This window comes from Desulfobulbaceae bacterium DB1 (assembly GCA_001914235.1).
Classification (GTDB): Bacteria; Desulfobacterota; Desulfobulbia; order Desulfobulbales; family SURF-16; genus DB1.
Genome location: MQUF01000014.1, coordinates 115,343 through 230,685 on the forward strand (window position 1 = coordinate 115,343; position 115,343 = coordinate 230,685).

At 58.0% G+C, this 115,343-nt stretch carries 97 protein-coding genes and 1 tRNA gene (2 of these 98 running past the window's edge); 50 read left to right on the plus strand and 48 right to left on the minus strand.

The window, feature by feature from the left end; translation table 11 throughout:
- Positions 1-1,290: the 3' portion of a protoporphyrinogen oxidase gene (locus BM485_12250; protein OKY74788.1), read on the plus strand. It extends 87 nt beyond the left edge of the window; the window shows 1,290 of its 1,377 coding nt (coding positions 88-1,377); the start codon falls outside the window, past its left edge; the stop codon is at positions 1,288-1,290.
- Between the two features lie 104 nt (positions 1,291-1,394).
- On the opposite strand, the gene BM485_12255 is transcribed toward BM485_12250, so the two are convergent.
- A complete protein-coding gene (locus BM485_12255; GenBank protein OKY74616.1) occupies positions 1,395-2,729 on the minus strand; it encodes a chromosomal replication initiator protein DnaA in 1,335 nt (444 codons plus the stop codon).
- 657 nt (positions 2,730-3,386) lie between these two features.
- On the opposite strand from BM485_12255, the gene BM485_12260 reads away from it, so the two are divergent.
- A complete protein-coding gene (locus BM485_12260; protein OKY74617.1) occupies positions 3,387-4,751 on the plus strand; it encodes a lysine 2,3-aminomutase in 1,365 nt (454 codons plus the stop codon).
- Here the strand turns inward: BM485_12260 and BM485_12265 are convergent.
- Together BM485_12265 and BM485_12270 are read right to left on the minus strand one after the other, a co-directional pair.
- The gene (locus BM485_12265) at positions 4,739-7,054 is read right to left on the minus strand and encodes a hypothetical protein (GenBank protein ID OKY74618.1); all 2,316 of its coding nucleotides are present in this window, start codon (positions 7,052-7,054) and stop codon (positions 4,739-4,741) included. The genes BM485_12260 and BM485_12265 overlap by 13 nt on opposite strands.
- A 14-nt stretch (positions 7,055-7,068) precedes the next feature.
- Positions 7,069-7,872, minus strand: coding sequence for a hypothetical protein (locus BM485_12270; GenBank protein OKY74619.1), 804 nt, complete (start codon positions 7,870-7,872; stop codon positions 7,069-7,071).
- A 287-nt stretch (positions 7,873-8,159) separates the two neighbouring features.
- Between BM485_12270 and BM485_12275 the strand changes: the two genes are divergently transcribed.
- Together BM485_12275 and BM485_12280 are read left to right on the plus strand one after the other, a co-directional pair.
- Positions 8,160-8,972: an AAA family ATPase gene (locus tag BM485_12275; protein ID OKY74620.1), complete on the plus strand. Its 813-nt coding sequence runs from the start codon at positions 8,160-8,162 to the stop codon at positions 8,970-8,972.
- A 9-nt stretch (positions 8,973-8,981) separates the two neighbouring features.
- Entirely contained in the window at positions 8,982-11,318 is a 2,337-nt protein-coding gene (locus tag BM485_12280) for a hypothetical protein (protein ID OKY74621.1), read from the plus strand.
- A 7-nt stretch (positions 11,319-11,325) separates the two neighbouring features.
- On the opposite strand, the gene BM485_12285 is transcribed toward BM485_12280, so the two are convergent.
- On the minus strand, positions 11,326-11,511 hold the full coding sequence (locus BM485_12285) for a hypothetical protein (protein ID OKY74622.1): 186 nt from the start codon (positions 11,509-11,511) through the stop codon (positions 11,326-11,328).
- A gap of 159 nt (positions 11,512-11,670) precedes the next feature.
- Here BM485_12285 and BM485_12290 point away from each other — a divergent pair, with 159 nt between their 5' ends.
- Complete coding sequence (locus tag BM485_12290; GenBank protein ID OKY74789.1) at positions 11,671-12,750, plus strand: hypothetical protein; 1,080 nt, start codon at positions 11,671-11,673, stop codon at positions 12,748-12,750.
- 164 nt (positions 12,751-12,914) lie between these two features.
- On the opposite strand, the gene BM485_12295 is transcribed toward BM485_12290, so the two are convergent.
- The 4 genes from BM485_12295 to BM485_12310 all read right to left on the minus strand — a co-directional run bounded on the left by BM485_12295 (position 12,915) and on the right by BM485_12310 (position 14,889).
- On the minus strand, positions 12,915-13,265 hold the full coding sequence (locus tag BM485_12295; protein OKY74623.1) for a cytoplasmic protein: 351 nt from the start codon (positions 13,263-13,265) through the stop codon (positions 12,915-12,917).
- Positions 13,266-13,358: 93 nt separating this feature from the next.
- On the minus strand, positions 13,359-13,769 hold the full coding sequence (locus tag BM485_12300) for a hypothetical protein (GenBank protein ID OKY74624.1): 411 nt from the start codon (positions 13,767-13,769) through the stop codon (positions 13,359-13,361).
- Positions 13,770-13,809: 40 nt separating this feature from the next.
- Positions 13,810-14,268: a hypothetical protein gene (locus tag BM485_12305; protein ID OKY74625.1), complete on the minus strand. Its 459-nt coding sequence runs from the start codon at positions 14,266-14,268 to the stop codon at positions 13,810-13,812.
- Positions 14,269-14,598: 330 nt separating this feature from the next.
- Complete coding sequence (locus tag BM485_12310; protein ID OKY74626.1) at positions 14,599-14,889, minus strand: DNA mismatch repair protein MutS; 291 nt, start codon at positions 14,887-14,889, stop codon at positions 14,599-14,601.
- Between the two features lie 342 nt (positions 14,890-15,231).
- On the opposite strand from BM485_12310, the gene BM485_12315 reads away from it, so the two are divergent.
- Both BM485_12315 and BM485_12320 read left to right on the plus strand, forming a co-directional pair.
- Positions 15,232-17,499 carry an ATPase gene (locus BM485_12315; protein OKY74627.1) on the plus strand — a complete coding sequence of 756 codons (2,268 nt, stop codon included), beginning with the start codon at positions 15,232-15,234 and terminating at the stop codon, positions 17,497-17,499.
- Positions 17,500-17,588: 89 nt separating this feature from the next.
- Positions 17,589-17,665: transfer RNA gene (locus BM485_12320), tRNA-Arg, on the plus strand.
- Positions 17,666-18,022: 357 nt separating this feature from the next.
- Here BM485_12320 and BM485_12325 read toward each other — a convergent pair.
- The gene (locus BM485_12325) at positions 18,023-19,903 is read right to left on the minus strand and encodes a hypothetical protein (GenBank protein OKY74628.1); all 1,881 of its coding nucleotides are present in this window, start codon (positions 19,901-19,903) and stop codon (positions 18,023-18,025) included.
- Positions 19,900-20,907 (minus strand): hypothetical protein, encoded by a 1,008-nt coding sequence (locus tag BM485_12330; protein ID OKY74629.1) that lies wholly within the window; start codon positions 20,905-20,907, stop codon positions 19,900-19,902. Before BM485_12330 ends, BM485_12325 begins: the two co-directional genes overlap by 4 nt.
- Before the next feature lie 72 nt (positions 20,908-20,979).
- Here BM485_12330 and BM485_12335 point away from each other — a divergent pair, with 72 nt between their 5' ends.
- Positions 20,980-21,177, plus strand: a complete 198-nt coding sequence (locus BM485_12335) for a hypothetical protein (protein ID OKY74630.1) — start codon at positions 20,980-20,982, stop codon at positions 21,175-21,177.
- Positions 21,178-21,189: 12 nt separating this feature from the next.
- On the opposite strand, the gene BM485_12340 is transcribed toward BM485_12335, so the two are convergent.
- The 18 genes from BM485_12340 to BM485_12425 form a co-directional block, all read right to left on the minus strand.
- A complete protein-coding gene (locus tag BM485_12340; protein OKY74631.1) occupies positions 21,190-21,855 on the minus strand; it encodes a hypothetical protein in 666 nt (221 codons plus the stop codon).
- Positions 21,856-21,922: 67 nt separating this feature from the next.
- A complete protein-coding gene (locus BM485_12345; GenBank protein OKY74632.1) occupies positions 21,923-23,014 on the minus strand; it encodes a hypothetical protein in 1,092 nt (363 codons plus the stop codon).
- A 39-nt stretch (positions 23,015-23,053) separates the two neighbouring features.
- Positions 23,054-24,271, minus strand: a complete 1,218-nt coding sequence (locus BM485_12350) for a hypothetical protein (protein OKY74790.1) — start codon at positions 24,269-24,271, stop codon at positions 23,054-23,056.
- Between the two features lie 392 nt (positions 24,272-24,663).
- Positions 24,664-25,944 carry an anaerobic sulfatase maturase gene (locus BM485_12355; protein ID OKY74633.1) on the minus strand — a complete coding sequence of 427 codons (1,281 nt, stop codon included), beginning with the start codon at positions 25,942-25,944 and terminating at the stop codon, positions 24,664-24,666.
- A gap of 10 nt (positions 25,945-25,954) precedes the next feature.
- Positions 25,955-26,779 carry a hypothetical protein gene (locus BM485_12360; GenBank protein OKY74634.1) on the minus strand — a complete coding sequence of 275 codons (825 nt, stop codon included), beginning with the start codon at positions 26,777-26,779 and terminating at the stop codon, positions 25,955-25,957.
- Between the two features lie 5 nt (positions 26,780-26,784).
- Positions 26,785-27,798 carry a hypothetical protein gene (locus BM485_12365; GenBank protein OKY74635.1) on the minus strand — a complete coding sequence of 338 codons (1,014 nt, stop codon included), beginning with the start codon at positions 27,796-27,798 and terminating at the stop codon, positions 26,785-26,787.
- Positions 27,799-27,848: 50 nt separating this feature from the next.
- A complete protein-coding gene (locus BM485_12370) occupies positions 27,849-29,660 on the minus strand; it encodes a hypothetical protein (protein OKY74636.1) in 1,812 nt (603 codons plus the stop codon).
- Between the two features lie 28 nt (positions 29,661-29,688).
- The gene (locus BM485_12375) at positions 29,689-30,129 is read right to left on the minus strand and encodes a hypothetical protein (GenBank protein OKY74637.1); all 441 of its coding nucleotides are present in this window, start codon (positions 30,127-30,129) and stop codon (positions 29,689-29,691) included.
- A complete protein-coding gene (locus tag BM485_12380; protein ID OKY74638.1) occupies positions 30,117-31,847 on the minus strand; it encodes a hypothetical protein in 1,731 nt (576 codons plus the stop codon). Before BM485_12380 ends, BM485_12375 begins: the two co-directional genes overlap by 13 nt.
- Positions 31,848-32,060: 213 nt before the next feature.
- On the minus strand, positions 32,061-33,569 hold the full coding sequence (locus tag BM485_12385; protein OKY74791.1) for a hypothetical protein: 1,509 nt from the start codon (positions 33,567-33,569) through the stop codon (positions 32,061-32,063).
- Between the two features lie 67 nt (positions 33,570-33,636).
- On the minus strand, positions 33,637-36,000 hold the full coding sequence (locus BM485_12390) for an arylsulfatase (GenBank protein ID OKY74639.1): 2,364 nt from the start codon (positions 35,998-36,000) through the stop codon (positions 33,637-33,639).
- A gap of 47 nt (positions 36,001-36,047) precedes the next feature.
- Positions 36,048-36,926: a hypothetical protein gene (locus BM485_12395; protein OKY74640.1), complete on the minus strand. Its 879-nt coding sequence runs from the start codon at positions 36,924-36,926 to the stop codon at positions 36,048-36,050.
- On the minus strand, positions 36,923-37,600 hold the full coding sequence (locus BM485_12400) for a hypothetical protein (protein ID OKY74792.1): 678 nt from the start codon (positions 37,598-37,600) through the stop codon (positions 36,923-36,925). The genes BM485_12395 and BM485_12400 overlap by 4 nt, the downstream gene beginning before the upstream one ends.
- A 634-nt stretch (positions 37,601-38,234) precedes the next feature.
- Positions 38,235-38,441 carry a hypothetical protein gene (locus tag BM485_12405; protein OKY74641.1) on the minus strand — a complete coding sequence of 69 codons (207 nt, stop codon included), beginning with the start codon at positions 38,439-38,441 and terminating at the stop codon, positions 38,235-38,237.
- A gap of 63 nt (positions 38,442-38,504) precedes the next feature.
- The gene (locus tag BM485_12410; GenBank protein ID OKY74642.1) at positions 38,505-38,936 is read right to left on the minus strand and encodes a hypothetical protein; all 432 of its coding nucleotides are present in this window, start codon (positions 38,934-38,936) and stop codon (positions 38,505-38,507) included.
- A gap of 78 nt (positions 38,937-39,014) precedes the next feature.
- Positions 39,015-39,353 carry a hypothetical protein gene (locus BM485_12415; GenBank protein OKY74643.1) on the minus strand — a complete coding sequence of 113 codons (339 nt, stop codon included), beginning with the start codon at positions 39,351-39,353 and terminating at the stop codon, positions 39,015-39,017.
- Between the two features lie 168 nt (positions 39,354-39,521).
- Positions 39,522-41,540 (minus strand): hypothetical protein, encoded by a 2,019-nt coding sequence (locus BM485_12420; protein ID OKY74644.1) that lies wholly within the window; start codon positions 41,538-41,540, stop codon positions 39,522-39,524.
- 344 nt (positions 41,541-41,884) lie between these two features.
- On the minus strand, positions 41,885-42,118 hold the full coding sequence (locus tag BM485_12425; protein ID OKY74645.1) for a hypothetical protein: 234 nt from the start codon (positions 42,116-42,118) through the stop codon (positions 41,885-41,887).
- Between the two features lie 243 nt (positions 42,119-42,361).
- On the opposite strand from BM485_12425, the gene BM485_12430 reads away from it, so the two are divergent.
- The 12 genes from BM485_12430 (at position 42,362) to BM485_12485 (ending at position 57,425) form a co-directional block, all read left to right on the plus strand.
- Positions 42,362-42,940 (plus strand): TetR family transcriptional regulator, encoded by a 579-nt coding sequence (locus BM485_12430; protein OKY74793.1) that lies wholly within the window; start codon positions 42,362-42,364, stop codon positions 42,938-42,940.
- A 101-nt stretch (positions 42,941-43,041) separates the two neighbouring features.
- A complete protein-coding gene (locus BM485_12435) occupies positions 43,042-44,235 on the plus strand; it encodes an efflux transporter periplasmic adaptor subunit (GenBank protein OKY74646.1) in 1,194 nt (397 codons plus the stop codon).
- Between the two features lie 12 nt (positions 44,236-44,247).
- Entirely contained in the window at positions 44,248-47,415 is a 3,168-nt protein-coding gene (locus tag BM485_12440) for a multidrug efflux RND transporter permease (GenBank protein ID OKY74647.1), read from the plus strand.
- An 88-nt stretch (positions 47,416-47,503) separates the two neighbouring features.
- The gene (locus BM485_12445; GenBank protein ID OKY74794.1) at positions 47,504-48,910 is read left to right on the plus strand and encodes a multidrug transporter; all 1,407 of its coding nucleotides are present in this window, start codon (positions 47,504-47,506) and stop codon (positions 48,908-48,910) included.
- Positions 48,911-49,061: 151 nt separating this feature from the next.
- The gene (locus BM485_12450; GenBank protein ID OKY74795.1) at positions 49,062-50,207 is read left to right on the plus strand and encodes a hypothetical protein; all 1,146 of its coding nucleotides are present in this window, start codon (positions 49,062-49,064) and stop codon (positions 50,205-50,207) included.
- Between the two features lie 3 nt (positions 50,208-50,210).
- Positions 50,211-51,014: a polyamine ABC transporter ATP-binding protein gene (locus tag BM485_12455; GenBank protein ID OKY74648.1), complete on the plus strand. Its 804-nt coding sequence runs from the start codon at positions 50,211-50,213 to the stop codon at positions 51,012-51,014.
- Positions 51,015-51,018: 4 nt separating this feature from the next.
- Positions 51,019-52,014 carry a hypothetical protein gene (locus BM485_12460; GenBank protein ID OKY74649.1) on the plus strand — a complete coding sequence of 332 codons (996 nt, stop codon included), beginning with the start codon at positions 51,019-51,021 and terminating at the stop codon, positions 52,012-52,014.
- Positions 52,011-52,622, plus strand: coding sequence for a hypothetical protein (locus BM485_12465; GenBank protein ID OKY74650.1), 612 nt, complete (start codon positions 52,011-52,013; stop codon positions 52,620-52,622). Before BM485_12460 ends, BM485_12465 begins: the two co-directional genes overlap by 4 nt.
- 121 nt (positions 52,623-52,743) lie before the next feature.
- Entirely contained in the window at positions 52,744-54,201 is a 1,458-nt protein-coding gene (locus BM485_12470) for an RND transporter (protein ID OKY74796.1), read from the plus strand.
- A gap of 7 nt (positions 54,202-54,208) precedes the next feature.
- Positions 54,209-55,495 (plus strand): hypothetical protein, encoded by a 1,287-nt coding sequence (locus tag BM485_12475; GenBank protein OKY74651.1) that lies wholly within the window; start codon positions 54,209-54,211, stop codon positions 55,493-55,495.
- Between the two features lie 2 nt (positions 55,496-55,497).
- Entirely contained in the window at positions 55,498-56,220 is a 723-nt protein-coding gene (locus BM485_12480; GenBank protein ID OKY74652.1) for a macrolide ABC transporter ATP-binding protein, read from the plus strand.
- Positions 56,220-57,425, plus strand: a complete 1,206-nt coding sequence (locus tag BM485_12485; protein ID OKY74653.1) for a multidrug ABC transporter substrate-binding protein — start codon at positions 56,220-56,222, stop codon at positions 57,423-57,425. Before BM485_12480 ends, BM485_12485 begins: the two co-directional genes overlap by 1 nt.
- 298 nt (positions 57,426-57,723) lie before the next feature.
- Here the strand turns inward: BM485_12485 and BM485_12490 are convergent, their stop codons facing one another.
- Positions 57,724-58,650, minus strand: coding sequence for a hypothetical protein (locus BM485_12490; GenBank protein ID OKY74654.1), 927 nt, complete (start codon positions 58,648-58,650; stop codon positions 57,724-57,726).
- Between the two features lie 379 nt (positions 58,651-59,029).
- On the opposite strand from BM485_12490, the gene BM485_12495 reads away from it, so the two are divergent.
- From BM485_12495 to BM485_12510, 4 genes are all read left to right on the plus strand, one after another.
- Positions 59,030-60,175, plus strand: coding sequence for an NADH-dependent alcohol dehydrogenase (locus BM485_12495; protein OKY74655.1), 1,146 nt, complete (start codon positions 59,030-59,032; stop codon positions 60,173-60,175).
- Between the two features lie 14 nt (positions 60,176-60,189).
- Positions 60,190-60,639: a hypothetical protein gene (locus BM485_12500; GenBank protein ID OKY74656.1), complete on the plus strand. Its 450-nt coding sequence runs from the start codon at positions 60,190-60,192 to the stop codon at positions 60,637-60,639.
- 85 nt (positions 60,640-60,724) lie between these two features.
- Positions 60,725-62,704 (plus strand): hypothetical protein, encoded by a 1,980-nt coding sequence (locus BM485_12505; protein ID OKY74657.1) that lies wholly within the window; start codon positions 60,725-60,727, stop codon positions 62,702-62,704.
- Between the two features lie 190 nt (positions 62,705-62,894).
- The gene (locus BM485_12510; GenBank protein OKY74658.1) at positions 62,895-63,374 is read left to right on the plus strand and encodes a hypothetical protein; all 480 of its coding nucleotides are present in this window, start codon (positions 62,895-62,897) and stop codon (positions 63,372-63,374) included.
- A gap of 143 nt (positions 63,375-63,517) precedes the next feature.
- Here BM485_12510 and BM485_12515 read toward each other — a convergent pair whose 3' ends face one another.
- Positions 63,518-63,892 (minus strand): hypothetical protein, encoded by a 375-nt coding sequence (locus BM485_12515; GenBank protein OKY74659.1) that lies wholly within the window; start codon positions 63,890-63,892, stop codon positions 63,518-63,520.
- Positions 63,893-64,108: 216 nt separating this feature from the next.
- On the opposite strand from BM485_12515, the gene BM485_12520 reads away from it, so the two are divergent.
- A complete protein-coding gene (locus BM485_12520; protein OKY74660.1) occupies positions 64,109-64,420 on the plus strand; it encodes a hypothetical protein in 312 nt (103 codons plus the stop codon).
- Here BM485_12520 and BM485_12525 read toward each other — a convergent pair.
- The 10 genes from BM485_12525 to BM485_12570 form a co-directional block, all read right to left on the minus strand.
- Positions 64,414-65,172, minus strand: coding sequence for a hypothetical protein (locus tag BM485_12525; protein OKY74661.1), 759 nt, complete (start codon positions 65,170-65,172; stop codon positions 64,414-64,416). The two genes, BM485_12520 and BM485_12525, sit on opposite strands and share 7 nt — an antisense overlap.
- Positions 65,169-66,077, minus strand: coding sequence for a hypothetical protein (locus BM485_12530; GenBank protein OKY74797.1), 909 nt, complete (start codon positions 66,075-66,077; stop codon positions 65,169-65,171). Before BM485_12530 ends, BM485_12525 begins: the two co-directional genes overlap by 4 nt.
- Before the next feature lie 116 nt (positions 66,078-66,193).
- Positions 66,194-68,167: a hypothetical protein gene (locus tag BM485_12535; protein ID OKY74662.1), complete on the minus strand. Its 1,974-nt coding sequence runs from the start codon at positions 68,165-68,167 to the stop codon at positions 66,194-66,196.
- Positions 68,168-68,197: 30 nt separating this feature from the next.
- Positions 68,198-68,962, minus strand: a complete 765-nt coding sequence (locus BM485_12540) for a hydrogenase (protein ID OKY74663.1) — start codon at positions 68,960-68,962, stop codon at positions 68,198-68,200.
- 26 nt (positions 68,963-68,988) lie between these two features.
- The gene (locus BM485_12545; protein ID OKY74664.1) at positions 68,989-70,512 is read right to left on the minus strand and encodes a hydrogenase; all 1,524 of its coding nucleotides are present in this window, start codon (positions 70,510-70,512) and stop codon (positions 68,989-68,991) included.
- Complete coding sequence (locus tag BM485_12550; GenBank protein OKY74665.1) at positions 70,509-71,951, minus strand: hydrogenase; 1,443 nt, start codon at positions 71,949-71,951, stop codon at positions 70,509-70,511. Before BM485_12550 ends, BM485_12545 begins: the two co-directional genes overlap by 4 nt.
- Before the next feature lie 4 nt (positions 71,952-71,955).
- Positions 71,956-72,594 (minus strand): hydrogenase, encoded by a 639-nt coding sequence (locus BM485_12555; GenBank protein OKY74666.1) that lies wholly within the window; start codon positions 72,592-72,594, stop codon positions 71,956-71,958.
- A gap of 4 nt (positions 72,595-72,598) precedes the next feature.
- The gene (locus BM485_12560) at positions 72,599-73,513 is read right to left on the minus strand and encodes a hydrogenase (protein OKY74667.1); all 915 of its coding nucleotides are present in this window, start codon (positions 73,511-73,513) and stop codon (positions 72,599-72,601) included.
- A 12-nt stretch (positions 73,514-73,525) separates the two neighbouring features.
- Positions 73,526-75,523, minus strand: a complete 1,998-nt coding sequence (locus BM485_12565) for a hypothetical protein (protein OKY74668.1) — start codon at positions 75,521-75,523, stop codon at positions 73,526-73,528.
- 21 nt (positions 75,524-75,544) lie between these two features.
- The gene (locus BM485_12570) at positions 75,545-76,285 is read right to left on the minus strand and encodes a hypothetical protein (GenBank protein OKY74669.1); all 741 of its coding nucleotides are present in this window, start codon (positions 76,283-76,285) and stop codon (positions 75,545-75,547) included.
- Between the two features lie 221 nt (positions 76,286-76,506).
- Here BM485_12570 and BM485_12575 point away from each other — a divergent pair, with 221 nt between their 5' ends.
- From BM485_12575 to BM485_12610, 8 genes are read left to right on the plus strand one after another with little or no spacing between them, the layout of a single operon-like run.
- Entirely contained in the window at positions 76,507-76,995 is a 489-nt protein-coding gene (locus BM485_12575) for a hypothetical protein (protein ID OKY74798.1), read from the plus strand.
- Positions 76,992-77,252, plus strand: a complete 261-nt coding sequence (locus tag BM485_12580; GenBank protein ID OKY74670.1) for a hypothetical protein — start codon at positions 76,992-76,994, stop codon at positions 77,250-77,252. The genes BM485_12575 and BM485_12580 overlap by 4 nt, the downstream gene beginning before the upstream one ends.
- A gap of 58 nt (positions 77,253-77,310) precedes the next feature.
- On the plus strand, positions 77,311-77,589 hold the full coding sequence (locus BM485_12585; protein OKY74799.1) for a Na+/H+ antiporter subunit G: 279 nt from the start codon (positions 77,311-77,313) through the stop codon (positions 77,587-77,589).
- Positions 77,586-78,617 (plus strand): hypothetical protein, encoded by a 1,032-nt coding sequence (locus tag BM485_12590; protein ID OKY74671.1) that lies wholly within the window; start codon positions 77,586-77,588, stop codon positions 78,615-78,617. Before BM485_12585 ends, BM485_12590 begins: the two co-directional genes overlap by 4 nt.
- On the plus strand, positions 78,614-78,946 hold the full coding sequence (locus BM485_12595; GenBank protein ID OKY74672.1) for a hypothetical protein: 333 nt from the start codon (positions 78,614-78,616) through the stop codon (positions 78,944-78,946). Before BM485_12590 ends, BM485_12595 begins: the two co-directional genes overlap by 4 nt.
- On the plus strand, positions 78,912-80,438 hold the full coding sequence (locus BM485_12600) for a hypothetical protein (protein ID OKY74673.1): 1,527 nt from the start codon (positions 78,912-78,914) through the stop codon (positions 80,436-80,438). The genes BM485_12595 and BM485_12600 overlap by 35 nt, the downstream gene beginning before the upstream one ends.
- Complete coding sequence (locus tag BM485_12605) at positions 80,435-81,931, plus strand: NADH dehydrogenase (protein OKY74674.1); 1,497 nt, start codon at positions 80,435-80,437, stop codon at positions 81,929-81,931. Before BM485_12600 ends, BM485_12605 begins: the two co-directional genes overlap by 4 nt.
- Before the next feature lie 23 nt (positions 81,932-81,954).
- Positions 81,955-83,700: a hypothetical protein gene (locus BM485_12610; protein OKY74675.1), complete on the plus strand. Its 1,746-nt coding sequence runs from the start codon at positions 81,955-81,957 to the stop codon at positions 83,698-83,700.
- 21 nt (positions 83,701-83,721) lie between these two features.
- Here BM485_12610 and BM485_12615 read toward each other — a convergent pair whose 3' ends face one another.
- Complete coding sequence (locus BM485_12615) at positions 83,722-84,150, minus strand: hypothetical protein (protein OKY74676.1); 429 nt, start codon at positions 84,148-84,150, stop codon at positions 83,722-83,724.
- A 239-nt stretch (positions 84,151-84,389) separates the two neighbouring features.
- On the opposite strand from BM485_12615, the gene BM485_12620 reads away from it, so the two are divergent.
- Together BM485_12620 and BM485_12625 are read left to right on the plus strand one after the other, a co-directional pair.
- A complete protein-coding gene (locus tag BM485_12620) occupies positions 84,390-84,692 on the plus strand; it encodes a hypothetical protein (GenBank protein OKY74677.1) in 303 nt (100 codons plus the stop codon).
- 114 nt (positions 84,693-84,806) lie between these two features.
- Positions 84,807-85,949: an AI-2E family transporter gene (locus tag BM485_12625; protein ID OKY74678.1), complete on the plus strand. Its 1,143-nt coding sequence runs from the start codon at positions 84,807-84,809 to the stop codon at positions 85,947-85,949.
- Positions 85,950-86,003: 54 nt separating this feature from the next.
- On the opposite strand, the gene BM485_12630 is transcribed toward BM485_12625, so the two are convergent.
- Entirely contained in the window at positions 86,004-87,857 is a 1,854-nt protein-coding gene (locus BM485_12630; GenBank protein ID OKY74800.1) for a hypothetical protein, read from the minus strand.
- Positions 87,858-88,283: 426 nt separating this feature from the next.
- Here BM485_12630 and BM485_12635 point away from each other — a divergent pair, with 426 nt between their 5' ends.
- The 3 genes from BM485_12635 to BM485_12645 all read left to right on the plus strand — a co-directional run bounded on the left by BM485_12635 (position 88,284) and on the right by BM485_12645 (position 92,057).
- The gene (locus tag BM485_12635; GenBank protein ID OKY74679.1) at positions 88,284-89,198 is read left to right on the plus strand and encodes a cytoplasmic protein; all 915 of its coding nucleotides are present in this window, start codon (positions 88,284-88,286) and stop codon (positions 89,196-89,198) included.
- Positions 89,198-90,769, plus strand: a complete 1,572-nt coding sequence (locus BM485_12640) for a hypothetical protein (GenBank protein ID OKY74680.1) — start codon at positions 89,198-89,200, stop codon at positions 90,767-90,769. Before BM485_12635 ends, BM485_12640 begins: the two co-directional genes overlap by 1 nt.
- 136 nt (positions 90,770-90,905) lie before the next feature.
- Positions 90,906-92,057 carry a hypothetical protein gene (locus BM485_12645; GenBank protein ID OKY74681.1) on the plus strand — a complete coding sequence of 384 codons (1,152 nt, stop codon included), beginning with the start codon at positions 90,906-90,908 and terminating at the stop codon, positions 92,055-92,057.
- 313 nt (positions 92,058-92,370) lie between these two features.
- Here the strand turns inward: BM485_12645 and BM485_12650 are convergent, their stop codons facing one another.
- Positions 92,371-92,721 carry a hypothetical protein gene (locus BM485_12650; protein ID OKY74682.1) on the minus strand — a complete coding sequence of 117 codons (351 nt, stop codon included), beginning with the start codon at positions 92,719-92,721 and terminating at the stop codon, positions 92,371-92,373.
- Between the two features lie 146 nt (positions 92,722-92,867).
- Between BM485_12650 and BM485_12655 the strand changes: the two genes are divergently transcribed.
- The 6 genes from BM485_12655 to BM485_12680 all read left to right on the plus strand — a co-directional run bounded on the left by BM485_12655 (position 92,868) and on the right by BM485_12680 (position 103,614).
- Positions 92,868-95,912 carry a hypothetical protein gene (locus BM485_12655; protein OKY74683.1) on the plus strand — a complete coding sequence of 1,015 codons (3,045 nt, stop codon included), beginning with the start codon at positions 92,868-92,870 and terminating at the stop codon, positions 95,910-95,912.
- A 259-nt stretch (positions 95,913-96,171) separates the two neighbouring features.
- Positions 96,172-98,631, plus strand: a complete 2,460-nt coding sequence (locus tag BM485_12660) for a hypothetical protein (GenBank protein OKY74684.1) — start codon at positions 96,172-96,174, stop codon at positions 98,629-98,631.
- 29 nt (positions 98,632-98,660) lie between these two features.
- On the plus strand, positions 98,661-101,120 hold the full coding sequence (locus BM485_12665; protein ID OKY74685.1) for a hypothetical protein: 2,460 nt from the start codon (positions 98,661-98,663) through the stop codon (positions 101,118-101,120).
- Positions 101,121-101,167: 47 nt separating this feature from the next.
- Entirely contained in the window at positions 101,168-101,608 is a 441-nt protein-coding gene (locus tag BM485_12670; GenBank protein ID OKY74686.1) for a hypothetical protein, read from the plus strand.
- On the plus strand, positions 101,587-102,498 hold the full coding sequence (locus BM485_12675; protein OKY74687.1) for a hypothetical protein: 912 nt from the start codon (positions 101,587-101,589) through the stop codon (positions 102,496-102,498). The genes BM485_12670 and BM485_12675 overlap by 22 nt, the downstream gene beginning before the upstream one ends.
- Positions 102,499-102,549: 51 nt before the next feature.
- The gene (locus BM485_12680) at positions 102,550-103,614 is read left to right on the plus strand and encodes a hypothetical protein (protein ID OKY74688.1); all 1,065 of its coding nucleotides are present in this window, start codon (positions 102,550-102,552) and stop codon (positions 103,612-103,614) included.
- A 6-nt stretch (positions 103,615-103,620) separates the two neighbouring features.
- Here BM485_12680 and BM485_12685 read toward each other — a convergent pair whose 3' ends face one another.
- Positions 103,621-106,134, minus strand: a complete 2,514-nt coding sequence (locus BM485_12685) for an ATP-dependent helicase HrpB (protein ID OKY74689.1) — start codon at positions 106,132-106,134, stop codon at positions 103,621-103,623.
- A gap of 25 nt (positions 106,135-106,159) precedes the next feature.
- Positions 106,160-107,512 (minus strand): helicase, encoded by a 1,353-nt coding sequence (locus tag BM485_12690; GenBank protein OKY74690.1) that lies wholly within the window; start codon positions 107,510-107,512, stop codon positions 106,160-106,162.
- 138 nt (positions 107,513-107,650) lie between these two features.
- Here BM485_12690 and BM485_12695 point away from each other — a divergent pair, with 138 nt between their 5' ends.
- A complete protein-coding gene (locus tag BM485_12695; protein ID OKY74691.1) occupies positions 107,651-109,471 on the plus strand; it encodes a hypothetical protein in 1,821 nt (606 codons plus the stop codon).
- A 288-nt stretch (positions 109,472-109,759) separates the two neighbouring features.
- Here BM485_12695 and BM485_12700 read toward each other — a convergent pair whose 3' ends face one another.
- The gene (locus BM485_12700) at positions 109,760-110,413 is read right to left on the minus strand and encodes a hypothetical protein (GenBank protein ID OKY74692.1); all 654 of its coding nucleotides are present in this window, start codon (positions 110,411-110,413) and stop codon (positions 109,760-109,762) included.
- Positions 110,414-110,730: 317 nt separating this feature from the next.
- On the opposite strand from BM485_12700, the gene BM485_12705 reads away from it, so the two are divergent.
- The 3 genes from BM485_12705 to BM485_12715 are packed head-to-tail and all read left to right on the plus strand — an operon-like array spanning position 110,731 to position 112,770.
- On the plus strand, positions 110,731-110,994 hold the full coding sequence (locus tag BM485_12705; protein ID OKY74693.1) for a hypothetical protein: 264 nt from the start codon (positions 110,731-110,733) through the stop codon (positions 110,992-110,994).
- Positions 110,995-111,045: 51 nt separating this feature from the next.
- Complete coding sequence (locus BM485_12710; protein OKY74694.1) at positions 111,046-111,828, plus strand: hypothetical protein; 783 nt, start codon at positions 111,046-111,048, stop codon at positions 111,826-111,828.
- A gap of 12 nt (positions 111,829-111,840) precedes the next feature.
- Complete coding sequence (locus BM485_12715; protein OKY74695.1) at positions 111,841-112,770, plus strand: hypothetical protein; 930 nt, start codon at positions 111,841-111,843, stop codon at positions 112,768-112,770.
- Between the two features lie 30 nt (positions 112,771-112,800).
- Here the strand turns inward: BM485_12715 and BM485_12720 are convergent, their stop codons facing one another.
- Positions 112,801-113,496, minus strand: a complete 696-nt coding sequence (locus tag BM485_12720) for a hypothetical protein (GenBank protein OKY74696.1) — start codon at positions 113,494-113,496, stop codon at positions 112,801-112,803.
- A gap of 104 nt (positions 113,497-113,600) precedes the next feature.
- On the opposite strand from BM485_12720, the gene BM485_12725 reads away from it, so the two are divergent.
- Together BM485_12725 and BM485_12730 are read left to right on the plus strand one after the other, a co-directional pair.
- Positions 113,601-114,056: a DUF188 domain-containing protein gene (locus tag BM485_12725; GenBank protein OKY74697.1), complete on the plus strand. Its 456-nt coding sequence runs from the start codon at positions 113,601-113,603 to the stop codon at positions 114,054-114,056.
- 24 nt (positions 114,057-114,080) lie between these two features.
- On the plus strand, positions 114,081-114,923 hold the full coding sequence (locus BM485_12730; GenBank protein OKY74698.1) for a hypothetical protein: 843 nt from the start codon (positions 114,081-114,083) through the stop codon (positions 114,921-114,923).
- Here BM485_12730 and BM485_12735 read toward each other — a convergent pair.
- Positions 114,860-115,343: the 3' portion of a tRNA pseudouridine(38-40) synthase TruA gene (locus BM485_12735; protein ID OKY74699.1), read on the minus strand. It continues 314 nt past the right edge of the window; only the last 484 of its 798 coding nucleotides appear in the window; its start codon lies off the right edge, out of view; it ends in the stop codon at positions 114,860-114,862. The two genes, BM485_12730 and BM485_12735, sit on opposite strands and share 64 nt — an antisense overlap.

Below are 115,343 nucleotides of genomic sequence, written 5' to 3' on the forward strand. Positions count from 1 at the left end.
TTGCGTGTTCTGCTGCTTGAGCAGAGCGACCGGGCCGGCGGTGCCATCCGTTCGTTCCGGCAAGACGGTTTCCTGGCCGAATGGGGCCCCCACGGTTTTCTTGACAATGCTCCGGAGAGCCGGGAAATCATGGAGGATACCGGACTTTATCAGGAGGCGCAGCAGGCGCCGCTCGGTGATTTTCACCGTTATGTCTGCCATCGCGGCAGGCTGGTGCAGATTCCGCAGAAACCGGGAAAAATCTTGAGCACTCCCTTGTTGTCTCCTTGGGATAAAATCAGGGTGCTGGGTGATTTGTGGATCAAGCCGGACCCCCGGGATCAGACAATCGGCCAGTGGGCGGCAAGGCGTTTCGGAAAAGGGATCCTGCCGCTGGTCGATGCAGCGGTTACCGGGAGTTTCTCCGGTGATTTCAATCTGTTGAGTATCGATGCGGTGATGCCTGGGGTGCGAAGACTGGAGCAGGAACATGGTTCCTTGATCCGTGGGCTTTTTAAAAAGATGAAGGCGGCAAAATCCAAGGACAAGGGGCGGCTGCCCGCCATGAATAATTTTCCCCAGGGGCTTGAGCGGCTGGTGGAGGTCATGGCCAAGGAAAAGGATATCCGGTTCAATGCCGGGGTGCGCGGGTTGACCAGGGAGCAGAGCGGCTGGCGCCTTGTCACGGCAGACAGCGAGGTGCGGGCGACAAATCTTGTCATGGCCCTGCCGGTAAACAGCAGCCTGCCCCTGTTGACCCCTTTCGGCGCTCCACCCTTGCCGGAGGTGCCGGTCTCCACCATTTGCAATGTGGTGCTGGGTTTTGACGACAGTGCCAAAGTGCCTGCCGGGTTCGGCTATCTTGCGCCCGAGAGTGAAAAGAGGTTTACCCTGGGAGTTCTCTTTTCATCCCACATGTTTCCCAATCGCGCCCCAAAAGGCAAGGTGCTGCTGGAAGCCCTGGTGGGTGGTCGCAGGCATCCCGAGCGGCTCGCCCTGGCTGATGAGGAGATAATCGCTTCCGTCCTCCGTGATATTTCCCGGTTGCTGGAACTGCCCGAGAAACCGGTCTTTGCGAAAGTTCTCCGTCCTTCCGGCGGCATTCCCCAACTGGAAATGGGTCACCCGAAAATGCTTGCCTACCGCGGCGAGATCGAAAAAAACAACCAGGGACTCTATGTCTGCGGTTTCGGCTGGGACGGCATCGGCATCAACGATATGATCAAATCGGCCAAGAAAGCTGCCGCATCGATCAGTGCCGGTGGACGAAAAGCGGAAGAGGCTGCGCCGGTGAAACCGGTTTATTTCTAGAGGTTCGGAGACAGAAGTTTGCAGTTGCCGGTTTGCGGTTGATGGCTTGAGGCATTTCAACAAGAAATGATTCTTTAACCGGCACCTGTCTGATTATCTGTTCATCACAGAAACTTTTTTTCCAGCCGGTCCTCAAGAAGCTCGACCTGGCGCCTGAGGCTGGTGTTGCGTGTCCTTTTATCGGTGATCGCCCTGATGGAATGAACCACGGTGGAGTGATCCCGGTTGAAGGCCTTGCCGATGTCGGTCAACGGCATATCCGTATATTTGCGCGACAGATACATGGCAATCTGCCGGGGGAGCGAGATGGACTGCTTGCGGGTTTTGGACTGCAGCTCGGCAACGTCGATTTTGAATTGCGTTGCGATGAAATCCCGGATGACAACCGGCGAAAGTGTTCTGCTTTGGCCGATAATGTTGCTCAGTGTTTCCTTGAGCATGCCGAAATCCGGTTCCGCCTTCAGCAGCGAACATTGGGCCTTGAGGCTGACAATGGCGCTTTCCACCTGGCGGATGTCGCCTTTGATGTGTTCCGCAAGATAAACAACCTGCTCTTCGTTTAAGCACAGATCCTTGATTTCCGCCTTGCGGCGGATGATTTTGATCCGCGTTTCCATGGTGGGCGGATTGATGGTCGTCACCATGCCGGAAAGAAGCCGGGAGCGGATGCCGGAATCGATGTCGGGAATTTCCTTGGGCCCCAAGGAGCTGGTGAAAATGATTTTTTTGCCGGTTTCAAGGAGAATATCAAGGGCCTCGGAAAGCTCCGCCTGGGTTTTCAGGCGTCCCGCCAGGGTATGGACATCCTCGATAAGAAGCACATCACATTGTTTGTGATATTTATTCTTAAAGTCATTCATGGTGTTGTTTTTGATGTTTTTCACCATTTCCGAGGTCAACTGCTGGGCGGACAGATAGTTGAGCCTGGTTGCCGGTTTATTTTCAATAATATGATGGGCAACCGCATGGGTCAGATGACTTTTGCCCAGGCCCGTCCCTGCTTTTAAATAGAGACAGTTGCCGAAGGCGGTGTCGTTCATGGCGATATCGGCGCAGGCGGAATGCGCCATGAAATTACAGCTGCCGACAATAAATTCATTAAAGGTGAAACGGGGATGCAGGGTTCTGATGCTTGATTTCACCTTTGGCATATCCGGCAAACGCAAGGCTTGCCGCGGAGCGGAGAGCAGGGCCTGCGGGGTCGACTGGCCGTTTGTCTGAAAAACGATTTTGAGATCGTTTCGGTCCAGTAGGTGCAGGGCGTCCTGGATGTTTGCGCTGTATTTGTCCGCAACCCAGGAGCTGAAAAAACTGTCCGGGCAGCTCAGTTCAAGAGTCGAATTGTCATTTTCTTTTCCTGATAATGGGGCAATCCAGAGCGAATATGCCGTTTCTGGCAGTTTTTCCGATAAAATTTCTTTAATTTTTTCCCAGAGCATGGATGTTCCCGAGGTCGTTTGGAGATTCTATAAATGAAGAATAAAATATTATGATCAGATAAGGAGATCGTTTCTTTTGTGTTTGCTTTTATAAAAAAAAACGGTCTGCTGTCAAAGACGTTTCTGCCTGATTTCCGGAAATAAAAGTTAAAGTTATCAACACTCTGTATTCCCTTGCGAGACGGGGGGAGACAGCCGGTCGACCGCTAACCGCCAATAAAAACGTGTTTTTTGGAACCTCTTGGGAAAACTCTTTGAAATCAGGGGGTCGGCGCCCTTGCCCCCCTTTTTCGTGGTATTTAATCGTTTTCTGAATATATCTTTTTCTCGTTATTTCTCGTTTTTCCTGATTAATGCTCATTTTTTTCTAACTACCCGTGACTGCATGGATATTTTTTTTCGCCTTTTTCTTTGATCAAATCGGCGGAAAAAAGGTTGATTTTGTTTCATTGTGTGTCTGTTGTGGCGGGGTGGATGATCGGAGTGGCAATGTGTTGGAAAAATGACGAAAAGTGAGAATTTTCAAAAGGAACTTGTTAAAAAAAGGCCATTTTGATATGATAAGAGTTGAAAAAATGACATAAGAGGTTCCGGCTGTCTTCCGCGTTTCCAGCCGGATGAAAGATTCACTTTTGGCGAAAAGAAACGGAGGTCATGATGTATTCCTGTCCGGCAAAAAAAGTAGTATCCTCGGAAGAAGCAGCCCGTTACACGTCTTATTCACTCAGTAATTTTCATAAGATCAGGCAGATTCATCGTCTTACCCGGCAACAGCGGTTTGCCGTTGATGTTGTCGGCCGAGTTCTTCCCTTTAAGACAAACAGTTACGTTGTCAATAATCTGATCAACTGGGACAATGTCCCGAATGATCCGGTCTTTATCCTTAATTTCCCCCAGGAGGAAATGCTGTTGCCGCACCATTTCGCGCAAATGGCTTCGCTTGTGCAAAACGGTGCGGCGCAAAAGGAAATCAGCGCCTGCTCAAATAAAATTCGTTTGGAATTGAATCCCCATGCCGCCGGTCAGCTTGAGCATAATCGACCGTCGTTGAACGGCAGGGTGCTGCAGGGGATGCAGCATAAATATAAGGAAACGGTTCTCTGCTTTCCCAGTCAGGGGCAGACATGCCACGCCTATTGCACCTTCTGTTTCCGCTGGCCCCAGTTCGTCGGTATTGATGAATTACGTTTTGCCATGCGGGAGGCTGATGATCTGGTGCGCTATGTGGCAACCCATCCCGAGGTAACGGATGTCATTTTCACCGGCGGCGACCCGCTGGTCATGCGGGCCGGAGTTCTTTCTTCCTACCTGCGAGCGTTGATTAACGCCGATCTGCCGCACCTGCGCACTATCCGCATCGGCACCAAGACCCTTTCCTATTGGCCGCAACGGTATGTGTGCGACAAGGATGCGGGGGAGCTGCTTGGCCTTTTTGAAGAGGTTGTTGCCGCCGGCAAACATCTGGCAATAATGGCCCACTTCAATGTGCCGCAGGAGCTGGAAACCGACATCGCGCGTCAGGCGATCAGCCACATTCGTTCGACAGGCGCGCAGATCCGCACCCAGTCGCCTCTTCTCCGTCATATTAATGATACGCCGGAGAGCTGGATGCGGCTGTGGAAGGAACAGGTCAATCTCGGCTGTATCCCGTATTATATGTTCGTTGCTCGGGATACGGGCGCCCATCACTATTTCGGCCTGCCGTTGCATCGGGCCTGGAGGATATTCCGTACCGCGTATAAGCAGGTGAGCGGCATTGCCCGCACCGTGCGGGGGCCCAGCATGTCCGCCTTGCCCGGGAAGATACAGATTCTCGGCGTTGCCGATATTTCGGATGAAAAGGTTTTTGTCCTGCAGATGCTTCAGGGCCGCAACCCTGACTGGGTTGCCCGTCCCTTCTTTGCCGCGTATGACGAGCGGGCGACCTGGCTTGATGAACTTCGGCCGGCTTGCGGCGAAGAAACTTTCTTTTTTGAGCGCGATTCGGATTATCCCCAGGGGAACAGGCTTCATCTGGTCTGATCCATGCAGGAAAGGGCGTCGCTGATTGCTGCGGCCAGTTGATGAACGGTGTAGGGTTTGCGCAGAAAGCCTGATGCGCCTCGTTCAATGGCCCGGTGCACCTCGTCGCCGGGTGAAAAGCCGCTGGTCAAAAGCGCTTTCTGGCCGGGGTGCAGTGTGAGGATTTCTTCATAGGTTTCCCGGCCGCCCATGCCGGGAGGCATGATCATATCGAGCAGCACAAGGTCGATCGTGTTGCCTTTCATAAATGCGACCGCCTCTTCGCCGCTCGCGACCGCCCGAGGAGCGTACCCGAGACGGGTGAGCATGCTTGTCGCAATCATCCGCTGCTGTTCGTCGTCATCCACCACCAGAACGTTTTCGCCATGTCCGATGGCGAGACTTTGCTTTTCCGTCTGGGAGGGAGGCCGGCTGGTGGAATCCGTGCTTGCCGGCAGTTGGATTTCAAAGGTCGTGCCCCCTGGGCTGCTCGCTACCTCCACCGTGCCCCCATGCTCCTGGACGACGTTCCATACCACGGCAAGCCCGAGTCCGGTGCCGCTTCTTCCCATGATTTTACTGGAATAAAATGGTTCGAAGATCCTTTCCAGATCCTCACGTTCTATTCCCGGTCCATTGTCGCTGATTCGAAGATGAATTCTGGCTGAACAGCCCTGGTCACGGGAGGAATCCACTGATGTTGAAATGCAGATCGTCCCCGGACCGTTAATGGCTTCGACGGCATTGGTGACGAGATTCATCAGTGCCTTGGTGATCTGTACCGGCGAACCGGACAGGACGGCTGCTTGCTCTGTCAGGTCGGTGCGGATGGAAATTGCCGGATAACGGTTGCTGAGTTGGCTGAATTCCGGAGAACCCAGGTATTGCTCGATGATGCGGTTCAGATCAACGGGTTCCTTTCTTTGGGCAATGCCGCGGGCCACGGTGAGCAGGTCGTCGACAATGGCCGCCGCCCTGTTGCCGGCCTGCTTGATGGTGGTCAGCGGTCTGCGCATGGGGCTGTCTTCCGGCTGGTCAAGCAGAAGCATGTCCGGGTAGGAGACGATGCCGGCCAGGATGTTGTTCAGGTCATGGGCAACGCCGCCCGCCATCATGCCGATGGCCTCCATTTTTTGAGCGCGATGCAGGCGGGCTTGCACTTCCTGCCGTTCCATTTGCGCCATCTTCCGCTCGGTTATGTCAAAAACAAGAACATGAAACGCCTTGCGGTCATTGTCCCAGTTAATGACCTGGCCGTGGATTTCATACCATTTGTCCTCGGCCTTCCTCTCGCAGGTATAGCCGCCGCCGGGTTGATCGGCATCAAGGAGAAACCGTCTGTCAATGCAGCAGGAACAGACTCCTTCATGGTCGTTCTCTCCGAAAATTTCAAAACATTTCCTGCCGACAATATCGCCGAAACGTTCACGGGCAAAGCGATTGATGAACAGGATTTCATGGGTGAGAAAATCCGATACATAAACGATATTGTCCAGTCCATCCACGATGCCGGCAAAGCGGCGATAGGCGTTGGTGAGGGATTCCTTGGAACGCTGTAGTTCCGCCATGGCCTCCTGCTTTCGGTAAACAGCGGCGGCAAACAGCAGCACGGCCATGATGGTGCCGATAATCAGGAAGGTTTCCATCTGTTGGTATTGCCTTTGCTTGGCGTCGGCAAGGTTTTCGAAACTGGAGAGGCGCTGCCTGCTGTTGAAAAAGAGCTGGTTGGCGTTTTCGTGCATGCGGATAAAGCTGGGCGAGGCGTTTTTCAGAAAACCCTTGATAGCCTTGATTGATCCTGTCCAGACTGCGTCGTAGGCTTTTTCCTGATGCTTGTCCCGGGTTTTGCTCAATTCGAGCAAGATGGCCGTTTTTTCCGCTATGTCGGCCAGTTTCGGGCGCAGGTCGATGATTTCGAGAATGTATGTTTCCTTGCGGTTCGGCTGATAATGGAGGGTGGTGACCATTTCATCCCGCTCCGGCAGGTTGAGCGGCATGTGGAAATCAATGGTGCCGCCCTTTTCAATGATGTGCAGTGAATGGTTGACCTGGGCAAGAAGGGCGAGAATCTCATCGCGCAGCAGTTGCTGGGTTCCCGGATCGGTCGAGGTGGGCAGGCGATAAAAAAGGGCCTCGACCTGGCGCAGATCGGAGATGATCATTTCGCCGATGGCAATGCGGTTATGCTCATTTTCCGCCTGGGTTTCCAGCTTGGCCTTCAGGTTGATAAAGAGACTGTGCTGCAGGAGCAACAGGCTGAAACCGGCGAGAAAGATGGCCAGCAGGGCGTAGAGTCCTTTGCCGGATAGGGAGGAGGCGCTCATGGCGTGGCCTTTTTTTACTTGAAACCGTGGTCGGCAAAGATCTTCTTGCCCTGTTCCGAACCGGCCAGGTCGAGAAAGCTGCGGGCAATGTCCGGGTATGGCGAGAATGTCAGCAGACCGAGGATCAGCTTATGGGGCGGCGCCATGTCTTCATCGAGCTGCAGCGCCTCCATGAACGGTTTGTTTTCTTCCCAGAGGGAGGTGGCGTACCAGTTGAGGACGAGGTCCGCCTTTTGTTCCTTCAGGGCCTGGACCATTCCTTTGGAGTCGGCGGTCAGGTAAAGGGCATTTTCCAGCGCTTGCTGGTAAATGGCGATTCTGCTCAGGATACGTTCCGTTTCTTTGCCGATGCTGCCGTTTTCAGCTGAACCGAGGACAACCCGGTATTTCTTGTCGAGCAGATTGTTGACATCGGCTGTGATGCTCAGGGGATTGCCCTTCTGGACAATGAGCGCGGCGCGGTTATAACCGACATGGACGGTTTCTTTCACCCAGCCTTTTTCCATGCAGGTTTTCATGTAAGATTCCGAGCCGGCAAGGAAAAGGTCGCCGACCATGTTGGCTTCGATGCTCCGCAGCAGAGCCCCTGAGCCCTGTTTGGTTATTTTTATTGTGCAGTTGTGTTTTTGCTCGATGATCTGAGCTATTTCCTGCATGGGACGGATCATGGTGATGCCGCAATAGATCAGCAGTTCTTTTCTGGGCGCCGCCTCTTCCGCGTTCCGGCAGCCGGCTGTCAGAAGCATGGATAACAAAGTGAAATAAAAAATAATTTTTCTCATGGGAAGCCTGGGTTGAGCTGTAAAGGAAACGGGCATCATTTCGTTCAGCACGTTTCCCCTATGATAGGGGCAAATGAACGGATATGTAAATATCCTTATAGCATGAAATTTATGAAAAAAGGTGGGAAAATGCAAGATGAGTCGGGGGGATGGGAAGGATAATTTTTTGCATTGAGCGAAGGGCGGTATTACCATTTAGAAAAAGAGACGGGGGAAGCGTTGTCGGAAAACCGCTAAATGCATCATTATGGTAACCCGGGCCTTTTTGCCGCTGACCAGGTGAAGTGGAAAATTTTTATTGAGCGATGGCGTAAGGAGACGCAATGGATATCAAAGGTAAAAAAATAGAGGAACATCTCATCAGCCGGGAGCCTTTTTATCTGCCCCAGAAAAACGAATTGACCGTGGCCATGGTTGCTTACGCCAACGGACTTCCCCTTTTGCTGAAAGGCCCCACCGGCAGCGGGAAAACCAGATTCATGCAGTTTCTGGCCTGGAAGCTGAAACGGCCCCTGATTACCGTTTCCTGTCATGATGATCTGTCCACCAGCGATCTGGTGGGGCGCTACCTGATCCGGGGAGGGGAGACGTTCTGGGTTGACGGGCCCATGACGCTGGCGGTGCGGCACGGCGCCATCTGCTATCTCGATGAGGTGGTGGAGGCGCGCAAGGACACCACCGTCGTCATCCACCCCCTGGCGGACGACCGGCGGCAGCTTGCCATTGAAAAACGAGGGGAGCTGCTGGACGCACCGCCTGAGTTCATGCTGGCCGTTTCCTATAACCCCGGGTATCAGTCGGTGCTCAAAGACATGAAACAGTCGACCAGGCAGCGTTTTGTCGCCCTTGAGCTCAATTATCCGCCTGCGGAACTGGAAACGAAAATCGTCGTCCGGGAGGCGGGGGTGGATGAAAAAACGGCGGCTGCATTGGTGCGTATCGCGGCAATGACTCGCGGCCTGAAGGATTCGGGCTTGCAGGAGGGGGCGAGTACCAGGCTGTTGGTGCATGCCGGTCTGCTCATCCGGGACGGTATCGTCCCCCGCGATGCCTGCGATGTGACCATAACCCAGGCGCTCACCGATGATGAAGAGCTGGCCGGTGCCATCAATGAAATGATCAGTTCCGTTTTGTGAGTCCGGCTTATGGATAAGAGGGTTGCGGCAAGATTACAGAGGGTCATCCCGGAGCATGAACTGAACTCATGGGAACGGGAGCAGCTGCTGGAACAGCTGTCGGCTTATGACCCGCAGCGGCAGGAGGCTGTGCTGGTTCAGGTCGGGATTTTGTGGCCGGTCAGCCATTCCCTCTGTTTCGCGTTTCTGGAGCAGCTTGAGGCCGGACTCGCCTGTCTTGATGCACAGCAGCTGCCGGAATGGGTCAAGGGGATCCTGGCGGCCTACGAGGCGGATGGACTCCGCGCCGCCCGGCTTTACATGGCTGATGTTGAGAACAATTTTCTCTGCCGCTTGCGGGGAGAAAACGGTCTGACCTTTGCCGAGGCCCAGGGAAGGCTTCTGCCCTATCTGCGGGGGCTTGCCGGCAGGAACCTGCAGCTTGCGACCGGGGAAGAGGCGGCCACTGATACCGAGACCATCTTTCTGCCCCGGGAGGTGACTTTTTTCCAGAACAGAGACGATAACTTCCGGGTATTCAAGCTTCTCGCTTCTTTCCAATGGGCCTTTATTCATCAGGATCTCTATTGCCACCGGCACGACACGGCAAACGCTCTTGCCGCGGGCTTCGCGGCAGGGGATGCATCCTTGGAACAGGCGGATGTGCTGGAATTATTCCTCAAACAATTTCCCCACCGGCAACTGGCAGGGGATATTTATCATCTGCTGCAGAGCGTGCGGGCCTCGTTTTTTCTGCAGTCCCATCTGCCGGGGCTGATGCGTGATGCCCGGCCTTTTTTTGCCTTGCAGCTGGAAGATCTGTCCCGGCTGCCGTTGCCCGAGGGTGCCGCAGCTTCCCTGCATGCGGTTCGCCTGTGGCTGCTTGCCCGTCTGGCGGGTGGGCAATGTTCGAGCAGGAGTGCTGCGGCGGCGCGGCTGATTGCCCGTTTGCCGGATGGGATGACTTCCATGGCGGAAGTTTTTTCCCTCACCGCTGAATTTTACGAACTGCTCCGGCCGGCGGCAAAGGACTATGACCCGCTCCCCCCCCTGGTTTTTCAGGGGACGTTGCAGACGCAGGCCGCGCACCGGGCACGTCTTGCCCGCCGGGAGGCGCGAAAGCAGAAGTTTATCGAGGGCCTGGCGGCAATTCTCCCCCCGGAGTCCGGAAAAAAGAAGCAAACAACAGAGGATCAGCCGGAAAAGAGACAGCCCGCGGCTAATGTTCTCGAGGGGGGAGCAAATGTTTCCCCCATGCAGCCCCAGGGCGGCAAGGACGAAGACGAGGAAAAGCAGATTGCCGGGGAACCCCGTTTTATCTGCCTTGATGATGAAAAGCTTGCGTTGCCGGAGGAATTGAAGAACCTGGCCCGTGAAATCGAGGACGATCTCGGCGGGCTCCCCGCTTTTTATATTGCCAGCGCCGGTATGAAGGCCGGCAGCCGGGGGAAAAGTCCCCTGGCTGCTTTTGAGTCCGAGGATGGATCTGCCCTGCGGGGGGAATTGCTCTATGACGAGTGGGATTATCGCAGACAGGGTTTTCGCAAAGACTGGTGCCGCCTGATCCGCAAAAAACTGCACCCGGTCAAGGGAACCTTTGTCAACAACACCATGGACACCTATCGCGGCCAGATCATCCAGCTGAAGCGGCAATTTGAGATGATGCAGACCCGGCACCGCTTCGTCAAAAGGCAGCGGGACGGCGATGAAATTGATGTGGATGCCCTGATCGAGGCCCATGCCGATGTCAAGGCCGGTCATGTGCCGTCCGAACGGTTATTTGTTCGGCTGCTGCGGGACGAACGGGACATCGCCGCCCTGTTTCTGGTGGATATGTCGTCCTCGACGGAAGGCTGGGTGGGAACGGCCCTGAAGGAGTCACTGGTGCTGCTCAGCGAGGCGTTGGAATCCCTGGGCGACCGTTATGCCATCCACGGGTTTTCCGGCATGCGCCGAACCCGCAGCGAGGTGTATCATGTCAAGGGCTTTGATGAACCCTATTCGGATGAGATAAAAGGGCGCATTGCCGCCATCGCCCCCATTGATTATACCCGCATGGGACCGCCCATCCGGCATTTCACCGCCGAGCTTGCCGAAGTCGATGCCAAGGTGCGCCTTTTGATACTGCTGACCGACGGCAAACCGGAGGATTATGATGACTACAAAGGCGAATACGCCATTGAGGATACGCGCCACGCGCTTCTTGAGGCCAAGGCGGCGGGTATCCATCCGTTTTGCATCACCATTGACCGGGAGGCGCAGGATTACATGGCCCATATGTTCGGCAAAATCAACTACACCTTTATTGACGACGTGCGCAAGCTTCCCCTGCGGGTCCCGGAAATTTATCGGGCCATCACCAGTTGAACTCTGCTTACGTGCCTGGATCGACCAGGTAATCCTTCAGCTTTTCCAGCAGCGATTCGGGTAAATCCTCGCCATAAAGGAAGGCCTGGGCCTCTTCGCCGGTTATCTGCTGTTTGACGTCAATCGGCAGAGAGCGAAGTATCGCCATTCTCTGCGGATCCGGTTTGCCCTTGGGGTGGTTTTTGGTATCCATTTGAGCCTCTTGCAAAATGACGAGAGGTTTTATATGGAGATTATTTTCTCATAATATATTGAAATAATTGAACTTCATGGCATTTCCCGGTATAGTTTTGTATCCAGCAAAACAAACCAGGAGGATGCCATGAAGCTCGCGGATAAAATATCATGGTTGATGGGTTATGTCCAAAGAAGTCTGTTTCCCCATCTGAACCAATGTTTGAAAACATCGCTTACCGAGCAGGAAGAGCGACTGGTATCAATTCTGGAGATTCTCCAGATTGAGCAGTATGTTCCAAGGAGCGGGACTCGCTATCGCTGGCCAGGGCGTAATCCTCTTGACCGGAAGGCCATGGCCCGGTCGTTCGTGGCGAAGGCGCTCTATCGCCATCCGACGACCAGTGATTTGATCCGCGCCTTGCGGTCAGCAGAGAACCTGCGGCGCATATGTGGGTTCGTGGCTTCCGGAGATATTCCGTCGGAGTCAACATTCTCGCGGGCCTTCGCCGAATTTGCCGCCGGCGGGCTTGGCAGCCGGGTTCACGATGCGCTGGTGGAGGGATACCTTGCGGGAGAGCTTGTCGGTCACATAAGCCGGGATTCCACGGCCATTACCGGTCGCGAGAAACCGGCGAAAAAGGTGGCCGAAGAGCCGAGGAAGCCCCGCAAGAGAGGGCGGCCGGCCAAGGGTGAGCAGCGGGAGCCTGTCGTCGAGAAGCGGCTTGACCGTCAAGTCCGGTTGACTGCGGAGGAAGCTATCCGTGAGCTGCCGGTCACCTGCGACCGTGGAACCAAGAAGAATGCCAAGGGATACAAAACGTCCTGGAATGGCTACAAGCTGCATTTGGACACAAACGATGCGGGGCTGCCGATCAGTGCCCTTGTCACCTCTGCTTCGCTGCATGACAGCCAGGTAGCCATTCCGCTGATCAAGTTGACCAGCAGGAAGGTGACGTACCTCTACGACTTGATGGATGCGGCGTACGATGCCAAGCGGATCGAGGAGACCAGCCGGCAATTTGGGCATGTTCCGATCACGGATAAAAATGGGCGAGGCCATGATATCGTTCCCATGGCGCCCCACGAAGCTGAGCGTTATAAAATCCGGTCCACTGCGGAACGGGCAAACAGCCGGTTGAAAGAAGACTTCGGTGCCAACAACGTCATGGTCAAAGGACACAGCAAGGTAACCCAGCACCTGATGTTTGGAGTCATCGTACTGTTTGCGGATCAGCTTCTGCGTCTACTCGGTTAGGTTGTCAAAGATCAAAAAAATGAAAACTGCGCGAGAAGTATGCCCGCCATGGCATAATATTCACAAAAAAACAGTAAAATGAGCATTGACAGGCAAAAAAAACGATATGACAATTTGGCCACGATTTATAAGCTGCTCATTTTGCAAAAGGCTCATTTGTCTGCTCAAAAGGTAATGATCCGGTAGCCGTTGTTCAGGTAATGCGCCATGGAGGGATGGCCGCTGATGTGGCCCACCAGGGGCAGGCCTTCGGCCAGAACCGCCTCGGCGACGTTCATTTTGGCCGAACAGGCCTTGCAGACCGCAACAATCAGATCTTTTTCCCTGGCCTTTCGATAGAGCGGGGTAAGCATGTGTCCTTCCCGGCTCATCACCGGCACCAGCGTCACCGCCTCTCCCTCCAGAACGATTTTCCCTTCTCTGCCCTGTTCATGCAGGTCAAGGGCGTTTAAAAGAACATGGATAAAGCATAATGGATCGCCTCGAAAGGCAAAGAGAATGATTTTTTCTTCCATGGCGTGCTCCCCGGATGTGAAGATTGCGGCTCGGTTATCGGCCTGTTGGGAAAATTCTATCAGGATTGACGGCGCATGGGAAGATTCTTTTCTTCAGGCGACCAGGAGAACGATGGCGCACAAGGCCAGCAGCAGTCCGAAAATCTGATGCAGGGTGAGGGGTTCCTTGAGAAAAATCGCGGCCAGAAGGATGGTAATCAGCGGGTAAAGGGCGGTAAGGCTCACCACCAGGGAAATTTTTCCCTTTTGCGCGGCGGCGAAGAAGAAAAGGGTGCCTGCCATGCCGGCAATGCCGGTCAGGACGGCGAACAGCACACCTTTTGGATGATGCGGTGGATGGAAATCCACAAGGCAAAGCGTCACCACTCCCACCAGCAGCGCCCCGCCCACTTCGTAGATCAGGGCGCTCTGGGGAGAGATGTAGCTGACGGCGATTTTGGGGAAAAATCCCCAGAAACCGTAAAATATCAAAGCCAGCAATGCCGGGAAAAGCCAGTTGTCCATGCCGGAAGCGTTTTCCTTTGCCCGCGTCGATGCCTGTTTTTTATCTGACGCCCCAGATATCCTTGTCGCCCTTATCGTCAAGGCCGAAGGTTGTGTCCGGCGTATAGATGATTACCTGATTGCCCTCGCCCCGCCGGATAACGGTCTTGGTCAGCCGGGAATACCAGATCCCCAGTTTGTTCCCCTGGTCGTCAAGAATAACGGCGCCCTTGTACATGTTTCTGAAGCGGTACCTGTTGTCGATCCGTTCCATCCAGCCGGTGAGCTGTTTTGCCGTGATATCTGATTTTTTCCAGAGGCTCGGCGCCAGCTGGTAGGCGTTGTCGATCGCCATGATGGCATCGGGTTCGGCATCCGGGCCGATATAATAGTAACTGTGGTTTTCAAGAATACGGCCGGATTCGAACACCTCGTTCACCGACATCTGGAAATCAAAACGGCCGTATGGGCCTCCTCCGCAGCCGCCAAACAGGAAAAGAGCGGCAAGGACCCCCGCCATGAGCGGCATGCGGGAAAAAAAGGATGACACTGTCATGTTTGTCTTCATACTTCCTCCTTATTATGGCGAAACGGCGGCGGATGAAGCAGGTGCGCCTCCGCTGGTTTTCTCAAAAAAACGAATCTTTTGAGAATGGTTCTTTTCTCAATTATAAGAACGGGTAACAAAAGTTCAATGGGTCCCTTCATGTTTGCCGCCGCATCCCGCGCAATGTCGGTTTGCGAAGAAAAATAACCTCGACCGGCAGCACGGCAGGGAAGACCGGCATGCTGAAATGGCACATGAAATGGCCGAAGCCGGTGAGGATCATGATGGACTGCGCATTGGTCTTCATCGGCGGTCGGCGGGCCTCAGCTCCACCAGGGTGGCGCCCCAGCCACTCCTGTCTTCATGAGCCAGCCGGAAGGAGAGGACCTCGGGCATCCTCTCAAGCAGGGCGTGCACCGTGCGCAGCATGGTTCCGGTTCCCTTGCCGTGGATGATACGGATCTGCAGCAGATTCTTGTGCCGGCAGGCCGCTATGTAATCGGGTATCAGTTTTTTCACATCCCTGGGCTGAAAGGTGTGCAGGTCGAGTATGCCGTCAATGGGCAGTTCAATCGGTTCAAGTTCGTCAATCATGATTTATTGCAACCTTGTCGGCGGAAGATAAGACAAAAATATCGATTGGTAAGGGCATGGGCAAAGAAGCTGCAAATTCAGGCCGAATGCAACGTTTTTTGCCCCGGCAAAATTAATTTACTTCCGATCCGGGAATACTGATATAATTTTTTGGCAAAAGAAAATGATTCTTGAGTGTTCATGCCTGTTGCGGCAATGGTGCGCTCCCGGCATGAAGGGATGGAGATTATGTGTTCCGCCCCTGGCGCGGGCGGGAAATGGAAGGAGAAAAGAACATGAGCCGATATTATTACGAAATATTTACCGTGGCCATGGCCAAGCATACCCGGAGGCCCTGTTGCGATGGGCGATGACAAGGAAAAACAGAGAATTCTTTTTCTCGGATCAAATGTCAAGATCCGCAATCTGCCGATAAAGGAAGTCAGCCTGATCGAGGAGGGCAGCCTGCCCGCTTACGGCTATAATCCGGGAGATTTCGTTGAATTGCTTGCCGGCAAGGTGGCGGTGGAAAACGGCAGACTGGACCAGAGCCTTACCTGGCTCGCCTCCTATCTCACCGCCGGCAACCTGAGCCCCCGGGTCACCACCATAACCTATGGGGAACAGAAGGATATTTTTCAGATTTTCCGCAAGCGGCAACGGCCGGAAATCGACAAGGATCACGGCTGGTTCATGGTGCATCAGATTCTTCCTTTTGCCGGACGCGGGGAAGACGAGAAGGCCCTGGCCATAACCGGTGAAAACCGGGAAAAGATGAGCGGCCATGACGGCATCATGGTGATTGACGACGGCGGCCGACCGCCGGGAATCGCCGCCGAGCTGAAGGAGATGAATCCCGGGGCCTGGGTGATCGCCATGGGGATCAGCGTTGCCTACTGGACCGAATGGGCCGAGCATTTCGGGGAGAATTTCGTTTTGTTCGGCCGTTTGTCCGATCTCGAAACAACCCGCATGGAAATGGACAGCTCCGTGGTCTGGGAGTCCATTGTCGCCATGGCCCTGCGCGCCCTGCGCTCGCCCGAGGTCGGCATCTGGGACGAAAGGCGGGGCCGTTTCCGTTGCCACACCATGATCGAGATGTTTCCCAATGGGTTGCTTTACGTCAGCCCGGAAAATGTCTTTTTCCGGCACAGGGAAGGGAGCCTGCCGGAAAAGAGTTCGCCCCGCCAGAAAGGATCCGTGCCTGCTTACGACACCATGGTCACCTCCATGCTGGCCATGGATTATATCCGCCAGGGGCGACTGGTGGGTGGCCGGCGTTTTTTCAGCGATTTTTCCAAACGGACCCTGCTGCACTGGCAGTTGCTTTACGAAAACGGCTATTATTTCTCCGATTCGCTTGAGCTGCCAAACCTTGATTTTACCTCAACCTTTCCGGGCGGCTGCCCATGCTCCTTCCTGGATGACAATGATCCTTTTTTCATTGAGCTGCCGCCGTTTTCTCCGGAATTTGACCGGAGCCTTGAGCTGGTGTCGGCCCAGGAGTGGACCCGGCAGAAAATGGCGGGCTTGCGGGCTTTTTTCGATCAAAGCGGACGGGTTTCCCCCTGCGGGAAACCCGCCTTGCCCGGACTTGCACCGCTTGGCTACCTGGATGTCATCCTCGAGGTTCTGCATTATCTGAAAGAGGAGGTGAGCCGCAAAAGCGGCTTCGCCAACCTGCGCATGTTTAACGTCGGTCACCTGCGGACCACCGATCCGGCGGAAATCGGGCCGATTCTGACCCTGCAGTCGGTGATGGATTCCTATGTGACGAAAGAGAGCTATCAGCGGCCGCTCTGCATCGGCGTTTTCGGCCCTCCGGGATCGGGGAAATCTTTTGCCGTCAAGGAAGTGGCCAAGGTTATCGGCCGGAAATTCGATCGGGATCCCTTTGATTTTTTTGAATTCAACCTGACCCAGTTCGCCGAACCGGATGAGATCAATTCCGCCATCGATCTGGTGCGGGCCTCGGTGGCCAAGGGCAAGGTGCCCATCACCTTCTGGGATGAATTTGACTGTCGCTACGACGGTCATGAGTTCGGCTATCTCCGCTATTTTCTTCCGTCCATGCAGGATGGCGTTACCTACGTGCACGGCATCCCGTATTATATCGGCCGCTCCATTTTCGTTTTTGCCGGCGGGGTGAAGACGAGCTGGCAGGCGATGGAGGATCTGCTCGGCAAGGCCACTCCCCAGGAGCTGCAGCTGGCAAAGACCTTGAAGATTCCTGATTTCATGAGCAGGCTGCGGGTGGTGCTCGATATCGACGGCATCGACATCCCGCAAGAGCTGCTGCGGGATTCCGCTTCCGGCGTCGAACTCGAAGAACTGCGCCGAATTTTGCTGAAAAGGGCCTTTATCATCGCCCATCAGATGGATACCCACTGGAAAAAGGCGGCGCGCAAGACCTCCGGACTCCTGCTGCGTCTGCTCATTGCCCAGTATAAATTCGGCGCCCGTTCCATCGAGGCGGTGATCGAGGCCAGCCGCGCCGCCGAGCGACTTGTCTACGGATTGCCGGAACTGATCGGGCCGTCCGGCGCCCGCATTCATGCCGACTGGCGGGTTGATCTTGAACGTCGGCTTGATCAGGTGCGAAAGAAGCAGGGATTGCGGTCCGTCTGGTAAAAAAAACGGGCCGTAAAGGGATAAAAAAAACGTAAAAATTGACTTGATGAATCGATCCGGATAGGGTAAATATCACCTTTCCCAAACAGGCACCCGTAGCTCAGCTGGATAGAGTACCGGACTACGAATCCGATGGTCGCATGTTCGAATCATGCCGGGTGCGCCATGACAATTTCAAGCCCTTAGCTCATTGCGAGTTAAGGGCTTTTTTGTTGTGGATATCGGTTTTGCCGAAAACTTGCCCAAATTGTTTTTTTGTCGTTTCTTTCCATTTGTTACTTAATACTGCTGTCCGCTGTATCAAAGGCGCTTGTGTCTGAAATCTTGAGGGCATTTTCAACGTGGTCCGGGAAATGAAATGCGGTGAGCAACTGCTGGAGACCTGCGGCGCTGCCATACCCGGATAAGCAAAACAGATCAATACATTCCCTAGCGCTATCCTCGTTCACGATTTTTCAACCAAAAAAAGTCGAGTAACACACCAGGTTGATCGTCATAAATTGATGGAGGAATGTCCTTTTCCTTACTTTGCCTGCGGAAGTTGTTCATTTTGTTTTTGCGAGGCAAGATGCTCGATCAGGATGCGGCGCACCTCTTCAATGGTGAACGGGTGCAGCTGGCAGGAGTGCTCACTCCTGACGATGAACTCCGAATCCATCCCCTCCAGATGGGCACTGCTGTATTTGACCACGCCGTCGTCGCCATCCGGCGGGGTGGCTTCTTCGTCCTTGATGGCGATAATCGAATGCCCATGGATGCCGGGCGCCAGGGGGATATCGGCCAATGCCTGGAGGAGAGGGTTTTCGGGTGACATGCCGTCGGCGCTGGTAATGGTTCTTCCCTTCAGTTGACTTTTGACATTGTCGGTCAACAGTTCGTGCAGATCAGTGACTTTGGTGAGCAGGGTGGCCGGCAGTTTTACCAGTTTTGCGATGAGATTCCGCACCAGATGCGTGCTGAGGAAGCTTCCGCGGTGCGGCGTGGCAATGAAGACAACCCGTTTTACAAAAGGGACCGGTTTCACGACCAACAACTCGCGGATCAGCTTCTTGTTTTTCTCCGACGTTCTGATATCCTTGATTTCCTTTCCCATTACCGCCTGCACCAGCTTTTCGCCCGTATCGACGGCGGTGAGTTTGGTCAAAAGGCCGCCCTGGCTATGGCCGACGACCACCATTTGCCGCAGTGCCGGATCCTTGCCGTCCGGATCAAGTGCCGCCGCCTTTTCCCGCAGTGCGCTCCGCAGATCGCCTGCCGACATGGCAATGACGTTGTTGCTTTTGTAGATGAAGTACCAGAACTGGAAATTCTTCCTGATCGTTGCATCATTGTACAGGGTATTGAACATTTCGGACCACCAGGCCGGGCTGCTGGCCGTACCGTGCACCAGGACCAAGGGAATGCGGCCCGGCTGATATGTGCCGATCTGATAGAGACCATTGGGAAGAGCGAGGAACGTATCGCTGAAAAAAGAACCGATGCCGAAGGACCACAGTTGCGACCCTTCCAGTTTGTAGGCGAGGGTTGTTGTGAGATCGGCCTCAAGGGGGATTTTTTTCTCTTTGACGGTAATCTCACTGTCGTCAAAGGTGGAATAGAATTCGAGTGCTGCCTGTCCACCACCATTACTGAATTCGGCCAGCTTGCTCTCCACCCTCAGAAAAACCGTCAGCGGAGCAACCTGACCGCCCAAAAGAAAGCCAGGGACCTTTTTTTTGATTCCTATCAGCGGCAGTCCCATTCCTGAATTTCTGTTTCTGACGCTGAAGCCCCGCACGGCAAACTTGGCGGCAGGCTCGAATTTTTCGAAATCGGCAAAATTCAAAGAGAACGCGGACATGTTCAACGAAATGGTCAGATTCCCAATGGGGAGCGTGCGAGACTGTGCCTCAAGCACCAGCTGCCCATTTTCGCCTGTGGCAAATCCGCGCCACAGGGAAAAATTGTAGAGGTCGCTGGCCGTCCGCAGGCGCGGGTCCAATGCATGGGGCGGGGGCTCGGGGCCCTCGCTGAAAAGAAAATGGTAGGAAGAGATCGCCGCCAGGAGGAAATAGTCCGCCGCCAGCTTCTTTTTCGCGGGGTCAACGCTTTTGGCCAGCTTGTCGCCATGGAGGTAAGATGTTTCCGCCAGGGCGAAGAGTATGTCGCGTCGATCGTCGGTGATGGCTTTTTCGTACAGGGTTGCGATGACCTTGGCCGGTTCTTTTTTGAATTTCTTCAAAAGATTGAAGCGATTCAGGACGAGGTTGGTGTCATCACCGGCGACTCCGGCGCTCAAAGGGTTGGCATAGGTATCATGGTATGCCTCCCGGGGAGAAACAATGTTGACGCCGACCGGGGTGGCGCACCCTGCCAGAGTGAGACAGAGCAGGAACAGCGCGACATGCACGAAGCTGATTTTCATGGTGTGCCTCCCGACAATCCGACCCTTATGAGTTGTGAGAACTCAGGGACATTGCCGATCCTTTGTGCCCGTTTGTTGATCAGGCTTTGTTTTTTCAATTCGGCAAAAGGCAGGGACCGGTTCAACATGCCCCGCTCGTACAGCATCTCATCGGCATAGCCGTTGACAATAATCCGCCAGTCAAAACGGGCATCCGGGTTGAACGGGGCGGTATGGCGACGGATAGTGGTCGTGCAGTTGCTGCCGATTGCCCGGTACCATTCGGGACGATCCTTCAGGTTGTTGACTTCGCGCAGGTAATCGAGAAAAACCTTGCGGGCGAAATCCATCGGGACATTGAGGCGATAAAGGTAGACATCCTCGCCCTTGCGGAAATTGGTTCGGAGACGGACCAGGTCGTGTTCATCGGCAATCACATAGGTCAGCTCGAACTGTTTGAAAAAACCCTTGACGGCGGAATAGTCCTCGCCGATCTCTTTTCTCGTCTCAACGGAAAAACAGAGGTAATTGCCGTCCGCGAAACCGAAGCTGAGCATGGTGTGGGCGATATGCGGAGATCCCCAGTAAATCAGGAAGAGATCAACGCTCTTCAGTTTTTGCAGGTCAAATTCCCGATCATAATGGCGAACCGTGAAATCCGTTTCCGTGCGGTAGTCGCAGTTGCGGATGTTGTGGACCGTGACACGATCGCCGCTGACCTCGGCCCAGGGGAGCACCGCCACATCCGGCTGCCAGTTCCGGTTGTTGGACGGCGGAATCAGCAGCCACCAGGCAGTGAACACCAGCGCGAACAGCAACACGAAAACGCCCCAGGCCCGGCGTTTGCCCTTGCGGAGTCCGGCGCCGATGAGAACCAGGGCCGCCAAGGCGAAGAGGCCGCCGGCTATCGCGCCCAGCGCGTCCGGCAAAGGAGAGTAATAGATGGCCAACGTTCCCAGGCCACCCATGAGGGCAAGGGCGAGAACGGCCGCGGCCAGGCCGAACATTTTGACTATTTTTGCCATTGCGCCGCCTTTCGGGACAAGCCGCTTATTTGCAACGATTCTTTAATCACGATATGACTCCGGTAGTATTCCTTGACCCGGCCGCCGCAGACGCAACTGCATCGTTCCCGTATCGAAGTGCAGGTCGATGTAAAATTCGCCGCCCAGCAGACCAAACAGCTGGAAGGTCTTGACCACCAGTCCGGCGCCATTGTCACCGTGCAAATATTCGTACAAAAGGATGAGATCGCGTCGGTGGGATCGGCCTGGAACTTCTCCGTGCCGCCGTAGACCGGGGGGCGACTATTGACGCGCTTCATCCAAACGTTGACGGAAGCGTTTCGCCCAGAAATCAAAGGCGGCCCTGGTGTCGTCCCACTTGCCGCGGAAGACCGCCTTGCCGCCCTGCCGACGATCAACGGCCGCAGCCAGACGCTCGCCGGTGGTGGAATCGAGCAGTTCGAACTCCGTGCCGGCCTCGCCGGTGCCAAGGTTGTCGTCACTGACTGCCTTGGTCGCGCCGGCAACAGCAAGCCCCACCGGATTGATGGTCGACAAGGCATTGGCCACTGGTTTGGACGGTTTTATATCGGTGATGGCGATTCGCACCCGGAGGACGTCGGGGCCGGGTTGATCGACAATTTCATAGCCGCTCCTGACCGCCTCGATGAGGGCGTTCTGGTAGTAGTCGGTCAGCTCCTTGAGGATGGTCGGATCAATGGCCTGGTAATCGGCATTGTCGCTGAGCAGCACCAGGATCCGCTCGAACATCAGCTTGTTGTAAGGTTTCAGGGTGGCGCCGGGCTTTATGTACAGCAGGGCCGCGCGGTCATCGCCGCCCGGCCGAAGCTGGCTGTAGTCGCCAAGGAAGCCGCTTTGTTTCACCGATTTCATGCCGCTGGCCGCACAGCCGGCAAGCAGCACGGCACTGATCAGGACGCACAGGATCCCATAAGAAGACTTTTTCATGTTTTCACTCCTTTTTTAAGGTTATGCCGGTAAATAGGGTAAATACCGGACGGTTCAATCTGGTCTGTCAACCTCCCGCGGAAATCGTCAGGACCGGCGCGCCATCTTTCACTCCAGGCTCCGTGAGGGTCATGATGAACATCAGGAATGAAAAGAGTTTTTTGGACGGATAGTCCCGATCGTCGACCCAGAACCAATGCCCCCGATACGGCACGGAGACGAAGGCGTCTGCAGGCTTCTCCGCTGAGGAGATGATGTGGATCAGCGGCTTGCTGAAACCCGCGCCTTCGGTGGTCATGGTCGGGCTGGTCCGTTGTTCGCCGACATCTTGGACAGGAACCTCGATGGTCGAGGAGATATCGCTGAGGATCTCTATGATCGAGCGGGTCAGCAAAGCAATTTCGCGATCGTGGGACGATGCCGACCCGTAGATCACCTGAAATTCACCCGCCTCTTGCCCGAGGCCGAGTATCTGCCGCACATCGGCAGTCAATTGTGAGAGCTGGGCTGATTCAGTTTTGCGGAACATCATGAGCAGGGCAGCCTGTTCATCAACTTTCGTGACCCGCAGGGCGACGGCACCGGAAGACTGGATCGCTTGCAGTTTTTCCAGCAAGGGGCTGAATTCAGGATCAGCCGCATGCATCCGGGCAGAGCCGCCGAATTGGTTACGGACACCATTGACAGCGTGGACCATGAGTCGGAAGACCAGGGCAATGGGATAACCGCCTTCGACCATTGCCATGACCGTGGCGGGGGAAATAGGCGTCATCAGGCTGCGGGCGAACTTCTCGCCGGTCAGGAGATTGTAGGTAACCGTCGGGCGATCATAGTAACTTGTGATGCCGCCTAATTCCTGACGGTTTCCCTGTGGCGGAAAGGACCAGCCAAGGGTGCCGCGCAGTTCCGTTTGCACGGAGTATTGATTGGTAATTGACGTGACATCGAGGAAGATCGGCACGTCGCCATAACGGATTTTGACGATATTGAGCAACATCTGACGCTTCCACGAGTCGGCAACCGCCGTGGTGTAATCAAAGCGGTCACGGGCAATAGTTGCCGGGCCGATGACGGAACAGCCGGCAAAAGCCGGCAACGTCAGCAGCAGGATTATGCCCGCAATCCACTGTTGGCGATGCGATGCGTGATATGCAGCCATCAATCGGCACGCTTTCGTAATCATGGTTTTTTTACCGTTTCAGAAGCGCAATTCGGCGGTGAGCGCAACGATATGAATCGCCACGTTGTCATAGGTTCCGGCAACCCGTCCGGCCAGGGGGCCGCGTTCTACGTCCATGTCCAGATCCCCTCCCCATGCCAGTTCATAGGCCATTCCCAGCGTTACGTTGCTGGACCAGTCGTAACTGCCGCCGAGTGCAAAGCGCCAGGTTTCTCCGACCGGCAGGGTGGGACCGAGATCGTCTTCGTCGAGCATGGCACTGTCATAGGCGATGCCGGCCGACAGCAGCCATGGCGTGGAAAGCCGGTACTGGGTGCCGAGGGCGACATGCCAGGTGTCCCGGTAATTGAGGTCGGTGGTGAGATCAATGCTGGTGTCACTGATGGCAACGTCAACCTTGCCGAACTCCGACCAATCCTGCCAGCCCAGGTTGGCCAGCAGCGCCAAGCGGTCGTTCACTTCGTGGTAAACGCTGGACATGACCGCTTGGGGCATGGTCATGCCGAGATCGATGGTCCGCCCGCCAAGGCCGAAAATTCCTGTCAACGTGGGGCCAAAACCACTGAAATCGGCGTTGTCCGAGAAGTCCAGATCCGCTGCGGAGAGATAGGTGAGACCGAAACGGGTGCCCGGCAACGGCTCATACAGCACGCCGAGATTCAGTTGCACGGCCAGGTCTTCGTCGCTGAGTTCAAGTTGAGCATCCGGCAAGGTATCGAGCACTCGATTAATCGCCACCTTGTCCTCGAACATTCCGTAAAGCATCGCAACGCCTGCCCCCACCGAGAACCGGTCGTTGACCTTCCAGGCGATGGCCGGCTGGAAGGCGGCGGCCTGCATGGCCGTCTCCTGGACGTAATAACGGCCGACCCAATCGTCCTGGTAGTCGAGGGCAAGGCCGAAATAGCCGGTCATAGCCAGGCCGATTGCCAGTTTATCGCTGACCGGATGAACATAGAACAGCCCCCCGCCCGGCATCCAGCCGTTGCTGTCGCCGCTGTTCCCGGCCACGGTGGTGTTAGCGTCGGCGGAAAAGTCGAGGTTCATGTACATGGGTTGCGCCCCGAGCAGCAACGAGGGGCGTTCCAGCCGCGTCATCCCCGCCGGGTTGGTAAAGGCCGTGGACGCATCCTGTGCCCGGGCGGCATAGCCGGCGGCGGCCAGACCGACATCGGGACTGCCGATTTCGTAAAGGTAAAGACCGCCGGCCTGAGCGGTCGTTGACGCAAGCAACATGCCCAGCAGCCATATACCCCCTGAACGGATTGTTTTTTTCATGAGAACTCCTTTCCCTGCTTCTCGTGTTGGTAAATAGATTCCTGAAGTTATGCACCTGTCGATCTTGGTAGCGGATGCCGCCTTAACGGAATTCGCCGTGAGGCACAACACCGGTGAGCAAAACAGGCAAATCAAGCCAAATTTTAGTTGAGGAATAATCGCTTTTTCATGGCATGTCCCTTTCGTGTCTGCACCGCCGGCAACCCAAAGCGGCTAGGTGTGATTTTTTTTGACGGCAGGGTTTGCGACAGCCGTCAGCTTCGTAAAACAAACCATCATTTTTTGTCATCGTCCCGTTTTCTTGTCCGACCCGAGTCAGCCGGTTGAATTTCGTCCGGATTTCCAGTCTTTTATCCCTCGGCCGTGCGAATCACCAGCGGCCCCTTGACCGCCTTCATCACTTCTGACGCGGGATGACCGTGCTCGAGCAGGGTGGTCATCGCCTGCAGGTATTTGCGGATGTGGCGAAAAAACTTGTTGTAGCCGGTGCACAGATAGTGCAGACCCGGCTCGCCGTTCGGGGTTTGCGCGAAACGATGCTTGGGACAGCCGCCCCGGCACGCCGCCAGCACCTCGCACTCCCGGCAACAGCGGGGCAGGGCGCTTTCCTTGGCGGCGCCGAATCCGGTCCGCCACGCTTTTTCCACCATCCCGATGAGGCCGTCGGTCAGGATGTTGCCCAGTCGATAGTGGGGATAGACATAGTGGTCGCAGGCATACAGGTCGCCGTTGTGCTCGATCACCAGCGAACGTCCGCACTGCCGGGCATGGATGCACACCGGCGACGGGTTGCCGATCCAGGCGTTGAGCGCCCACTCGAAGTTCATGACAAAGGTGGTGCCGACATCATGGCGCACCCACTCTTCGTAGATGGCGATCAGAAAGTCGCCGTAACCCTCGGGAGAAACCGACCACGGAAAGACTTCGATCTGTGTTTCTTCCCGGGTCAGAACCGCCGGACCGGCCAGCCGCAGGCCCTGCTCCCGGCTGCGGGCGTCCGGCAGCCGCTCGACCACCGGCGAAAACTGGATATATTCAACGCCCTGGTCGCGCAGGAAGCGATAGACATCGAGCGGCCTGCGCTCTGTTTCGCGGGCAACGCAAGCCAGCACGTTGTACGCGACTCCATGCTTTTGCAGCAGCCGCAGACCCCGCATCACCTGCGCAAAGGACCCGTTGCCTCCACGGTCGCGGCGGTAGCGGTCATGTACCTCCTGCGGGCCGTCGAGACTGATGCCGACCAGGAAGTCGTGTTCCCGGAGAAAAACGCACCACTCGTCGGTCAGGAGGGTGCCGTTGGTCTGCAGGGCGTTGCTGATGATCTTCCGGCCGGCGAGCGGCTTCTGCAGTTCGACCACCCGGTTGAAAAAATCAAGCCCGCCGAGGGTCGGCTCGCCCCCTTGCCAGACAAAGGCCACCTCCGGCGTAGGCTGGCAGGTGACGTAGTCGGTGATGAATGCGGAAAGGACATCATCGGACATGCGATACTGTTCGCCGGAACTGAACAGCGCCTGCTTCTCGAGATAAAAGCAGTATTCGCAGTTCAGGTTGCAGGCCGGCCCGACAGGCTTGGCCACGACGTGAATCCCTTGCGCGATATTGTCTGATTTTCCTAAAGGATGACAGACCATGGTCTTTATTCTATTCAGGGAACAGGAACGTCAATTGTGCCCTGAATCCCCAATCCTCCGGGCCGTTATCCGGCGATTCAGCCCAATACTTCCCGGCCACACTGAGCTGCATAATCTGCGGACCGATCTTGAACAGTTGCGCCACCTGAGCGATCAGCGGAATTGACCACTGCTCGGCTTCCCAGTCGTAGGTGGATTCCGTGTTTAATCCAAATGTTGTTTTCGTTTTGGTGATGTAACTCACGAATGGTTGCAGGAAGGTGGCATTGATATCGGCCCGGTCGTCGTCACCGGCCACCGACCAGATATGATTGCCAAGAAAACCGATGGTCCACGGCCCGGCCTGCTTCAGCGCCACCGCCGTTGGGCCGATCCCCCACTTTTCGCCGCCGAGCACTTCGTCGGAGGCCGTCGGCAGCAGCTCGACCGGCCCCACTCCCCAGATCCAGCCCCCCGCGCTGGGGGCTTTGGGCGAGAAGAACTGGCTGGCGGTGATGTCGCCGAGACCCGACTCGTTCATGGCTTCAACCGGGAAATCCTGCTGATCAATCAGCGGCACGATGGTCCGCGTGATCATGTTCCACTCTTCGCCCAGCGAGAAGGGGATGACCGGCTGGATGTTCAGGCGGCTGACCGACGCGTCGTCGTTTATTCCGCCGTATTCGTCGTGGTTGTATTGCAGCGGCACGCTGATCAGGCTGGCGATGGGATTCGCCAGCTTCTTAGCCAGTTCCGCCGCGTTGTCTTCTTCGGCATGGGCCGGCATGGCGCAGCTTGCGATGATCGTCGCCAGTGCGATCCGCCGCCACCAAAATTTCATTCGCCTCGTTCGCATGAACTTTACTCTCCTTGCAGGCGCCGCGCGCCTTCCACAATCGGATGCCACCCGTACACCAGGGTCACCATGAACATATCCATGCTGAGGTCTTCGGGATCGTCGTCGTTCAGGGTCGATTTGTAGCCGACGGTGAGGTTCAGGTTGTCGTTGACCTGGTAGCCAAGCGTTATGCCGGCCGCCAGGTCGTCACGCTTCTCCCCAGTCACCCCGGCGATGGTCGCTTCGCCGCCGGTGTACCAGGACAGGTCCAGCGCGCCCCAGGCATGCTCGGTGAAGTCGCGCGACAGGTGCGCATCGAGCTGGAACAGGGGATCGGTCTCCATCCTCTGCCCGACAAAGTCGTCGTTGTCGCCGAACAGCCATACGGCGGGGAGCAGTTCCAGGGTTGTGCGCCGACCAGGCACCCAGGGGCCGAGCTGATAAATGATCGGCATGCCCAGGCGCCCGTACCAGCGGTTCTGACCGATATTGAGCTGCTTGTCGTTGTCGTATTCGCCGACCGGCAGCGCCAGGTCGATGAGCAGGTCGACGGAAAAGCCCGGCTCATAGCGCATGGCGTCGGGAATGCTCATTTGTGCCGGTGGGCCGAGGAGGTTGATGTTAAACTCGAGCATCGGGTCGCCGAAGCCGCTGGCCGATTCGTTGAACAAAGTAATACCGTTCCGGGTGGCATCACCCGAGATACGTCCCATGGGAACCAAAATCGCGGCCATGGCCGAGCGCTCGAGCACAGGAAAGGTCAGCGCATAGCCTGCCAGGGCCATGGAGGCGTCAAAGTCGACGGAATCGGCACCGGGAACAAGACTGGTGTGAGCAGGATCAAACGGATTGGTATTGCCGCTGATCGATTCGTAGATGAGCGGCACGGCACTGGCACCCGCCAGGGTCTTCAGGTAGAAGCGTGCCGGAACCTGGGCCGGAGACGGCTGCGGGCAAAACACGCCGATCGTGAGCATCAGCGCAATAATACGCAACAACCAGGCTACGGGATTGTTCAATCTTTTGTTATCTTGCATGGGTGAGACCTCCTTATGAATAAATGGGTGCATTTTCCTGTCGGCAATGTTCAGGGCTTTGGCTCGGCCAGCATCTCTTGGGGCGGCACGAACTGCTTCTTGTTGATCAGCGGCGGGAAGCCTTCGTCGACCGGCACGCGCGGCGGCAGCTGGTCTTCCAGGGTCTCGAAGGCAGTGCGGCTCGGCAGGATGACGTTGTTTTCCTTCGCGTAGCGGTCCCAGAGGGCGGTCAGCGCCTTCACCTTGTCCGGGTTCTCCGCGGCCAGGTCGTTGCGCTCGCCGGGATCTTTGGCGAGGTTGAAGAGCTCCCACTGCTCCTTGCCGAGGGGCTTGTACTGCCAGCGCAGCTTCCATTCCCCCTGGCGCACGGCGCGGTTACCGAAGACCTCCCAGGCCAGGTAGTCCTGCTCGCTGCGCGGTGACTCCACCTGGCCGGCCAGCAGCGGCACCCACGACTTGCCGCCGAGAGCGGGGAGCGCGTGACCGTCGAGGGTCTGCGGATAGCTGGCGCCGGCGACTTCGAGCAGGGTCGGCATGATATCGGCCACATGCAGCAGGCCGCCGTTGATGCTCCCCCTGGCGCGCTTGACCGCCGGTCCACTGACGATCAGGGCGTTGTGCACCCCCCCTTCCGCCATCCACCCCTTGTACTGGCTGAAGGGGGTCATCGACACCTGCGCCCACATCGGGCCGTAGCCGACATACGAGCCCGGGTCGCCCCAGGCGTTGGGGTGGGTCTGCGACCACTTGGCGGCGGCGTAGAGATAGTCGCGCGATCCGGGCGAGCCGGCGATCATCTGGAAGAGATCGGTCCCCTCGGCGCCGTTGTCGCCAAAGGCGATGAAGATGGTGTTGTCGTACTCGCCGATCTTCTTCAGGTAGTCGATGAGGCGGCCGACGTGGAAGTCGAGGTTTTCTACCATGCCGGCATAGAGCTCCATCTTTTTGCCGAGGATGGCCCGGGAGGCCGGGGCGAGCACCACCGGATCGGGAATGAACCACATGCGCTCGGCGAGCTGCGTCCCCGCCGGGGTGATGCCGAGCTCGATCTGGCGCTTGAGCCGCTCCTGCCGCACCGCGTCCCAGCCCTTGTCGTACTCGCCGACATGGCGCTTGCGCCACTCCTCGGGCAGATGGAAGGGGTCATGGGGCGCCTGGTGGGAGACGTAGGCGAAGAACGGCTTGCCGTCCTTGCGTCCCGCCTCGATGAAGCCGATCAGCTTGTCGGTGTAGGTCTTGGTGGCATAGTAATCCTTCGGCAGCTTCGTCAGGTAGCGCCCGTCCTCGGTGAAGACCGAGAGCGGCGCCGCGCCGGTGACGTTGGTCATGTCCCAGTAGCTCCCAGCCCCGTCGAGCAGCGAGAAGTCGCGCTCGAAGCCGCGCGCCGCCGGGATCAGATCGGGAGCCTTGCCGAGATGCCACTTACCGACCATGTAGGTGTGGTAGCCGGCGTCTTTCAGCAGCTGCGGCAGCGTCGCCACCTGCTTGCTCAGGAACCCTTCGTAGCCGGCGACTCCCATCTGGTTGGGCGCCGTCCACTCGTCCATGTTGCCGAGGCCGTTCAGGTGAGTATCAACACCGCTCAGCAGCATGGAGCGGGTCGGCGAACAGCTGGCGTGCGTGTAAAAATTGGTGAAGCGCACGCCGTCGTTCGCCAGCGAGTCGAGGTTCGGCGTCTTGATCTCGCTGCCGAACGCCCCTATGTCGGCAAAACCCAGGTCGTCACCAAGGATGATGACGATATTCGGCCGTTTGAGTGCCTCCGCGGCGGCAGCGATGGACGCTGCGGCAAACACCATGCTGAGCATTATGATGCCCAGCGTACTCGGCAACAGGCAGAAAGCCCTTCCGTGCTGTTTCATATCTCTTGCTCCTTTCTTCATGTGGCACCTATCTCGATATTTCATTAAGAAGCCTTTCGGCATCTTTGTACTGCGGATACTGCGTGAGGAGCGCTTGCAAGGTCTTGACCGCCGCTTCCCTGTCGCCCTGCTGGTTCAGATAAAACGCCAGGGTATAGGCATACTTTGGCTCCTGAGGGCTGAGGTCCGACGCCTTCCCGCACCAACTCACCGCTTCACCGATGCGATCGGTTGCGGTGATGATGCAGAGATTGTAGGCGGCCTGCGCCATCCTGGGATCGGCCGCGAAGGCTTTTTTAAGAGACGTCTCTGCCGCCTTCAGTTCGTTCTTCCCCGCCTGCAGCAGTCCCATGTTGAAATTCGCTGCCGCGTTGTCAGGTGCCTGCTGGAGCGCCTGCTGCAGGGCCTGCTCCGCCTGGTCGTTCTCGCCTGACCGGGCATGGGCAATGGACAAGTTCACCATCGGCATGACGGCTGCGGGTCGAGCTGCAGTGCCGTCTGGTAGGAGGCCGCCGCCGCTTTCGCATCGTTTTGGCCGAGGTAATAGTTGCCGAGGTTGTAATGGGAGGTCCACTGGTCGGGCCGGGTTGTGATCGAGGCCAGATATTCGTCGTTGGCCATCCGTATCTGCGCCTGATAGGCAGGAGGGGCGGCCAGTTGAGGGAAAGCCGCGAGCCCCGCCGCGGCACGCACCCGCACCAGCCGGGAGTCGTCTGCCGTGGCCTCGATCAGCACCTGCAGGCTCTCCACGGACGGAACCAGCCCCAGCGCCTGGACCGCGGCACCGCGCACCAGGGGTGACGGATCCTTGGCCGCGCCAAGCAAAGCCTCCTGGAGTCTCTGGTCCTGCGCCGGCGGAATCAGCCTGATCAGCGAGGCGGCAAAGACCGCGTCGTGCCCGGGGTCACCGATGTAGGCGATCATCTCGGGCAGTCTGGTCCAGTCCCGTTTGCGGGCCGCGTCGATCAGCGCCGCGCGTTCGAGCACCGGCGCCTGGTAGTCCCGGCTGCGCCACTGCCGGACGATTTGGTCGGCCCACCCCGCATCCTGGTCCCGGTGGCAGAGATTGCAGGCATTGGGCGACTGGTAGGCGATGGTCGCCGCCGGTGTCGGCGGCAGCATCGAGTGGTCGCTACGGTTCATCCGCGCGAAAGACGACATCGGCATGTGACAGGAGACGCACTTGCTCCCCTCGCTCTCTGCCGGATGGTGCGTATGCGCGGTCGGGTTTTGCACCTTCTGCTCGTGGCAGGGGACGCAGGCATTATTGAACTTTTCCTGTTTGAAGCGGTAGCGGCCACTCGAGGTATGGCAGTGCATGCAGTCGAGCTGCCCCGACTTGGCGCAAGGGCTCATGGTCCACGAGGTCAGCGTGTAGTTCTCGCCCAGGTCACGGCCATCCGGATAAAAGTCGGGATCCTCCAGGGTCGCCAGATCGTAATGGTCGAAAAACGGTTCCCCGGGTCGGTAGGCGGCGGTCAGCGGGCCGGCCTTGGCGTGGCAGCCGGAGCAGAGATCGTTGCGCTGGACCGTTGTCATCGTCTTGGTGCTGATGATGCGCAGCTCCGGCAGCGGCTGCCCCTTGGGCGTCGCCCTGGCGATCATGTTGTGCTCGGCTGATGGACCGTGGCAGGTTTCACAGTTGATGCCGGGCTCGGTCCAGGTGGTGTTGTAGGTGTCGGTGCCGGTGTCGTAGTTGGTGTCGAGCTGGCTGACGTGACAGCTGTAACAGGCGGTATTGAAGGTATAGGTGGAGTGCCGCCAGTCGACTGCCTCGCCGTGTTCTCCGCCTGGGAAATGCCTGATGCCGCTGGCAGCGGTGTCGAACCACTCCTTCATGTTGACATCATACGCAACGGGGAGGGTCTGCAGCCTGCCCTTATCGAGAGGTGTGAGGAAATAGAAGACGTTCTTTCCGCCGAGAACATGCTTGATCTTTAACTTCTTCGTCTCCATCCGATCCGTTTCGATTACGACACCTTCATCAATATCGGCGCGATACTTCGCTTCCCCTATCGCGATGTCGCCCTGATGCGGCGTGAGTTTTTCCATCGCGAAGCTCGCCGAATAGGGCTGCATGGCCAGACCGTGCATTGACGAGGACCAAAGCTGATAGAACCTCTCATGGCACTCGCGACAGCTTGCGGAACCGGCGTAAGAGGATCCTTTGCCCGCATCAACGGCCATTGGAAATGCGATGAATACGCATATAGTGAGCAAACTTGCAGCTATTTTCATATCAGAGACTCAGCGCTGACTCCGCAAGGGCACCGATGACAATAGCGATCTGTTTTTACGTGCATGCTTTACCTTCCGTTCAGGGACCAGCCATGAGGGGAGGAATGCCCTTTTTTCAGGCCGTTTCTCCTCCCATGGCTTATGCGGCCCTGAATGTTTCTGTTACTTCACCATTTCGATCTCATTGAGCTTCCAAGTCTTGCCGAACCACGGTTCGAGCGGGCCGTAGAGGCGGAAAAGCATGTTCCAGCCCTTGCCGGGGATGGTCTGAATCCAGTTGTGTTCCATGCCGGATGGGGCCTTTGGCCCGAAGTAAACGTCCACTGAACCATCCTGGTTGACGACCAGGCCTTTGTCCAAACTGCTGACTTGGGGAAAGTCCTGATCGGTCTGGAGCATGGAACGGGTCTGGTTGTCATAGACAATCGCTGACCAGAAATCCTTTACTGGAGCGTTGGGTGACACATGCAACCGATAGGTCTTGCCGCCGTCCAATGGATTGCCCTGGGAATCCACGATTCCGACGGCATACTGGGAGCCTTGGCCCACCATCTTGGCTTCCATGGCCGGTGTCACGCCTGTGGCATAGAAGTAGAAGAAGGCGGCGGCATCCAGATAGGCCACGCCCGGTTGCTTCTGGAATTGGTAGCCGCCCAGCCACTGGCGCCAGGTGCTGTTCGGATAGTAGAAAGCCTCAGGTATGCGGCTCCGGTAGGTGAGAGTGCGCGCGGTAGCGTCGCCCACCGCCGCCGCCTCGGTCAGTATTTTTTTCATGCGATCATCAGGCGCGAATGGCTTGCCCTTCTCGATGCCGATCGAGGCAAAGAAACCGAGAGTGACCGGATCAAGCGACTCGACGGGTTCATTCTGAACGACGTCGTCGAGAAGTTCCCAGAACCGGTAGTCAGCTGCTGCCACCGTGGAGAAATCCCGGTTGGACACATTGACGAAGGTGTTGGACGGCGGATTGGTCGACCGCGACAAGGGGTAAATGCGCGTGTTCTTGTGCAGCCTCTCGATGGCGGGTTTGATGTCCCCTTGCACCGGCATGTTGCGCCAGACGAGGATGGACTCAAACGTGGGAACTCGCACGACCATGTACTCTTCGGGTGCTTTGCCTTCGTAGCCGGGAGGCAGCAGCAGGTACTTGCCGCCCTTGCCCTTGTCCGGACCGACGATGCCGATGTCGGTGACATATCTGAACCAGAAATCATCAATCATGCCCAGCGTCATGGGCGGCACTTCGACCACCAGCGGACCGTCATGCAGATCGATCCAGATCCATGTGTAGGGGGTGGTGGCGTTCGGAGTGAGAAAGAGCGAACGGGCATTCAGGTTGGCTTCAAATGTCGGAATGGTGACATTCGCGGGGCCGACGCTCAGCAATCCCTCACGCAGCCCAGCCATGTTCACCGCCGGCAATGCGAGTAAGTAGGCCTGCACCGCGCGCTGGAAGTCAAGGTTGTCGTAGAGCTTCTCGACGGTCGCATCGTCCGGGAAGCCGTCGAAAAATTTCAGCGTGCCAAGGCGTGTTTCGACCTGGTCCGGGATCGCGATACCGGGCGGGATGGCGGTGGTCATTTTGAACGTCGGCGATGACGCCCAGGCCGGCAGCGCAAGAGCGCCGATCAGCATGGTTGTCAGGATTATGTCGCGGGCAATTTCCTTCATTGTCTCATTCCCTTCGATTTTTTCATGGGCCGCCCGCGGAGGCGGCCCATGCATCATGTGACCTTGATTACTTGACATCAACGGTCACCCTGTCGATCCTGCCGGTGAACCTGGATTTGGCTTCAGCACCGATGGCTTCGACCACCGGGGTGGCCAGGTCGATGCCCACATCAGCGGTCTCGTCGGCGGAGAAGATCATCGGCTGGGTGCGCTCGATGCGCCCCTCGCCGACCTGCTGGTCGTTGACGAACAGGGTCGCCTTACCACCCTTGCCAAACCCTTCGCCGTCATAGGCGAACTCGAAGCGGATCGTCGCCTTGCCCGGCTTGAGCTGCTCCTTGCCGGCAATGGTGGTCCTCTCCAGGCCGAGGAAGTTGTAGTCGTAGGCCGGCACGCCGTCCTTGACATAGAGCGACCAGCCGCCGAAACGGCCGCCCTGGACGATGATGGTGCCGTTGGCCGCCGTCCCTTCAGGGATTTCGACTTCGGCGGTGATGGTCTTGGACTTGTTCTTGATGTTGAGGAACACGTTCTCGGACATGCCGGTCATCCCCTGCGCCAGGGTGATGGAGGTGCGGCCGGCCATCAGGTCGGGGCGGCCGACCAGTTCGGAGTTGACCCGCTCGAAGACGCGATCGTCAATGGGCAGTGCATAATTGCGCTCGGCTTCCTGCAGGAACAGGGCCTGCAGCTCGGCAAGTTTCTGCGGGTTCTGCTGCGCCAGGTCGTTGACCAGGCTGAAGTCGGTGCGGGTGTCGTACAGCTCCCAGATGTCCTCGGTGAGCCCGCGGCGGGGCTTGGGCTCCCACGGCGCCCGGTGGATGGTGCGGGCGAACCAGCCATCCTGGTAGATGGCCCGGTTGCCGAACATCTCGAAGTACTGGGTGGTGTGCCGCTCCTTGGCCCTGGCGTCGTCGAAGCTGTAGACCATGCTCACGCCGTCCATCGGCCGCTGCGCAACGCCGTTGACTTCCTTGGGCTCCGGCAGGCCGGCGGCCTCGAGGATGGTCGGCGCCACATCGATGACATGGCTGAACTGGCTGCGCAGCTCGCCCTTGCTCTTGATCCCTTTGGGCCAGTGGACGGCCATGCCGACCTTGGTGCCGCCGTGGTCGGACGCCACCTGCTTGGTCCAGGTGAAGGGGGTGTCGAGTGCCACCGCCCAGCCCGCGGCCATATGCGGGTAGGTTTCGGGGCCGCCCCACTGATCGAGGTGCTTGAGCATGTCCTCGACCTTTTCCTGCACGCCGTTGAAATAGGTCATCTCACTGAACATGCCGCTGCGCCCGCCTTCGGCGCTGGTGCCGTTGTCGCCGTAGACCAGCAGCACCAGGGTGTTGTCCATCTGACCGGTCTCGGCCACGGCCTGAAGCAGGCGCCCGATCTCATAATCGGTCATTTCCAGGAAGCCGGCGAACACCTCGAACTGGCGGATGAAGAGCCGCTGTTCATCGGCGGAAAGCGTATCCCAGTCGGGGATCGCTGCCGGTTTCGGGGCCAGTTTGGTCCCGGCCGGGACGATGCCGGCCATGATCTGTCGCGCCAGGATCTCTTCGCGCAGCTTGTCCCAGCCCTGGTCGAATTTGCCCTTCTGCTTGGCTATCCACTCCTTGGGCACGTGGTGCGGCGCATGCACCGCGCCGGGGGCGTAGTAGATGAAGAACGGCTTGTCCGGCGTCAGCGCCTTCTGGGACCTGACCCAGGCCACCGACTGGTCGGTCATGTCGGTGAGGAAATGATAGTTCGGGTCCTGCGGCAGTTCCACCTGGTGCGTCCCGTCGTAGATAAACGGCGCCCACTGGTTGGTTTCGCCGCCCAGGAAGCCGTAGAACTTGTCGAAGCCCTGATGGATCGGCCAGCGGTCAAACGGCCCCGCCATGCTCGCCTCCCAGGCCGCCGTTTCATGCCATTTGCCGAAGGCGGCGGTGGCATAGCCGTTGAGACGCAGCATCTCGGCCACCGGGGCGACGCTCTGGGGAATCTGCCCGGTGTTCCCGGGAAACTGCGTGCCCGTCTCGATGATGCCGCCCATGTTGTTGACGTGGTGGTTGCGCCCGCTTTTGAGCGCCGACCGCGTGGGCGAGGAGACGGCGGTGGTGTGGAAGTTGTTGTAGATCAGCCCCTGGCCGGCCAGGCGATCAAAGGTGGGGGTCGCGATCGGCCCGCCGTAGGCGCCGGTTCCGGCAAAGCCGAGATCGTCGATGAGGATGACGATAACATTCGGCGCACCTTCCGGCGCCTTGACTTCGAATCGCTCCGGAGGCGCGGCATTCCGGACATCGAGGACGTTGCTGGTGTGCGGCTGCGGTTCTTTAATCGGCAGAATGGTGCGGTCCGGCCCTGCCTGGGCGCCGGCGGTCGCGGCGCAGGCTGCGCCCAGCGCCAGGCACAAGGCCCCGGAGGCCTTTGTGGTAGAAAATTTATTACGCATATCAGTTTCTCCGTCAGTCATGATTTTTTATCCGCTACGGGTGGAGCTCAGAATCCCGGCGGTGGTCCGCTGACCATGTAGACGACGGTGCTTCCCTGGTACCCCCGGCTGTACCAGGTGGTGTCGCACCGGTAGTAGGTGGCACCGTTGACCACCACCGCCGTGCCGGCGCAGGGGAGCGTCGTTACGGTCGTCACATAGGTCGTTGATGTCGATGCGGCAACACCGGCGGCCACCCCCACGGCAGCGCCGACCACAAAGGCCGCGGCGACGTCATCGTCGTCATGATAATAGTGGTTGTCCCACCCGCCGTGGTACTCGTCCTCGGCAAAATCCTGCCAGTCTTCGCGGTTCTGGTTCTGGTGCTGTTGCCAGTCCTCGCGGGACTCTTCGGCGTAATTCTGGCGGTTGTCCTGCTGCTCGCCGGCGGCGGTCTGGCGCTCACCCTGGCGTTGCGAGGCACTTTCCTCGCGACTGCCCTGCTGCTCGCCGGCGGCAGTCTGGCGCTCACCCTGGCGTTGCGAGGCATTCTCCTCGCGACTGCTTTGCTGATTGCCGGCGGCAGTCTGACGCTCACCCTGGCGTTGCGAAGCACTCTCCTGCCGACTGCCTTGCTGGGTTGCCTGTTGGGCCGTGCCGGTCTGGCGGGTTGTTGCCTGGGGTTGCCGCTGTGTGGCGCGGGACTGCGCGGACGAAGCCTGGGCCGGGCGCTGGCTCGCACTTGCCTGACGGGTCGAAGACTGGGCCGGACGCTGGGATGTGGAGCGGGACGAGAAGCCGCCGCCTGCGGCGGCGCTGCTGCGCGAGAAACCGCCGCCACCGCCGCCACGTCCGCCACCGCGGGCTTCAGCCATGCCGGCGAGGGTGGTTTCGAACAAGAACATTATTCCGACAATAAGAACAAAAAAGGGGGATTTGGTCATCATTGCCGGCCTCCTTGCTGGGCGGGAAGAGAATCCTTCCGGTGAACGCGGGCGATGAACGGGATCTGCTCCGCATCAGCCGGCGGGGTAAAAGTGAAACTGTCGGCAGGAATAGCGGGCGACAGGCTCCAATCAAGGAAGTCGGCCCGGAACTGGGGCCGGCCCGGCGCGTTCCTGTACGTGAGAATCACCCGGCGCGGCAGCGGCTGCTCACCCTGGGCAATCCAGATCTGCATATCAACATCGGCGGAGCGGACCGCCAGATGGTCGGTGGGGACGTCGAAAAGAAAATTTTTCTCCACGTAACTGATCGTCGTGACCTGCTGCTCCAGATCCTGCGGCAAGTCGCTGCGGAACATGCGTGCCAGGGGCAGGGTCATCTGCAGGTCTTTGACCAGATAGACGACGGCCTCGTCCAGCGTGCCCGGCTTTTCCGCACGGGCGTAGAGGTTGTCATCGGCCTTGAACACGGTGATGCCTTTGCCGTCAAAGATCACCAGGCCCTGGTCACCGTCGCTGCGCTCGACCTCGATGCGCACCCGGTCGGGCCGCTGGAGCAGAATCCTGCGCCGCTCGCCGAATTCGATCACCTGACCGTCCTCCTGGACGGCATCGTAGCCGCTGCGCATGGTCACGCTGAAGGCCGGCGCCTTGGCCAGAAAGTTGGCCATCTTCAGCAGAAGTTCCTTGGCCGGCGCCTCGTCAGCGGCCAGTGCCGGCACAGTGGCAAGGGCCAGTATGACCGCCGGCAGTATGCATGCGCATGTATACTGCAAAAACCGTTTGGGGGCGAGCCGTGCATTGTGTTTCATGGTCTTTCTCCTTACCGCCTGGTTGTTCAAAAAACGCCGGTTGGGGGTTCAATGCTCCATATACGTTCAGAATTCTTGGTATCGTGACGCAATTTCAATAAGTTATGCAACCATCAGGGAATTCTGCCCTGTTCCCGGTTGGAGTGCCTAAAATACTTGAAGTACTTAAAAGTAAAGGAGTTGTCTGGTCAGATAAGTACCGTAACTTCACGTGTTTTAGGCGCTCTTTTCAAATCGCAATCCTAATATACAAGGAAAATCTGCCGAGATCAGGTTGTCTGAAGTTGGTGCGAGCACGGCTTTCCCGGCCGACGCGTTGAAGCATCGGTTAGTTCCGGACTATGGGTATACTTGCCGTCCCCTCGTACTTCATCAAGCCGTTCGCGGAAGCGTTTTGCACAGAAGATCACTTCCGTTTTCGAGTCATCTTCGTCTGCCGGGACCTTGTGAGGCCTCGACGGAAGAGTTTTCGGAGGACAGGCCTTCCGGTATTGAGCGCTTAATTTCGTTCCAGAATCCTTTTTTTGGCTTTTTCAAATTCTTCTTCACTGACCAACCCCTTTTCCTTGGCCTGTTGCAGATCGGTCAACTCCTGGCCCATGGTGGTACTGGTCGTCCTTACCTCGGCGCCGCCGCCACCGCAGCCGGCGGCAAGGGTGCAGAAGGTGAACAGCAGGATGATGGTGAGTGCTTTAACTTTTTTCATGTAATTCTCCTTACGACGGCAATCTCATTGAAACAGGCAAGAATTCTCTGTTTTTTGTCACGGTTATTTTTTATAGCCGACATCCTTGAGTGCGTTGTTGCAGCGGGTGCTGATTTTGTTTTCCTTGTTGTTGAGGCAGTCGAGCAGGCGACCTTCACCCGGCTTGATCTCGCTGCAGTGCGCCTTGAGGTCGTCGCGACATTCGCCGATGGCGTAAGAGAGGTTGGCCAGCGTCCGATCCAGTTGTCCGATCGAGTCGTAGAGCGCGTATTCGCAACGCAGGGACACCTTGTCCTGGAAAGCGTAGAGACAGGCCAGAATGCGTCCCTCTCCCGGGGTGACATCCTTACAGAAGGTGGTCAGCTCCTGCCGGCACCCTTCGGTAAAGGTTTCGAGGGCGTCCCGGGCGCCTTGCGTCAGGGGATCGTCGGCCGCATGGGCTGGGAGGGCTGCGGCGGCGATCAGCAGAAAAACCATAACTATTCGTTTTTTCATTTTATTCTCTCCATTCGTTGTGATGGCTGGATATGCACTGTCATACGACGATTTTTTTATGATGAAGCCCGGGATGAATCAATGCCTGCCTGTGCCGGCCCTTGCCCGTTCAACCAGTTCCAGGCCGCCGATGACATTCATCTCGTAAAACAGAACCACCGGCGGCAATTGCGAAGACTCGATCGCCTCCAGTACTCGACTGTATGAAGCCGAGCCCAGGCGACGATCGAGCGCCTCACGGCTGCGCCATTGTTCCGTGTAGCAGATCACCCTTCTTTCATTATCCGTCCCAACCGTGATCGTACAATCAAGGCAATCTACATTCGCGGTAGACGGCCCCTTCAGGGATTCGAGCACGTCGATGATGACGTGCTCCATTTCCGCGGAGGGGTAGATTTTGATTATGGAAAGGTACATGGAGGGGATACTGTCAAGAAGTGTGCCAAGCCGGGCAGGGGCCTGTGGTCAAAATAACTCGCTGAAAACGATGGAGTTTTTATTATTGATACGGGGAAGGTTGGGATGGGGCGCCCATGGAAAAGGGCGGAATATCGTCTTTAGAGACGACATGCCGCCCCGGTCGGATCAGGAATGGACTTTGTGGAGGTCGAGCTTGAGCATCCGCGAATACAGGGTCGATGGTTTCAGGCCGAGGCGTTCCGCCGCGCCATTCGGGCCCTTGATCCGCCCATTGGTCGCATCGAGAATCATCCGGATGTGCCGGCGCTCCACTTCCTCCAGGGTCACCGCCTCCATAAACGGAGGCTTTTCTGCACAGGGCGGATGCAATTCGAGAGTCTCCCCCTTGCTGGCGATCATGGCATGCTCGATGACGTTGCGCAGTTCACGGATGTTTCCCGGCCAGGGGCGGCTTTTGAGTATCTCCATGTCGCGGTTGGAGATGCGGCGAATCTTCTTCCCCATCCGTTCACCGAACTCATTGATAAACTCCCAGACAAGCAGCGGAATGTCGTCGAGGCGATCGCGCAACGGCGGCATTTGAATGGGGAAGATGTTGAGTCGATAGTAAAGATCTCGACGAAAGCGCCCCTGCTCCACTTCTTCGCCAAGATCACGGTTGGTGGCGGCAATGATGCGCACATCAACCTTGATGGTACGCGGACTGCCGAGACGCTCGAACTCCCCTTCCTGTAAGACCCGAAGCAACTTGGCTTGGGTTTCCAGGGGCATTTCGGCAATCTCGTCGAGAAACAGGGTGGAGCCGTTTGCCAGATCAAAACGTCCCACCTGCCGGCTGAGCGCGCCGGTGAAGGCCCCCTTTTCGCGCCCGAACAGTTCACTTTCCACCAGGGCCGCGGGCAAGGCCGCGCAGTTCACCTTGATCATCATCTGCCGCCCCCGCTCGCTGAGCCGGTGAATGGTCTGAGCGATCAACTCCTTGCCGGTCCCGGTTTCTCCCAGGATCAACACCGTACTGCCGGTGCGGGACACCTGCTCAATCTTTACCGCAACCGATTGCATGCCGGAACTGCTGCATGAAAAGTTCGGAAGTGTGTCGACCTTGGCCGCCTCGTTGCGCAGGCAGGCGTTCTCCTCCTCAAGCTCCTCACGGAGACGCTTGATTTCCAGGATATGGTCCTGCAGTTGCATCTCCATCTGTTTGCGCCCGGTCACATCGAGGGTCACCCCCATGAGTCGCGGGCGCCTGCCGGTTTTTTCAGCCTGCAGCCGCCCCCTGGAGTTCATCCAGCGAACCCGGCCATCGGCAGAGACCACCCGATATTCAATGCCGGTCTCTTTGCCGGTGCGACAGGCCTCCCCGATTGCCGCGGTGACCGGGGCACGGTCCTCGGGATGGATTTCCGCCAGGAACCGCTCGACCGTCAGTTCGAGTGCGGCATCGAAACCGAACATCTCCCGGGTCTTGTCGGTAATCCAGAGCAAACCGCTGGTGATATCGATCTCCCAAAGCCCGGCATCGGCGGAAGCCGCCGCCAGGTCGAGACGCTCCTTGGTCGAACGCAGGGTCAGATCGGCTTCCCGTCGCTGCAGGGCACTTACGAAGATTTCACCGAGCAGACGCAGATGCGCAATGAGCTCTTCCGGCCAGTCGCGTTCCTTTTTCTGAGCCTGGATTGAAAAGATATGGTGAACGCGCCCACTGATAAACAGTGGAAGGGACAAAGTCGACCTGGTGCCCATCCGGAGATACGACTGCCGGTCAACTTCCGCCTCGCGGGGAAGATCGGCAACCTTGGCCATGATCAAATCCTTGCCGTCTTGGACCACCACCTGGTAGCCCCAGGGAAAGAGCTCTGTCAGGTTTAACTCGCCGGACACCGGATCAACGCCCTTGGCAAACCAGATATGGGAAACTTTGACGACCGGCGAGTCCGCAGAAACTTCGAGCAATCCGCCACGGTCCACACCCAGTGGCTCCAGGGATTCCCTCATTGCGCGCAGGATCTCGGCATCGAGGTTTTCGTTGCTGACTTTGATCATGCGGGCGGAGATGTTTGAAACCAGCTTGTGAAATTCCACAAGCTGGTGTTCCGGCGGGACGGCGGACGGGTCCGCCTCGGATTCGGCTTGATGGGAAAAGGGCACGGGAGTCTTTTCTTTTTCGGCAAGACAGAGGTTCATCAATGCTCCTTGTCGGGGGATGATTATTAATTATTAAATGAGGTCAGCCCCAACTGTCAAGATCAGACTTGCATGAAGGTCGATATTTCGACTCTGCCTGGCAGGCCTTATTAATTGTGGTTGACAAGGCGTAATTATGCCTGTTCACACGGCTGCTGCACTGGACAGACCAAGACGTATCCGTATGGAGTCCGCTGTCTTAAAAAAAGGACAGGGTGGGAAATGAATTTCCGGCCGGCACGACAGGGAGAACCATCACGCCATTGCGGCGGCCCTTCCTTTTTGCCCTGATTCAAGACAAGAAAATGCAGGCGTTGGTCGACCGTCTCTATGTTACAGGAGTCTCATTTATTTGTTTTTTTGTCGCTGCCGATCGGGCACGGTTCTCCCGCCTCGGCAAAGGCGCTGCAGGCCATGGTGTCCTCCACGGACTGAGCGGCGGATTTTTTTTCTCCTTGAGCTGCCGGAGTCGTTTTTTCGTCACTTCCGATCGGGCACGGTTCTCCTGCCTCGGCAAAAGCACTGCATGCCATGGTGTCCTCGATCTCTTCCGTCAGTTTCGCTTTTTTCTCGTCCATTTGTCTTCCTCCGGAGTTTAGGCGCTGATTTTTCCCCTTCGCAAGCAGTTCGGATACTACAGAGATTAATCCTTACCTAAATTATAATGCTTTGCATGCCGATTGTCATCATGAGTTCAGGAGTCTTGATGTCGTAAGAGGCATGTTAAGTACTTGAGGCACTTTTCTCAAAAAGAATCTTGACAGGGTCGGCGGCACGGAATAATGTGCGGAATGAATGTTCATTCCGGGAAGGGCGGTGCAATGGCGAGTTCTGATAAAAGACACGAGATACTGCGGGCTGCGCTGGAGCTGATCGCCGAGCAGGGCTTCCATGGCGCCCCCATTGCCGCCATCGCCGGTCGGGCCGGGGTCGGGGCAGGGACCATCTATCGCTACTTCGACAACAAGGACGTGCTCATCAGGGCGCTTTTTCTGGAGTTGCATGACAAGGTCTGCACGGAACTGCAGAAGGGGTATGAGCCGGGCAGCCCCCTGGCGGAACGTTTTCTCCATCTCAGCTCGGCGCTGCTGCGCTATTTTATCACGAATCCCCGTCATTTCCGTTTTCTGGAACAGTACATGAATTCTCCCTATGGCGCGGACTTACGGCGGGCCAGGCTGCTTGGCGGCGGGGATGAAAACGATCTGTACCGAGGCCTGCTGGAAGAGGGGGTGGCCTGCGGCGCGGTAAAGGATCTGCCTCTGATCGTGCTTTTTGCCCTGGCCTTCGGTCCGTTGCTGGCCGTTGCCCGGGATCATATTCTCGGTTTTGTCCGGCTCGACGGGGCGCTGATTGTCCAGACCGTGCAGGCCTGCTGGGACGGCATTAAAAAAGAGTAATGAACGGGATTTTCAGCAAACAATGATTGTTTTGGGGTGGACAACTCGTCTCGACTATGGCGCAAGCTGTCCGCCCAACTTTTTTTCGAGGGAAGACGTCAATGAAAAGAACAAAGAGGATGAAATCGTTCGCCCTGGCCGGAGCCCTGGCGACCATGCTGGCACTGAGCGGTTGCGGACAGCAGTCCGCCGCCACCGGACCGCCGCCCGCCGGTCCTCCGGAGGTGGCGGTGGTGGTCGTCACCCCGTCCCCGGTCACCCTGAGCATGGAACTCTCCGGCCGCACCGCGCCGTTGCGTGTCGCTGAAGTACGGCCCCAGGTGGGCGGCATTATTCAACAGCGTTTGTTTGTCGAAGGTTCCGACGTTGAGGCCGGTCAGGTGCTGTATCAGATCGACCCTGCCGTGTACCGGGCCGAAGTAGCCGGCGCCGAAGCGGAGCTGGCCCGGACCGAGGCCAATGTCGCGCCGGTCCGGCTCAAGGCTGAACGGTATGGAGAACTGGTAAAAATCAATGCGGTCAGCCAGCAGGATTACGATGACGCCCAGGCGGCGTTGAAAAAGGCCGAGGCGGAAATTGCCGCGGCCCGGGCCGATCTGGAACGGGCCCGCATTGATGTGAACTACACCGGCATCAAGGCCCCCATCTCCGGCCGCATCGGCCGTTCCGCCGTGACGGACGGAGCGCTGGTCACCGCCGGTCAGGCCGCGCCGCTGGCCACCATTCAGCAGCTTGATCCGATCTATGTCGATGTCGCCCAGTCCACCGCCGACCTGTTGCGCTTAAAGCAGAACCTGGCCGCCGGTCAGATCAAAAGCAACGGCGAGGCAAGGGTGAATCTCCTGTTGGAGGACGGAACCCCGTATCCGCAGTCCGGCGCCTTGAAATTTTCGGAAGTCACCGTTGACCAGAGCACCGGCTCCGTTACCCTGCGGGCGCTGTTTCCCAATCCGGAGATGCTGCTGCTGCCCGGCATGTTCGTCCGCGCCCTCATCCCCGAAGGGGTGCAGGATGAGGCGATCCTCGTGCCCCAGCGGGGCGTCACCCGTAATCCCAAGGGCGAGGCGATGGTGATGGTGGTCGGCGCCGGGGACAAGGTCGAGCCCCGTATCATCAAGGTCTCCCGCACCGTGGGCGACAACTGGCTGGTCAGCAAGGGGCTGGCGGCCGGCGACCGGGTCATTCTCGAAGGCATCCAGAAGGCCCGTCCCGGCACCCAGGTCAAAGCCGTGCCCTTCGGCGTTGCGGCGGCTGCCGGAGCCGCGGATCAGCAACCCGCCGCGGCGAAAAAATAAAGGAGCCCCTTCATGTCCAGGTTTTTCATCAACCGACCCATTTTCGCCTGGGTCATCGCCATCATGGTCATGCTGGCGGGCCTGCTGGCGCTCAAGACCCTGCCGGTCTCCCAGTATCCGCCCATCGCGCCGCCCCAGATCACCATCAACGCCATGTATCCGGGCGCCTCGGCCCAGACCGTGCAGGATACCGTCACCCAGGTCATCGAACAGAAGCTGAACGGCATCGACAACCTGATCTACATGTCCTCCACCAGCGACTCGGCCGGAGCAGTGGCCATCAACCTGACCTTCAAGGCAGGCACCGACCCGAACATCGCCCAGGTGCAGGTGCAGAACAAGCTGCAACTGGCCACTCCGCTGTTGCCGCAGGTCGTGCAGCGCCAGGGGATTTCGGTGGTTAAATCCACCAAGAACTTCCTGCTGATCATCGGTCTGGTGTCGGAAGACGGCTCCATGGACCGCAACGCCCTCAATGACTACATGGTCTCCAATATCCAGGACATCGTCAGTCGACTGGAAGGGGTGGGCGAGCTGCAGCTCTTCGGCTTCCAGAATGCCATGCGGATCTGGCTCGATCCCGCCAAGCTGCACAGCTACCGCTTGACGACAACCGATATCATCGCCGCCCTGCAGGCCCAGAATGCCCAGGTCTCGGCCGGTCAATTCGGCGAAACGCCCGCGGTCCAGGGACAGCAGCTCAATGCCGCCATCACCGCCCGCACCCTGCTGCAAACCCCGGAACAGTTTGACGCCATCATCCTGCGCACCAACCCGGACGGTTCGACGGTCCGGCTGAAGGATGTGGCCCAGAGCAGGATCGGCACCGAGAACTATGATATCCAGTCGCGCTACAAGGGAAAGCCGATCGGCGGCATGGCGATTCGCCTGGCGGCCGGCGCCAATGCCCTGGACACGGGGGAGCGGGTCAAGACGAAGATGGCGGAGCTGGAAAAATTCTTTCCGCCCGGCATGAAGGTGGTCTATCCCTATGACACCACGCCCTTTGTCAAGATCTCCATGGAAGAGGTGGTCAAGACACTGATCGAGGCGGTCTTCCTGGTTTTTGTCATCATGTTTCTGTTCCTGCAGAACTTCCGCGCCACCTTGATTCCGACCATTGCCGTGCCGGTGGTGCTGCTCGGCACCTTGGGCGTGCTGGCGGTCGCCGGCTTTTCCATCAACACACTCACCATGTTCGCGCTCGTCATCGTCATCGGCCTGCTGGTGGACGACGCCATCGTCGTGGTGGAAAACGTCGAGCGGATCATGGCCGAGGAGGGGCTGTCGCCCCATGACGCCACCATCAAATCCATGGGCCAGATCACCGGCGCCCTCATCGGCATCGCCACCGTGCTGACCGCGGTCTTCCTGCCCATGGCCTTCTTCGGCGGCTCAACCGGCGTCATCTACCGCCAGTTCTCCATCACCATCATCTCCGCCATGATTCTGTCCGTTCTGGTGGCGATGATCCTGACCCCGGCGCTGTGTTCCACCCTGCTCAAACCGGTGGGCAAGGGACATGAGCGGTGCGCCAGCGGTTGGTATTGCCCTTTCTTCCGCTGGTTCAACAGGGTTTTCGACCGGGGCAGGAATATCTATGAACGGATTGTCGGCCGTTCCTTCGGCCAGCCGATCCGCTACCTGCTGGTCTACGGCGCCGTTGTCGCGGCCATGGTCTTCTTTTTCCTGCGGCTGCCCACCGCCTTCCTGCCGGACGAGGACCAGGGCTTCATTATCTGCCAGGTGCAGTTGCCGGCCGGCGCCACCCAGGAGCGGACCATCAAGGTGATCGAGCAGCTTGAACACCATTTTTTGGAAAAAGAAGAAAAGGCGGTGGAGGCCATCATCACCGTGGCCGGATTCAGTTTCGCCGGTCGCGGCCAGAACATGGGCCTGGCCTTTGTCAAGTTGAAGGACTGGAAGCTGCGCAAAAGCCGGGATCTCAAGGCGCCGGCGGTGGCCAAGCGGGCCATGGGCGCCTTTGCCGGCATCAGGGACGGCATGGCCTTTGCCTTTTCGCCGCCCGCGGTGATCGAGCTGGGCCAGGCCAACGGCTTTGACTTCATCCTGCAGGACCGGGGCGGCATCGGCCACGAGCAGTTGATGGCGGCCCGCAACCAGCTGCTCGGCATGGCCATGCAGAACCCGAAGCTGATTGCGGTACGCCCCAACGGCCAGGATGACTCCCCCCAGTTCAAGCTGGATATCGATGATGTGCGGGCGGGTTCCCTGGGGGTTTCACCTGGTGATATCAACAGTGTCTTGACCACTGCCTGGGCAAGCACCTACGTTAACGATTTTATCGAGAACGGCCGGGTCAAGAAGGTCTATCTCCAGGCGGAGCCGCAATACCGGATGCTGCCGGAGGATATCAACCGGTGGTATGTCCGTAATAACAAGGGTGAAATGGTGCCGTTTTCGGCCTTTGCCCAGGCTCACTGGCAGTATGGCTCGCCCCGTCTGGAACGCTACAACGGTATTCCCTCGGTGGAGATCATGGGGCAGGCCGCCCCCGGAGTGAGCACCGGCGAGGCGATGGAGGAAATGCAGCAGATGGCGACCGCGTTGCCGCCTGGAATCGGCTACGAGTGGACCGGACTTTCCTACGAGGAAAAACAGGCCGGGAAACAGGCGCCGGCCCTCTACGCCATTTCGCTGCTGGTGGTTTTCCTTTCCGTCGCGGCCCTCTATGAGAGCTGGACCATCCCCTTTGTCAACCTGCTGATGCTGCCGCTTGGTCTGGTGGGCGCGGTGACGGCGGTAACGCTGCGGGTGCTGCCCAACGACGTTTATCTTCAGATCGGTCTGCTCACCACCGTGGGCCTGTCCACCAAGAACGCCATCCTGATCATTCAATTCATCAAGGACCAGTTGCACCAGGGCCATGAGCTGGTTGATGCGACGCTGGCGGCGGTCAAGATCCGGCTGCGGCCGGTCATCATGACTTCACTGGCCTTTTTTTTCGGCACCCTGCCCCTGGCCCTGACCAAAGGAGCCGGGGCCGCGGCCCAGAACGCCATCGGCACCGCGGTTACCGGCGGGCTCTTGTCGGCCACCTTCATCGATTTGCTTTTTATCCCGTTCTTTTTTGTCATGGTTTCGCGACTGTTCGGTCGCAAGAAATACGGGCCGCAGGGCGAACAATCCCCTGGTGCCCCTGGTGCGGAGGGACAATGAAATGAAAAAACCGCCATTAATCGCTGAAAGGCAAAGGCAGAAAGACAGACAGCGGCTTGGACTCCGGGGAGCAACCGTTGGCCTTGCCCTGTTTGTTCTCTGCGGCTGTTCGTCCATGGCGCCTGATTACAGTCGGCCGGAGGCACCGGTGCCGGAGGCCTGGCCGAGCGGACCTGCCTACCGGCCGGCAGCGGAAGCCCAGGTCGGCTGGTCGGCGGCCGATCTTCCCTGGCAGGAGTTTTTTGGTGACGAGCGACTGCGGAGGGTGATCACCCTGGCCCTGGCCAACAACCGCGATCTGCGGATCGCGGCCCTCAACATCGAGCGCTCGCGCGCCCAGTACCGGATCAAACGGGCAGAGCTGCTGCCGCAGATCGACGCCGTCGCCTCCGGCAGCAGTCAGCGGATCCCGGAAGACCTGTCAAGCAGCGGCAAGGCCCAGACCGTTGACCAGTACAGCGTCGGCCTCGGGGTCAGCAGTTACGAACTTGATCTGTTCGGTCGGGTGCGGAGCCTCACGGATCAGGCATTGGCCCAGTACCTCGCCACCGAGGAGGCACATCGCGCGGTGCGGATCAGCCTGGTGGCCGAGGTGGCCGCCAATTATCTGAATCTGGCCGCGGATCGTGAGCGACTGGAGCTGGCGCAAAATACCCTCGAATCGCAGCAGGCCACCTATGATCTGATGCAACGTCGCTTTGAACTTGGTGCGGCGTCCGAACTCGATGTGCGCCAGGCGCAAACCCGGGTGGATGCGGCGCGGGTGGATATCGCCCGTTATACCACCCTGGTGGCCCAGGATGAAAACGGGCTGAGCCTGGTGGTCGGCGCTCCGGTGTCGGCCGAGTTGCTTCCGCGGTCCCTTGCCGACGCGCTGACCGCCGTCAAGGATCTTGCGCCCGGTCTGCCTTCCGAGGTACTGCTCCGGCGGCCCGATATTTTGGCGGCCGAGCAGCAGCTCAAGGGATATAACGCCAACATCGGCGCGGCCCGGGCCGCCTTTTTCCCGCGTATCACCCTGGTCGGTTCCCTTGGCCTCGGCAGCGATGATCTCTCCGGTCTTTTTGACTCCGGTTCCGGTGCCTGGATCTTTGCCCCGAAGATCACCCTGCCGATTTTTGATGCCGGATCGCGTTGGGCCAATCTGTGGGTGGCGGAGGCGGATCGGGATATTGCCGTGGCCCGCTATGAAAAGACAATCCAGGTCGCCTTCCGGGAAGTGGCCGACGCCCTTGCCCAGCAGGGCACCATCGGCGAGCAGTTGGCGGCGCAGCAGTCGCTGACCGAGGCCACGGCCGGGAGTTACGTGCTTTCCCGGGCCCGCTATGAAAAAGGGGTGGACAACTATCTGACCGTGCTCGATGCGCAGCGTTCGCTTTATGGCGCGCAGCAGGCTATGATCGGCACCCGTTTGACACAGCTGCAGAATCTGGTAACCTTATACAAAGTGCTCGGTGGCGGGGGAGAAGTCATCCCTGCGTCACAGACGCCGTGATCGCCAGCGTTCAGCCGAGGAGCCAACACGCTGTCTGGGGGTGTTTGTCTTCCTCCACGGCGGCTGAGCGGCGACTTCGTCGTTTTGCAAACAATGACGACGATTTTTTGAGCATCCGGCGAAACGCGAGGCCGTAAAGATGGATTCGATCATGCCGCGACAAGAAGGATTGGCCGCCTCCGGCGATTTTTTCAGCCGCCCGGCAGACGGGACGCTTTGTTTGCGGCTTGCTGGAAACTGGCCGGCCGGGAATCTGCCCTTGACGTTTCAGGCAGTGGCTGCTGAATTCGCAGCCGCGCCGACGTCCCGGCTGCTGTTTGAAACCGGGAATCTTGAGCATTGGGACAGCGGACTGCTCACCTTTCTGGCGCGGTTGAAGAAACACTGCGACGAACAGGGCGTCACCTTCGACGACGCCAACCTCCCCTCCGGCGCCCGGCGACTGCTGGCCCTGGCCGCAGCCGTCCCCGAACGGAAATCCGCCCCCGGCGATCAGGGCAAGACGCCTTTTCTGGAGCGGCTTGCCGATCATGCCATCGACGCATGGAAAACAGTCGTTGAGATGCTGGATTTCCTCGGCGAGGCAACGGTTGCCTGCGGTCGGCTGCTCACCGGCCGGGTCCGCTTCCGTCCCGGGGATCTGCTGCTCATCATGCAGGAATGCGGTGCCCAGGCCTTGCCCATCGTCTCCCTCATCAGCCTTTTGGTGGGGCTGATCCTCGCCTTTGTCGGCGCGATACAGCTCTCCATGTTCGGCGCCCAGATCTATGTGGCCAGCCTGGTGGGCATCTCCGTTGTCCGGGTCATGGGGGCCATCATGACCGGCATCATCATGGCGGGGCGAACCGGCGCCGCCTTTGCCGCCCGGCTCGGCACCATGCAGGTCAACGAGGAAATCGACGCCCTGGTCACCCTCGGCATCTCGCCGATGGAATTTCTCGTGCTTCCCCGCATTCTGGCCCTGGCCGTCATGATGCCGCTGCTTTGCCTCTATGCCGACCTGATGGGAATTCTGGGCGGACTGTTTGTCGGCGTCTTTATGCTCGACCTGAACGTGATGGAATATGTCACCATGACGAAAAAGGCGGTGCGACTGCAGGATTTCTGGATCGGACTGTTTCACAGCGGGGTGTTCGGCGTTTTGGTGGCCCTGGCGGGCTGCCTGCGCGGCATGCAGTGCCGGCGCAGCGCCTCGGCCGTGGGAGACGCCGCCACCTCGGCGGTGGTCACCGGCATTGTCAGCATCATCGTCGCCACCGCGGTCATTACGGTGGTCTGCAACATTCTGGGGATCTGAGCCATGGCGACTCCTTCTTCCTCTTCCCCGCCGGCCATCGTGGTGAACAACCTGACCATGGCCTACGGTGAACGGGTCATCCAGCGGGACCTCGCTTTCACCGTGAACCGTGGGGACATCTTCATCATCATGGGGGGAAGCGGCTGCGGCAAGAGCACCCTGCTGCGCCATCTCATCGGACTTCAGCAACCCGCGGCCGGTGAGGTGCTTTATGACGGAACCGATTTCTGGCAGCTGCCGCCCGATGAGCGGCAACGGATCATGCGCCGCTTCGGGGTTCTCTACCAGAGCGGCGCCCTCTGGAGTTCCATGACCCTGGCGGAGAATGTGGCCCTGCCCCTGGAGGAGTATACGGAATTGTCGAAAGGCGAGATCCTGGAGCTGGTTTCCTTCAAGCTGGCGCTGGTTGGGCTGGCCGGTTTTGAGGATTATTACCCGAGCGAGATCAGCGGCGGCATGAAGAAGCGGGCCGGCCTGGCCCGAGCCATGGCGCTTGATCCCGACATCCTCTTTTTCGACGAGCCGTCGGCCGGGCTCGATCCCATCAGCTCCCGCATGCTGGACGACCTGATCATCGAGCTGCGGGACAGCCTCGGCGCAACCGTGGTGGTTGTCACCCACGAATTGCCGAGCATCTTCGCCATCGGCACCAATTCCGTGTTTCTCGATGCCGGAACCAGGACCATGATCGCGTCCGGCGATCCCGGACGATTGCTGGCTGAATCAGATAATGCGCTAGTCAAGCGATTTCTCACCCGGGGCGGCGTCGACCGCTCCCGGGCGGACATTTCTCAAACGGAGGCGTAACCTCATGAGTATCAAGGCCAATAAGGCGGTCATCGGCCTGTTTGTCCTGGGCGCCATCGTCCTGGCCGTGGTCGGCGTGGCGCTCTTCGGTTCGGGGAAATTCTTTTCTCCGACCAAAAAACACGTCATGTACTTCGACGGCTCCGTCAAGGGTCTGTCGATCGGGGCACCGGTGCTTTTCCGCGGGGTCAAGATCGGCTCCGTGATCGATATCATCCTGCAGGGGAACCTGCGGGACATGTCGTTCACCGTGCCGGTCATCGTGGAGATTGACATGAACAGGTTTCATGTAACCAATGGGTCGGTCAAATCAATCGACTATCACCAGGCCCTCATTGACCGGGGGCTGCGAGCTCAGTTGCAGAGTCAGAGTCTGGTCACCGGCCAGCTCACGGTCGACATCGATTTCCGTCCCGAAAAACCGGCCCGGTTCTTTTCCGACAGAACAGGCTACCCGCAGATTCCGACTATCCCGTCCACCGCCGAGGAGTTTGCGCAAAAGATCGAGGAGCTTCCCCTCCAGCAGCTGGTGGAACGGGCCAATGCGGTGCTGGGCGGATTGGAACGGTTGGTGAATTCACCTGAAGTGCAGGATGGGCCTCGCACCCTGAGTCTGGCGGCGGCCGATGCACGGGCACTGATCGAACGAGTCGAGCGCGAGGTGGGGCTGTTGTCGACCGATGCCCGCAAGACAATCACTGCGGCGACGACCGCCATCCAGCACGTCGACAATGTGCTGGCCTTTGAGCAAGGGGCGCCGGCCGAATTGGTGAACAACCTGAACCAGACCCTGACCGATGCCCGCAAGTCACTCGGCAAGTTCGACGAAACCCTTGACACGATCCAACGAACCGCGACGGACGAACGGTCACAGTATCAGCTCCGGCACGCCCTCATGGAGCTGGGGGAAACGTCCCGCGCCCTTGCCGCCCTGGTCGATTATCTGAACCGGCATCCCGAATCCCTGCTGCGCGGAAAAACCAATCTGGAGGAAAAATGAGAAGAAGGCTTTGTTCCCCGGCAACTGTTGTGCTTTTGCTCGCTGCGGCCATCGGGCTCGCGGCCTGCGGCAGCACGGCCCAATCCCGTTTTTACACCCTTTCATCCCTGGCCGTTTCCGGCGAATCGCACCATGCTCCAGCCGGGAAACAGCGGCAGATCATCGGTATCGGCCCCATTGCCCTGGCAAAATACCTCGACCACCCGGCCATTACCACCCGCAGCGGGGCCAACACCCTGCACCGGGCCGAACTGGACCGCTGGGGCGGCTCGCTTGCCGACGAGGTGAGCCGGGTGCTGGTGGAAAACATGAGGCAGTTGCTGTCCGGCGAGGGGTATCTTGTCCTGCCGTGGCTGGAGACGGCAGCCGTCAACTACCGGGTGCAGCTCAACATCACCCGTTTCGAGGCGACCCCGGAAGGGCGGGTGGAGCTCAACGCCGCCTGGCTGCTCCACGGGCAGGAAGGAAACATTCCGCTTGCCTCGGGGGATGCCGCTTTTGTCGAGCCGGTGCAGGGGGAAGGCTACCCGGCGATATCGGCGGCCATGAGCCGTGCCCTGGCCGAACTGAGCCGCCGGATCGCCGTGGAGATTGCGGACCGTGGGTAACGCCGCTGCTGATGATACCCGCAAATTCGTTGACCTGCTGTTCTTCAACGGGCATCCGGCTATCCGTAAATCGAGCTTTCTGATGATGAAAACAACGTCGGCGGAAAAAATATTTTCAGTGATGACAACCGGCGTGGTGCTGACCGTGTCGGTGATTGTCGGCCTGGTCGGTTGCGCCGCTGTCGGGCCTGATTACGTCCCGCCGGAAACCGGCGCTCCTGCTGCCTGGCACACCGATCTGCGGGGTGGTGTGGCGGCGGAAAGCCCGGACCCACGGCTGCTGGCCGGCTGGTGGGCAACCTTGGACGATCCGCTGCTGAGCGGTCTCATCGAACAGGCGCTGAACGCCAATCTCGATGTCGGACAGGCTAAGGCCAGGGTGCGGGAGGCGCGTGCCCGGCGCGGCATCAGCCAGGCCGGGCGGTCTCCGACCCTGGACGCCGGCGGCTCGGCCACCCGGAGTAAGAGCAGCGAAAACAGTGGTGGAGGGGCGACGCGCAGTTTTTACGCAGCGAGTTCCGACGCCGGCTGGGAGGTGGACATCTTCGGCGGCGTGCGGCGCGGCGTGGAGGCGGCTGAGGCGGATCTGGCCGCAAGCCGGGAGGAGCTGCGGGACGTACTGGTGACGCTCATTGCCGAGGTGGCGCTCAATTACCTGGATACCCGCACCTATCAGTCCCGTCTGGCCGTGGCTGAAGACAACCTGGCCATTCAGCAGCAGACCTTTGAGCTGATCCGCTCACGCTATGAAGCGGGACTGGGTGATGAACTGGCACTGCAGCAGGCGCGCTCCAGCCTGGAAAGCACCCGGGCCCAGATCCCCGTCCTGCGCAGCGGTCTGGAAGAGGCGAAGAACCGCTTGGCCGTGCTGACCGGGAAGGCTCCCGGCGGGGTGCATGACCTGCTGGCCGAAAGAAAACCGATTCCCGTCATCCCGCCCATGGTGGCGGTGGGGGTACCGGCCGAGACCCTGCGGCAGCGACCGGATATCCGCCGGGCGGAACGCAGTCTCGCCGCCCAGACCGCCCGTGTCGGAGCGGCCACGGCGGATTTCTACCCCAAGTTTCGGCTGGCCGGCTCCATCGGCCTTGAATCCCTCAAATCGGCAGAGCTGTTCCAGTCCGCAAGCCAAGCCTGGAACATCGGGCCTTCCGTTTCCTGGAACATTTTTGATGCGGGCGCCATCCGACAAAACATAGAGGTGCAGTCCGCCATTGGGGAGCAGTATCTGCTCGCCTATGAAGCAGCAATTCTGGGCGCGCTGGAAGAGGTGGAAAACGCCCTCAGCGCCTATGTCGAAGAACAGCTGCGCCGGGAACGGCTGCTTGTTGCGGTGGATGCCGCGCGCCAGGCCGAGGCCCTTGCCGCAAACCAGTATAGTGCCGGACTGGTTGATTTCACCATCGTGCTGGACGCCCAGCGCACCCTGCTTTCCTTTGAGGATCAGTTGGCGGAAAGCGACGGCGCCGTCGTTTCGGGATTGATCCGTTTGTACAAGGCCCTGGGCGGAGGATGGCAGGCCGCGGCTCCGGCAACAGAGCCGCAAGCGGTGGGAAAAAGGGAAAATGACAAGGAGTAAGGCAAACATGGGACAGGATGCGGAGCTGGAAAAATCACTGACGCTGGAGCCGCCGCCGGGCAGGGGAGGCTTGCTGAAACGGTTGCTGCTTTGGGGGCTGTTGCTGCTGGTCGTCATCGTTGTCGTGTTCCGGTGGAATGCCGGGCAAAACGGCCAGGCCGTCGATTACAAGACCGTGGCCGCCCAGCGCGGTGATCTCACCGTCATCGTCACCGCCACCGGGAAACTGCAACCCACCAACCAGGTGGATGTCGGTTCCGAGGTTTCCGGCACCATTGCCGCCGTGTTCGTCGATTACAACGACACGGTGACGGCCGGCCAAACCCTGGCGCGGCTGGACACCACCACGCTCGCGGCCCAGGTCAACCAGTCCGGGGCCGCGGTGGAATCGGCCCGGTCCAATCTGCTGCAGGCCCAGGCCACCCTGTTTGAGGCCCAAAATGATTTGGCACGACTGGCCCATGTCCGGCAGCTCAGCGGCGGCAAAATGCCTTCCCGTCAGGAATTCGATGCGGCCGAGGCAAACCTCAAACGCGCCCGGGCCAACGAGGCGGTGATTCAAGCAAATATCGCCGCGGCCGAGGCAAATCACCGGGTGGATCAGTCCAATCTGGCAAAGGCCACCATCCTTTCGCCCGTTGATGGGGTGGTGCTCGTGCGCAGCGCGGAGCCGGGCCAGACCGTGGCCGCCTCCCTGCAGGCGCCGGTGCTCTTCACCCTGGCCGAGGATCTCACCAAAATGGAACTCCATGTGGACGTGGATGAAGCTGACGTCGGTCAGGTCAAGGAGGGCCAACAGGCCGAGTTCACGGTGGATGCCTATCCGGACCGGGTCTTTCCCGCCCAGATCACCCAGGTGCGTTACGGCGCCCAGGCCAGCGAGGGGGTGGTGACCTACCTCACCGTGCTCAACGTGGACAACGCGGATCTCTCCCTGCGGCCCGGCATGACCGCCACGGCTGACATTGTCGTCAAGCAGGTACGGGAGGCGGTGCTGGTGCCCAACGCCGCCCTGCGCTATGCCCCGCAGCAGCAGGAGGAGGAACAGCAGGTCGGCACCGAAGGCGGCAGTCTGGTCAGCAAGCTTTTTCCCCGGCCTTCCCGCACCAGGCCGAAGAAAACCGAGGACAACGGCACCAGGAAAAATCAGCGGGTCTGGACCCTGCGTGGAGGCCGGCCCGAGGCCGTGCCGGTCGTCACCGGCGCCACCAGCGGCATCATGACCGAGATCACCAGCGGCGAGGTCACTGTCGGCATGCCGCTCATCGTGGAAGCTGTCGGCAAAGGGGAATAATTATGACGGCCCAGGCGGCGACAGGGCGTCATCCCCTGGTGGAACTGCAGGGGGTGACCAAGGTGTACGGCAGCGGCACGGCGGCCATGCAGGCCCTGCGCGGGGTGGACCTGCGCATCGACCAGGGTGATTTCGTGGCGGTCATGGGGCCGAGCGGTTCCGGCAAATCCACCTGCATGAATATTCTCGGCTGCCTTGATACGCCCACTGACGGCAGATATCTCTTCCGCAACGTCGAGGTAGGTGCGCTGAGCAGAAACCAGCGGGCCATGCTGCGGCGCCATCAACTGGGATTTGTTTTCCAGGGCTTCAACCTGCTGAACCGTACCTCGGCCCTGGAAAATGTCGAGCTGCCGCTCATCTACCGGGGCATCAAGGCCGAGGAGCGCCACCGCCGGGCCGGCGCGGCGCTGGCAGCCGTTGGTTTGGCAGGCTGGGAACACCACACGCCGGGCGAACTCTCCGGCGGCCAGCAGCAGCGGGTGGCCATCGCCCGGGCCATTGTCACCGAGCCGGCCGTGCTGCTGGCCGACGAACCGACCGGCAACCTGGATACGGCCCGCAGTCTGGAGATCATGGATCTGCTCACCTCCTTTAACCGGGAGCAGGGCATCACCATCATCATGGTCACCCATGAACAGGAAATGGCCCGGTTTGCCGGGCGGGTGGTGCAGTTCCGGGACGGCCTGGTCCTGGTGGACCAGGCAAACGGGGAGGCGGGCTGATGCTGGCCAATACACTGCTTCTCGCCCTGCGGGAGATCCGGCGCAACGTGCTGCGCTCCTTTCTCACCATTCTCGGTATCGTCATCGGCGTGGCCGCGGTCATCGTCATGGTTACCATCGGCAGCGGCGCCACGGCCCAGGTCACCGAGCAGATCGCCAGTCTCGGCAGCAACCTGCTCATGGTGCGGGTCGGCCAGCACATGGGGCCGGGCCAGACCACCAGCGCTCCTCCCTTTGATCTGGACGATGCCCACGCCATCCTGCGGGAAATTCCCGCCGTGGCCGCGGTCGCCCCTTCTTCCTCCCAAAGGATCACCGCTGTTTACGGCAACGCCAACTGGTCCACCACTGCCACCGGCATTGACAACACGTTCTTTACGGTGCGCAACTGGGAGGTGCAGTCCGGCCGCCGGTTCCTGGAGACGGAACTGCGGGCCGGCAAGGCGGTCTGCGTTATCGGCGCCACAATCGGCAAGGAGCTGTTCGGCGAAATGGACCCCATTGACAGCAGCATCCGGCTGGGCACTTTCTCCTGCCAGGTCATCGGCGTGCTGGAGGCCAAGGGCCAGTCTACCTTTGGTTCCGATCAGGACGATCTGGTGCTGGTGCCGCTGCGCACCTTTCAGCGGCGCATTGCCGGCAATCAGGACATCAGCCTGATCCAGGTGTCGGTGGCCGAGGGCAGGTCAACGGACAAGGCCAAAAGCGATATCGAGGAGCTGCTGCGCATCCGGCGACACATCGTCGGCGCGGAAAACGATAATTTTCAGGTGCGGGACATGAAGGAAATCACCAGAATGCTCACCGGCACCACCCAGATCCTCACCACCCTGCTGGGCGCGGTGGCGGCGGTCAGCCTGCTGGTGGGCGGCATCGGCATCATGAACATCATGCTGGTGTCGGTGACGGAACGCACCAGGGAGATCGGCATACGACTTGCCATCGGCGCCCTCGAACGCGAGGTGCTGCTGCAGTTTCTCGTGGAGGCGGTGGTGCTCTCCTCCTTCGGCGGCGTGATCGGCATCCTGCTCGCCGTCAGCGGCTCCATCGGCCTGGCCCGGCTGCTGCGGATTCCCTTTATTTTCAACCCCGGTATCATGGTCATCGCCTTTTTCTTTTCCGCCGCCGTTGGTGTCATCTTCGGCTTTTTTCCGGCCAGAAAGGCGGCCCGTCTCGACCCCATTGACGCCCTGCGCCATGAATAGGGCGGCGTCCGCAGCCTCTTGGCGTGGCGTTTCCCGTGGCAAATACGAATTTGAATATTTTTTGTCGTTTTCCGGCGACAGGATAACCGGCGAGGGGGCATGCGGGAAAAGGGCGGAATGCCGGGGGAAAAAGGCGGGTAGCCGGATGGCCGCAGGTATTGCTGATTTTTTGTCGCTGCTGCGCAACACCTTTTCCGGTGCGGCAATAAAAAACCCCGTTCGCCGGATGCTGCGAACGGGGTTTGCGTTAATAAAAGGGCCGGCGGGGGTTTACGGCCCTTTTATTTCCAGTCGGAATTTATTTTTTTACCTTTTTCTGGGCCTTTACCTTTTTCTGAGCTTTTACTTTTTTCTGAGCTTTGACTTTTTTGGCAACAGGTTTGATCACCCGGACCGTATCGGTTGCAAGAAAGTCGCGTCCGTCAATCATGCTGCCGCTCACCACCAATTCGCTGGTCAGCGGGAAGGTCAGCGGTTCCACCGAGGTGGTGAACATGGTGCTCAGCGCGGCCCTGCTGAATTTGATGTTCAAATAGCCATCGTCGCTGATTACCGCCCTGTCGGCGGATATTTCTCCGTTCAGCAGGATGGAGGCGGTGTCGATGTCCTCAAGGGCAACGTCTTCTTCGGTAAAGAGCTTGCAGGTCACCCAGCGGCCTTTGGAGGCGAGATTCAATGTCTCCGGCGTGCAGAGAACGGTAGTGTCCACGGTGCCGCAGTCGGTCAGGCATACTGCCCGGGATGCCTCGCACTCGCTCCGGCACAGATCGATGTCAATCGCTCCTTCACAGTCCGCCAGGCACAGGTCGTAGCTTAACCAGCAATCGGCCTGGCATTGTTCGTCGCCGCTGTTGGACTGGAGGACGATGGTCTCGGTATCCGCGAGGGCGGGAGCCTCTTCATCGGCATTGCCCGCGTAAAGTGATACCGCAAGCTGGGTGATTTCATCTCCCTCGGGCAGGGGGAGTGTCTGGGTGAATGCGGTGTTGCAGGCTTCCGCGTCAAGCGGCAGCGGGCCGGCGAAAAGATCGATAAAGTAAGTGGCGTCAAGGGTGGAAAGCAGCGGGGTGATTTCCCTGGGCTCCGCGCAGCCGGAAAGCGTTCCCGTCACCACAACCGAATCCGGGGTCACGATGATCGCATCGATGTTGTCTGCCCAGGCGTTTTGAGCTGCCGTTCCGGCAAGGATTCCCGCGAGAGCGAAAAATGTCATTTTTTTCTTCATGTTTTCTTCTCCTGTTAAGAGTTTGGATGCTGGATAACCACATTGAAATGTATATTTCGTGTGCAACTGTTTGTCTTGTATTCAATAATCATGCCATGGCCTGTGGTGGCGCATGGCGGCATTTTCCGTCGGGAGAACGTCACTTATCCGTATTTTTCAGGAAAACAATTAAAACATGTATAAAAAAACTTTAGTATACTGTGTGCAGTTTGTAAAATGTTAACTCGGCAAATGTGTGGGCCGGCATGGCTGGAAAGAAGCGATCCCCACCTCGGATGCATCACGGAAGAAGCCGGGAACGGGGTGAGCCGGGTTTTGGCGGGACCGGGACAGCCCGGCAGATGAAAAACGGGAAAACAACTACAGGGGGGAGGATTGCATGTTTGATTTTGACTTTCATAACCCGACAAAGATACTTTTCGGGCGTGGCAGGGAAACGGAAATCGGCAAAGAATTACAGGCTGCCGGCATCGGCAAGGTCCTTTTTCTGTATGGCAGGGATTCGATTAAAAAATCAGGTCTTTGGGATCGAATTGTCGCAAGCCTGCAACAAAATAACATTGCCTGGGTCGAGCATGCCGGGGTGGTGTCCAACCCGGTGATTTCCCATACCCGGCTTGGCGTTGATCTGGCAAAAAAAGAAAGGGTTGATGCCGTTCTCGCGGTGGGCGGCGGTTCGGTGCTGGATGAAGGCAAGGCCATCGCCGTTGGCGCCCTGAGTGACGATGATGTCTGGGATTATTTTGTCGGCAAGGAGGTTGTCGCCGCCCTGCCGGTGTTTGCCGTGCTTACTTTGGCTGCAACCGGCAGCGAGATGAACGGCAATGCTGTGGTGACAAACGAGGAAACCCGGCAGAAGTACAATATCGCCTCTATCCACGTTTATCCGCGGGTGTCCATCCTTAATCCCGAGCTCACCTGCACGGTGCCGCCGAATTACTCGGCGTATGGGGCGGTGGATGCCGTCGCCCATGTGATCGAGGGCTACTTTACCCGCCGTGGAGGCACGCACCTGCAGGACCGGCTGGTCGAAGGCATTATTAAAACAGTGATCGAGACAAACAACATCATCATGAAGGCGCCTGCCGATTATGCGGCCAGGGCGGAATTCATGTGGGCCGCGACCCTGGCCCTGAACGGTCTGACCACCGCCGGGCTTGACGAGTACAGTTTCCCGAACCACATGATCGAGCATGCGCTCAGCGCCATTTACAATATCGCCCATGGGGCGGGGCTTGCCATCGTCATTCCCGCCTGGATGAAATGGTATTCCCCCAGGTGTCCCGAGCGTTTTCAACGTTTTTCCCTGGAAATATTCGGCCTCCACGGGGTTGAGGCCGGCATCGATGCCCTGGAAAACTGGTTTGCCGCAATCGGCGCCCCAACCCGTCTTTCGCATGTCGGCATCAAGGAGCACGACATCGATCAGATTGCCGACAATGCCTTTGGGCTTGCGACCCAGTGGGGCATTGCCGGGATATATCCGCGCAAGGCCATTGCCGAAATTCTTCGCTTCGCGGTCTGAAGCCGAGCAGGGGAATGGAAGATTTTCTGATCGCAAACGGGCTGCCTGCCCTGTTTTTTCTCAGTTTTCTTGCGGCAACCGTGCTTCCCCTGGGCTCGGAATGGCTGCTGGTCGCCCTGGTGCTGAACCGGCTGCCGCTTGCATCGGTGGTTGCGACGGCAACGGTCGGCAACTATCTGGGGGCCTGCACCACCTATGGCATCGGCCTGTGGGGGGCGACTTTTCTGGTGCGGAAGATGGTCGGCATAAATGATAACGATCTGGCCAGGGCGCAGGGCTTCTACCGGAAATACGGGAGCTGGTCGCTTTTATTCTCCTGGGTGCCCGTGGTGGGCGATCCTCTCTGCCTGATCGGCGGCATGATGCGGATGAATTTTGTCCTTTTTTCCCTGCTGGTTGTTGCCGGCAAGCTGGCCCGCTATCTGGCGATAGGCATGATAACCGCTTCCGTCATGGCTGAATGATTTTTTTTGTCGTGTATAAGGGGGAATTGTCTCATTTCCCGTTTCCTTCGGTTGGAACATACGAAAATAAAATGGAATGGTTGCGATGCAAGAAAAACCCTCTTACGAAGAATTGGAAAAAAAAGTCCATGACCTTGAACAACAAGCGGTTGCCCGGCGTGAGGCGGCGGTCGCCATGGAGGAGCTGGTCGCCCGGTACGGCGACCTGGTGGACAATGCCAGCGATCTCATTCACAGCGTGACTCCGGATGGTTCCTTTCTTTATGTCAACAAGGCCTGGAAGGAGGTGCTCGGCTATTCCGATGCCGAGATAGCTCAGTTGAAATTAATGGACATCGTTGATCCGGATTGCCGGGAAAGGTGCCGCGACATTTTTCTTTGCCTCATTCAGGGAGAAAGGCTTGACCGGAATGAAACCGTTTTTGTGGCCAAGGACGGCAGGAAGATTCTGGTTGAAGGACGTTGCACCACCAAGTTCAAGGATGGCGTGCCCGTTGCCATGACCGGTATTTTCCGGGACATCGGCGAGCGGGTCAGAAGCGAACAGGCCTTGCATGAAAGTGAAAGGCGCTACCGGGATCTTTTTGAAAATGCCCATGACCTGATTCAGATCGTGCGCCCGGACGGGCATCTTCTGTTTGTCAACCGGGCCTGGCGGGAGACATTCGGTTACGATCAGGAGGAAATCGAAAATCTTTCCATTTTTGACCTCATTGCCCCCGAATGCACCGAGCACTGTCAGCAGACCTTCCAGCGCGTCATGTCCGAGGAAAAGGTGCAGGAAATAGGCGGAAACACGGTTTTCATGACCAAGGAAGGGAGAAGGGTCGTTATTGAAGGCAATGCCTGCTGCAAGTTCCAGGACGGCAACCCCGTATCCACCCAGTGCATTTTCCGTGATGTCACGGAAAAAAGGAGAATGGAGTCGGAATTGCTGAAGGCCCAGAAGCTGGAATCGGTGGGTATTTTTGCCGGCGGAATCGCCCATGATTTCAATAATCTGCTCACCGCCATTCTCGGCAACATCTCGCTTGCCAAGATGTTTCTGCAGCCGAATGATCCGGTTTTCAAACGGCTGGAAATGACTGAAAAGGCCTCCCAGCAGGCCAAAGGCCTGACCCAGCAGCTTCTTACCTTTTCCAAGGGCGGTGCTCCGATTAAAAAAATTACTTCCATCGCGGATTTGATAAGGGACTCCAGCAGTTTCATCCTGCGGGGCGCCAATATTCGCTGCGAATTTCAGCTGGCCGAGGATCTGTGGCCGCTTGAAGTGGATGAAGGGCAACTCAGCCAGGTGACGCAGAATCTGACCATCAACGCCTGCCAGGCCATGCCGGATGGCGGGGTGTTGACAATCAGCACGGCAAATTATATCGCCGATGAAGGAAACTGTCTCGGGCTGCGTCCGGGCCGCTATGTGCAAATAGCTTTTACTGATCAGGGAAGCGGTATCCCGCCGGAAAATATCACCAAGATATTCGACCCCTATTTTTCCAGCAAGCAGAGCGGCAGCGGCCTCGGACTGGCCGTCGCCTATTCGATCATCAAAAAACATGACGGCAGTATCACGGCTGATTCCGAAATCGGCCGGGGATCAACTTTTTCCATCTACCTTCCCGCCTCGGCGAAAAATCATGTGCCGCATCCGAAAAATGAAAAATCTTCCGACCCCGCCCCTTCCGGCAAGGGCCGGATTCTGATCATGGACGATGAAGAGATCGTTCGGGAAATTGCCGCGGAAATGCTCAACTATCTCGGCTGTGAAAGCGCGCAGGCCGGAGACGGCAAGGAGGCAATTGAAATGTATATGAAGGCGAAAGAGGAGGGGACCCCTTTTGATGCGGTGCTCATGGACCTGACCATCGCCGGCGGCATGGGCGGCAGGGAGGCCATTGCCCGCTTGCTCGAACTCGATCCGGAAATCAAGGCGGTGGTGTCAAGCGGCTATGCCAATGATCCCATTATGGCCAACTTCCGTGACTATGGTTTTTGCGGGGTGGTTCCCAAGCCTTATAAGCTGCACGAACTCAGTTCGACCGTTTGCGGGATTATGCGGAAAACCTGACAGAAGACACCTTTTCCAGAGGTGAGTTTGACTTTTTGAGATGTTCGATGTGGCAATGTAAAATAAATCTGTTTGAATGTATAAGCAGTCCACATTGCAAGAAACCTCCAAGTGGTTCAAAATGTTTGTAATGAGACAAACGGCTGGATCGAGATGGGCTCGTCCAGAAAGAGACCACAAGGAGGTTTCCATGAGAACACTTTACTACATTGGGTTGGATGTTCACAAGAAACTGATTGCTTATTGCATCAAGACGTTAGATGGCCGTATCGTCGGACAGGGAATGATTGGTGCTGACAGGATGTCAGTTGGTGAATGGGTCAATGGATTACCTGGCCTCTGGGTGGGAGCGATGGAGGCAACCATTTTCACAGGGTGGATCTATGATTTCCTTTCTCCCCATGCGGTTGAGGTAAAAGTGGCGCATCCCCAGATGCTCAAGGCCATCACCACTGCCAAGAAGAAAAACGATCGAGCCGATGCCGCGATGCTCGCCGATCTCTTGAATCTGGGGTCAAGTCTGCTCTTAGCTCATTGTCGAGGCGAACGCAACGAACACGATGAGAAAATTAGGAGACCACGTTTTGTGGAGCAAAGGTTGGAAGTGGTACACTTTTTATTGCCATTTTTGGGATACTTTTACGTTGCCAGTGACAAGCCAAAAAGCTGAAGAGCCGAAAGAGAACGCTGGATTAAGGATGACTGGAGATTTTTAAAAATGAAATTCTCCCGGGCACGCCAGTTATCGCCAAAAACGGCTTTTTCTGCAGACTCGTTCGCCAAAAGGAATGAATCCTGCTGAGTTATTGACAATCAATAAAACGAAAATGGCGAACCAATTTCAATTGACAGCCAGTGTTTCAGCCTGTCATTGAGGCGATGCACTGTCCCACCCGGCCTGTAGCCATCCTCCGCGCATGCCTCATGGAAAAGATCTGCCGGTACCGGTATCTTGGCAATTTCTACGGCCTCTTTCATGTTTCTTCGGATAAGAGTTGCCTGTGGTGGCGTTTCCCAGTCAAAGAGAACAAAATATATTGACTGATCATTACCGCTGACAAAATCATTGCCGCGTGACCAGCCTGCTCCCCATTCGAGATACATATCCACAGCTTTTTCAGGAGTCATATTCCAGTCCACCGCATTTAGAATTTCTCGATGTTTTTTCAACTCATTTGTTGTCATCATGGTCCACTCCCCTTGGTAAAAAGTATAACCTTCCTGAATCAGTGACGACACAGTTTGCAAAAATGCATATGGTTGCTGTGTCTCATTTTTTCAATCTACCTCAGTTAACCAGAGTATCCCTTGACTTAAGTCAATTGTTTTACCTTTGCTATTCAGTATGAGGGAAAATACATAGAGAATTGAGGCAATACTGATGGGTGTAAAGGGGGGGGCAGAGTGAAATTAAATTCCCGAAAGAGGATCCGCTCCGCCGGTCTCCCTGCCAACCAGAAGATCATCCCCGTCACTGCCCGGGGTGGCATTGAAACCCTTGGTTCTGTCGCCGCCGGACTGGACGATGCCGATCAAAAACTGGAAATCAGCCCTGAATCAGTTCCGCATCATGTTTGCAGAGAGGCTGCCGGAATTTTGATCACAAAAACCATTTACACAAAATTCTTTACAGGACCATTTCGCGGTAATTTTTTGTCGCGTATACTTCGTGAAAACATTGAAGAATCAAATGAAAGAGGCGCAAGGCGTTACTGAATAAGCCGTCTTCTCAGTAAAGAGACAGCCAACCGGCAGGTCAGCAGGGTCAGCAGGGCCGAGCCGATTATTTTCATCATCCACGGCTGATCAAACTGGCCGTAGCAGAGCATGCGGGACAAGGTGACAATCGGGGTGAGCGGTAACAATTCAAAAATTGTCCTGGCCGTATCCGGGATGGAAGCCAGGGGAAAGAAAATACCGGAGAAGAGAAAAAGGGGGGTCAACACCAGCGAGATGAAATAGTTGAAGAATTCGTAATTGTCGGCAAGGGTTGTCATGATGAGGCCGAATGCCGCAAAAAATATCCCGCAGAGAAAAAGCAGCGGCAGGAGGAGCATGGTCCAGGGGGAAGGCCAGACGCCGAAAAGAGGGAGGGCTGCCAGCATGATGATGCCGGACAAAAGCCCTTTGCCGGCACCCCAGAAAATTTCTCCCATGGCAATATCCGTTATGTCGAGAGGGGTCATGAGGATGGCCTCGTAAGTTTTCTGGATGGACAGCCTGGTATACGAACCGTAGGTCGTTTCAAAGGCGGCGCTGTACATCACCGATGAGACGGCCAGGCCCGGCGCGAGAAACTGCAGGTAGGTCAGACCGTCAATGGGGCCGACATCCCTGCCCAGCCCGTACCCCATGGCCAGGAGAAAGAGCAGCGGTTGGCCCAGATTGCCGATCAGGGTGGCCATGATGTGCTTGCGCCAAACCAGGCTGTTGCGCAGCACGATTGTCTGGAAACGGAAGAGTTTCATGATTCCCTCAATGAGCGGCCTGTCAACTGGATAAAGAGATCCTCCAGGTTGGCCGGTCTGCGCAGCCAGCCGCGGGAGTTCTTCAGCAGGGATTCAAGCTGGGTGCAATCCTCCTGGGTGTAGGCGTAAAGTTTGTCGCTTACCCGTTCGGTGGAGGCGTTGCACTTTTTGAAGGATGCCTCCAGGGCGTCAAGTTCCGTTGTCGTTCCCTCCACCTCAAAAACATCAATGCCGACCAATTCGGTGATCAGTTGCCGGGGATCGCCCTGGGCGACGATGGTGCCGTGATCAAGAATGAGCACCCGGTTGCTGAGCCGCTCCACCTCGTCGAGATAGTGGCTGGTCAGCAGCATGGTGGTTCCCTTTTCCTGCAGGATCTCAAGCCGTTGCCAGATCAGATGCCGGGCCTGGGGGTCAAGGCCCACGGTGGGTTCATCGAGAATGAGCAGTTGCGGGTCGTGAATAAGGGCCCGGGCAAGCAGCAGTCTCCGGCGTTGTCCGCCTGACAGATGTTCGATGATTTCATTTTTTCTGGTGGCAAGGGCAAAAAAATGGAGCAGTTCCTCGGTTTTTTGCAGGGCGATTTTGCGGGGGATATTGAAATAGGCGGCATAGATCAGCAGATTTTCCGCCACCGTCAGGTCGGGGTCCAGACTGTCGGCCTGGGGCACAACACCGATAAACCGTTTGGCTTCGCTTTGCTGCCGCGGCATCTCCCGATCGAGAATACGGATGGTGCCGCTGCTTTTTTCCACCAGCCCGAGCAGCATCTTGATGGAAGTCGTCTTGCCTGCTCCGTTCGGGCCGAGAAATCCCAGGCATTCACCCCGCTTGAGGTCAAAGCTGATGCCGTCCACGGCGCGGCGGTCACCGAATGATTTGCAGAGCTGCTTGACGCTGACAATGATGTCCGGCTCGGAGTCGATATTCATGATCCCTGATTATACAACACGGTGACGGACTTTCACCCTTTTTGATCGGTGATGGATTCGTAAAAAAAAATTCACCTTTTTTTGTCCGTTCAGAAAAGCACAAAAATAAGCAGGGCACAGACGACCAGGGCTGAATAAAGCAGGTACAAGCCGATTATGCCGTGTTGAATAAGCCTGCGCGTTTTGGTTGCGGCCACGGCGATGACGGTGAGGCTCGGGATAAGGGTTCTGTCCAGAACCGGGTCCGGAGTGTGGGAACGGAAGGAGGCGGCAGGGGAAAAGAGATTTTGCGGTTTTTTTATCTGGAAAACGGTTCCCATCGTCCAGTTGAAGAGCTTCATGATGGTCTCGGCAAAGGACGACGTGGAATACTGGGCCCGGGGCAGGGGCAGGGCGTAACCGCAACCCCAGGTGCATCGGCGCGGAATTTCGCCCTTGGGCCGCAGATGGCCGGCCAAGAGAAAAAAGACCGGAAGGGCGATGAGGGCCAGGGCGGCAAGGCTGATGTATCCGGCCGGGGCCAGGGCGGCAAGGGGTACTGCCCCTTCCGCTTGTGTGCCGAGCCAGGCGGCGATGCCGCGATCCAGCAGGGGCAGCATGGTGGTTGGCAGCAATCCGATCCACAGGCAGGCGCCAAGCAGCAGAGCCATGGCGGACAGCATGGAGCCGGACGCTTCATGGACATGGGACAAATCCTGCCGCGGCATGCCGAGAAAGGCGAGGCCGAAAACCTTGGCAAAACAAAGCAGGGCCAGGCCGCCGACCAGTGCCAGTCCCACCACCGCGAGAATCAGGCTGCCGCTGATGAGATTCGATGGATCAAGTCCGGCCTTCAGGAGCCCGAGATAAACCAGCCATTCGCTGACAAAGCCGTTTAAGGGCGGCAAGCCGCAGATGGCAACCGCGCCGCCGAGGAAAAAGAGGGCGGTATAGGGCATGGATTGCAGCAGACCGCCGAAATCGGACAGGCGGCGGCTGCCGGTGGCGTGAATCATGGACCCGGCGCTGAGAAACAGCAGGCCCTTGAACAGGCCGTGGTTGATGACATGGAGCAGGGCGCCGGCCAGACCAAGAACGGCGACCTCGTGCATGCCGTGGCTGCGGCCGAGCAGGGCGGCTCCCGCGCCGATGAGAATGATGCCGATATTTTCAACGCTGTGATAGGCCAGCAGGCGTTTCAAGTCGTGCTGGGCGATGGCGAACAGCACCCCGAGTATGCCCGATACCACCCCGAGAACGAGCACCAGCCAGCCCCACCAGGCCGGGATGGTCGAGAAAAAGCCGGTCAGGCGCAGCAGGCCGTAGATGCCGGTTTTGATCAGCACCCCGGACATCAGGGCGGAAACGTGGCTTGGGGCGGCGGCATGGGCGCGGGGCAGCCAGATATGCAGGGGGACCATGCCTGCCTTGAAGCCGAAACCGAAAAGGCCGAGCAGAAAGATGGCGGTTGCCGTCGGCGTGTCCGCCGGGATGCTTCCCGCCGGCGGGAAAGAAACGACGCACGCCTCGTCGCCGAGCAGGCCGAACATGGCAAACAGGGCCAGCGTGCCGGTATGGGTGGCGGCAAGATAGATGTACCCCGCCTGCTGCGCCTCGTTGTCGCCCTCGGTCACCACCAGGAAATAACCGCCCAGTGCCATGATCTCCCAGCCGATGAGAAAAACAACGCCGTTATCGGCGGTGAGCAGCAGGGCGATGCCCGCGGTGATCAGGGGGTAGAAAAAACGGATCCAGGCTGAGGTGCCGGGCTGTTTTGCCGTCGGCCGGTAGCCGGTGCCGTAGAGCAGGCCCGCGCAGGCAATGAAGAAGGCGGGCAGAAGAAAAACGGCGGCGAGCGGATCAAGGCGCAGGGCGATATATCCGCTGAAGCTCGACCAGGGAAGGCGGAGAAGGGCCTCCTCCGGATGGATGAGGCAAAAAATGACGGCCGCAAGCCCGCAGAGGCAGCCGCCGAGGCCGGCAAAAAGCGAAAGCCGATCCGCCAAAAGCGATCCCCGGCGGCAAAAGGGCGCGATGAAGGCCGACAGAAGCAGCAGGATGACGGCAGGGATGAAAAAGCGCATATCGATGGTCTCCCCATTTTCGCTAAAGCTTTACTTCCCATCCTTTCTTTTGTCAAGCAGTCGCAGGAGGCCATCCAGAATGGTGAATGGATGGGGTGGACAGCCTGGAATATAGAGGTCCACCGGCAGCAGGGAATCGATGCCGTCATGAATTTCGGGGCTGCCGGCAAAGGGGCCGCCGTTGATGGCGCAGGCCCCGGTGGCAATGACCAGTTTCGGTTCCGGTATAGCCGCATAGGTGGCGAGCAGCGCCAGCCGCATATTTTCGCTGACCGGGCCGCTGATCATGATGCCGTCCGCATGGCGGGGGGAGGCGACAAACTGGATGCCGAAGCGTCCCAGGTCAAAAAACAGGGTGCCGAGAACATTGGTGTCGGCCTCGCAGGCGTTGCAGCCGCCGGCCGATACCTGGCGGAGTTTGAGGGAGCGACCGAAAAGGCCGAGGATTTTTGCCTCAAGGCGTTCGGCCAGGGCAAGTTCGTGGCCGCTGAAAACGAGATCGGCCCGGCTGCGGGTCGACAGCCGGTAATCACTGGTAAAGGTAATGGCGCCATGGGGGCAGACCGGGCAGTCGGCGCAGAAGAGGCAGCGGCCGAGGTCGATGACTGTTTTCCCGGCCTCGCGGCTGACCGCGCCAAAGGGGCACCGCTGTTCACAGCCTTCCGTGCATGGGGCGCAAAGATCCTGACGCAACACGGGCAGACCGCGAAAACGTTCGGGCAGGACCGGCTCGCTCTTTGGAAAGCCACCGGTTCTGTACCCCTGGCGGAAGCGCTCTCGAATGATTTTCAACATGTCAATACCTCAATTCACCTTGCGGATCACAGGTCAAAGCCGCAGTAGGAAAGGTTGAAACTCTTATTGCACAAGGGGAAATCCGAAATCTGTCCATCCCTGAGGGCCATGGCAAGGCCATTCCAGTTGAAGAAAGAGGGATCGATCACCTTGTAGCGGCTGAAGCGCCCGTCGATGCCGGTGATGGCCGCATGGGTCAGGGTGCCGCGCCAGCCTTCCACCATGCAGATTGCCATGGTTTCCGGGGCCAGATCGGCTGTTTCCCGGCGGCATGCGCCATCCGGCAGGGCGTTGAGGCGTCGGCGGAGACAGTCCGTGGAATGGATTACCTCGTTGCGTCGCACCATGGCGCGGGCAAAAACGTCGCCGTGGGAGGACGTCATGGCCGGTACATTGTCCGTGCCATGGATTTCAGGGTCGAAATGGCGGCGGACATCGCAGTCGATGCCGCAGGCCCGGCCTGCCACGCCGACCAGGCCGAGGCCGACGGCATCCCTGGGGTTCACGGTGCCGGTTCCTTCCAGGCGGGCCAGCACCGAGGAGGTATCGAAAAAGAGATCAAGGGCACCGGTGGTGTGCTTGGCAACCGGGTCGAGGGCGGTGAGGATTTTGTCCCGGATTTCCGGCCCCGCATCAAAAAGCACGCCGCCGGGCCGGACGAGGCCGCGGCCGAAACGGCTGCCGCAGAGGGTCGCAGTCATGTTCAGATAATCGCCCCGCAGGCGGCCGCAGAAGGAAGAGGTCGGCAGATAGCCCACGTCGCCGGCCATGGCGCCGATGTCGCCGACATGATTGGCCAGCCGTTCCAGCTCCAGGGCCACGGCGCGCAGGAACTGGGCCCGGGCTGAGACCCGGCAGCCGGACAGGGATTCGATGATCCGGCTGTAGGCGGTCATGTGGCCGATGGTGGTGTCGCCGGCCATGGTCTCGATCTGCATCGGCGTTTGCGGCCAGGGACCGCCAAGCAGCAAACGTTCCATGCCCCGGTGCTGGTAGCCCAGGGAGATTTCCAGGTGAAGCACCTTTTCGCCGTAGCACTGGAAGCGGAAATGACCGGGCTCGATGATGCCGGCATGCACCGGACCGACGCCGACCTCGTGAATTTCATCGCCCTCCACCTGGAAAAAGTCCATGTCGCCCACGAGGGGATGCTGTCCGGTCGGACGCTGCCAGGGGTCCGCTGCGCCGTTCCAGGTGGCGTGAAAACGCACCGGCTTGAACCAGGGATGGCCGGGGAAAGCGACCCCGTACTGTTCGGCGATTTCCCGTTCAAAAAGATGGAGCTGGGGCAGTTCCGGGGTGAGGGAGGGAAAACTCGTTGCCGCTTCGTGGCCGAAGACGGTAAGGGTGCCGCTGTCCGGCGAGGCCGTCACCGCGTAAAGTGTGACCTCGCCCGTGCCGTTATTTCCCGGTACGGCAAAAAGGGCGGCCAGCCGTTCTTTGCCGGTGAGAGCGGTTTTCATGAGCAGGCTGAATTCCTCATGCTGCAGCAACGGGATGGAGGCCAGGGGCAGGGTGCCGCCATTGACGATGCGGGGGGGCGTGCTCATCGGTTCACCTCCATCAGCAATGCCGCGTCGCGCAGCAGTACGCGCAGCGGTTCCGGAAGATAGATGCCGAGGACCAGCACCGCGGCCATCAGGGCCAGGGGGCTGGCCACGGTCATGAAATTTTCGTCGATGTTGTCCGCGGTCTTGTTGATATCCATGGGGGTTCCCAGGGAAACGGTCACCACCGTTGCGCTCATGCCGATAAAAATGACGGCCAGCAGAAAGATGCCGGCGAGGCCGAGCCATTGGTGGCCGCCGGAGAAAATGCCGCGCAGAATGGTGAATTCACTGATAAAGGGGCCAAAGGGCGGTGATCCGGCAATGGCGAGGAAACCGGCGAGAAACAGGCTGGCGGACCAGGGCAGCACGCTGATTGCCCCTTGGGTTTCGCACATTCTTTTGCTGCCGAAGTAGCGGTGGATGTTGCCGGCGCTCATGAACAGGGAGCCCTTGGTCAAGGCGTTGTTGATGACGTGCAGCATGGCGCCGTATGTGGCCGGGCCGCCGATGGCGATACCGACGGCGAGTATCCCCATGTGTTCGACGCTGGAGTAAGCCAGCATCCGCTTGATGTCCCGCTGTCGGATAACGAAAATAGCGGCAAAAACCAGGGAAACGACGCCAAGGGCCAGCAGGCACTGGTTGGCCAGAATTTGTTCACCGGCCGCGCCCATGATCTGCATGACCCGCAGCACCGCGAGAAAGGCGACGGAAGTCAGTCCGCCGGCCAGCAGGCCGCCCACCAGGCCCGGTGCCTCGCCGTAGGCGTCCGGCTTCCAGGAGTGAAGGGGCGCAAGCCCCATTTTGGTGCCGAAACCAACCAGCAGAAAGACAAAAGCGGCCCGCAGCCAGGGTTTGGAGAATTGCGGGGCCAGAACGAGCATGTGGTCGATTTGCAGACTTTCCTTGCCGCTGCCGGCCAGTCCGGCGTAAGCGACGAAAAAGATGCCGAGCATGGCAAGGGCGATGCCCACGGAGCAAAGCAGCAGATACTTCCAGGTTGCCTCGATGGAAAAGCGATTGCGATTAAAATAGATGAGCGGGGCGCTGAGGATGGTGGTGGCTTCCACCGCAACCCACAGCAGGCCGAGGTGCCGGGCGGCCGTGGCCAGGGTCATGGCGCTGAGCATGGCGAGCAGGCAGACGATGAAGGTGCGGTTCTCCCAGTCCGGGTGGGTGCGGAAGTAGCCGATGCCGTAAAAGGCGCAGGCGCAATAAAGCAGGCTGACCGACAGCAGTATCAGGCGGCCCATGGCATCGAGGCCGAGCATGGTGCCGGGAATGAGAACCGGCTGGGGAGTGGCGACGATCTGCAGCACAAGCAGCAGATGCGCCAGCCCGGTCGCGGCAACGATCCACGGCCGCAAACGGGCGGATGGCAGGGCGGCGGCCGCCAGTGCGGCGGCAAGGGGCAGAAAGAGAAGGATGGAAAGGGTCATAGGGCTATTCTTTCAGGAGACAGAGATTTTCGGTGTTCGTGGAGGAAAACTCACGGTTTATATGGTTCATGACAATGCCCATGACGAAAATGGCAACCAGGATGTCAAGCAGGATTCCCGCCTCAACCATGAAGGGCATGGCCTCGGCCAGCAGGATGCCGAAGATGAAGATGCCGTTTTCAAAGATCAGGTAGCCTGCCACTTGGGTGATGGCCTTGCGCCGGGTGATCAGCATGAGAAAACCGGCCGCCATGGTGGAAAGCGATGCGGGGATGAACAGTGAATGCAGGTGCTGGGGCAGCAGGGGCAACCGGTCGGCGAAGATGAAGGCGCCGGCCGTGGTCAGCGCGCCGATCATCAGGGTGGCGACGTAGCCGATGCGCGGTTCGATTTCCCGCCTGATGTGCACCTGACGGATGGCCCGCATCAGCAGCCAGGGAATGACGAAGCCTTTGATGACCAGGGCGGTGCCGGCAAGAAACATGGTATGGAAAGTCAGACCGTGAATGACGGGCGGCAGCAGGGACAGCAGGCCGCCCTGAAAGCCGGTGACCCGGATGCAGGCGGCCAGACGGCTGGTACCCAGGATGAAAAAATTAAGCAGGATAACGCAAAGCAGGATGATGCTGTTGAAATCGTTCATGCCGTCACCTCAGAAGCAGAATCAGGGCAAAAAAGGAAAGCAGGGTGGTGCCGACGAGCAACTGGGGTACCCTGGTCAGCCGCAGTCGGGCCATGGCCGATTCCACCAGGCCAACCGCCACGGCAAGGACAATCAGGCCCGCGGCGAAGCTGACCATGTCAAGGAGATTGTTGCCGGTGGCCGGAAGGAGCAGGTTCATGATGAGAGCCGCGAACAGCAGCAGCTTCATGGAGGCGCCGTAGAGAATGAGCCCGAAATCCGGTCCGCTGTGGTCCAGCACCATCACCTCGTGAATCATGGTCAGTTCGAGATGGGTGTTGGGGTCATCAAAGGGGATCCGACAATTTTCAGCCAGCAGCACGACAAAGAGGCAGAGTGCGATAAACGGCAGCGTAATGGCGGCTTCGGATTGGAGCAGCTGTCCCGTGGTCCCGACATTGAACATGGCATTTAAGGAAAAATCCCCGGCGATCCGGGCCAGAACAATGAAGGCGACAAAGATGGTCGGTTCCACCAGGACGGCAAAGGTAACCTCGCGGGCCGCTCCCATGCCCTCGAAGCTCGAACCGGTATCCAGGGCGGACAGAACGATGAAAAAGCGGGAAAGCGCCAGCAGATAGACAAAGAGGATCAAATCGCCGCTGAAGGAAACCGGCGCCGCCATGGGGCCGAATGGGACCAGCATGGCGGCGAGCAGGGGAACGACGACGCCCGCCGGCGGTCCGGCACGAAAGACCCAGGTTGTGGTGGAGCTCAAGACCATCCCCTTGCGGAAGAGTTTGCCGATGTCCCAGTAAAGCTGCAGCACGGGTTGGCCGCGCCGTCCGGCGATGATCGCCTTGACCCTGGCAATGATGCCGGGCAGCAGGGGGGAAAGAAGCAGCAGCAGAACAAGATGAAAGAAAAACGAAGTGACCATGGGCCTCCGATGTCATCCCTGGGTGGAATAGATAATCCATCCCAGCAGCAGAATGGTGGTGAGAAAAAAATACGATATGTAGATCCCCAGTTGACCGGCCTGCAGACGGCGACAGGTGTGGGCATAACCGGCCATTTTCAGGAAAAGGGGGGTCAGGAATCGGCGCAGCACCGGATCGAAACTTTGCTGGGCATGCCGCATGACGGCAGGGAACGGATGAAGCGGTGTTGCTTTGTCAACGACGGGCCGCAGGCAGGAACAGTAGGCCTCATCCTGGATGAACTGTCCAAAGCCGCCGGCTGTGTATGCCATCCGGCTGTTCGGCAGCGGATAGCCGCAGCCCCAGGTGGCGACCGTCTTGCGGCGGTGGCGGAGGCGCAGGGCGAGCACGGCCCAGAACAGGGTGAAAAAAACGATACAGGTCAGGCTCCAGGCCGTGCCGAAGGGCAGCGTGCCGATCATCGTGCCGAAGAGCGAAACGTTCTCCGGCGCGAGCACGGCCAGGGGCCCTTCCAGCAGCCGGAGAAACCGGTCGGGGAAGATGCCGATGGCAAGACAGAGGCCTGCGGGCGGACTCATGGCAACGATCATCGACCAGGGGGCTTCGTGGGGAGGGATGGCGGTGCTTTTGCGCGGCTCGCCGCTGAAGATGATACCGATAATCCGGGTTACGGTCAGCAGTACCATGCCGCCGGTCATGGCAAGCAGGATGACCAGCAGCATGAAAAAGAAAGCCATTGCCCCGGATGCCGACTGGCCGGTGGACAGCAGGCTGAGATAAATGAGGAGTTCGCCGATGAGTCCGTTGCAGGGCGGCAAAGCGGAGATGGCCGCTCCGCCCAGCACCATGAGGCCGCCGGTCAGCGGCATGCGGCGCATGAGGCCGCCCATGGCGGACATCTCCCTGGTGCCGGTGGCATGGATGATTGATCCGGCGCCGAGAAAGAGCAGCCCCTTGAAAAGGGAATGATTCCAGATATGGAGCAGGGCTCCGGCCAGGGCGAGGCCTGCGGCCGTCTGGTAACCCGCATTGCGGCAGAAAAGCCAGGCGCCTAAGGCGAGAAAGATGATGCCGATATTTTCAACCGTCGAGTAGGCCAGCGAGCGTTTCAGGTCGGACTGCATGGATGCCAGGGCGATGCCGTAGAGGGCGCCGGTGATGCCGAGCAGGGCCAACAGCAGGCCGCACCAGGGAGGAAGCGGCGGCAGCAGGGTGATAAGACGAAGCAAGGCATAGACCGCGGTCTTGATCATCATCCCGCTCATCAGGGCGGAGACATGGCTTGGCGCGGCGGAATGGGCGCCGGGCAACCAGCTGTGCAGGGGAAAAAGCCCGGCTTTTGTGCCGAAGCCCACCAGGCCGAGGAAGAAAAAGAGAATGGCCGTGCCGGTCGGCAGGGTGGGCAGCGCGGTGAAATCCAAACTGCCGGTCAGGTGAAATTCCTTCAGGAAGAGCAGAAAAAGAAAGGCGGTGCCCAGCCGGGTGGCGACAAAATAGATCCAGCCGGCCTTGCGGACTTCATCGTCTTGCAGATCATGCACCACCAGCAGGAAAGAAGAAAGCGACATCATTTCCCAGGCAACGAGAAAGACCAGGCTGTTGGCGGCGCTCACCACCAGGGCCATGGCGGCGCCCAGCATGGTAAAGGAAAACCAGTGACGCGCCGCCTGCAAGCCCCGCGTCGGCAGGTCAAGATAGCGGATGGCGTAGACGGCGCAGCTGCCGAGCAGCAGGAAAAGCGGCACCAGGAAGAAGGCGGCGAGGCTGTCCAGTCGCAGTGCAAAGCCGACTCCGGCCGCGTCCCAGGCAAAGCTGTACAGCGTCACCTTGCCGGTGCAGAGCATGCCGAGCGACCCGCTCAAGCCGAGGAGCGCACCACTGATGGCGCAGGCTGCGCCGATCAGGTGGGCAAGCCGGTTACGGCGCCAGGCCAGCAGGGAAAGCGGGCCGCCGCCGACAAGTATTGCCAGGGAAAGCTTAAAGAGTGTGGGGAAAAGAGTGTCAATCATAAATGTCGCGCCGACATGAAATCACGAGGATGCGGAAGGATTTGGAGACGGTTTTGTTTTTTTTCCCTTGCCGGAGGCCTGTTTCCTCAGCGGTTGGGGCAGAAGTCTTTCCTCTGATTCCTGGATCAGTTGCAGGATTTCTTTGCGGGGAGGCTGTTTTTTCAGTTCAGCCAGGAAAGCGGGTTCCATCAGCAGGCGGCGCAACCTGGTGTCCAGGATGGCCTCCTCAACCTCATTGGCCGGCAGGGTGAGGATGATAATCTCCACCTTCTGCCGGTCCAGGGCCTTGAAGTCGGTTGGTTGCTCCAGAAAGGCCAGCAGCATGATGGAGTTGGCCACAAGGGCGGAATATCCTCGACTCGGCCGCATGCAGGCAACGCCCTTCAGGGAGGAAGAAACAAGAGACTCCTGGGCAAGGATGGACATCTTGATGGTGGAGGAATCGAATCCGCCGGTATGGGGGATGGTGGCCAGCAACTCGTCCAGCGCCTCATCCCGATTATCCCCATGGATGCGGTAGAGAACGGAGCCGTTGGTCAAGGCGCCGCGCACGGTGATGTTGTAGTTGACTTCCTCGGTCCCGAAAGTCATGCCGGTTTGTCCGGCAAGCCAGGCGTCAACCGCCTCGATGCGAAAGCGCCACTGCCCGCCCATTTTCAAGGCAAAAGGAATCTGATTGTCGGTGAGCATGCGGTAAATGGTTTTGTCGGAAACACCCATTTTTCTCGCGAACTCTTTGATGTTGATGAATGATTTGTCCATATATGTCCAAGTTTGACCTATTCTGTCTTGAGAGGGCTTTGATAATTGAAAAGCGAAACGCTGTCAACAGAAAAGAGCTGCACGGAAAATCAAATTCCTTTCCTTTTGACATTCAACGGGATCTCGCCATATACTTTTTCCAAGCATTTCATTTTATTATCCATCATGAGGAGAGATGCATGCTTGACCGAAAAAATGCTTTTTCCGGTCCCCCCGGCGCATTGTTCAGCAAAGGGGCGGCGCGCTTTGTTTTTTTCATTCTACTCTGGCAGGTACTGGCCGGTGATGAGGTGCAAAGCTGGATCATCGGTCTGCCGGTCACGTTGCTGGCGACTTTTTTCAGTTTGCTGTTTGCCTCTTCCCATGTCTGCGCAATCAGTCCCTTCGGACTTCTCCGTTTTGTCCCCTTTTTTCTGAAGCTCTCCTTGCTGGGCGGCTGCGATGTCATGCGCCGGGCCTTTGACCCGCGCATGCCGATGAATCCCGGTCTGCTGACCTATACCATCAGTTTGCCTCCGGGTCCGCCGCGGGTGCTGCTGGTCAACTGCATCAGTCTGCTGCCCGGCACCATCAGCGCGGATTTTCAGGGGAAGTGCATCACCATTCATTCAATCGACAAGAATATTCCCGTATGGGCCTCGATTCAGCTGCTTGAGCGGAGGATATCCCGAATTTTTAAATTCCATGCGCTCGGTGGCGGGGAAGGCTGATGTCCATTCATCTCATGGCGGCCCTGGTGCTGCTTTTTTCCATTGTTCTTGGTCTCATCCGTATTCTGCGCGGACCAACCGCCGCCGATTCCATGATGGCGGCCCAGCTGTTCGGCACCTGCGGGGTGGCGATTCTCCTTCTGCTGGGAAAAGGACTGGGCAGCGAGGCGCCCCGGGACATTGCCCTGGTCTTTTCACTGCTTGCGGCCCTTACCGGCGTGGCGTTTGTGCTGCGGGCGTGGAGGAAGGGGCCGTGACAAGGGCGCGACCGGACATTTCGACAAGGAGTGGCGCGTGATTCTTTCCACTATCGGCATGCTGTGCATCTGCATCGGTATTCCTTTCTTTGTTTCCGGCACCGTGGCTTTGCTGCGTTTCCCTGATATCTACACCAGGTTGCATGGACTGACCAAGGCGGACAATGTCGGTCTTGGTTTCGTCGTTGCCGGTCTGGCGCTGCAGTCGGAGAACTGGCGTATCGCCGTACAACTCTTTTTTATCTGGCTGTTGGTGCTTATTGCCGGTTCCGCTTCCTGCCATCTGATCGCCCGGGCCGCCCTGCGGAAAAAAATAGAACCCTGGTCACGGTCATGAGCCTTTTTACCCTGCTCTTTGACATCATGCTTGTCGTCACCCTGCCCCTGCTCGGCTGGCGATTGCTGGCCAGCCGCGATCTTTTCCGGGCGGTGGTGCTTTACATCTCCTTTGGCCTGCTCATGTCCCTGACCTGGGTCCGGTTGCAGGCACCGGATGTGGCCCTTGCGGAAGCGGCAATCGGAGCGGGGCTTACCGGCGCGCTTTTTCTTTCCGCCCTGCGCCGCATCGAGCGTTCCGCCAAAGGAGAAAGACGACTTGATCATGATGAGGAGAGAGGTTTTGCCCGAAGGAAGGATAAATCGTCCACGCGCCTGACCCGCGAAAAGGCCTATGGCGCGACCCTGGCGCTGCTTGGATGTTTTACGGGGCTTCTGGCCTGGGCGCTTGCCGTCACACCGGTTGCCCGGACACATCTTGGCCCGGCAATCGATCTGCTGATGGACCAGAGCGGGGTGGAAAGCCGGGTGACCGCGGTACTGCTGAATTTTCGCGGCTACGACACCCTGCTTGAGGTGATGGTTCTTTTTCTTGCCGTCCTTGGGGTCTGGTCGTTGGCCGGCAGTGCCCCGGTCATGCGTGATGGGGGTGACGGACAGGTTTTGCAGACGCTTGTCCGTTTGCTGGTGCCGTTGATGATCATTGTTGCCGGATATCTGATATGGGGCGGCAGCCACAAGGCGGGAGGGGCCTTTCAGGGAGGAGCGGTGCTGGCCGCTGCCGGGGTTCTCATGCTCCTTGCCGACCCGGCGCCGGTTCGCGCGGTGCCAGGCTCCCTGCTGCGTTGCGGTCTGGCGCTCGGTCCCGGACTTTTTCTGCTGGCGGCCGTTGCCTGCATGCTGGGCGACGCGAATCTGCTCGAGTATCCAAAAGAGAGTGCGGCGGGATGGATTCTGCTCATTGAAACAGGGACCGCCCTTTCCATAGGGGTGACGCTGGCCGCGCTGTATGCGGGTGGGAAACCGGCGGACAGGGAGCATGAAGCGGGGCGGGACGTGTACGACGATGAAAGGGAGTCCGACGAATGAGTATTGTTTTTTTCTATAATTACGTTGGGTTGGCCTTGCTGGCTCTCGGTCTGCACGGACTGATCCGTTCCTCCCATCTGCTGCGGAAAATTCTTTCCGCAAACATTATGGCCGGCGGCGTTTTTCTTATTCTCATCGTGACGGCATACCCTGGCGACGGAGGGCAGGCCGATCCGGTTCCCCATGCCCTGGTGCTCACCGGGATCGTTGTTTCCGTCAGTATCACCGCTGTGGCCCTGGTGCTGGCAGGGCTTGTTCAGGAAACATCCAACCGTTTGTATCTGTTAAAAAAAAATCAAAAGAAGAGGGGAGGAAAAGGCGGTGGCTGATTCCTCGTTCTGGGCAGTGTGCCTGGTCGTCGTCCCCCTGTCGGCAGCCATCGCCTGCTTTCTTCGGCCGTCATTGGGCACGCCGGTCGGTCTTGTCGTCTCCGGGCTCAATGGCGGTGCTGTTTTCTTTTTGATAAGGGGACTGCTTTCTTCCGGTCCGGGGTGGTATCAGCTTGGCGGCTGGCAGCTGCCGGTGGGCATAAGCCTGAGAATGGACGGTCTGTCCGTGCTGATGACCGCCATGACCGCGGTGACGGGTGGTGCTGTTTCTCTTTATGCCGGAGGATATTTTTCCCTGCGCATCGGTATTGCCCGCAACTCGCGCCGGCATGAACAGCGGAAACGGTTTTTCTGGCCTTTGTGGCTGATATTATGGGCGGGATTAAACGGACTCTTTCTTTCCGCGGATTTTTTCAATATCTATGTGACCCTGGAGATTGTCGGGCTTTGCGCGGCAATTCTCACCGCCCTGTCCGGCAAGTCCGCTTCCCGCATTGCCGCCATGCGCTATCTGCTGGTGGGACTTCTCGGTTCATGCTCGTTTCTGCTGGGGGTTGCCCTGCTGTACCGCTCCCATGGGGTGCTGGACATGGCAACCGTGGGCCGACTGGCAACTCCCTCGCCGCTTTTATGGGCGGCTCTGGCCTTGTTGACGGCAGGCCTGATGATGAAATCCGCCCTTTTCCCCCTGCATTTCTGGCTTCCCTCCGCCCATGCCAATGCCCTGGCCCCGGTCAGCGCCATCCTTTCCGGGCTGGTAATCAAGGCCTCCCTTTATCTCCTGCTTCGCTTGTGGGGTGACATTTTTGCCCATCTCCTGCCTTTTTCCGCATATGTCATTCTGGGAAGCCTGGGCGGTGCGGCGATGATCTGGGGTGCGGCCCAGGCGCTGCTGCAGCAGAGGCTGAAAATGCTGATTGCCTATTCAACCGTGGCCCAGATCGGCTCCATCCTGATCGCCCTGCCGCTGATTCACCTGGACGGCGATATTTCCGCCCGGCAGGCCGCGGTTTTTCTCGTTCTTTCCCATGCCTTCGCCAAGTCGGCCATGTTTCTCGCCGCCGGAGCCATTTTCCTTCATGCCGGCCATGATCGCATTGAGGATTTAAGCGGCATCAAAGAGCAGCTCCCCACCGCCGCATTTGCCTGTGTGGTAGCGGGAGTCAGTCTCATCGGTCTTCCTCCCAGCGCCGGATTTATCGGCAAATGGCTGTTGTTGGCCGTTGCATTCCGGAGCGGCCACTGGTGGTGGGGCATCATGCTGGTAACAGGCAGTCTGCTGTCGGGCGCTTATATTTACCGGGTTGTTTGTCCGTTGCTCACCTTCAAATCGCCTTTTCCTTATAAGAATCAGGATGTCCCCTGGATCATGGAGTGGTCTGCCCTGTTTCTCGCGGTGCTCGCCATGGTCATGGGGCTTTTTGCCGCCTATCCCCTGGGGCTGCTTGAAGGGGGCACGCCGTTTTTTGCCGGGCTCGGAGCTGCGTTATGAACCCGGGAGGCTGGTTGCTCATCCTGATTCTGCTCAGCTCGCTTGTGCCGGGATTGATCATCTTCGCCTTGCCGGAAAAAAGCCACGGACCGCGGACCCTGCTCAATCTCGGTGGTGCGGTGTTGAAACTGCTGCTGGTGCTTGGACTGGTTGTCGGAATCTTCCGGGGCAGTGATTTTGAAATGCGCTGGTCCATCATGCCCGGCCTGGAACTGGTTCTCCATTCCGATCCGCTGTCGGCGCTTTTTGCCACCCTTTCCACCGTGTTGTGGCTGCTGACCACGGTGTATGCGGTTGCGTATCTGGAGGATGCGCCGAACCGGCGGCAGTTTTTCGGCTATTTCAGCGTCTGCGTCACCGTCACGGTGGGAATCGCCCTGGCCGGCAATCTGCTGACCTTTCTGCTTTTTTACGAATTGCTGACCCTGACCACCTATCCGCTGGTCATTCATCGGGGCACCAGGGAGGCGCGTGAGGCCGGCCGGGTCTATCTGGCATACACCCTGAGCGGCGGCGCGGTTATATTCATTGCCGTGGTCTGGCTGCAAACCATCGCCGGACCGCTTGAATTCAGCGCCCCCTCGGTTTTGCCCGCGCTTGGCCCTGATTATGAAAGGAGCCTGGTGCTCATCTTTATCCTGTTCATGGCGGGATTCGGCGTCAAGGCGGCGCTTGTGCCGCTGCACGGCTGGCTGCCCCGGGCCATGGTTGCGCCGGCGCCGGTGAGCGCCTTGCTGCATGCGGTTGCCGTGGTCAAGGCCGGGGTCTTCGGCATTATCCGTATTGTGCATGACGTCTACGGCATCGAGTTTGCCCGGCAACTCGGGCTGCTTTTTCCCTTGTCCGTGCTGGCCTCGATCTCCATTATATATGGGTCGATCTGCGCCCTGCGGGAAGATGATCTGAAAAGGCGGCTTGCCTATTCCACCGTGAGCCAGCTGTCGTATATCGTGCTCGGCATCAGCGTTGCCGGACCGATTGCCGCCATCGGGGGCCTTGTGCATCTGGTGCATCAGGGATTGATGAAGATCACCCTGTTTTTCTGCGCCGGGAATCTGGCTGAAACCCTTGGGGTGCACCGCATCAGCCGGCTGCCTGGCGTGGCGCGGCGCATGCCGCTCACCATGGCGGCATTTACCGTCGCAGCCCTGGGCATGATCGGCGTGCCGCCCATGGTCGGCTTTGTCAGCAAGTGGTATCTCGGCATGGGAGGTCTTGATGCCGGCAAACTGTGGGTGGTCGGGGTTTTGGCGGCAAGCTCGCTGCTCAATGCCGCTTATTTTCTGCCGATTGTCGTCAGCGCCTGGTTCGGCGGACAGGAGGAAAAATGGCCGGTGGAACGAACATTCGGACGTTTTGAGACCCACTGGATGTTGCTGCTGCCCCCGCTGGTTACGGCGTTTGTCGTCGTTGTCGTCGGTTTGCTGGCCAACGCCCAGTTCAGCCCGCTGGCCTGGGTGAAATTTATTGTCGCCATGGATTATGCGCCGTGACAAGCTCAGCAACATTTCCCATCATGCAGGTTGTTTTACTTTCCCTCGGCCCCGGCTTGCCGCTGCTGATCGCACTCGGACTCATGTGGAGCCCGCTGCGTAAAAAGGCGTATGGCCTGGTGCCTTTGGCCGCGTTGCCTGCCCTTTTTGCCGCTCTCGCCGGTCCGTCACAGGCGGCGGTGGCGGTTCCCTGGTTTTTCATGGGCGGCATGATGGGCCTTGACCCCATCGGTCGAACCTTTCTTTTCTTCACGGCTCTTCTTTGGCTGGCCGCCGCTCTCTTCAGTCGTGGCTCCCTGGCGAATGACCACAAACGGTATCGCTGTTCCGGCTATTTTCTTGTGACCATGAGCGGCAACTTCGGCCTCATCCTGGCCCAGGAATTTCTGGGGTTTTACCTCTTTTTTTCCCTGATGAGTTTTGCCGCCTATGGTCTTGTCGTGCACAGGGAAACCCGTGAGGCATTCCGGGCCGGACGAATCTATCTGGTACTGACGGTGCTGGGTGAAGTGATGCTTTTTGTCGCCCTGCTGCTCATTGTCCGCCATTCAGGCAGCAGTGCCTTTGTTGATCTGCGTTCCGGGGGCAGCGGCACACTTCTGTTTACCTTATTATTCGTCGGTTTCGGTATCAAGGCGGGAGCCCTGCCGCTTCATGTCTGGTTGCCGCTGGCCCATCCCGTTGCCCCGGCCCCGGCCAGCGCCGTTTTGAGCGGGGCGATGATCAAGGCCGGGCTGCTTGGCTGGATCCGTTTTCTTCCCCATGACGCAATTGGGGCGCCCGCGTGGGGGGCGATCTTTGTTGTCGGCGGGCTTTCAGCCGTCGTCTATGGGGTCGTGGTTGGGTTGACCCAGAAAAATGCCAAGACGGTGCTTGCCTATTCCAGCATCAGCCAGATGGGATTCATGGCGATCATGGTCGGCTGCGGCTTGCGCTCGCCGGAAAACTGGGCCCCTGCCGCAGCCGGAGCCGCGCTGTATGCATTGCATCATGGCCTGGCCAAGGGGTGTCTCTTTCTCGGCGCCGGTCTGGCGACGGCGGAGAAGGGAAAAGAGGGGATGGCGCCCTGGTGGCTCATTGCCGGGTTGTGGTTGGCGTCCCTGGCACTTGCGGGTTTGCCGTTTACCAGCGGGGCAATCGCCAAAAGCGTGCTCAAGGAGGTGGCGGCCGGGGTGCCCGGACCGCTGCATGATGTCATCTCGTTATTTCTGCCGATCGGCGCCGCCTGCACCATGGCGCTTCTGGTTCATTTTCTCGACCTTGCCGGCGCAACAAAGGGGGATGGCCTCCACGGCAAAGGGATGATGCGGTTTGCTTGGGCCCTGCTGCTTGTTGCCGTGGCAGTGGGCATGTGGTTGTGGCCGGGAAGTTCCGATCATGCGGTTCATTCCCTTGCCGCCGAGTCTGTGTGGGCGGGATTGTGGCCGATAGTGCTGGGTGTCTGCGGCGGCATGATCTGGGCGCGCCTGGGCAGGGAATCTCGTGTAAGACGGCTTTTGTTCGTGCCGCCGGGCGACATTCTTGAATTCTTCGAATGGTTGGGGGTGAGGGGCGAAGGGATGCGCCCGCCGACACGGATAGCCGGCAAAAGGCATGCGGTTCGGCCGGCTCCGTGGCCGCGCAGGGCATGGCTTGCTCTTCACCTGCCGGCAAGGGCGGGCAGGACGGAAAAGGTATTGCAGCGCTGGGCAGTGGTGGGAAGTCTCTATCTGCTCGTCTTTTTAGTGCTGTTTTGTTTTTTTTCAGGAGGATTGCGCGGCTTTTTGTGACATGTCATGGAGAGGTGCGTTTTATTGTTCTGCCGCTGCCGGTTCTTCTCCCTCTATTTCCGGCAGGTATTCCTCTTCCGGGTAAGCATTGTCCCCTTCAGCCTCGAGATGGGCTTCGCCTTCAGCGGATTCGGGCACAACTTCTTCGTCATAGGTGTCCGGGACATATTCTTCTTCCTCCCCCTCCACCGCCTCTTCTTCTCCCGTCATTTCGGGCAGATATTCCTCTTCTCCCGGGACACCTTCCGCCTCGTCCATAAGGGCGGCTTCCTCTTCCGGGGCGGGAACATACTCGTCCTGTTCCACGGGTTCGGCGGATTCGTAGGGGAGTTGCTCACTTTCTTCGAACTGCCCGGCATCGTTATCAAAGGAAAAAAGTGGAGTGGGATGCAAAAAAAGGAGTGCGGCGCAAAAGGCGAGGGCAGCGTGAAGTCTCTGTTTCTTTTTCATGGTTATCCCCACAGGTAAAGGAAAATCAAAGAAAAGGTCATGAAGAAATATACAATGATTTTTTTTTCAAGGCTCGTAATTTTTGCCGGACCGACAAAAGAGACCACGCCGATACTGGTGCAAATCCGGTTGCCGGGATGGCAGCAACGGTTTTTTCTTGCATTTGCCGTTGCATTGTCATAGCACTAGGGTATCAATAAGGTATGCATTGAAAAACGACATAAGGGAGGTTGAGCGGCGTGGATTTTTCCGTAAAAAAAGTGCTGGTCTGTTTTTTTGCCGTGTTTGTGCTTGGCCCCGGCAGCCCGTCCGCCGCCAGGGCGGGGGATGACTGTTCGCAATTGATTGTCGGCCGCTGCGAGGCATGTCATTATACCACCAGGATTTGTGAAAAACTCGGCCTCAAGAGCAGAAGTTCCTGGAAAAGGACCGTCAATAACATGGTCCGTTACGGCGCCAAGCTGACCGCTGATGAAATGAAACAAGTGGTCCGCTGCCTGAGCGAGCCCGCCGATGATATTGCTCGTCTGTGCCGGAAATAGAGAGCTGCCCGCAGGCACGAGAATTAGAACCGTTTTTTTTGAAATTTCGCCCAGTTTACTGTGTGAACACTTTCGTTAAACTTCAGCATTCCAACCTTTCTGCCAGTAACTGCCATGTCTCCTAAAACAGCTTCAAAAATAGCCCTGCTGCTCTGTCTCTTCAGCATTTCAGCGATCTTTCTCGCCATGACCCGCCAGTTCCTCATGGCCATTTTCATGGCAGGGATCTTTGCCGCCCTGACCACCCCTCTTTACCGGCGCCTGCTTGTTCCCTGCCGGGGAAAACGGGCCTTGGCGTCTCTTCTCACCATCATGGTCGTCGCCTGTCTCTTCCTGCTGCCCTTCACCGGACTCATCGGGGTGGTTGTGGCCCAGGCCATCAATGTCAGCGAGTCCGTCACCCCATGGGTCCAGGCTTTTCTCAAGCAGCCGAGCGCCTTATCGGACTACCAGGACAAAATCCCCTACCATGAGCTGCTCCTCCCCTACCGGGACGTGATCATCGAGAAACTGGGCATCCTGGTGGGCAACGCTTCGACCCTGCTCATCGATTCGCTGTCGTCCATGACCATGATGACGGTCAATGCCGCCCTCACCTCCATCATCATGCTGTATACCATGTTTTATTTTCTCATTGACGGCCATAAGCTGCTGGACAGAATCCTTTTTTACCTCCCCCTTGAGGACCGGGAGGAACGACTCCTGCTGCAACGATTCACCTCTGTCGCCAAGGCGACAATCAAGGGAACCCTGATCATCGGCATCATCCAGGGAGCCCTCTGCGGCATCGGTTTTGCCCTGGCCGGCATCCAGAGTCCCGTGTTCTGGGGCACTCTCATGGCCTTTCTGTCCATCATCCCCAGCGTCGGCACGGCGATTATCTGGCTGCCGGCCCTCATCATTCTGGTGCTGCTGGGAGATATACCCGGCGCCGTTGTTCTCGGCATCGTCTGCGGCGGCATTGCCGGCAATGCCGATAATCTGCTGCGGCCGCGACTCGTCGGCAGCGACACCCAAATGCACGACCTCTTTGTCCTCTTCGGCACCCTTGGCGGCATCTCCATGTTCGGCCTCATCGGCATCATGGTGGGGCCTATCCTTGCCGCCCTGTTTGTGACAATATGGGAGATCTATGGAGAATCCTTCCGGGAGTTTCTGCCGGAGGTGGGGCCTTCCCGGCGGCATTCGGAAGAGACATTTCCCGCCAAGGGGGAAAGCTCGCCGCCGGATTGCGCCGGAGACGGGGAAAAAAAATAGTCCGGCATGCCGCCGAGACCGCTCTCCCGGGGATTTCGGCGAGTTGCGGTCTTGTCAGTCCTCCCCATCCTTGAGCTGCTCAAAATTGAAATTAAACAGCAGGCAGTCTTCCTCGCTTTCAAAATAGATGCGGTAGGGCAGGGTTTTGAGGATGTGGAGCATGGCGTCATTGATTTTCAGCACCTCGCCGTTAAAGCCCATCACCCCTTTTTCCCTGGCAACGTCGATGAGTTTCATCGTCATGTAACGGGTCAGGCCTTTGTTGCGGTAGTCCCGGCGGACCGTGAAGGCGATTTCCGCCTGATTGAGGGAGCGGTTCAGGTAATAGGAGCCGATGGCGACAATCTGTTGGCGCTCGTCCGTGCCGACAATCCCCACCAGGGCAAAGGTGGTTTCATAGTCCACATTGACGTTTGACTGGGTCTCCTGATGGGAAAAGGCGTTTCTGGGTGAAAAGAAGCGGAGCTTTCTGTCCGTCTGGTCGAGCGCATAATAAAATTCCTGCAGCATGCGTTCATCCGTCGGTTTCACCGGGCGGAAGAAGATGAAGGATTTGTCCTTGCCTTCAAAAAACCATTCGTATTTTTCCGGATAAACGACAACCACTCCGTCTTTTGTCTGGGGCAGCATCTGGTCCTGGTAGATGTAACGGAGCTTTTTCGCCTCGTCCAGCAGCTGTTTTCTGAATTTGGGATGGGCGATGCCGATCATCTGCATCACCCGGTCGCGGATGCTTTTGCCGTGCAGATAGGCCACTCCCCATTCGGTGACCACATAATGCACGTCACTGCGGGGGATGACCACCCCGGAACCGGGATCAAGGGTGGCGACGATCCGGGAAGTCTCTCCGTCGTGGGTGATGCTGGGCAGGCAGATGATCGGTTTGCCCCCATGGGACAGGGCCGCCCCCCGGGTAAAATCGAGCTGGCCGCCCACGCCGCTGTAAAAGGTGACGCCGATGCTGTCGGAATTGACCTGGCCGGTAAGGGAAACGGACAGGGCGGCATTGATGGAGACCATCTTGGTGTTCTGGGCGATGTTGACGACGTTGTTGATCCGCGAGGTCGGATGAAACTCGATAAAGGGATTGTGGTTGACGTAGTCGTAAAGTTTGGCGCTGCCCATGACGAACGAGGTCATGACATGGGGATGTATGTTCCTTTGGCAGTTCACCCGGCCGGATTCCACCAGATCAATGACCGAATCGGACAAAACCTCGCTGAAAATGGCGAGGTCGTTTTTGTCGTCAAGGTGGCGGAGCACCGCGTTGGGGATGGCGCCGATGCCCATTTGCAGGGTGGAGCCGTTTTCAATCAGCCGGGCGCAGTAAGCGCCGATTTTTTCCGTGACCTGGTCCGGCTGCGGATAGGAAAACTGGAGCAGCGGCGCGTTGTGGTAAAAATAATAATCGACATCGGTAAAGCGGACAAAGGAATCGCCGCTGGTGCGCGGCATCCGGTCGTTGATCTGGGCGATAACGATTTTGGCGCATTCAAAGGCGGTACGGTTGATGTCGACGTTGATGCCCAGCGAACAGAAGCCGTATCGGTCCGGCGGGCTGAGCTGCAGCAGGGCGACATCGATGCGCAGCCGCCCTGAGGCGAGCAGCTTCGGGATGTCGGAAAGGGAGATGGGGATGTAATCGGCCTTGCCCTCGTTCACCGCCTGGCGGATGGACTGGCCGACAAACAGGGCCTGGTGCCGGAACAGGGAAGGTTCCCGCTCATCAAAGAAGATGTTGTCCGACAGGGTCAGGAAGTGGACGATCTCGCAATCGGTGAATTGAATCTTCCGCAGGACCAGCTGTTCGGCGAGGACGGTCGGTTCACTGCATCCGGAGCCGAGAAAGATGCGCGATCCCGGTTTGATGATACGGGTGATATCCGCCGGGGCAATTTCCTTGTGCATGTCGTTTGTCGTTTGGTTGGCTGAGAAATGTTGGAATTTCATCATGTTGTCCTGCTGTTTTCATGTTCGCACGGACCGGGGAGAAAAGTCAAGATGAGAAGGCAAAGAGGGGGCAAGAGTTTTTTTCTTGACCTGCGCGGGGCCTTCCGCATAGCATGAAGGTGTGGGGTTTGCGACCTCGCAAGGAAGTATCAGGTTGTCCGGTTTCCTTTGGGGAGGGCACCGGGGCAGCGAGCAAAATGGAGGGTCGTTGCGTTACCGGATGGTGCCGGCCAAGGCAACAATTGGAAATGACAAGCAGTTTCACTCCTTTCGTCCAGAAAGCTCCGTCAACCGGGATTGGTGACGGAGTTTTTTGTTTTTTTGAAGCGGAAACAAGGGAGATGGTCGGATACTTGGGTTTTTTCTTATGACTCAGGAGGGCGCATGGACAGACGGCAATTCATCAAGGATATTTTTCTCTGGTCGGCCGGGGCATCACTCGCTGTTCCCCATTTTCGTATTCTGCCGAGCGCCCTTGCCGCGGAAAAGCCGCCGGCCCTTCTTTCGCTGGCCCGGGGCGAGGATTATGCCGCCCTGGTCGCGCAGGTGCTGGCCCCTCTCGGCGGCATTGAAAATTTTGTCCGGCCGGGGGACAAGGTGGTGATCAAGCCGAATATCGGTTGGGACCGCAGCCCGGAACAGGCGGCCAACACCCATCCGCTGGTGGTCAAGGCCCTGGCTGCCCAAGCCTTGCAAGCCGGGGCGGAAAAGGTGCTCGTTTTTGACCGGACCTGCAACGAGGAAAGGCGCTGCTATGTCAACAGCGGCATCGAAAAGGCGATCCGGGAGCTTGACGATAAGCGGGTCCGGATTGAACATGTTGACCGCCGTAAATTCGTGCCGATAAAAATCAGCCGGGGAAAATCCCTTTCCGAGTGGGAGATTTATAAGGATGCCCTGGACTGCGACTGCTATATCAACGTGCCGGTGGCCAAGCATCACGGGCTTTCCCGTCTCACCCTGGGGTTGAAAAACAGCATGGGGGTGCTCGGCGGCAACCGCGGTTCCCTGCATCAGAACCTGGGGCAGAACCTGGCGGACCTGGCAACCGTCATCCGGCCAAAGCTGACGGTCATCGACGCCACCCGCATTCTTTTGCGCAGCGGCCCCCAGGGCGGCGATCTCAAGGATGTGAAAAAAACCGACACCCTTCTTGCCTCAGCCGATCCGGTGGCGGCCGATGCCTATGCGACAACCCTGTTTGATCTGAAACCGGATGCGATTGAATCCACCCTGGCGGCTTACAAAATGGGGCTGGGCGAAATGGATCTTGATAAGATTCAGGTGCTCACCGCCTGATGAGCTCTCCCGGCAAGCGTATTCCCGTCTATGTCTGGCGCCGCTTCGGCCAGTCGCTGTTTTTCGCGTTTTTTCTTTTTCTTTTTATCAAGACCGATTACTCCGGTTCGGATGAGCTGACTTACGCCGTCAACATCCTGTTTCGCATTGACCCCCTGCTGGCCTTTTGCGCCTGGCTCGCCGGCAAGGCCGTGATCGCCCTCATGCTGCCGGCGCTCATCACCCTTGGCCTGACTTTTGTCTTTGGCCGTTTTTTCTGCGGCTGGGTCTGCCCCATGGGGACTTTGATCGACGGCAGCCGTTTTCTTTTTCCGCACGGCCGGCAAAATTTCAGCCCCGCCTGGCGGCGGCTGAAATATTACCTGCTTTTTTTTCTGCTTGTCGCCTCGTTCGCCGGTCTGCCGCTTGCCGGCTATGTCGATCCGTTTTCGCTTCTGGTGCGCGGTCTGACCTTTGCGGTGCACCCGGCCCTGGACCATGCCCTTACCTCTTTTTTTACCTTCACCTATCAGCAGGGCCCGGATTGGTTGAATGCGCTGACCGAACCCGTCTACGAGATTTTGAAAAAGCATATCCTGCCTTTCCGGCCCAAGGTCTACGCCCTGTCGATTTTTTCTTCCTTGCTGCTGTCGGCTGTTATCGGCCTGAGCCTGCTTGAGCGCAGATTTTTCTGCAGGAATGTCTGCCCGCTGGGCGGCCTGCTGGCCCTGGTCGCTCGTTTTTCCCCGTTCAGATTGCAGGGTGGATCGACCGAGTGCGGCAAATGCCGGCAATGCCGGAAAGTCTGCCGCATGGGGGCCATTGACGAGGAAAGAAATATCGCAGGGGCGGACTGTACCCTTTGCCTTGATTGTCTGGAATTTTGCCCGGCCGGACGCATTCATTTCACCTGGACCGGCAGGCGCAATGCCGTCCAGCCGACCGGTATTACCAGACGCGCCTTTGTCGCCACGGTGGCCACCGGTTTTCTTGCCCCCCTGGTTTTGCCCTCCCGGACCCTTGCCCGCCGGGCCGATTCCGCCCTGATCCGGCCGCCCGGCGCATTGGCGGAAAAGGAGTTTCTCGGCCGCTGCGTCAGGTGCGGCGAATGCATGAAGGTCTGCATCGGCAACGCGCTGCATGCCGCCTGGCTGGAGGGCGGTTTCGAAGGGGTGTTCACTCCCCGGCTTGCCGGTCGCATCGGCTACTGCGAGTATAACTGCACCCTGTGCGGCCAGGTTTGTCCCACCGGCGCCATCAGCAAGCTGAGCGTGAGTGAAAAACATGCAACCATCATCGGCCGGGCCTTTTTTGATAAAAACCGATGTCTGCCTTACGCCAAGGGCATCCCCTGCATTGTCTGCGAGGAGCATTGCCCGACTCCCGATAAGGCGATCAAGTTCCGTGAGTCCCCGGTGATGAACAGCCGTGGGGAGGTGGTGGTCGTACGGCAGCCCTATGTCATTGATGAGTTGTGCATCGGCTGCGGCATCTGTGAAAACAAATGTCCCTTATCCGGGGAATCCGCGGTTATTGTCACTTCGGAGGGGGAAAGCCGACATGCCGGGTATGCAGGGGCAGACGGTTATTAGTTTTTCCTTTCATCCGGAGAGGATCATTGTCTTCCGAAACGGCATTGACAGGGGCCGGCAATTTGTCTATGTTGCTCATATTGAATTTGTATTCATTTCCTTGTGCGGTTAATCCTCCTTTTCTTTTCCTTTTTTTATGACCAAACTGATCAGAAAAATTCTGGTTGTTGATAACAATAAGGTTGTGCTGCGTCTGATGGCCCACATGCTCGAGGAAATGGGCTATGCGGTGCGCACCGCAATCGACGGGCTCAGTGCGATAGATGTGCTGGCCGATTTTCAGGCGGATGTGATTTTCGTCGATCTGGTCATGCCGAAAATCAGCGGGGAAAAACTCTGCCGGATTTTACGCAGCATGCCGGAACAGCGGAATGCCTATATCGCCATCTTTTCCGCCATTGCGGCGGAGGAACAGATCGATTACCAGGCGTTCGGCGCTGATGCCTGTATTGCCAAGGGCCCCTTCAAAGAGCTGCGGGAACATGTGCGAACCGTTCTCGATCGCGCCGCGGGCGCCGGAAAACAGGCTTCTCCGTCACGGGAAATTATCGGTTCGGACAGGATTTTTGAACGGGAGATAACCAAGGAATTGCTGTCATCCAAGCGTCACTTCGAGATCGCCTTGGACCGGATTTCCGATGCGTTTCTGGAGTTGACGCCGGAGGGGAAGGTGGTTTATGCCAATGCCGCAGCCTGCCGGTTGTTCGGTCTCAGTGAAGAAAAGCTGCTTTCCGCTCTTTTTACGGATTTTTTTTCGCCGGAACAGCGCGGCACGGTCCGCAAACTCGTGACTGATATTGATGTCGAGACCCTTTCCACCGGCGAAGACGAGCCGCTTTGTGTCGGGGGAAGGCAGGTTCTGCTCGACGTGGCGGCGGTCAACGAAACCAGTCAGCGCTTTATCGTTGTCGTGATGCGCGACATTACTCCGCGCAAGCAGGTGGAGGAAGAGCTGCGCCATCAGCAGGAAAACCTTGAGAAGCTGGTTGCCGAACGGACGGTCGCCCTGATTGAGGCGAACACCAAGCTGCAGCGGGATATTGTCGAACGCCAGAAGCTCTATGATCAGAAGGAGGAACTTATCCGTGAACTGCAGGATGCCCTGGCCAAGGTCAAGACCTTGAGCGGCTTTCTGCCCATCTGTTCCTCCTGCAAGAAGATTCGCGATGACAAGGGCTACTGGCAGCAGCTTGAGGCCTATCTCGGCAAGCACTCAGGGACTGAATTCAGCCACAGTGTCTGTCCGGAATGCATGAAAAAGCTCTATCCCGAGCTGGATGAAAAATGATGCGCCGGAATTGACGGCAGGCGAATGAACTATTTTATTGGGGCCGACTCCAAAAGTTGATCTATGGATTATCTGGATTATCGCAACGATTGTTGAAAAGGATTTAAAGACGTAAGGTTGCGTCTTCGCGAAGCCGAAAGAGGGGGCCGTTTCGGTTTCGTCTGCACTCCGGAGCAGGCAATGAAAATGGAACGGGTGGTGGTTTGCGCCGACGGTCGCATCGTTGAAAGGTGGAAGACCCTTGAAGGGGTGCGGATGGTGGTTGAAAAAACCTGATTCGCGTCGCGCCTGCAGCCCCTGCCCGGACGACGACCTACTGGATTTTCATCGTCTCATCTTCGTCAAAGACATGGCGTACCCCGTGGGTATGCTCCATCTCCGCCATTTTCCGCAGCACTTCTTCTTTGGGGATGCCCAGGGTATCGGCAATGGCCTTGATATCGTAACAGGGTTCGCCGTCCGCGGTATAGCCGGTGGGCCGCAGTTCCGGATAACAGGCGCTGGTCGCGGTATGCGAGGCCTGTCCCAGCAGTTCCCGGATATGGACGGGGCCGTAAAGCAGAAGCCACTCCACCGCCTCGGACCAGGTGTCGCTGTCGATGGTCCTGTTTTCAAGCACCGCCAGGGCCATTTCCAGGTCCCATGATTTTTTGAAATCGTTCATTGTCGCACCTTTCCGCTAATGATATCATTGCACTGATGGGAACTTTTTCCATTGTAACCATCTCCTTAAGAGAAATCAACTCGTTGGAGCTTTCATTTGTTTCGGCGCTTCTTTTTCTTTTTATTTCAGTCAATTAGGGTTGTGATATGAAAAATGATAAACCCGTGGAACCGCGCATGGCCTGCCGGGTGTCTTCTCTTGCCGTTTTCTTCTGGTGCACTTTCCTGGCGGGGCTTTTATTTTGCCAATCCGCTGCCGCCTCCCAACCGCTGCGGCTTGATCTTTCCGTTACCTTTGACCTTGATCGCCATGCCCTGCAGGGGGTTGCCCGTTTCAGCCATGCCGGGGGCGACGAGCTGAAGCTGCGTGTCGGCGATCTTGCAGTGGATGATCTGCGTATTGACGGCGCGAAGACGGCACCGCCGATAACCGATGGACTGCTTGTTCTGGCCGCCGCGCCGCAACCGCAGGCCGTGGAAATAACCTTCAGCAAGGAGTTTGCCGCCGATCGGTCGGCTGATTCCATGATCGACCGACGGGGAATCGTCCTGCTTGATGCCTGGTATCCTTTGCCCCTGGCCGAAAGCGAGGTGCGCCTGAGCGCCGAGATCCCGGCTGATTTTTATGCGGTTTCCGAGGCGGATGACATGACATACACCGAACAGGGAACGACAAAAAAGGTATCGTTTCGTTTTGCCCATCCCCTGCCTTTTGTGCATTTTGTCGCCGGACCTTATGAATTACGGGAGGAGGTGCTGCCGGGCGGCACCATTCTCGCCACCTATTTTTTTCCGGAGGATCGCGAGTTTGCCGGCCTGTACGGCGCCAAGACCAAGGAATACCTGGCCCGTTATGAGAAGCTGATCGGACCTTACCCCTATAAACGTTACAGCGTCGTGGAAAATCGTCTGCCCACCGGTTTTGCCATGCCGACCTTTACCCTGCTCGGCCAGAGCGTTGTGCGGTTGCCTTTTATCACGGAAACATCCCTTGGCCATGAAGTGCTGCACTCCTGGTTCGGCAATGCGGTGGGGGTTGATCACGGACAGGGCAACTGGTGCGAAGGGTTGACGACCTATCTTGCCGACCAGGCCTTTGCCGGGGACAAGGGGGAAGGGGTGGACTTCCGCAAGGGGCAGCTGGTCAAATACCAGAGCGTGGTGGCACACGACAATGCTTCGGCGGTGCCCGATTTTCAGGATGCCGGCGATTACGGCACAATCAGCCTGGCGACCCGGGCAATCGGGTACAACAAGGTGAGCATGATATTTCACATGCTGCGGCAGCGGCTGGGTGATGACATTTTCTTTGCCGCATTGCGCAATTTTTATGAAGAAAAGAAATTTCAACGGGCGTCCTGGGATGACCTGCGCCGGCATTTTGCCCAGGCGAGCGGCAAGGATCTCACCGTTTTTTTTGATCAGTGGCTTAATCGGCCGGATGTGCCGGGTCTGTCCGTCGACAAGGGCAGACTTGAAGTGAAGGACGGCAATCCCGAACTGCGCTTTGAACTGGTGCAGGAAGGGGATATTCCTTATCAGCTGACCGTCCCGGTCAGGATAAAGGCGGGCAAGGAAATCATTGACCGCAATATTGAGGTCACCGGCGGGCGGACGCCGGTGACGTTCAGTTTCACCACCATGCCGTCCGAGCTGGTCATTGATCCGGATTACAACCTGATGCGGCGTCTTGCCGCCGACGAACTGCCTTCCGTCTGGTCGCGTTTCCAGGGCGGGGCGGAGAAACTTGCCGTCATGGCCGCCGGAGAAGAGGAGAAATTCGCCTCTTTTCAACCGCTTCTTGCGGAAATGAATTGCCCCGTGGTCCCGGAGGCGGAGCTGGACGAAAAGGAGTTGTCCGGCAAGAATATTCTGTTGCTCGGCACCGGTTCCAAAGCGGGCCGTGGCCTGTTCGCCGTCCCGGCGCTTCCGGCGCAAGGTTTCAGCCTGGAAGTCCGGGAAAATCCCCTGTCTCCCGGCCTGGTCGCCGTGCTGGTTGCGGCGGAAAGCCGCGCGGAGGTGGAGGCGGCCGTGCACAAGCTGCGCCATTACGGCAAATATAGTTATCTTCACTTTGTCGGCGGGAAGATTGCCGACAAAAGAATCACCGAGTCGGAAAGCGGCCGGATCTATCTGCTTGATCAGCCTCCCAGGGGCGCGGCGGTGGAAAAGAGTCTCGGTTTTGATGAGATCATGGACCGCATTGCCCGCAGTCGGGTGGTGTATGTGGGCGAGACCCATGTCAACCAGGCTGATCATCTGTTGCAGTACCGGGTGCTGCAGGCGCTGCATGAGCGCAACCCGAATCTGGCCGTCGGCATGGAGATGTTCAACCGCGGCGTGCAGCAGGCCATTGATGCCTATGTCGCGGGGGAGATCGATGAACGCCGCTTTCTGAAGGATGCCCGCTATTTCAAGAACTGGGGCTATGATTACCGTTTTTATCGGGACATCCTGCAGTTCGCCCGGGCAAACAAGCTGCCGGTGGTGGCCTTGAATCTTGACAAGGATGTGGTCAGTGCCACCTTCAAGGAAGAGGGGATCGCCGGGTTGTCGGAAGAAATCAGGAAAACCCTGCCCCAGGAACGGGATCTTGCCATGGCCGGCTACCGCGAACGGCTCGCCGGCGTTTTTCAGAACCACAGCGGGCCGCACTTCAACGAGCAGAAGATGACAAATTTTGTCCAGGCCCAGGTCCTGTGGGATGAAACCATGGCGGAAACCGTTGCCGATTTTCTGAAAAAAAATCCCGAGACCACAATGGTGGTCATTGCAGGCTCCGGCCATGTGGTGAAGGAGAATGCGATTCCGCCCCGGGTGGCGCGGCGCATTGACGTTGCCCAGTCCGTTGTCGCCAATGTCCGGGAAGGGGAGCTTGCGCCGGAAGAAGCTGATTATGTTTTCTTCTCAAATCCGGTTGAGCTGCCGCCCGCGCCCATGCTTGGGGTCATGCTGGAGGAGAAGGACGGCGGCGTCGTTATTGCCGGATTTTCTCCCCATGGCGGGGCGGAAAAGGCGCGGCTCAAAAAGGATGACGTGATTCTGGCGGTGGACGGGCATGAAATCGCCACAGTGGACGATATCAAAATCACCCTGCTCTACAAAAAGCATGGAGACATTGTCAAGGTCAAGGTGCGCAGGCCTGTTTTGCTGCTGCCGGATGCAACGCTCGATTTTGAAGTCGAGATTTGACGCAGGGAAGTGGAAAAAAATATTTTTCCCGCCGGAAATCAGGCAGTATCGAAAACTGTTTGTGTTATAATGTTTTATAATTGAAAAATTGAATGATTGTCGCAAACCCGAATTGATGTTGTTGGCCCTCTTTCAGGCCGTTGTTGCATAATAATGTCGTCTCCGGAATAAGGAAACGGCATAAGAAGCCGTAATGAAACCGTCAAAACAGCGGTGATTTTTTTCGAACGGCTCCTGAAAATGATGAGGAAAAAAGAAAATGACAAACCTGCTCACCGGTGCGAATTTCCCCTCGCCCACCACCCGCGAAAGCGACATCCTGACGGCGGAACTGGAAAAGATCCTTGCTGAAGATCTGCACAGCGATCTTTTCGCCATGCTGGCCATGTATCAGAAGATTCTCGCTGATAACAAAAAGCGGGACGCCTGGCCCGCCATCCATAAAAAGCTGGAGACCCTTTTTAAATGCGGGAAGCCGGTGGCCCTGGATGGTCCCATGATCGGCATTCCCGTTTCCATTCGCGACAGTGATTATTTCAAGGACACCGTTGCCCATCTGGGGGAGGATCGCTCCCGCATTGCCTCGATAGAATGGATGGCCACCGCCTGGAATCTCACCTTTGCCGACACCGGTCTCTGGATGGGCAAGACCTTTGAGCCGGTGGCGCGGGAGGTGGTTGCTGAAAAGTGCGGTCATGACGCGGAGGTGCTGGGTCACTATGACCCCGCCGTCACCCGCATCGGCCGGAATTTCTTCCGGGAACCGGCGGATCCGGATCTGCTGCAGAGTCTCGGCATACCGCTCCTTACCGAAGTATGGCGTCTTGCCGAACGGCCCACCGTATCCGGACAGGAGCTTTTCGGCGGCTCGTTCCGCCGGAAAAATCTGGAAAAAGAAAAACTGATCCCTTACAACAGAACCGGCGGCGTCTTTCTTTGTAACTTCGGCACCTCGGTCGTTGCCGAGATGAACGGTAAAAAGGTGTATCAGCTCAATTACCGCTGGCCGAAGCTCAATCCCGCCTATCCCATGACCCGGCTTGTCGACGAACTGGTGCAGATCGGCGACGGCATTTATCTGGGCCAGCTTATCTATGCCACCCGTCATTACAGTTACGGCAGCCTGCGCCTGCCCTGCTGCCCGGACCTGCCCGATATTCCCCTGGGAGAGCCCTACAGCCCCTCGCTGCATGGCCTCGGCCGGGCGGTGCACAGGGTGCTTGCCGGGGGAGATGACTATTACGGTTATCAGAATAACGGCTATTTCCTGATGATGGACCCGGATCATGCCGAACGGGTTTACGCGGACGACGTCTTCCCGCAACTGCGGCCGCGGCCGGGAGAAAGCGGCTACGACGAACTCGGCTACGGCCGCAAGCAGGCTGCGGCCAATCGGTCGAGCGGGTCGCCGCAAGCACGGACCGTAGACTGGGTCAACGGCTGGCAAGACAATCCGGAACTGCGCCGTAAATTCACCACCATGATCACCGAACCGTCGCCAAAGGGAGCGGCGGACGGCGATGTGCGGCAGCTGCTGCGCGACAACGAATCGGTTCTGCAGATGCTGCAGCGTCTCAGCCGTGATATCTCCGCCCAGAGCAGCTATGATGACCATTTGGTTCATTTTGAGCCCCTGCACCGGCTGTTCCGGGCCGGAGTTCCGCCGGTGGTAAAGGACGGTGTTTTTCAGGGAAGCGGCGCAAAGGGCTGCAATATCCGGGTGGACAGCGCGGAAACCCATGACTGGTATGGTTGCCGTGAACAAAGCCGCGGGTTTGACTATTATCATGGGGCAAATCTCAATCTCCATCTTGGTTTTCGCGATACCTTTCTGCCCGATACCCAGGCCCGTTTCGACAAGAGCATGCTTTTTCCCGGCAGTCTGGCCGATACCATCGGCAACGGTAAAATTCCTGCCGTCAATCTGCTCAACATGGCCTGGCACAGCATCGGCAAATATATCTTTCCCTGGGCAGGCAAATCCTTTGAACGGATCAGCGGCCGGCGGCTCAGCATGCTGCTTGACGAATCAGCCGATCTGGCGGCACGTTATCCGGAAAGGGTCAGGGAGCTGAAAAGCCATGCGGCCAGCGCCCCCCATTATGATCTGGTGGTGAAAAACGCCCAAGGCCGCTGGGAGACGGAAGGTCCGTATGCGAAATATCTCAAAAGCGGCTCCTGGGATCAGGGCATGTCCGATGCGGACAAGAAGTTCTGGGAAGAGGAGGCGGCCGGTTCCTGGGTTTACGGCAACAATATTCAGGACGCCCGCATCGTTAATTTCGATGCCCTGCTGCGTGTCATTGACATGAATTACCGTATTCCCGATCCCTCCCTGCAGGCGGTCGTTGATCAAGGACCGTCGCCTTTTGCGCGGCAGGGCTATATCTTTCTCGGGGTTGCCGATCGGGAATCAATCCTGCCCTTGACCAACGGCCCGGAAAGGAAGAAAAAGGTCTTCCAGTTCCATTACCGCTACCCCATGATCGGCGGCCCGGTTCCCATCGGTTTCTGCCTGGATCAGCTGGTGGAAATCGCCGACGGGCTTTTTCTCGGTCAGCTCATTTATGCCACGGCCCTGCATATCCCCTATCATTCGTCGGTCGACCCCGCTGACTACGGATACCAGCTGTTCGGTTATTTTCTGCTGCTTGATGACGACTGGCAGCGTCATCGCCTGGCAATCAGGCTTGATACCCTGGACTGCCGTATGACCTGATTCCACGTTGCAAGCAAAGGAGGCGCTCCATGACCGCAATCACGCTCCCGGATATTTCGCTTTCGGAATATACCCTCGACACCCTGCCGCGTTTGCAGGAGCTGCGGCAAAAGTCATTTGCCGACAAAACCGAGATCTGTATCGAACGGGCCCGCTGTGTCACCGAGTATCTGCGCAAGTATGATAATCCGCAGGATACGCCGGAACTGCGGCAGGCCAAAAAAACAGCTTATTTCCTCGAAAACAAGGATGCGGTCTTCCACGACCGCAACCTGCTGGCCGGTACCACCACCAGCAAACGCCTCGGCGCCCCGCTGTTTCCCGAGTTTTTCGCCCTGACCCTGTGGCCGGAGCTTGACACGGTGAGCAAGAGGGAAAAAAATCCCCAGCGTTTATCCCCTCGTGATGCGGCAGAACTCAATTTCAAGATTTTTCCCTACTGGATGGACAAAAACGTCCTGGAGCTGGTGCGCCGCCAGTTCCATAACCCCCAGTGCCTGCAGCTTTTTGAAAGCCTGGTTTTTTTCATCGCCGGCAAGGCGGGTTGTGTTTCCCACTGTGTGCCGAACTACGGCATGATGCTGGAAAAAGGGCTGGTCGGCCTGATCGAGATTGCCCGGGACAAGGAGGCGGCGCTGGCCGGAAACAACGAACCGGAGGCACGGCGCGCGGCATCTTTTTATCACGCGGTGCGGATCAGTTTGAAGGGGATCATGCAGTACGCCGAAAACCTGGCGGACAAGGCCGAGGCCCTGGCTGGAATGTGTCGGGACGCCACGGCCGGGCAGGAATTTCTGGATATCGCCGCGGTGTGCCGACGGGTACCGTCACTGCCCGCCCGCACATTCCGCGAGGCGGTCAATGCCGTCTGGATCTGCCAGGTGGGGATCCACGCGGAAAACATCAACATGGCCATGAGTCCGGGCAGGCTCGATCAGGTTCTCTCCCCCTATTACCGCAAGGACATGGATGAAGGCCGGCTTGATGTTGGTCGGGCCATTGAACTCATCGGCTGCCTGTGGCTCAAAATTGCCGATAATGTGGTGATGGTGCCCGAGGCGTCGGAGGAGATGTTCGGCGGTGCCGGCACCGTGCCGGCCATCACCCTGGGCGGGGTTGATGCGGATGGCGAGGATGCGGTCAATGATCTCACCTATATCATGCTTCGGGTCACCGAACTGCTGCGCACCCGCGATCCCAACGTCAACGCCCGCTACCATTGCGACAAGAATCCCAAGGAGTATATGGACCGGGTGTCCGAGGTGATTTTAAACACCAAGGCGGTGCCCGCCGTGTTCAATGATGTCGCCAATATCTCGGTGCTGACCGGACAAAAGGAGACGCCGGCACATGCCCGTGACTATGCGGTCATCGGCTGTGTCGAGCTGGCCAGCTCCGGCCGTGATTATCCGGCATCAAGCTCGATCATGCTCAATCTGGCGGCAGTCATGGAGATGGCCCTTTTCAGCGGTAAACGACCGATCACCGGCGACCGGCAGATCGGACCGCCCACCCCGCCGCCCGAGACCCTGCAAAGCTTTGCGGAGTTCTGGGAGGTGTTCAAGACCCAACTCGACTGGCTGATCACCCAGGCCATCCAGCTCAATGAGTATCTGGGTGCCGTGCACCAGCAGATGATGCCGAGTCCGCTGCTTTCCGCCCTGTTTGAAGGACCGCTGGACAAGGGCCGTGATCTCATCCGGGGCGGCGCCCTGTATAACTCCTCCGGCGCCACCCATATCGGTTTTGCCGATGTGGTCGACTCGCTTAATGCCGTTGAAAAGGTCGTTTTCATCGATCGGAAATACGGTTTTGCCGAGCTGGTAAAGGCATTGCGGGAAAATTTCCAGGGCGTGCAGTATGAAAAGATGCGTTTGTATCTGAAAAACCGGGCTCCCAAGTACGGCACCGAGGATCCCATTGCCCGCAAGAACGCCCGGAACATCGTTCGTCACCTCTTTGAGCTGTATCAGGCCCATACCAATTATCGGGGCGGTCCCTACCGCCCGGCATTCTGGACCATGACCAATCATGCCGGGCTGGGAGGCATCAGCGGCGCCATGCCCAACGGTCGCAAGGCCGGAGAATTGTTTGCCAGCGGCATGACCCCGGTGTCCGGCGCCGCGCCCCAGCTCACCGCCTGCCTGAACGCCGTGGCCGAGTTGGGCGGCAAATATGTGCCGGGCTGCTGGGCCCTGAACCTCAAGTATACGCCGGAAGAAGATGTACAGGCGACCACGACCCATTTTTCTCATACGGTGGAGGCCTATTTCCGCGCCGGCGGCCAGCAGGTGCAGTTCAACATCATGACTTATGAAATGCTGCGTGATGCCAAGAAGCATCCGGAAAAGTACCCGGAGCTGATGGTCCGTGTGTCCGGATACTCCGCCTATTTCAAGGATCTCAATGAGATGATGCAGGATGAGCTGATCACCAGGACGCAGTATGACCTGATGAGCGGCGAGGCCGTGCCCTTTCCGTTGGGCTGATTTCCCCTTGGACTGACGCGGATACCATTTGGCGAGGAGCAACCACCATGGAAAATACCATACAGAACGCTTTGACCGACAAGCTTTTTGCCCGATTGCAGGACTGTTTCGAGTCCGAAGCGGCGGAGGAGTTTCTCGAGGTTCTGCTGAACCTGATGCGGGTGATTTTTCTCATCAATCCGGAGTACCGGGCCAATATCAAGGGCTTTACCGGGCGATACCAGTTTCGGAGCCTTGACGGGGAGGTGACCATGGCCGCCCTGTTCACCAACGGCAAAATGGAGATCAGGGAAAAGATGATCGTCAACCCCCACATCACCGTCACCTTCCGTAACGGTCGCGCCCTGCTGGATTTTCTGATATCGCCCCGCCAGGATATCCTGGGCTCCATGCTGCGCAATGACGTGAAAACCGAGGGGAATCTCAATTATCTTTATAAATTCGGTTATATGGCGAAAAAGCTGCAATTGATGATGCCGCAGCTGTGAAGACGGCCCTCATCGGAGACATCGGCAGACACCGGATCGGCGACGGACCTGGCATTCGCACGGTGGTTTTTTTCAAGGGCTGCCCGCTGCATTGCCCCTGGTGTCATAATCCGGAGTTCATCGCACCGCGGGCCGAGCTTGCCTTGTACCCGAATCGCTGCATCATGTGCGGCGACTGCGTTGATATCTGCCCGCAACGGGCCATCAAGAAAAACGGCGTGATCGAGGTGGACCGGTCTGCCTGCGACTGCTGCGGCCAATGCGCGGCGATCTGTCCCGCCGGCGCCCTGGCCATTGTCGGCGCGGCATGGTCGGTGGAGCAACTCATTGATGTCCTGTTGCGGGATCTCCTTTATTATCAGGTTTCCGGTGGCGGGGTGACCCTGTCGGGCGGCGAGCCGACCATGCAGATGGAGTTTGCCGGCAAACTTTTGCAACGGCTGCGGCAGGAGCATATACACACGGCCATCGAAACCAGCGGTTTTTTCCGCTGGGACGATTTCGCCGCCCAGCTCCTGCCCTGGCTTGATCTGGTTCTCTTTGACCTGAAACCGGTGGACAGCCGCAGGCACGCAAAAGTAACGGGCCGGGGCAATGAAAAGATTCTTGAAAATCTGGAAAAAATCGTGCGGGGCGGGCATGACGTCGTGGTCCGCATTCCCTTGATTCCGGGCTTTACGGCGGACAGGGAAAACCTCGTTGGCCTTGCGGCGGAAATGAAAAGGATCGGCGTGCAAAAGTGTTCGTTGCTGGCCTATCATGCCCTGGGGAAATCAAAGGCGGCCGCTGTCGGCAGAGTGGTCGACCCGTCACTGCCGGACAAGCAAATGACGCGCGCCGAGGTTGACGGCCGGCAACGATATTTCACGGAGTTTGAGTTGATTTCATAACCGGCGGAAGGGTTGGCGAAATAATTTGAATGAGGAGAAGGAGGAGAAACCATGCAGATAGATTTCCACCACGGAACCACCTATGTTGCCGCGCGACTGGCGGGCTTTGACCGGAAGGAGGCCGGAATTGTCGCCCATGCGGCCCAGTACGTGGATGACGCCACCAGCAGCGGAGTGGTTCATTTCAACAACAAGTCGATTTATCATCGTCTCTGCACCGCTCATAAAACCCTGGATCCCCGCAATTCCATCGAGCTGAACAATCATCTTGTCTGGATTCCTTTTCATTTTCTGCCCGGCAACGGCGGGAAAAATGCCGATGAAAACGGCGATCTGTCCTTTGTGGAAAAAATAGTCTGCCGCCCCGGCAACGATAATCCCATTGCCCGGCAATTGCTGCGGGAGGTGATCAGTGAAAAAGGCCACCTGTGCAGCCTGCACCGGCTGGGGCTGACCATGCATGTTTATGCCGATACCTGGGCGCATCAGAATTTCGCCGGGGTTGAGGATAAAATCAATGAAGTCGACCATGCGGTGGACAAGGGCAAGTCCGGCGTTTTCAGCGAGTTCGGCAAGGTGTTCCACGACTGGCTGGATGACACTCTGCCTGCCCTGGGCCATGCCCGCGCCAATGTCTTTCCGGACATGCCCTTTTTGGATTGGGAGTATACGAATGCGGCGAAAGAAAAAGTCAGGCGTAACAATACGGATCTGTTCTGCACGGCGGCTGATGAAATGTGCAAGGCCATGCAGCGTTACAGGGTGTCTGATCCGGACGCCGACGTGCCGGGAATCCCGGCTCGCGACATGAACAAAATCCAGGATCTCTTCAGCACGCTGAAGGAGGTGGATGGCGGGAAAAGACACTACCGGTGGCTGATGGAGATCAGGGATGGCGCCTTTTCCTTCGGCAAGGACCCGGATGTGGATTATGTCGACAAGGGCGCGGACTCCTGGAAGGAAAAGGCCCTCGGCACCAGCAACATCATTCCCAGGTATCCGTATCGTAAATCATTTTTGAAAAGCGATTGGAAGCTTTTTCATGACGCGGCCAAGGTTCATGCCGTTTATCTCATCAATGAACTGCTGCCGGAATATGGTGTCTGCGCCGGATGAAACGAGTCAGTTCCTGCGTTTTTGCGGCCGGCTGGTGGGGGGAGCGGCCAGCGGGTCGTCCGGCCAGACGTGCTTCGGATAGCGGCCCTTGAGTTCTTTTTTCACCTCGGGGTAGGCGCGCTGCCAGAAACCGGCCAGGTCGCTTGTCACCTGGATGGGACGCTGGGCCGGGGAAAGCAGGTGGAGCACCACCTTGACCCGGCCATGACAAACGGTGGGGGTGTCGGTGAGGCCGAACATCTCCTGCAGGCGTACCGCCAGCACCGGCGTTTCGCCGGGGCGGTAGTCCAGCAGGATGCGGGAGCCGCTCGGCACCTGGATGCGTTCCGGCGCGGCCCGATCCAGCTCCTGCCGGCCGCGCCGGTCGAGCATGGCGAGAAGAATCCGGCAGAGATCAAGCTGTTTGAGCTGCTCCCGGCGACTCATGCCGTCAAGAAAGGGCGAGAGCCAGTCGAGATCGGCCCGCAGATGGTCGTCATCGACCCGCGGCCAGTTTCCCTCGGGCTGCCAGAAGCACAGTGAACCGATGCGGGCCTGCAGGCGCCGCGCTTCCCGGCTCCAGGGCAGTGACTCGATGCCCATGCGCCGGATGCCGTCCAGCATGGCGGCGCGGATCAGATCCGGATCAGCCCTGGGCAGCGGTTCTTCCCGGATGATCAGTTCCCCCAGGTATTCCCGCCGCGCCGTTGTGACCCTGCCGTTGTGTTCATCCCAGCCGATTATCGGCCGCCAGGCAAAAAGCTCGGGCCGGCAGGCGCGCAGCCCGTTCATATCAATCGGGGCGGCAAGAAAGATCTTTCCTTCCCGTTGCCCGGCATCAAGCTGGGGGACGACAAGGGAGGGGCTGCCTGCCAGCGGATCGCCGGGCGCAAGCATTGCTCCCCGTCCCCCGGAAAGCAGGTAGCGCTCCCGCGTCCCGGGCCGCAGACCGGCTATGCGGTCCGGATAGGCGAAGCCGAGCAGCAGCCCGGCGTTGCCGTCGTCATATTTTTCCCCCTTGATTCCCAGCAGTCGGCGAAATTGCAGCGACGATTCATCCACCCGGCGGCAGGCGGCAGGATCGCCTTTGCCTGCCTGGTCCTGGTGTCTGAAGCGTTGCAGGAGAAGCAGCCGGGAGCGGAGATCGCTGCCGGCAAGGGCGGAGGCGCTTGAGATAATGTCCCGTTCGGAAAGGAGCGCGGCCAGATCGCAGGCCAATCCGGCCTGTCCCATTCTTTTCGCCATGATCAGCATGTGGGCCAGGCGGGGATGGAGGGGAAGCTCGCCCAGTTGTCTGCCGGTTGCGGTGATGCGACCGGCCTTGTCCAGCGCCCCCAGCGAAGTGAGCAGGGCGCGGGCCGCGGCGAGATTGGCGGCGGGCGGCGGATCGAGCCAGCGCAGCTCGGCCGGATCGGTCACCCCCCACAGCCCCAGTTCCAGGACAAGGGATGCGAGATCCGCGGCGCTTATCTCCGGAGGATGAAAGGGGACAAGCCCGTGATGCTGGTGCCTGGTCCACAGCCGCAGACAAAAACCAGGGGCCACCCTGCCCGCCCGGCCTGCCCGCTGGCGGGCAGCGGCCCGGGAGACCCGCACCGTATCGAGCCCGCTCATGCCGGATGCCGGACGAAAGCGCGGCAGGCGCGACCAGCCGCTGTCCACCACATTGAGAATGCCGTCAATGGTAAGGCTTGTTTCGGCAATGGACGTGGCCGGCACCACCCGCCGTCTGCCCAGGGGGTCGGGCAGAAGAGCCCGGTCCTGCTCCTGTCGGCTGAGATTGCCGTACAGGGGCTGGATGAGAAGATTGTTGTCCGCAACTTCCCTCAGGGCGGCACAGACCTGGCGGATTTCCCCCGCGCCGGGCAGAAAGGCGAGAATGTCGCCTTCCTTTTCCGTCAGCACCCGCCGGATGCCCTGCACGGTTGTTTCAACGATGCCGCCCGTGGGTTCGTGTTGGAGATAGCTTGTTTCCACCGGAAAGCCGCGGCCGTGTCCGGTGATCACCGGCGCCCCGCCAAGCAGCTCCGCGACCGGCCCGGCGTCAAGGGTGGCGGACATCACCAGCAGCCGCAGGTCGTGCCGCAGGGTGCAAAGATCCAGGCAAAGGGCAAGGGCCAGGTCGGCGTGCAGGGAGCGTTCGTGAAATTCGTCGAAAATAACCAGGCCGATATCGGCCAGTTCCGGGTCCTGCTGGATGCGGCGGGTGAGAATGCCCTCGGTTACCACCTCGATGCGGGTACGGGCGGAGATCTTGCGGTCAAGGCGGATGCGATAACCAACGGTTCCGCCGATTTCCTCGCCGAGCAGCGCGCTCATTCTGGCTGCCGCCGCCCGGGCGGCGAGCCGCCTCGGTTCCAGCATGATGATTTTTTTACCGGCAAGCCATGGCTGGTCCAGCAGGGCAAGGGGCACGCCGGTGGTTTTACCGGAGCCGGGCGGGGCGCAGAGCACAACGGGCCCATGCGCCAGGGCGGCGCCTATTTCCGCAAGGCTTGCGGAGACGGCCAGGGAGGAAAGGGCCTTTTCGATTGCGTTCATGGGCGGGGAACCGGCATGGAGGGACTCAGGAAACCAGGGTCAGCTCGTAGAGCTGCCGACGCGTCCTGGCGGATGCCTTTAGCACACCCACCGGGTCAACGTAGTCATAGACCATGGGCTGCTTGTCCACCGCCGGACGCAGGATGCGGCCGATCACCTGGGTCAGGCGGCCTTCGAATTTGATCGGGGTGCAGAGAAAGAGGCTGGTAAGGCCGGGACAGTCAAATCCTTCGCCGATGAGCTGGATGGTTGCCACCAGCACCCGCACCTCGCCCTGTTGGACGCGACGGACAATCTCGCCGCGTTCCTCGCCCGCTGTCCTGCCGGTGAGCAACAGGGGCTGCTCTCCTCGTTGTTCCAGCATGGAGCAGATGGTTTCACAGTGGGACACCCGGTCGGAAACCACCAGGACGGTGCCGCAATCCTTGGCCGCTTCGTTGACGATATCATTGACAATCAATTCATTGCGGGCCGGATTTGCGGTAAGCGCGGTCATCAGGTCATGGTAGTTGCGCCGGTAGTTGAAGGTGAACGAGGTGGGGCGCTGGAGGATGATCGGTTTCAGCACCGCGCCCTGCCGGTCAAGCTCACGGCCGGAAACCCGGTGAACCAGGTCGCCGATGTGCCAGCCGATCAGCTCGGTCAGGCCGTCGCGGCGAAAGGGGGTGGCGGTCAGCCCCAGCATGTAGCGGCAGTCGAACCTGGTGATGATTTCGGTGAACATGGAGCTTGGCGTGCGGTGGGCCTCGTCGACAATGATGTGGCCGAACAGGGGCGGGAGTTTTGTCAGGTGTTTGCGCACCGAATGTATGATGCCGATTGTCACCGGCGCCGGCGCAAACGAGCCGTCGCCGATCAAGCCCGGCGTCAGCCCCAGAAATTTTTCCATGCGCTCCCGCCACTGGTAAAGCAGCTCCTTGGTATGAACCAGGATAAGGGCCGGCTGCTTGCGGCCGGCGATGACGGCGGCGGCCATCACCGTCTTGCCGCTGCCGGTGGCCGCCTCCAGCACGCCGAAATCCCGGGCCAGCATGGCGGAGCAGGCCGCCTGCTGGTAGGGGCGCAGTTCCCCCCGGAAAGAGAGATCCATTGGCGGGAGCTCCCGCCGTTTGTCCTCAATGGTAACCTCGAAACCGGATTGGCGGCACAGCAGCACCGCCTGGTTGGCGAATCCCCGGGGAAAACGGATGTCCGGGCCGCATAGGTCGTAGAAGTGAAGTTCCTTTTTCAGACTCTTGCCTATCCAGCGGGCGTACTTCAGCGCATCCCGGTACTTGGGGTTGACCAGGGTCAGCTTTTTTTTCAGGACGCCGGTCAGTTCGGGAGTTGCGCCGGTCAGGCGGCAGTCGTGGGAAACCAGCAGGATAACTGTATTCATTGTTCGGTTACTCTATCTTTTGCCGCGGATCGCGTCAAGCAGGAGTCGGCGTCAAAATTATTTTACAGAAAAACTAGTAAGTTGACCGGGCTTTGGTATAAGATAAAAGAAAAGCAAACACCCTGTCAGGAGACCTGCATGGACAAGAAACTGGAAGAGTTTTTCAGCCGGCATCTTCTTCTTCAGCACGATAAATTGACTGCCGAACAGTTGCAGCAATTGCTGGGCGCGGTCGAGTCCGAGTATCAATCCTGGTTCCTGTCCACCATAATCCAGGAAACCGAAGAGATCATGTCCATCGATCCCCGGTTGACGGTGCGGGAAATTCTGCAGCTTGCCGCGGAAAGAATCGTGCAGAACCTGGCGGCGGACGCGGCGACCATCAGGGTTTTCGATCCGGAATCCTTGTGGCTCATCAGTTTCGGCGCTTACGGGGTGGACGACTATAACCGTCTTTCCATTATTCCGGTAAAAAATACCATCTCCGGCCTGGTGGTGCAGGAGCGCCGTTCCATCACCGTCTCCAGCATACTGAAGGATCCATTGTACCAGAACAAGGAAATCGTCAAGGCATGGGGCTTCAATTCCCTGTTGGCCGTCCCCCTCTTCATGCCGCTGCCCAAACCATCGGGCGACACCCTGCTCGGCTCCCTGCAGATTTATTACCGGGAGGACAACAGGAAATTCGATAAGCTGGAGGTCATCCATGCCGAAGTGCTGGCCCGGCGCATCAGCTTTGTGCTGGCCAAAAAGAAGATCCTCGATCTGGAGGAGTTGAACCGGCGCAAGGAAACCATCGTCAACAAGATATTTGTCAAATTGAGCCGCAGGGAAGGCATCAAGCTGAAGGATCTTTTTGTCCTGCTCATCCCGGAAATCCGCGAGCTGCTTGACGTGCGCAACTGTTCACTTTTCACCGTTTCCCCGGATCAGCACTATATCAACCTGGAGGCGGCCTACCCGCAGGATAGCTGTTACCATGACGAGGGCCACAGTTTTACCGTGAGCCACCATCCCTATTTCGATGCGGCGATCAACGGCATACGGCCGCCGGGTGATACGGAGCATGAACGGATCACCAATTCCTATGTGCTGATCAAGGACCCGCCGAACAGTTCGCTGCTCAGCCGGAAACTGCAAAAATTCACCGCCGAGCAGCAGATCCATTCCATCCTGCTCATTCCGCTCGGCGTTGACGGGCAGGTGAGTCATCTGCTGACCTTTTACGCCACCAATCAGAAATTTGTTTTTTCCGACGAGGAAATCGAGCTGCTGACCTTTTTCGGCAAGGAGATCATGAAGGCCTCCAGGTTGGAATTTTTCGGCGACATTCTCCATGATATCAAGAATCCCGCCGTCGCGGTGGCCGGTTTCGCCAACCGGGCCAGAAAACTTCTGGACCGCGATGATCTGGAAGAGGTGCGCGGCAAACTCAAGTTCTATCTGGATATCATGGCCCGGGAGGGAGCCCGTATGCAGGATCTGGCCCAGGCCATGACCGGCGAGGGCCGCGAGACGGTTATTGATCTGGCCGAGGTGGTCCGTTACCGCCGGCACATCATCGAAGAGGTTGCCAGGGAATCGAAATTCAAAAACGTCACGGTGTGCGAACCGGAAGTGGAAAATGATGTCTTTGTTTCCTGTTCCCGTTTCGCCCTGGAGCGGGTGCTTGACAATCTGTTCGGCAATGCGGTGCGAGCCGTTACCGCCGCGCATGGGGGAGAGGTGGGCGTGCGCATCGCCCGCAGGAAGGGCATGGCCGAGCTGATCATTGAAAATTCGGGCGAGATTGCTCCGGAGCGGTTGGAGCAGATGCGCCTGGGCACGGTGAAAGGGCGGGGGCTTAATATCATCAACCGTTTTGTCCACACCAATCACGGCAATATCGATATTGAGGTCAAGGACGGGATGACCCGTTTCATTATTCTGTTGCCCCTTGTGTCGCCCCCTGAAGCATAAGCGGCTGCTGTTTCCCGGGTTGTTCGCCCGCCACCCGCGCGGGGGATCGCCATGGTCGGCTTTATTGCGGAAATGCCGATAAAGCCGTTTTTTCAGCAAAAAAAAATGTGGGTTTTCAACAGTACGATCAGAAACGCTCGGCGATGCGCCGGGAAAAAGGGAAGGCCGGGAAAGGGGGCGGGGGAAAATCCTGTCCCTTTTTTTTGTCTGTCAGGGGCAAGTCAGCCATTCACCGCCCACCGTCGACAAAAGACGGCGGGTGGTGAATATGATCTCGGTTGGCTGAAATCAGGCTTTTTTTCTGCGCGCGCGAGCGCCGGCAAGACCGGCAAGCCCTGTGCCGAACAGCAGCATGGTGGCGGGTTCGGGAACAGGGTCGGTTCCCGGATCGGGATCGGGCAGTGTGGCGCCGTCCAGGGCGAGAACTGATTTTGACAAGGCAACCGCCCAGTAATCATAATCATGGGTTGAGTCGATATCGATCGAGACCTGCAGCCCCTCGGCGATTTCGTTGTAGAGCGCGGACGAAAGGACAAAGGTTGTGTACCCCCAGTCTCCATTCAGGCCCTGCAAGGAGCCGAGCTCCATCCACGAAGCAGTGTCTGTGTCCCAGGCGGAGATGACATCAACTTCGCCGTCGTATCCGCCGGCGTCGACATCCCAGGCGCTGATGTTCAAGGTGGCGGAGTTGAACGAAGAGGCGATTGCATTGTGGGTCCATCCCCAATCTTCGTTGTACCAGCGGTAGTAGGGGGAAGAGTAGGTTGAAGCCTGGTCGGGAACGAAAAAGCCGGTGTTGTATTGAACCGTGTCGGTGATGAAGGCGGCTGAAGCAAGGCCGGCTCCAAGCGTCAATCCAAGGCCAACTGCCATGCAGGTTAAGATTTTTTTCATTTTTTCATTTCTCCACAGGTTGAGGTTGCGTTTCTGCAAGTTTAACAAAACTATTGCTTTTATTAGGCTAGCAAAAAGTGTTCCATTGGCCTCAAGGGGAAAATAGGCTGTTATTCCAGGACGTTGAGCTGTGTGGCTGTATCGACCCGTGTTACAGGCAGATCTTTCTTGGAATAAAAAATCCGGAAAAGCGGATTTTTTGTCGACAAAGTTTGGTTTTGAGAACGTAAAAACACAAAGATAAATTTTTTTCTAAGTAATATTGAAATGATACTGCGTCAAGCCAGCTTGATTCCCCTGTTTGGGAGGCGGAGAGATTGTTTCCGGATTTGAGGAATTAGGCACGCAATTCCCACCGACAAGGAATGAATCAGCAAAAAAACCGAAGCAGAAACCGGGCATGGAAAGCCTGCCGTCTCCGGCTGCAGCGCAAGGGCCATGGCGAAATTTGCTCTGCCGGTTCATTATTCCGGAATTTTGCATGCATTACGGGGCAGGTGTTATGCCGCAGGGGAAGATGGGGTGAAAAAAAAGGGATATCTGCGGTGGGTAAATTTGCCTACTTGACCATTTGCCGGGAAAATTCTACAACAGGAGAATCGGAAAAAATAACGGCCTCGGCAAAATGAGAGGCATGCAGCGATGCATCCCGTGCAACAAAGCTCTCCGGAGGGGAAATTATGGTGCAGGAAACACCGGTAAAGACATTGTATAACGTGGTCCTGATTTTTTTCTGTTTCATGCTGTGCTGGGCGGCTCAGGCCTTTGCCGCAACAAAAAGTCATGAATACGGAAATGTCGTCTTCAGCAACACCGGCAAAGACAACGCGTTGCCGGTCACCTTTCGTCATTGGACCCATCGCGGCTTATACACCTGCCGGCTTTGCCACGTGGATCTCGAGTTTTCCCAGCAGGCAAACGGAACAGGTATCCTGGAAGAAGACAACAAAAACGGCATGTACTGCGGCGCCTGCCATAACGGCAAGGAAGCGTTCGGTCTGGAAACCTGCACCAGGTGCCATCCGAAAGACTCCCGGCACGCGGATGAGCTCGAACAGCAGGCGAAACGGGACTTTCACAAATTCAAGAAAACCATGCCGCCGGCAATCTACGGCAACAAGATCGACTGGATGAAGGCGGAAGAGGAGGGCCTCATCAAGCTCAAGGATTTTCTGGATGGAATTTCTCTCCAGAAAGATGCGAAGATGGTGAACAACCGTGACGAACCGCGATCGCCCTCCCTGCCCGGCCTGCCGGACATTGTTTTTTCGCACAAAAAACACGTGGTGTGGTCCGGCTGCGGCATGTGCCATCCTGACACCTTTGCCTTGGAAAGCGGCAAAACGGAGATGTCGATGAAGGAAATAACCCAGGGGAAATTTTGCGGCCGCTGTCACGGCACGATCGCCTTTGCCTTAAACGATTGTTCTCACTGTCATGCCAAACCGGTTGCCGGTCAATAGGCGGGGGATTCCATGTCTTTCCCTGGGATAAAAGAGGCCCTGGTCAAGCGGAAAACGTTTTTTGTCGGGCCCTGGGCCTTTGCTTTTTTTGTTTGGCTGCTGCATGGTTGCGGCGATACGCGCAATTTCGATCAATTTCTGGCCCAACAGGAAATGGATGAACCGGGAAATCCGATTTTTGAAAAACAATACACGTCCGACTCCCTGCCGCGGGTCGAACTGGAAAAACTGCTCGACATGGCGCTGTATCGCGGGCCCGCGGAAACCTATGGCGATCTGATCTTGCGCGAGCGCAGCGAGAAGCACCACATGGACCCGGTGGTCTTTTCCCATAAGAGCCATCGGGCCATGTTTACCTGCCGCGTCTGTCATGTAGAGCTTGAGTTTGCCATGAAAAAGGGGGCAAGCGGCATAACCAGGGAGGGATATCTGGACGGGCTCTATTGCGGGGCCTGCCACAACGGAACCACGGCCTTTTCCGTTGAATATGCCTGCAACCTCTGCCACGTGAAAGTGGACAAACAGGGGAATTATGTGGCCAAAAAGGATTACATGCCGAGCGGCGGCAATCTCCCGGTTCAGGACTACGGTGACGGGGTCAACTGGGTGGAAGCCGTCCGGCAGGGGATCATCGCCCCCCGCAATTCTCTTGCCGAAGAGGGGAAAGGGCCAAGCATGCCTCTTCCCGAGCACCTGAAAAAATCCTTGCGCTGGACGACCACATCCCCGAGAATTCTGGTGGTTTTTCCCCATGATTCCCATGTGCTGTGGCTTGATTGTGCCAACTGCCATCCGGACATCTTCACCATCGAACAGATTGGGACGGTGGAGTTTGACAAGGAAAAGAATCTTTACGGTTTGTACTGCGGCACGTGCCATATGACGGTTGCCTTTCCCATGAACGGCTGCGGGCGCTGTCATCCCGACCAGAAAAACAGATGATGCATCGTTGGGCTTCCATGGGTCCATCGGTTATCGTGGGTTGCCCCCGCGAACCGATGGGAAACTCCCGGTAAAGGCAAGTTGGCACCAGGCGCTTTTTTTGCCGTCCCGCCCCTCGGCATCGACGGCCCACACTCGCCAACGCAAAGACGTGCCGCCGGCCTGGTGGAGTTTCATATGTACCTTTGAGCTATATATTGGATTTTGCGGGGTTCTTCTCCCCATGCCGGGCTTGATATGCCAAGGGGTGCCGGACTGGCTGTGCCATTTGTCGGGGTACTGCCCGCAGCCAAAACAATCCACTTCCACGGTATAGGTTGAAGCGCCGTCTACCGGCAGCCAATTGAGAACAAGGTATTCCGTGTCCGCAATCGACCTGACGACACTGCCGCATGCCGGATGCTCGGGAATGGGCGCGGCCAAAATGCCAAATTCTTTTTCGGCTTTCTCTCCGTCCACTCCCCCTTGGTAAAAAATGGCAATTATGGTACCGATGGCCGTTATTACTGCGGCGAATCCGGTCAATATGCCCGGCAAGGTTGCCCGGAATGATTTTTTGTCGTTCATGGAACTCTCCCATACGGAAAGAAGCCTTCCGTGGTTTGTGAACTCCATTTTGGGCGGCAGAGTCGGAAAAATATCAATCTCTGACTTCATATAGGCGTTATCTGTCGGATACTTCAATATTTTTTGCTTGACAAGACAATTTTGCGCGCATAAATGCATTTCCTTCCAGCATGCAGAGCAGAGAAGCGGTTTAAGGAGGCGGATTAAAGGGGATTTAATTCGTTTCCTTTTTTTTCAGCCATGAAACAACGAGACGACATGCAATGCAAATATGGGTCGACGCCGATGCCTGCCCGGCGGTCATCAAGGACATTTTGTTTCGCGCCGCGGAACGCACCGGGGTGCGGCTGACGCTGGTGGCCAATCAGCCGATGCGCGTACCGGCATCTCCCTGGATCAGTTCCGTGCACGTTGCCTCCGGTCGTGATGTTGCCGACAATGAGATCGTGAAAAGGCTCGGTCCCGGTGATCTGGTGATTACCGCTGATATCCCCCTGGCGGCCGAGGTGGTCGGTAAGGGCGGGTATGCCCTCAATCCGCGCGGCGAACTCTATTCATCCGACAACATCGGGGTTTGTCTGGGAATGAGGGACTTTATGGATGGGTTGCGGGCAAGCGGCATCGAGACAGGGGGACCGCCGGCGATAAGCCCGAGGGATCGGCGATCTTTTGCCGGCAGTCTGGATAAATTTCTGACCAGGCAAGGCGAAAAACGCTAAGAAGCCGGGCAAGGAGACGACATCGTGAAGCCGAGAATAAAAGTGGCCGCCGCCTTGACGCCGGACGGCGGGGAAATGGTGCTTTATCGGCATGACCGGGATTTTTCCATCCTGGTCAACGGCGAGGATTTGATGCACAGCCGTCGGCATGAATCCGAGCTGGCCCTGGCGCGGCTGGGGTGCGCCCATCTGGCCGGATGCCGGGGGAGCAGGGTTCTCATCGGCGGTTTGGGCATGGGGTATACCCTGCGTCAGGCGCTTGATGTGCTGGGGGCCGACGCCCAGGTGGTGGTGGGAGAGCTGCTGGCCGACGTCATCGAATGGAATCGCGAGTTTTTCGGGGAACTGAACGGCCGGCCGCTTACCGATGAGCGGGTTGAAATCAAAACGGGTGATATCGTCGAGCTTATCGCCGCTTCCAGGAACAGTTTCGATGCGATTTTACTGGATATCGATAATGGCCCTGACGCCATGACCGATGCGGGCAACCGTCGGCTGTACGGCTATGAGGGGCTGTGGGCCTGTCGTCGCGCCCTGCGGGCACAGGGCTGTCTGGCGGTCTGGTCGGCCAAGCCGAGCGCGCATTTTGAGCAGGTCTTGATGCGGTGCGGCTTTCAGGTCAGCCGTTTCCGGGTTGCGGCCCATAAGGGGAAAAAACCGCAGTTTCATTTTGTCTGGGTGGCGTCGGAGGACAAGGCGAAGCTGCCCCCCGGCGGCAGCGAGGCGCGTTTGGGGGGGCAGGGGCGGGTCGCAAGGCCGTGCCGGCAAGCGCGGGGCGTCCACCGCAGCCCCCATGGGGCCGCTCAGAAAAAGCAGGGGCTGATGGTGTCATCGGCAAGAAAGGCGTCTGTTTCTTCCCGGTTGTAAAAGCATTGTTCAAAAAAGAGCGCCTGGGCCGGGGCGGTGTATGGCGACAGATTGACCGGTTCCCGCAGAAAGCGACCAACGTCTTCATTTGTCAGGGTGTGCAGGCCGACCGCCGCCAGGACGCCGACCATGCGGCGCACCATTTTCCAAAGGAAGTGGGAGCCGACGATGCGGATCAGGATGACATCGTCTTTTTTTGCCACCTGGATTTTTTCCAGCAGCACCAGGGGTGATTTGTTCTTCAGCGCCTTCCTGTCGGTAAACGAGGAGAAATCATGCATGCCCTTCATCAGCTCCGCGGCCCCGGCCATGGCCCGCAGGTCCAGCGGTTCTTTAATCCACCAGGTATAGCGGCGGCAGAAAGCGCTTTTGCGGGTGGTGATCTGGTAGAGGTAGCCGCGGGCCACGCAGTGATGTCTG

Excerpts from the sequence above, each read along its gene's own strand:
- BM485_12585 (OKY74799.1), top strand. The coding sequence starts at position 77,311 with ATGCTGTGCATCTGCATCGGTATTCCTTTCTTTGTTTCCGGCACCGTG.
- BM485_12355 (OKY74633.1), bottom strand. The coding sequence starts at position 25,944 with ATGGTCTGTCATCCTTTAGGAAAATCAGACAATATCGCGCAAGGGATT.
- BM485_12435 (OKY74646.1), top strand. The coding sequence starts at position 43,042 with ATGAAAAGAACAAAGAGGATGAAATCGTTCGCCCTGGCCGGAGCCCTG.
- BM485_12415 (OKY74643.1), bottom strand. The coding sequence starts at position 39,353 with ATGTACCTTTCCATAATCAAAATCTACCCCTCCGCGGAAATGGAGCAC.
- BM485_12690 (OKY74690.1), bottom strand. The coding sequence starts at position 107,512 with ATGAATACAGTTATCCTGCTGGTTTCCCACGACTGCCGCCTGACCGGC.
- BM485_12480 (OKY74652.1), top strand. The coding sequence starts at position 55,498 with ATGACGGCCCAGGCGGCGACAGGGCGTCATCCCCTGGTGGAACTGCAG.
- BM485_12485 (OKY74653.1), top strand. The coding sequence starts at position 56,220 with ATGCTGGCCAATACACTGCTTCTCGCCCTGCGGGAGATCCGGCGCAAC.
- BM485_12385 (OKY74791.1), bottom strand. The coding sequence starts at position 33,569 with ATGAAGGAAATTGCCCGCGACATAATCCTGACAACCATGCTGATCGGC.
- BM485_12460 (OKY74649.1), top strand. The coding sequence starts at position 51,019 with ATGAGTATCAAGGCCAATAAGGCGGTCATCGGCCTGTTTGTCCTGGGC.
- BM485_12425 (OKY74645.1), bottom strand. The coding sequence starts at position 42,118 with ATGGACGAGAAAAAAGCGAAACTGACGGAAGAGATCGAGGACACCATG.
- BM485_12705 (OKY74693.1), top strand. The coding sequence starts at position 110,731 with ATGAATCAGCAAAAAAACCGAAGCAGAAACCGGGCATGGAAAGCCTGC.
- BM485_12615 (OKY74676.1), bottom strand. The coding sequence starts at position 84,150 with ATGAAAAAGAAACAGAGACTTCACGCTGCCCTCGCCTTTTGCGCCGCA.
- BM485_12515 (OKY74659.1), bottom strand. The coding sequence starts at position 63,892 with ATGATGACAACAAATGAGTTGAAAAAACATCGAGAAATTCTAAATGCG.
- BM485_12470 (OKY74796.1), top strand. The coding sequence starts at position 52,744 with ATGACAACCGGCGTGGTGCTGACCGTGTCGGTGATTGTCGGCCTGGTC.
- BM485_12665 (OKY74685.1), top strand. The coding sequence starts at position 98,661 with ATGACCGCAATCACGCTCCCGGATATTTCGCTTTCGGAATATACCCTC.
- BM485_12715 (OKY74695.1), top strand. The coding sequence starts at position 111,841 with ATGTCTTTCCCTGGGATAAAAGAGGCCCTGGTCAAGCGGAAAACGTTT.
- BM485_12505 (OKY74657.1), top strand. The coding sequence starts at position 60,725 with ATGCAAGAAAAACCCTCTTACGAAGAATTGGAAAAAAAAGTCCATGAC.
- BM485_12295 (OKY74623.1), bottom strand. The coding sequence starts at position 13,265 with ATGGAAGAAAAAATCATTCTCTTTGCCTTTCGAGGCGATCCATTATGC.
- BM485_12610 (OKY74675.1), top strand. The coding sequence starts at position 81,955 with ATGCAGGTTGTTTTACTTTCCCTCGGCCCCGGCTTGCCGCTGCTGATC.
- BM485_12255 (OKY74616.1), bottom strand. The coding sequence starts at position 2,729 with ATGCTCTGGGAAAAAATTAAAGAAATTTTATCGGAAAAACTGCCAGAA.
- BM485_12365 (OKY74635.1), bottom strand. The coding sequence starts at position 27,798 with ATGCAAGATAACAAAAGATTGAACAATCCCGTAGCCTGGTTGTTGCGT.
- BM485_12680 (OKY74688.1), top strand. The coding sequence starts at position 102,550 with ATGCAGATAGATTTCCACCACGGAACCACCTATGTTGCCGCGCGACTG.
- BM485_12495 (OKY74655.1), top strand. The coding sequence starts at position 59,030 with ATGTTTGATTTTGACTTTCATAACCCGACAAAGATACTTTTCGGGCGT.
- BM485_12630 (OKY74800.1), bottom strand. The coding sequence starts at position 87,857 with ATGCACAAGGAAATTGCCCCGGCGGATATCACCCGTATCATCAAACCG.
- BM485_12375 (OKY74637.1), bottom strand. The coding sequence starts at position 30,129 with ATGCCGATGGTGAACTTGTCCATTGCCCATGCCCGGTCAGGCGAGAAC.
- BM485_12605 (OKY74674.1), top strand. The coding sequence starts at position 80,435 with ATGAACCCGGGAGGCTGGTTGCTCATCCTGATTCTGCTCAGCTCGCTT.
- BM485_12430 (OKY74793.1), top strand. The coding sequence starts at position 42,362 with ATGGCGAGTTCTGATAAAAGACACGAGATACTGCGGGCTGCGCTGGAG.
- BM485_12560 (OKY74667.1), bottom strand. The coding sequence starts at position 73,513 with ATGGTCACTTCGTTTTTCTTTCATCTTGTTCTGCTGCTGCTTCTTTCC.
- BM485_12490 (OKY74654.1), bottom strand. The coding sequence starts at position 58,650 with ATGAAGAAAAAAATGACATTTTTCGCTCTCGCGGGAATCCTTGCCGGA.
- BM485_12720 (OKY74696.1), bottom strand. The coding sequence starts at position 113,496 with ATGCATTTATGCGCGCAAAATTGTCTTGTCAAGCAAAAAATATTGAAG.
- BM485_12625 (OKY74678.1), top strand. The coding sequence starts at position 84,807 with ATGTCTCCTAAAACAGCTTCAAAAATAGCCCTGCTGCTCTGTCTCTTC.
- BM485_12640 (OKY74680.1), top strand. The coding sequence starts at position 89,198 with ATGAGCTCTCCCGGCAAGCGTATTCCCGTCTATGTCTGGCGCCGCTTC.
- BM485_12310 (OKY74626.1), bottom strand. The coding sequence starts at position 14,889 with ATGATTGACGAACTTGAACCGATTGAACTGCCCATTGACGGCATACTC.
- BM485_12265 (OKY74618.1), bottom strand. The coding sequence starts at position 7,054 with ATGAGCGCCTCCTCCCTATCCGGCAAAGGACTCTACGCCCTGCTGGCC.
- BM485_12350 (OKY74790.1), bottom strand. The coding sequence starts at position 24,271 with ATGTTGCTTGCGTCAACGACCGCTCAGGCCGGCGGTCTTTACCTTTAC.
- BM485_12340 (OKY74631.1), bottom strand. The coding sequence starts at position 21,855 with ATGAAAAAGTCTTCTTATGGGATCCTGTGCGTCCTGATCAGTGCCGTG.
- BM485_12260 (OKY74617.1), top strand. The coding sequence starts at position 3,387 with ATGTATTCCTGTCCGGCAAAAAAAGTAGTATCCTCGGAAGAAGCAGCC.
- BM485_12345 (OKY74632.1), bottom strand. The coding sequence starts at position 23,014 with ATGGCTGCATATCACGCATCGCATCGCCAACAGTGGATTGCGGGCATA.
- BM485_12360 (OKY74634.1), bottom strand. The coding sequence starts at position 26,779 with ATGCGAACGAGGCGAATGAAATTTTGGTGGCGGCGGATCGCACTGGCG.
- BM485_12635 (OKY74679.1), top strand. The coding sequence starts at position 88,284 with ATGGACAGACGGCAATTCATCAAGGATATTTTTCTCTGGTCGGCCGGG.
- BM485_12695 (OKY74691.1), top strand. The coding sequence starts at position 107,651 with ATGGACAAGAAACTGGAAGAGTTTTTCAGCCGGCATCTTCTTCTTCAG.
- BM485_12710 (OKY74694.1), top strand. The coding sequence starts at position 111,046 with ATGGTGCAGGAAACACCGGTAAAGACATTGTATAACGTGGTCCTGATT.
- BM485_12390 (OKY74639.1), bottom strand. The coding sequence starts at position 36,000 with ATGCGTAATAAATTTTCTACCACAAAGGCCTCCGGGGCCTTGTGCCTG.
- BM485_12330 (OKY74629.1), bottom strand. The coding sequence starts at position 20,907 with ATGGCAAAAATAGTCAAAATGTTCGGCCTGGCCGCGGCCGTTCTCGCC.
- BM485_12500 (OKY74656.1), top strand. The coding sequence starts at position 60,190 with ATGGAAGATTTTCTGATCGCAAACGGGCTGCCTGCCCTGTTTTTTCTC.
- BM485_12670 (OKY74686.1), top strand. The coding sequence starts at position 101,168 with ATGGAAAATACCATACAGAACGCTTTGACCGACAAGCTTTTTGCCCGA.
- BM485_12725 (OKY74697.1), top strand. The coding sequence starts at position 113,601 with ATGCAAATATGGGTCGACGCCGATGCCTGCCCGGCGGTCATCAAGGAC.
- BM485_12525 (OKY74661.1), bottom strand. The coding sequence starts at position 65,172 with ATGAAACTCTTCCGTTTCCAGACAATCGTGCTGCGCAACAGCCTGGTT.
- BM485_12570 (OKY74669.1), bottom strand. The coding sequence starts at position 76,285 with ATGGACAAATCATTCATCAACATCAAAGAGTTCGCGAGAAAAATGGGT.
- BM485_12655 (OKY74683.1), top strand. The coding sequence starts at position 92,868 with ATGAAAAATGATAAACCCGTGGAACCGCGCATGGCCTGCCGGGTGTCT.
- BM485_12380 (OKY74638.1), bottom strand. The coding sequence starts at position 31,847 with ATGGCCGTTGATGCGGGCAAAGGATCCTCTTACGCCGGTTCCGCAAGC.
- BM485_12300 (OKY74624.1), bottom strand. The coding sequence starts at position 13,769 with ATGGACAACTGGCTTTTCCCGGCATTGCTGGCTTTGATATTTTACGGT.
- BM485_12450 (OKY74795.1), top strand. The coding sequence starts at position 49,062 with ATGCCGCGACAAGAAGGATTGGCCGCCTCCGGCGATTTTTTCAGCCGC.
- BM485_12440 (OKY74647.1), top strand. The coding sequence starts at position 44,248 with ATGTCCAGGTTTTTCATCAACCGACCCATTTTCGCCTGGGTCATCGCC.
- BM485_12545 (OKY74664.1), bottom strand. The coding sequence starts at position 70,512 with ATGAGCACGCCCCCCCGCATCGTCAATGGCGGCACCCTGCCCCTGGCC.
- BM485_12405 (OKY74641.1), bottom strand. The coding sequence starts at position 38,441 with ATGAAAAAAGTTAAAGCACTCACCATCATCCTGCTGTTCACCTTCTGC.
- BM485_12685 (OKY74689.1), bottom strand. The coding sequence starts at position 106,134 with ATGAACGCAATCGAAAAGGCCCTTTCCTCCCTGGCCGTCTCCGCAAGC.
- BM485_12645 (OKY74681.1), top strand. The coding sequence starts at position 90,906 with ATGACCAAACTGATCAGAAAAATTCTGGTTGTTGATAACAATAAGGTT.
- BM485_12315 (OKY74627.1), top strand. The coding sequence starts at position 15,232 with ATGGGCGATGACAAGGAAAAACAGAGAATTCTTTTTCTCGGATCAAAT.
- BM485_12285 (OKY74622.1), bottom strand. The coding sequence starts at position 11,511 with ATGGATACCAAAAACCACCCCAAGGGCAAACCGGATCCGCAGAGAATG.
- BM485_12595 (OKY74672.1), top strand. The coding sequence starts at position 78,614 with ATGAGTATTGTTTTTTTCTATAATTACGTTGGGTTGGCCTTGCTGGCT.
- BM485_12660 (OKY74684.1), top strand. The coding sequence starts at position 96,172 with ATGACAAACCTGCTCACCGGTGCGAATTTCCCCTCGCCCACCACCCGC.
- BM485_12325 (OKY74628.1), bottom strand. The coding sequence starts at position 19,903 with ATGAAAATCAGCTTCGTGCATGTCGCGCTGTTCCTGCTCTGTCTCACT.
- BM485_12475 (OKY74651.1), top strand. The coding sequence starts at position 54,209 with ATGGGACAGGATGCGGAGCTGGAAAAATCACTGACGCTGGAGCCGCCG.
- BM485_12555 (OKY74666.1), bottom strand. The coding sequence starts at position 72,594 with ATGAACGATTTCAACAGCATCATCCTGCTTTGCGTTATCCTGCTTAAT.
- BM485_12465 (OKY74650.1), top strand. The coding sequence starts at position 52,011 with ATGAGAAGAAGGCTTTGTTCCCCGGCAACTGTTGTGCTTTTGCTCGCT.
- BM485_12550 (OKY74665.1), bottom strand. The coding sequence starts at position 71,951 with ATGACCCTTTCCATCCTTCTCTTTCTGCCCCTTGCCGCCGCACTGGCG.
- BM485_12650 (OKY74682.1), bottom strand. The coding sequence starts at position 92,721 with ATGAACGATTTCAAAAAATCATGGGACCTGGAAATGGCCCTGGCGGTG.
- BM485_12535 (OKY74662.1), bottom strand. The coding sequence starts at position 68,167 with ATGCGCTTTTTCATCCCTGCCGTCATCCTGCTGCTTCTGTCGGCCTTC.
- BM485_12565 (OKY74668.1), bottom strand. The coding sequence starts at position 75,523 with ATGATTGACACTCTTTTCCCCACACTCTTTAAGCTTTCCCTGGCAATA.
- BM485_12270 (OKY74619.1), bottom strand. The coding sequence starts at position 7,872 with ATGCCCGTTTCCTTTACAGCTCAACCCAGGCTTCCCATGAGAAAAATT.
- BM485_12290 (OKY74789.1), top strand. The coding sequence starts at position 11,671 with ATGGGTTATGTCCAAAGAAGTCTGTTTCCCCATCTGAACCAATGTTTG.
- BM485_12275 (OKY74620.1), top strand. The coding sequence starts at position 8,160 with ATGGATATCAAAGGTAAAAAAATAGAGGAACATCTCATCAGCCGGGAG.
- BM485_12590 (OKY74671.1), top strand. The coding sequence starts at position 77,586 with ATGAGCCTTTTTACCCTGCTCTTTGACATCATGCTTGTCGTCACCCTG.
- BM485_12455 (OKY74648.1), top strand. The coding sequence starts at position 50,211 with ATGGCGACTCCTTCTTCCTCTTCCCCGCCGGCCATCGTGGTGAACAAC.
- BM485_12540 (OKY74663.1), bottom strand. The coding sequence starts at position 68,962 with ATGTTGAAAATCATTCGAGAGCGCTTCCGCCAGGGGTACAGAACCGGT.
- BM485_12395 (OKY74640.1), bottom strand. The coding sequence starts at position 36,926 with ATGATGACCAAATCCCCCTTTTTTGTTCTTATTGTCGGAATAATGTTC.
- BM485_12510 (OKY74658.1), top strand. The coding sequence starts at position 62,895 with ATGAGAACACTTTACTACATTGGGTTGGATGTTCACAAGAAACTGATT.
- BM485_12370 (OKY74636.1), bottom strand. The coding sequence starts at position 29,660 with ATGAAACAGCACGGAAGGGCTTTCTGCCTGTTGCCGAGTACGCTGGGC.
- BM485_12280 (OKY74621.1), top strand. The coding sequence starts at position 8,982 with ATGGATAAGAGGGTTGCGGCAAGATTACAGAGGGTCATCCCGGAGCAT.
- BM485_12410 (OKY74642.1), bottom strand. The coding sequence starts at position 38,936 with ATGAAAAAACGAATAGTTATGGTTTTTCTGCTGATCGCCGCCGCAGCC.
- BM485_12305 (OKY74625.1), bottom strand. The coding sequence starts at position 14,268 with ATGGCGGGGGTCCTTGCCGCTCTTTTCCTGTTTGGCGGCTGCGGAGGA.
- BM485_12420 (OKY74644.1), bottom strand. The coding sequence starts at position 41,540 with ATGAACCTCTGTCTTGCCGAAAAAGAAAAGACTCCCGTGCCCTTTTCC.